This is a genomic window from Janthinobacterium sp. TND4EL3 (assembly GCF_900156175.1).
In the GTDB taxonomy this organism is placed as follows: Bacteria; Pseudomonadota; Gammaproteobacteria; order Burkholderiales; family Burkholderiaceae_D; genus Janthinobacterium.
The window spans coordinates 57,672-173,014 of the sequence record NZ_FTMV01000010.1 but is presented as its reverse complement, the minus strand read 5'-3'; the positions used below and the strand labels follow the sequence as shown (position 1 = coordinate 173,014).

The 115,343-nt window shown below is 62.3% G+C and carries 92 protein-coding genes, 1 tRNA gene and 1 pseudogene (2 of these 94 cut by a window edge); 44 read left to right on the top strand and 50 right to left on the bottom strand.

Annotated elements, in window-relative coordinates; all coding sequences use genetic code 11:
* The 3 genes from BXA07_RS16850 to BXA07_RS16840 all read left to right on the top strand — a co-directional run.
* Positions 1-151 carry the 3' end of a TonB-dependent receptor gene (locus BXA07_RS16850; RefSeq protein ID WP_083708350.1) on the top strand. Its footprint begins 2,636 nt before the window's first position, so only the last 151 of its 2,787 coding nucleotides appear in the window; the start codon falls outside the window, past its left edge; its stop codon occupies positions 149-151.
* A 180-nt stretch (positions 152-331) separates the two neighbouring features.
* A complete protein-coding gene (locus BXA07_RS16845) occupies positions 332-3,010 on the top strand; it encodes a TonB-dependent receptor (protein WP_083708348.1) in 2,679 nt (892 codons plus the stop codon).
* Between the two features lie 357 nt (positions 3,011-3,367).
* Positions 3,368-6,019, top strand: a complete 2,652-nt coding sequence (locus tag BXA07_RS16840; RefSeq protein WP_076569113.1) for a TonB-dependent receptor — start codon at positions 3,368-3,370, stop codon at positions 6,017-6,019.
* 85 nt (positions 6,020-6,104) lie between these two features.
* Here the strand turns inward: BXA07_RS16840 and aroG are convergent, their stop codons facing one another.
* The gene (gene aroG, locus BXA07_RS16835) at positions 6,105-7,169 is read right to left on the bottom strand and encodes a 3-deoxy-7-phosphoheptulonate synthase AroG (protein ID WP_076569233.1); all 1,065 of its coding nucleotides are present in this window, start codon (positions 7,167-7,169) and stop codon (positions 6,105-6,107) included.
* Between the two features lie 497 nt (positions 7,170-7,666).
* On the opposite strand from aroG, the gene BXA07_RS16830 reads away from it, so the two are divergent.
* Positions 7,667-10,513 carry a TonB-dependent receptor gene (locus BXA07_RS16830; RefSeq protein WP_244556312.1) on the top strand — a complete coding sequence of 949 codons (2,847 nt, stop codon included), beginning with the start codon at positions 7,667-7,669 and terminating at the stop codon, positions 10,511-10,513.
* 83 nt (positions 10,514-10,596) lie between these two features.
* Here BXA07_RS16830 and tldD read toward each other — a convergent pair whose 3' ends face one another.
* The 3 genes from tldD to BXA07_RS16815 are packed head-to-tail and all read right to left on the bottom strand — an operon-like array spanning position 10,597 to position 17,076.
* The gene (tldD, locus tag BXA07_RS16825; protein ID WP_076569109.1) at positions 10,597-12,057 is read right to left on the bottom strand and encodes a metalloprotease TldD; all 1,461 of its coding nucleotides are present in this window, start codon (positions 12,055-12,057) and stop codon (positions 10,597-10,599) included.
* Positions 12,058-12,081: 24 nt separating this feature from the next.
* On the bottom strand, positions 12,082-12,882 hold the full coding sequence (locus BXA07_RS16820; RefSeq protein WP_076569107.1) for a carbon-nitrogen hydrolase family protein: 801 nt from the start codon (positions 12,880-12,882) through the stop codon (positions 12,082-12,084).
* A gap of 36 nt (positions 12,883-12,918) precedes the next feature.
* Positions 12,919-17,076 carry a YhdP family protein gene (locus BXA07_RS16815; RefSeq protein ID WP_348532964.1) on the bottom strand — a complete coding sequence of 1,386 codons (4,158 nt, stop codon included), beginning with the start codon at positions 17,074-17,076 and terminating at the stop codon, positions 12,919-12,921.
* A gap of 200 nt (positions 17,077-17,276) precedes the next feature.
* On the opposite strand from BXA07_RS16815, the gene glnE reads away from it, so the two are divergent.
* Positions 17,277-20,090 (top strand): bifunctional [glutamate--ammonia ligase]-adenylyl-L-tyrosine phosphorylase/[glutamate--ammonia-ligase] adenylyltransferase, encoded by a 2,814-nt coding sequence (glnE, locus tag BXA07_RS16810; protein ID WP_076569229.1) that lies wholly within the window; start codon positions 17,277-17,279, stop codon positions 20,088-20,090.
* Between the two features lie 13 nt (positions 20,091-20,103).
* Positions 20,104-20,868 carry a YoaK family protein gene (locus BXA07_RS16805; RefSeq protein ID WP_076569103.1) on the top strand — a complete coding sequence of 255 codons (765 nt, stop codon included), beginning with the start codon at positions 20,104-20,106 and terminating at the stop codon, positions 20,866-20,868.
* A gap of 58 nt (positions 20,869-20,926) precedes the next feature.
* Here the strand turns inward: BXA07_RS16805 and BXA07_RS16800 are convergent, their stop codons facing one another.
* From BXA07_RS16800 to tkt, 4 genes are all read right to left on the bottom strand, one after another.
* Positions 20,927-22,933 carry a S9 family peptidase gene (locus tag BXA07_RS16800; RefSeq protein ID WP_139335620.1) on the bottom strand — a complete coding sequence of 669 codons (2,007 nt, stop codon included), beginning with the start codon at positions 22,931-22,933 and terminating at the stop codon, positions 20,927-20,929.
* Between the two features lie 120 nt (positions 22,934-23,053).
* A complete protein-coding gene (locus tag BXA07_RS16795; RefSeq protein ID WP_076569099.1) occupies positions 23,054-25,726 on the bottom strand; it encodes a TonB-dependent receptor in 2,673 nt (890 codons plus the stop codon).
* Between the two features lie 726 nt (positions 25,727-26,452).
* A complete protein-coding gene (gene gap / locus BXA07_RS16790) occupies positions 26,453-27,463 on the bottom strand; it encodes a type I glyceraldehyde-3-phosphate dehydrogenase (RefSeq protein ID WP_010395244.1) in 1,011 nt (336 codons plus the stop codon).
* Between the two features lie 77 nt (positions 27,464-27,540).
* The gene (gene tkt / locus BXA07_RS16785; RefSeq protein WP_076569097.1) at positions 27,541-29,538 is read right to left on the bottom strand and encodes a transketolase; all 1,998 of its coding nucleotides are present in this window, start codon (positions 29,536-29,538) and stop codon (positions 27,541-27,543) included.
* 188 nt (positions 29,539-29,726) lie between these two features.
* Between tkt and BXA07_RS16780 the strand changes: the two genes are divergently transcribed.
* Positions 29,727-30,452, top strand: coding sequence for a 16S rRNA (uracil(1498)-N(3))-methyltransferase (locus tag BXA07_RS16780; protein ID WP_076569095.1), 726 nt, complete (start codon positions 29,727-29,729; stop codon positions 30,450-30,452).
* A 108-nt stretch (positions 30,453-30,560) separates the two neighbouring features.
* Here BXA07_RS16780 and BXA07_RS16775 read toward each other — a convergent pair whose 3' ends face one another.
* Positions 30,561-33,401, bottom strand: a complete 2,841-nt coding sequence (locus BXA07_RS16775) for a TonB-dependent receptor plug domain-containing protein (RefSeq protein ID WP_139335619.1) — start codon at positions 33,399-33,401, stop codon at positions 30,561-30,563.
* A gap of 1,189 nt (positions 33,402-34,590) precedes the next feature.
* Here BXA07_RS16775 and BXA07_RS16770 point away from each other — a divergent pair.
* On the top strand, positions 34,591-36,222 hold the full coding sequence (locus BXA07_RS16770) for an NAD(P)/FAD-dependent oxidoreductase (RefSeq protein ID WP_076569092.1): 1,632 nt from the start codon (positions 34,591-34,593) through the stop codon (positions 36,220-36,222).
* A gap of 114 nt (positions 36,223-36,336) precedes the next feature.
* Here BXA07_RS16770 and BXA07_RS16765 read toward each other — a convergent pair whose 3' ends face one another.
* The 7 genes from BXA07_RS16765 to glnA form a co-directional block, all read right to left on the bottom strand.
* Entirely contained in the window at positions 36,337-39,150 is a 2,814-nt protein-coding gene (locus BXA07_RS16765; RefSeq protein WP_280175062.1) for a TonB-dependent receptor, read from the bottom strand.
* Positions 39,151-39,574: 424 nt separating this feature from the next.
* Positions 39,575-40,942: a GAF domain-containing sensor histidine kinase gene (locus BXA07_RS16760; protein ID WP_076569089.1), complete on the bottom strand. Its 1,368-nt coding sequence runs from the start codon at positions 40,940-40,942 to the stop codon at positions 39,575-39,577.
* Positions 40,943-41,170: 228 nt separating this feature from the next.
* A complete protein-coding gene (gene corA / locus BXA07_RS16755; protein WP_076569087.1) occupies positions 41,171-42,136 on the bottom strand; it encodes a magnesium/cobalt transporter CorA in 966 nt (321 codons plus the stop codon).
* Positions 42,137-42,259: 123 nt separating this feature from the next.
* Positions 42,260-43,750 (bottom strand): nitrogen regulation protein NR(I), encoded by a 1,491-nt coding sequence (gene ntrC / locus BXA07_RS16750; RefSeq protein ID WP_076569085.1) that lies wholly within the window; start codon positions 43,748-43,750, stop codon positions 42,260-42,262.
* Positions 43,751-43,798: 48 nt separating this feature from the next.
* Positions 43,799-44,887, bottom strand: a complete 1,089-nt coding sequence (gene glnL, locus BXA07_RS16745) for a nitrogen regulation protein NR(II) (RefSeq protein WP_058049184.1) — start codon at positions 44,885-44,887, stop codon at positions 43,799-43,801.
* Between the two features lie 5 nt (positions 44,888-44,892).
* Positions 44,893-45,375: a DUF4124 domain-containing protein gene (locus BXA07_RS16740; protein WP_076569227.1), complete on the bottom strand. Its 483-nt coding sequence runs from the start codon at positions 45,373-45,375 to the stop codon at positions 44,893-44,895.
* 183 nt (positions 45,376-45,558) lie between these two features.
* Positions 45,559-46,974 carry a type I glutamate--ammonia ligase gene (glnA, locus tag BXA07_RS16735; protein ID WP_076569084.1) on the bottom strand — a complete coding sequence of 472 codons (1,416 nt, stop codon included), beginning with the start codon at positions 46,972-46,974 and terminating at the stop codon, positions 45,559-45,561.
* A gap of 385 nt (positions 46,975-47,359) precedes the next feature.
* On the opposite strand from glnA, the gene BXA07_RS16730 reads away from it, so the two are divergent.
* The 3 genes from BXA07_RS16730 (at position 47,360) to BXA07_RS16720 (ending at position 48,609) form a co-directional block, all read left to right on the top strand.
* On the top strand, positions 47,360-47,821 hold the full coding sequence (locus tag BXA07_RS16730) for a rhodanese-like domain-containing protein (RefSeq protein WP_076569082.1): 462 nt from the start codon (positions 47,360-47,362) through the stop codon (positions 47,819-47,821).
* 156 nt (positions 47,822-47,977) lie between these two features.
* Positions 47,978-48,328, top strand: coding sequence for a type II toxin-antitoxin system RelE/ParE family toxin (locus BXA07_RS16725; RefSeq protein ID WP_076569080.1), 351 nt, complete (start codon positions 47,978-47,980; stop codon positions 48,326-48,328).
* Complete coding sequence (locus BXA07_RS16720) at positions 48,325-48,609, top strand: helix-turn-helix domain-containing protein (protein ID WP_076569079.1); 285 nt, start codon at positions 48,325-48,327, stop codon at positions 48,607-48,609. Before BXA07_RS16725 ends, BXA07_RS16720 begins: the two co-directional genes overlap by 4 nt.
* Here the strand turns inward: BXA07_RS16720 and BXA07_RS16715 are convergent.
* Positions 48,606-49,943: a TAXI family TRAP transporter solute-binding subunit gene (locus BXA07_RS16715; RefSeq protein WP_076569225.1), complete on the bottom strand. Its 1,338-nt coding sequence runs from the start codon at positions 49,941-49,943 to the stop codon at positions 48,606-48,608. The genes BXA07_RS16720 and BXA07_RS16715 overlap by 4 nt on opposite strands.
* 131 nt (positions 49,944-50,074) lie before the next feature.
* Here BXA07_RS16715 and BXA07_RS16710 point away from each other — a divergent pair, with 131 nt between their 5' ends.
* Positions 50,075-50,680: a glutathione S-transferase family protein gene (locus BXA07_RS16710; protein ID WP_076569077.1), complete on the top strand. Its 606-nt coding sequence runs from the start codon at positions 50,075-50,077 to the stop codon at positions 50,678-50,680.
* 51 nt (positions 50,681-50,731) lie between these two features.
* Here BXA07_RS16710 and BXA07_RS16705 read toward each other — a convergent pair whose 3' ends face one another.
* The 6 genes from BXA07_RS16705 to BXA07_RS16680 form a co-directional block, all read right to left on the bottom strand.
* Positions 50,732-53,860: a transglycosylase domain-containing protein gene (locus tag BXA07_RS16705; protein ID WP_083708343.1), complete on the bottom strand. Its 3,129-nt coding sequence runs from the start codon at positions 53,858-53,860 to the stop codon at positions 50,732-50,734.
* 363 nt (positions 53,861-54,223) lie between these two features.
* Entirely contained in the window at positions 54,224-55,009 is a 786-nt protein-coding gene (locus BXA07_RS16700; RefSeq protein ID WP_076569076.1) for a competence/damage-inducible protein A, read from the bottom strand.
* Between the two features lie 31 nt (positions 55,010-55,040).
* Complete coding sequence (locus BXA07_RS16695; RefSeq protein ID WP_076569074.1) at positions 55,041-55,868, bottom strand: EI24 domain-containing protein; 828 nt, start codon at positions 55,866-55,868, stop codon at positions 55,041-55,043.
* Positions 55,868-56,905, bottom strand: coding sequence for a sterol desaturase family protein (locus BXA07_RS16690; RefSeq protein WP_076569221.1), 1,038 nt, complete (start codon positions 56,903-56,905; stop codon positions 55,868-55,870). Before BXA07_RS16690 ends, BXA07_RS16695 begins: the two co-directional genes overlap by 1 nt.
* A complete protein-coding gene (locus BXA07_RS16685; RefSeq protein ID WP_244556308.1) occupies positions 56,905-57,741 on the bottom strand; it encodes a polysaccharide deacetylase family protein in 837 nt (278 codons plus the stop codon). Before BXA07_RS16685 ends, BXA07_RS16690 begins: the two co-directional genes overlap by 1 nt.
* Before the next feature lie 11 nt (positions 57,742-57,752).
* Positions 57,753-58,724, bottom strand: coding sequence for a YVTN family beta-propeller repeat protein (locus BXA07_RS16680; RefSeq protein ID WP_076569073.1), 972 nt, complete (start codon positions 58,722-58,724; stop codon positions 57,753-57,755).
* 197 nt (positions 58,725-58,921) lie between these two features.
* Between BXA07_RS16680 and BXA07_RS16675 the strand changes: the two genes are divergently transcribed.
* The 3 genes from BXA07_RS16675 (at position 58,922) to BXA07_RS16665 (ending at position 60,240) form a co-directional block, all read left to right on the top strand.
* On the top strand, positions 58,922-59,278 hold the full coding sequence (locus tag BXA07_RS16675) for an FKBP-type peptidyl-prolyl cis-trans isomerase (protein ID WP_034760263.1): 357 nt from the start codon (positions 58,922-58,924) through the stop codon (positions 59,276-59,278).
* A 199-nt stretch (positions 59,279-59,477) separates the two neighbouring features.
* A complete protein-coding gene (locus BXA07_RS16670; RefSeq protein WP_070219266.1) occupies positions 59,478-59,732 on the top strand; it encodes an acyl-CoA-binding protein in 255 nt (84 codons plus the stop codon).
* Positions 59,733-59,778: 46 nt separating this feature from the next.
* The gene (locus BXA07_RS16665; protein ID WP_076569071.1) at positions 59,779-60,240 is read left to right on the top strand and encodes a GNAT family N-acetyltransferase; all 462 of its coding nucleotides are present in this window, start codon (positions 59,779-59,781) and stop codon (positions 60,238-60,240) included.
* Positions 60,241-60,331: 91 nt separating this feature from the next.
* Here the strand turns inward: BXA07_RS16665 and proX are convergent, their stop codons facing one another.
* The 4 genes from proX to BXA07_RS16645 all read right to left on the bottom strand — a co-directional run bounded on the left by proX (position 60,332) and on the right by BXA07_RS16645 (position 64,596).
* Positions 60,332-61,384 (bottom strand): glycine betaine/L-proline ABC transporter substrate-binding protein ProX, encoded by a 1,053-nt coding sequence (proX, locus tag BXA07_RS16660; protein ID WP_076569069.1) that lies wholly within the window; start codon positions 61,382-61,384, stop codon positions 60,332-60,334.
* Positions 61,385-61,396: 12 nt separating this feature from the next.
* A complete protein-coding gene (proW, locus tag BXA07_RS16655; protein ID WP_076569068.1) occupies positions 61,397-62,500 on the bottom strand; it encodes a glycine betaine/L-proline ABC transporter permease ProW in 1,104 nt (367 codons plus the stop codon).
* Complete coding sequence (proV, locus tag BXA07_RS16650; protein ID WP_076569217.1) at positions 62,497-63,729, bottom strand: glycine betaine/L-proline ABC transporter ATP-binding protein ProV; 1,233 nt, start codon at positions 63,727-63,729, stop codon at positions 62,497-62,499. The genes proW and proV overlap by 4 nt, the downstream gene beginning before the upstream one ends.
* A 582-nt stretch (positions 63,730-64,311) precedes the next feature.
* Positions 64,312-64,596 carry a polyhydroxyalkanoic acid system family protein gene (locus BXA07_RS16645; RefSeq protein WP_076569066.1) on the bottom strand — a complete coding sequence of 95 codons (285 nt, stop codon included), beginning with the start codon at positions 64,594-64,596 and terminating at the stop codon, positions 64,312-64,314.
* Positions 64,597-64,792: 196 nt separating this feature from the next.
* Here BXA07_RS16645 and BXA07_RS16640 point away from each other — a divergent pair, with 196 nt between their 5' ends.
* From BXA07_RS16640 to phaZ, 4 genes are all read left to right on the top strand, one after another.
* Positions 64,793-66,190 carry a gluzincin family metallopeptidase gene (locus BXA07_RS16640; RefSeq protein WP_076569065.1) on the top strand — a complete coding sequence of 466 codons (1,398 nt, stop codon included), beginning with the start codon at positions 64,793-64,795 and terminating at the stop codon, positions 66,188-66,190.
* 79 nt (positions 66,191-66,269) lie between these two features.
* Positions 66,270-66,557 carry a protealysin inhibitor emfourin gene (locus tag BXA07_RS16635; RefSeq protein ID WP_076569063.1) on the top strand — a complete coding sequence of 96 codons (288 nt, stop codon included), beginning with the start codon at positions 66,270-66,272 and terminating at the stop codon, positions 66,555-66,557.
* Positions 66,558-66,891: 334 nt separating this feature from the next.
* Positions 66,892-67,215, top strand: a complete 324-nt coding sequence (gene fdxA / locus BXA07_RS16630) for a ferredoxin FdxA (RefSeq protein WP_010395176.1) — start codon at positions 66,892-66,894, stop codon at positions 67,213-67,215.
* Between the two features lie 266 nt (positions 67,216-67,481).
* A complete protein-coding gene (gene phaZ, locus BXA07_RS16625; RefSeq protein WP_070291132.1) occupies positions 67,482-68,702 on the top strand; it encodes a polyhydroxyalkanoate depolymerase in 1,221 nt (406 codons plus the stop codon).
* A 65-nt stretch (positions 68,703-68,767) separates the two neighbouring features.
* On the opposite strand, the gene BXA07_RS16620 is transcribed toward phaZ, so the two are convergent.
* The 3 genes from BXA07_RS16620 to BXA07_RS16610 all read right to left on the bottom strand — a co-directional run bounded on the left by BXA07_RS16620 (position 68,768) and on the right by BXA07_RS16610 (position 72,925).
* A complete protein-coding gene (locus BXA07_RS16620) occupies positions 68,768-69,451 on the bottom strand; it encodes a DOPA 4,5-dioxygenase family protein (protein ID WP_076569061.1) in 684 nt (227 codons plus the stop codon).
* 42 nt (positions 69,452-69,493) lie between these two features.
* Positions 69,494-72,058, bottom strand: coding sequence for a TonB-dependent receptor plug domain-containing protein (locus BXA07_RS16615; RefSeq protein WP_076569059.1), 2,565 nt, complete (start codon positions 72,056-72,058; stop codon positions 69,494-69,496).
* A 126-nt stretch (positions 72,059-72,184) separates the two neighbouring features.
* Entirely contained in the window at positions 72,185-72,925 is a 741-nt protein-coding gene (locus tag BXA07_RS16610) for a substrate-binding periplasmic protein (protein WP_076569057.1), read from the bottom strand.
* A 359-nt stretch (positions 72,926-73,284) separates the two neighbouring features.
* On the opposite strand from BXA07_RS16610, the gene rsxB reads away from it, so the two are divergent.
* Complete coding sequence (gene rsxB, locus BXA07_RS16605; protein WP_076569215.1) at positions 73,285-74,013, top strand: electron transport complex subunit RsxB; 729 nt, start codon at positions 73,285-73,287, stop codon at positions 74,011-74,013.
* On the top strand, positions 74,010-74,657 hold the full coding sequence (gene nth, locus BXA07_RS16600; RefSeq protein WP_076569056.1) for an endonuclease III: 648 nt from the start codon (positions 74,010-74,012) through the stop codon (positions 74,655-74,657). Before rsxB ends, nth begins: the two co-directional genes overlap by 4 nt.
* Positions 74,658-74,715: 58 nt before the next feature.
* Here the strand turns inward: nth and proB are convergent, their stop codons facing one another.
* The 5 genes from proB to rplU all read right to left on the bottom strand — a co-directional run bounded on the left by proB (position 74,716) and on the right by rplU (position 78,134).
* The gene (proB, locus tag BXA07_RS16595; protein ID WP_076569054.1) at positions 74,716-75,834 is read right to left on the bottom strand and encodes a glutamate 5-kinase; all 1,119 of its coding nucleotides are present in this window, start codon (positions 75,832-75,834) and stop codon (positions 74,716-74,718) included.
* Between the two features lie 27 nt (positions 75,835-75,861).
* The gene (locus BXA07_RS16590) at positions 75,862-76,272 is read right to left on the bottom strand and encodes a hypothetical protein (RefSeq protein WP_076569052.1); all 411 of its coding nucleotides are present in this window, start codon (positions 76,270-76,272) and stop codon (positions 75,862-75,864) included.
* Positions 76,273-76,285: 13 nt separating this feature from the next.
* Positions 76,286-77,395: a GTPase ObgE gene (obgE, locus tag BXA07_RS16585; protein WP_071325171.1), complete on the bottom strand. Its 1,110-nt coding sequence runs from the start codon at positions 77,393-77,395 to the stop codon at positions 76,286-76,288.
* A gap of 114 nt (positions 77,396-77,509) precedes the next feature.
* The gene (gene rpmA / locus BXA07_RS16580; RefSeq protein ID WP_070219281.1) at positions 77,510-77,782 is read right to left on the bottom strand and encodes a 50S ribosomal protein L27; all 273 of its coding nucleotides are present in this window, start codon (positions 77,780-77,782) and stop codon (positions 77,510-77,512) included.
* A gap of 40 nt (positions 77,783-77,822) precedes the next feature.
* Positions 77,823-78,134: a 50S ribosomal protein L21 gene (gene rplU, locus BXA07_RS16575; protein ID WP_038500602.1), complete on the bottom strand. Its 312-nt coding sequence runs from the start codon at positions 78,132-78,134 to the stop codon at positions 77,823-77,825.
* 304 nt (positions 78,135-78,438) lie between these two features.
* On the opposite strand from rplU, the gene ispB reads away from it, so the two are divergent.
* A complete protein-coding gene (gene ispB, locus BXA07_RS16570; RefSeq protein WP_076569050.1) occupies positions 78,439-79,428 on the top strand; it encodes an octaprenyl diphosphate synthase in 990 nt (329 codons plus the stop codon).
* 60 nt (positions 79,429-79,488) lie between these two features.
* Here the strand turns inward: ispB and arsH are convergent, their stop codons facing one another.
* The 3 genes from arsH to BXA07_RS16555 are packed head-to-tail and all read right to left on the bottom strand — an operon-like array spanning position 79,489 to position 81,006.
* Complete coding sequence (gene arsH, locus BXA07_RS16565; protein ID WP_076569049.1) at positions 79,489-80,214, bottom strand: arsenical resistance protein ArsH; 726 nt, start codon at positions 80,212-80,214, stop codon at positions 79,489-79,491.
* Between the two features lies 1 nt (position 80,215).
* Positions 80,216-80,638 carry an arsenate reductase (glutaredoxin) gene (gene arsC, locus BXA07_RS16560; RefSeq protein WP_076569047.1) on the bottom strand — a complete coding sequence of 141 codons (423 nt, stop codon included), beginning with the start codon at positions 80,636-80,638 and terminating at the stop codon, positions 80,216-80,218.
* Positions 80,635-81,006 (bottom strand): ArsR/SmtB family transcription factor, encoded by a 372-nt coding sequence (locus BXA07_RS16555; RefSeq protein WP_170909679.1) that lies wholly within the window; start codon positions 81,004-81,006, stop codon positions 80,635-80,637. The genes arsC and BXA07_RS16555 overlap by 4 nt, the downstream gene beginning before the upstream one ends.
* 123 nt (positions 81,007-81,129) lie before the next feature.
* Between BXA07_RS16555 and BXA07_RS16550 the strand changes: the two genes are divergently transcribed.
* From BXA07_RS16550 to BXA07_RS30225, 3 genes are all read left to right on the top strand, one after another.
* Positions 81,130-83,223 carry an AsmA family protein gene (locus BXA07_RS16550; protein ID WP_076569045.1) on the top strand — a complete coding sequence of 698 codons (2,094 nt, stop codon included), beginning with the start codon at positions 81,130-81,132 and terminating at the stop codon, positions 83,221-83,223.
* Between the two features lie 54 nt (positions 83,224-83,277).
* Positions 83,278-83,354, top strand: a tRNA-Pro gene (locus BXA07_RS16545).
* A 481-nt stretch (positions 83,355-83,835) separates the two neighbouring features.
* Entirely contained in the window at positions 83,836-84,228 is a 393-nt protein-coding gene (locus BXA07_RS30225; protein WP_139335618.1) for a hypothetical protein, read from the top strand.
* 27 nt (positions 84,229-84,255) lie between these two features.
* On the opposite strand, the pseudogene tssK reads toward BXA07_RS30225, so the two are convergent.
* A pseudogene (tssK, locus tag BXA07_RS31645) lies at positions 84,256-84,423 on the bottom strand (type VI secretion system baseplate subunit TssK); the annotation flags it as partial.
* Positions 84,424-84,712: 289 nt separating this feature from the next.
* On the opposite strand from tssK, the gene BXA07_RS30220 reads away from it, so the two are divergent.
* The 8 genes from BXA07_RS30220 to BXA07_RS16505 all read left to right on the top strand — a co-directional run bounded on the left by BXA07_RS30220 (position 84,713) and on the right by BXA07_RS16505 (position 91,179).
* Positions 84,713-84,961, top strand: a complete 249-nt coding sequence (locus BXA07_RS30220) for a hypothetical protein (RefSeq protein ID WP_139335617.1) — start codon at positions 84,713-84,715, stop codon at positions 84,959-84,961.
* A 107-nt stretch (positions 84,962-85,068) separates the two neighbouring features.
* A complete protein-coding gene (locus BXA07_RS16535; RefSeq protein ID WP_083708340.1) occupies positions 85,069-86,103 on the top strand; it encodes a glycosyltransferase family 2 protein in 1,035 nt (344 codons plus the stop codon).
* Between the two features lie 18 nt (positions 86,104-86,121).
* Positions 86,122-87,114 (top strand): hypothetical protein, encoded by a 993-nt coding sequence (locus BXA07_RS16530; protein WP_076569043.1) that lies wholly within the window; start codon positions 86,122-86,124, stop codon positions 87,112-87,114.
* On the top strand, positions 87,098-87,829 hold the full coding sequence (locus BXA07_RS16525) for a hypothetical protein (RefSeq protein WP_076569041.1): 732 nt from the start codon (positions 87,098-87,100) through the stop codon (positions 87,827-87,829). Before BXA07_RS16530 ends, BXA07_RS16525 begins: the two co-directional genes overlap by 17 nt.
* Positions 87,826-88,944, top strand: a complete 1,119-nt coding sequence (locus tag BXA07_RS16520; RefSeq protein WP_076569040.1) for a glycosyltransferase family protein — start codon at positions 87,826-87,828, stop codon at positions 88,942-88,944. The genes BXA07_RS16525 and BXA07_RS16520 overlap by 4 nt, the downstream gene beginning before the upstream one ends.
* Positions 88,945-88,954: 10 nt before the next feature.
* A complete protein-coding gene (locus BXA07_RS16515) occupies positions 88,955-89,875 on the top strand; it encodes a fatty acid desaturase family protein (protein ID WP_076569038.1) in 921 nt (306 codons plus the stop codon).
* A 151-nt stretch (positions 89,876-90,026) separates the two neighbouring features.
* Positions 90,027-90,386 (top strand): hypothetical protein, encoded by a 360-nt coding sequence (locus BXA07_RS16510; protein WP_076569036.1) that lies wholly within the window; start codon positions 90,027-90,029, stop codon positions 90,384-90,386.
* An 88-nt stretch (positions 90,387-90,474) separates the two neighbouring features.
* On the top strand, positions 90,475-91,179 hold the full coding sequence (locus BXA07_RS16505; protein WP_139335616.1) for a hypothetical protein: 705 nt from the start codon (positions 90,475-90,477) through the stop codon (positions 91,177-91,179).
* Between the two features lie 35 nt (positions 91,180-91,214).
* Here the strand turns inward: BXA07_RS16505 and BXA07_RS16500 are convergent, their stop codons facing one another.
* Positions 91,215-92,612, bottom strand: coding sequence for a GntP family permease (locus BXA07_RS16500; protein ID WP_076569209.1), 1,398 nt, complete (start codon positions 92,610-92,612; stop codon positions 91,215-91,217).
* A 329-nt stretch (positions 92,613-92,941) separates the two neighbouring features.
* On the opposite strand from BXA07_RS16500, the gene BXA07_RS16495 reads away from it, so the two are divergent.
* The 3 genes from BXA07_RS16495 to BXA07_RS16485 all read left to right on the top strand — a co-directional run bounded on the left by BXA07_RS16495 (position 92,942) and on the right by BXA07_RS16485 (position 96,692).
* Positions 92,942-94,123 carry a benzoate/H(+) symporter BenE family transporter gene (locus BXA07_RS16495; protein WP_244556316.1) on the top strand — a complete coding sequence of 394 codons (1,182 nt, stop codon included), beginning with the start codon at positions 92,942-92,944 and terminating at the stop codon, positions 94,121-94,123.
* A gap of 93 nt (positions 94,124-94,216) precedes the next feature.
* Positions 94,217-95,572, top strand: a complete 1,356-nt coding sequence (locus BXA07_RS16490) for an MFS transporter (protein ID WP_076569032.1) — start codon at positions 94,217-94,219, stop codon at positions 95,570-95,572.
* 34 nt (positions 95,573-95,606) lie between these two features.
* A complete protein-coding gene (locus tag BXA07_RS16485; protein WP_076569030.1) occupies positions 95,607-96,692 on the top strand; it encodes a porin in 1,086 nt (361 codons plus the stop codon).
* 21 nt (positions 96,693-96,713) lie between these two features.
* On the opposite strand, the gene BXA07_RS16480 is transcribed toward BXA07_RS16485, so the two are convergent.
* Positions 96,714-97,628 carry a LysR family transcriptional regulator gene (locus tag BXA07_RS16480; protein WP_076569028.1) on the bottom strand — a complete coding sequence of 305 codons (915 nt, stop codon included), beginning with the start codon at positions 97,626-97,628 and terminating at the stop codon, positions 96,714-96,716.
* 100 nt (positions 97,629-97,728) lie between these two features.
* Between BXA07_RS16480 and BXA07_RS16475 the strand changes: the two genes are divergently transcribed.
* The 8 genes from BXA07_RS16475 to pcaD are packed head-to-tail and all read left to right on the top strand — an operon-like array spanning position 97,729 to position 104,597.
* The gene (locus BXA07_RS16475; protein WP_076569027.1) at positions 97,729-98,838 is read left to right on the top strand and encodes a muconate/chloromuconate family cycloisomerase; all 1,110 of its coding nucleotides are present in this window, start codon (positions 97,729-97,731) and stop codon (positions 98,836-98,838) included.
* Positions 98,839-98,848: 10 nt separating this feature from the next.
* Positions 98,849-99,139 (top strand): muconolactone Delta-isomerase, encoded by a 291-nt coding sequence (catC, locus tag BXA07_RS16470; RefSeq protein ID WP_076569025.1) that lies wholly within the window; start codon positions 98,849-98,851, stop codon positions 99,137-99,139.
* A gap of 34 nt (positions 99,140-99,173) precedes the next feature.
* The gene (gene catA / locus BXA07_RS16465; protein WP_076569023.1) at positions 99,174-100,094 is read left to right on the top strand and encodes a catechol 1,2-dioxygenase; all 921 of its coding nucleotides are present in this window, start codon (positions 99,174-99,176) and stop codon (positions 100,092-100,094) included.
* 10 nt (positions 100,095-100,104) lie between these two features.
* The gene (gene benA / locus BXA07_RS16460) at positions 100,105-101,481 is read left to right on the top strand and encodes a benzoate 1,2-dioxygenase large subunit (RefSeq protein ID WP_076569021.1); all 1,377 of its coding nucleotides are present in this window, start codon (positions 100,105-100,107) and stop codon (positions 101,479-101,481) included.
* The gene (benB, locus tag BXA07_RS16455; protein ID WP_076569019.1) at positions 101,478-101,969 is read left to right on the top strand and encodes a benzoate 1,2-dioxygenase small subunit; all 492 of its coding nucleotides are present in this window, start codon (positions 101,478-101,480) and stop codon (positions 101,967-101,969) included. Before benA ends, benB begins: the two co-directional genes overlap by 4 nt.
* 27 nt (positions 101,970-101,996) lie before the next feature.
* A complete protein-coding gene (gene benC, locus BXA07_RS16450; RefSeq protein WP_076569017.1) occupies positions 101,997-103,016 on the top strand; it encodes a benzoate 1,2-dioxygenase electron transfer component BenC in 1,020 nt (339 codons plus the stop codon).
* A gap of 3 nt (positions 103,017-103,019) precedes the next feature.
* Complete coding sequence (locus BXA07_RS16445) at positions 103,020-103,805, top strand: 1,6-dihydroxycyclohexa-2,4-diene-1-carboxylate dehydrogenase (protein WP_076569015.1); 786 nt, start codon at positions 103,020-103,022, stop codon at positions 103,803-103,805.
* Positions 103,806-103,814: 9 nt separating this feature from the next.
* On the top strand, positions 103,815-104,597 hold the full coding sequence (gene pcaD, locus BXA07_RS16440) for a 3-oxoadipate enol-lactonase (RefSeq protein ID WP_076569013.1): 783 nt from the start codon (positions 103,815-103,817) through the stop codon (positions 104,595-104,597).
* A 14-nt stretch (positions 104,598-104,611) separates the two neighbouring features.
* Here pcaD and BXA07_RS16435 read toward each other — a convergent pair whose 3' ends face one another.
* The 9 genes from BXA07_RS16435 to BXA07_RS16395 all read right to left on the bottom strand — a co-directional run.
* Positions 104,612-104,995, bottom strand: coding sequence for a hypothetical protein (locus BXA07_RS16435; RefSeq protein ID WP_076569011.1), 384 nt, complete (start codon positions 104,993-104,995; stop codon positions 104,612-104,614).
* A 56-nt stretch (positions 104,996-105,051) separates the two neighbouring features.
* Complete coding sequence (locus BXA07_RS16430; RefSeq protein ID WP_076569205.1) at positions 105,052-106,392, bottom strand: PepSY-associated TM helix domain-containing protein; 1,341 nt, start codon at positions 106,390-106,392, stop codon at positions 105,052-105,054.
* Positions 106,393-106,400: 8 nt separating this feature from the next.
* Positions 106,401-108,524, bottom strand: coding sequence for a TonB-dependent receptor family protein (locus BXA07_RS16425; protein WP_244556306.1), 2,124 nt, complete (start codon positions 108,522-108,524; stop codon positions 106,401-106,403).
* A gap of 77 nt (positions 108,525-108,601) precedes the next feature.
* The gene (locus tag BXA07_RS16420; protein ID WP_244556305.1) at positions 108,602-109,000 is read right to left on the bottom strand and encodes a DUF2946 domain-containing protein; all 399 of its coding nucleotides are present in this window, start codon (positions 108,998-109,000) and stop codon (positions 108,602-108,604) included.
* A 47-nt stretch (positions 109,001-109,047) separates the two neighbouring features.
* Complete coding sequence (locus BXA07_RS16415; protein WP_076569007.1) at positions 109,048-109,644, bottom strand: PqiC family protein; 597 nt, start codon at positions 109,642-109,644, stop codon at positions 109,048-109,050.
* Positions 109,641-111,281 carry a PqiB family protein gene (locus tag BXA07_RS16410; protein WP_076569005.1) on the bottom strand — a complete coding sequence of 547 codons (1,641 nt, stop codon included), beginning with the start codon at positions 111,279-111,281 and terminating at the stop codon, positions 109,641-109,643. The genes BXA07_RS16415 and BXA07_RS16410 overlap by 4 nt, the downstream gene beginning before the upstream one ends.
* On the bottom strand, positions 111,274-112,605 hold the full coding sequence (locus BXA07_RS16405; RefSeq protein WP_076569003.1) for a paraquat-inducible protein A: 1,332 nt from the start codon (positions 112,603-112,605) through the stop codon (positions 111,274-111,276). The genes BXA07_RS16410 and BXA07_RS16405 overlap by 8 nt, the downstream gene beginning before the upstream one ends.
* An 89-nt stretch (positions 112,606-112,694) precedes the next feature.
* Positions 112,695-114,056, bottom strand: a complete 1,362-nt coding sequence (locus BXA07_RS16400; RefSeq protein WP_076569001.1) for an amidase — start codon at positions 114,054-114,056, stop codon at positions 112,695-112,697.
* 63 nt (positions 114,057-114,119) lie between these two features.
* Positions 114,120-115,343 carry the 3' portion of a M20/M25/M40 family metallo-hydrolase gene (locus BXA07_RS16395; protein WP_076568999.1) on the bottom strand. The gene runs 9 nt beyond the window's last position, so 1,224 of the gene's 1,233 nt are visible here — the last part of the coding sequence; its start codon lies off the right edge, out of view; its stop codon occupies positions 114,120-114,122.

Genomic DNA, 115,343 nt, shown 5'->3' with positions numbered 1-115,343 from the left:
GCTGCAACTGTTTGCCTCGATCAACAACGTGACCGACAAGATCGCGCCGCTCGACCCGCTGACCTACGGCGGCATGAGCTACAACCCGATGGATGCCAGTGGCGCCATCGGCCGCTACTTCAAACTGGGCGCCAGCTACAAGTTCTTCTAAGCTGATACCTGTATCCTGACGCGAGGCGGTGAGCAATCACCGCCTTTTTTTTCGTCTGCGACTGTGGTTCAACGCAGCCCATCCACACGTCTATTGCGCCAGCGCAAACCTTACTTCCTGCTCGCCTGTAAAACTCCCTTGCAGGCCATTTGGCCCATGACCACGCCACAGGAGTGTCAGATGACGCACACCCGCAATCCCTCCCCTACCTTGCGCCTGCTGTGCGCAGCCTTGCTCGGCGCGTATGGCCATGCGGCCATGGCGCAGGACACCGGCGCCGCCGGCGAGCCCCCCGCCATGCAGAGAGTCGAAGTCACCGGCTCCTCCATCAAGCGCCTCGTCTCGGAAACAGCCACGCCCCTGTCCATCTTCAAGGCCGAGGATTTCGCCAAACAAGGCCTGACGACAGCCCAGGAAGTGCTCAGCAAGATCCCCGCGAACTCCTCCAGCATGGGCAGCGGCAATGCCGTCGGCGGCAATACCAGCGGCTTGCCCACGGGCGGACAGGCCAGCGCCGACCTGCGCGGCCTGGGCGGCGACAAGACCCTCGTGCTGCTCAATGGCCGGCGCATCGCCAACCACCCGTATGACGGCGCCAGCGTCGACCTGAACATCATTCCCATCGCCGCCCTCGAGCGCGTCGAAGTGCTGCGCGACGGCGCCTCGGCCATCTACGGCACGGACGCCATCGGCGGCGTCATCAACTTCATCACCAAGCGCTCGGTCAACGTCACGAACATCACGGCCGAAGTGGTCGCGCCCGAACACAAGGGCGCCGGCGAGCACCGCATCAACCTGTCCACGGGCTTCGGCAAGCTCGACACGGACGGCTATAATATTTTTGGCGTAGTCGATTACCACAAGCAAAATGTACTGACCTCGCAAGACCGCACCTTCTCGGCAACGGGTATCGTTCCTTCGCGCGGCCTGTCCATTACCAGCGGCACCACTTTCCCCGGCAATTATTTTGACGCCGCCGCCAATGGCGGCGATGGCCTGGCCGGCAACCCCTACGCAGCCAGCGGCTGCCTGCCGCCGCTGTCGGTGCCGGCCGTGCCGGCCAACGGCACCTGCCGCCAGGATTACACGCGGCAAATCGACGATCTGCCGGCACAGGAGCAAATCGCCTTCTTCGGCAAGGGCGCTTTCAAGCTGGGCGGCGGCCACCTGGCCACTGTGGAATATCTGCACTCGGAAAACAAGGTCAAGGCGCGCACGGCACCGCCGCCGCAAACAGGCTTGATTCTGCCCATCAGCAGCAAATACTATCCGGGCAATGCGGGCGGCGTACCGGCCCAGCCCGGCTTGTCGGGCCAGCCCCTGAGCGTCAACTGGCGCCCCGTGGAAGCGGGCCAGCGGCAGATCGATTCCGACGGCAAGGCCGACCGTCTGGTGCTGGCGCTGGAAGGCGAACTGGCGGGCTGGGACTACAAGACGGGCCTGAGCCATGCGATCAGCAATTCGTCGGAAAAATTCACGAACGGCTATGTGCAGGATGCGGGCTTTGCCGCCGGCGTGCTCAATGGCATCCTGAACCCGTTTGGCGTGCAGGACGCGGCCGGAAAAAGCTACCTGGCCAGCACCGCCCTGCGCGGCGAAGTGCAGAACGCCAGGGTCACCACCACGGGTTTCGACGTCAAGGGCAGCCGCGACCTGATGCAGCTGGCCGGCGGCCCGCTGGCCATCGCCCTGGGCGGCGAAGTGCGGCGCGAAAAGGCCGACTTCAATGTCAACCGCGACATCGCCGGCCAGGCCGCCAGTTCCGGCCTGTCCGGTTCGCTCTCGAAGAGCGGCGCGCGCACGATCCAGGCCGTCTTCGGCGAAGTCAACTTGCCATTGATCAAGGATCTGGAAGTGCAGCTGGCGGCCCGCTTCGACCATTACAGCGACGTGGGCAGTACCACCAATCCCAAGCTGGCCCTGCGCTACCAGGCCAGCAGCGCGCTGGTGCTGCGCGGTTCGGCCAGCACGGGTTTCCGCGCGCCGACCCTGTTTGAAAAGAACGCGCCGCCATCGAAGAACGATACCAACGATACCTATGACGACCCGATTTTGTGCCCCGGCGGCGTGCCGCAGCCTGGCGCCAACCCCTTGCGCGACTGCGACTTGCAGCAGTTCAAGCTGCAAGGCGGCAATGAGAAGCTGAAACCGGAAAAATCCACCACCTTCGCCTTCGGCGTCGTCGTCGAACCCATCCAGGAAGTTACGCTCGCCATCGATTACTGGAACATCCATTTGAAGGACAAGATTTCATCCTTGCCCGAGCAATCGATCTTCGGCAACTACGCGAAATACAAGGCCTTGTTCCTGCGCAATCCCGACGGTTCGCCCTACGCCATCCTGGACCTGAACGACAACCTCGGCGAAGTCAAGACGGACGGCATCGACGTGAGCCTGAATGCGCGCCTGGTACGCGGTGCCTATGGCGATTTCAGCGTGTCGGTGGACGGCACCTGGACCCACAAGTACGACTACCAGAACGAGCGCGGCGGCGAATTCATCGCCAACGTGGGCCGCTATGCGGACAACAATCCTGTGTTCCGCTGGAAACATACGGCCGCGCTGAACTGGCGCAAGGGCAACTGGGGCGCCACCGTGTCGCAATCGTTCAAGTCCGGCTACACGGACCAGAATAATGTTGCCGAGCAGTACAAGCACGATGTGCCCTCGTACAGCCTGTTCAATGTGTCGGGCAGCTATGCGTGGAAGGGTTTGCTGCTGACGGCCGGCGTGAAGAACCTGTTCGACAAGGAACCGCCGTTCTCGAACCAGGGCACCTTGTTCCAGAAAGGCTATGACCCGCGCTACACGGACCCGGTCGGGCGCGCCTGGTACTTGCGCGGCAGCTATACGTTTTAAGGGGGATGGTCTGAAACAGGAATCGACGGGGCTGCGCTGACTAGCGTTTGCCTGCAGCACGACAGACGGCGCCAGCAGCGATGCTGTGCGCCGTTTTATTCTACGCGCCTGAGTGCGCCTGACAAGGGTTGGCTATATTTTATTCCTGAAGTAATGCAAAAAAAATAGCAATATGTTGCATTTCGTCCAAAAAGTCCGCGCGAAATTGACAATCTGAATCGTGAATGTTTTGATGAGGGCCCGGAAAATTTACAGAATTTTCATTGGTGGATTTTCAAAAAGGCAAATAAATTGTTGGCAAGCAACAAGTTATTTCAAAATAATTGCCGCCTTTATCACAATAACAAGGAATTACAGATGATGATAGAAAATGTAATATCGCGGTCGCTGCGCCTGATGTTTGCAGGCGGCATGGCCCTGGGCATGCACGCCGCGTATGCACAAGAAACAACAGATGGCACCATGCAACGCGTGGAAGTGACGGGTTCGAGCATCAAGCGCCTGGCATCGGAGACAGCGCTGCCGATCACCTCGATCAAGGCCGACGATTTCGCCAAGCAAGGCTTGACGACGGCGCAGGAAGTCCTGTCCACCATTTCCATGAATCAGAGCTCGCAAAGCAGCTCTCAGTCCGTCGGTTCGGGCACGGGAGGCCAGTCCGTCGCCGACCTGCGCGGCATCGGCGGCGACAAGACCCTGGTCCTGCTGAACGGCCGCCGTATCGCCAGCCACCCGTTCAACGGTTCGTCCGTCGACCTGAACATCATCCCTATTTCTGCCCTGGAACGTGTCGAAGTGCTGCGTGACGGCGCCTCCGCGATCTACGGCACGGACGCCATCGGCGGCGTGATCAACTTCATCACCAAGCGTTCCGTCAAAGGCGGTTCCGTCACGGTCGAACACTACGAGCCGCAGAAAGCGGGCGGCGGCGACGAATCGCGCCTGAACCTGTCCGGCGGCTATGGCGACCTGAACAAGGATGGCTTCAACGTCTTCGGCGTCGTCGACGTACACCGCCAGTCGGCGCTGAGCGCGGCCGACCGCTCTTTCTCGAAGAGCGGCTACATTCCCAGCAAGGGCGTGGATAACCTGAGCGGCACCACCTTCCCGGCCAACTTCTACGATACGGGCAATGGACTGATCGGCAACCCGGCCTTCGCCGCCGGCTGCGTGGGTCCGAACCTGTACAAGAACACCTCGGGCAAGAGCACCTGCGCCATGGACGTCACGCCGTTCATCCAGGCCATCCCGAAAACCCAGCAGGAATCCTTCCTGGGCAAGGCCAGCTTCAAGCTGAACCAGGATCACCTGGCTACCATCGAATACCTGCACTCGCGCAGCACCAACGAAGCGCGCATCTCGCCGCCGCCTATGTCGAATATCGGCATCCTCATGCCATCGAGCTCGCCTTACTACCCGGGCGGCAGCGCCGGCGTGCCGGCCGTGCCTGGCCTGTCGGGCGAAGCGCTCGACATCAGCTGGCGTCCAGTGGCATCGGGCCAGCGCAGCGGCTTCGACACCAGCACCTCGGACCGCCTGGTACTGGCTTCCGAAGGCGTCCTGGGCGGCTGGGACTACAACGTCGGCCTGAGCTACTCCGTCAGCAAGGCCACCAGCGCCTTCACGGGCGGCTACCTGAATGACCAGCGCATCATCGACGGCATCGGCAATGGCATCCTGAACCCGTTCGGCGACCAAAGCGCCGCCGGCGAAGCGTACCTGAAGGATTCCGTCCTGAAAGGCGAATACCTGAGCGCCAAGATGACCAGCACCGCGGTCGACGCGAAGATCAGCCGCGAGCTGTTCAACCTGCCGGCTGGCGCAGTCGGTTTCGCCGTCGGTACGGAATTCCGCAACGACAAGGCCGAATACAACGTGAACCGCGACCTGGCCGGCCAGGCATCGAGCTCCGGCTACGCCGAAGCGCAGAACCAGTCGGGCAGCCGCAACATCTCCGCCATCTTCTCGGAACTGAGCATTCCTGTCATGAAAGACCTGGAACTGTCGCTGGCAGCCCGTTATGACCACTACAACGACGTCGGCGGCAGCTTCAACCCGAAAGTCGGCGTACGCTGGCAGCCAACGAGCCAGGTGCTGCTGCGCAGCTCCTACAACACAGGTTTCCGTGCGCCAACGCTGTATGACCTGCATGGTCCGCAAACCAAGACCTTCACTGCCAACAAGTACGACGATCCACGCCTGTGCCCAGGCGGCGTAGCAATCCCTGGCGCCAACAGCAACGTGGCCTGCGGCGCGCAGCAGTACATCCGTTCGGGCGGCAATCCGGATGTGGGCCCGGAAAAATCGAAAACCTTCAGTGCCGGTATCGTCATCGAGCCGACCAAGTCGCTGACCGTCTCGCTCGATTACTTCCAGATCAAGCTGCGCGACAAGATCGGCACCGTGGCCGAACAGACCCTGTTCGACAACTACGCCAAGTATCAAAACAACTTCATCTATACCGCTGACGGCAAGCTCGATTACGTGCTCGCTACCCTGGGCAACCTGGGCGAAATGCACACCTCGGGCATCGACCTGGGCTTGAACTGGAAATTGCCACGCAGCCAGTATGGCAACTTCACGTTCAACTTCGACGGCACCTGGGTGCAGAAGTATGAGTACCAGAACGAACGCGGCGGCGAATTCCTGCAAAACGTGGGCGTGTATGGCGACAAGGCACCAGTTTTCCGCTGGAGACACAATGCATCCCTGCAATGGAATCTGGACAAATGGAACGCCACGCTGTCGAACAAGTACATGAGCGGCTACCGCGACCAGAACTATGTCGATCCGCAATTCGAGCAAAGCGTCAAGGCCTACTCGGTATGGTCGCTGTCGGGCGCGTACTCGGGCTTCAAGAACACCGAAGTCACCGTCGGCGTGAAAAACCTGCTGAACGAAGATCCACCGTTCAGTAACCAGATCGGTACCTTCCAGTCCGGCTACGATCCACGCTTCGCCGATCCGCTGGGCCGTACTTTCTATGTGCGCGCCACGTACAAGTTCTAAGCCGATACGCAACTGATATCCGCTGAAAACTGAAAAAGCCCGGAAAGCTTAGCTTTCCGGGCTTTTTTTCATGCTGCGCGCCATGTTATTCCTGGTCGCCCTGCAAGCGGCGCTGCTTCACGGCCGCCGCCAGGTTTTCCAGTACGGCCACGCTGGCGCTCCAGTCGATGCAGCCGTCCGTGACGGATTGGCCATAGATCAGTTCCTTGCCCGGGATCAAATCCTGGCGCCCTGCCACCAGGTGCGATTCCACCATCACGCCGACGATACGGCTGTCGCCGCCCGCCACCTGGCTGGCGATGTCGGCGCACACGGGGATCTGGTTTTCCGGTTTTTTCGAGCTGTTCGCATGCGAGGCGTCGATCATCAGGCGCGCCGCCAGGCCTTGTGCCGCGATGGCCTTGCAGGCCTCGTCCACGCTGGCCGCGTCATAGTTCGGCGTTTTGCCGCCGCGCAAGATGATGTGGCAATCCTCGTTGCCGTTGGTCGAGACGATGGCCGAGTGGCCGCCCTTCGTGACGGACAGGAAATGGTGCGGCTGCGAAGCGGCCTTGATGGCTTCCACGGCGATCTTCACGTTGCCATCCGTGCCATTCTTGAAGCCGACCGGGCACGACAGTCCCGACGCCAGCTCGCGGTGCACCTGCGACTCCGTCGTGCGCGCGCCGATGGCGCCCCAGCTGATCAGGTCGGCGATGTATTGCGGGCTGATCACGTCGAGGAACTCGGTGCCGGCCGGCAAGCCCAGCTCATTGATATCGCGCAACAGTTCACGCGCCATGCGCAAGCCGTCGTTGATGCGGAAGCTGTTGTCCATGTACGGATCGTTGATCAAGCCCTTCCAGCCCACCGTGGTGCGCGGCTTTTCGAAGTAGACGCGCATGACGATTTCCAGTTCGCCCGCGAAACGCGCGCGCTCCTTGACCAGCAGGCGCGCATATTCCATCGCCGCCTTGGTGTCGTGGATGGAACAAGGTCCGATCACCACCATCAGGCGGTCATCCTGGCCATGCAAAATGCGGTGCAGGGCGATACGGGCGCTGGCGGCGGTCTGTTCGGCTTGCTCCGAGCAGGCAAATTCGCGGATCAGGTGGGACGGCGGAGTCAATTCCTTCATTTCGCGAATACGCAAATCATCGGTGCGGGGCATCATTTTCTCCAAAATTTAAGGAAGGGTAAAACATCTGGGTAAAAAAAAACCGCCATCAGTGGCGGTTTTTCAGAATTTGCTGGGATCTCGTTTTGCTGCTACGTGAACCGACCGCTACTCCACCGCCTTTGGGTTGGAATTGCTAAAGTAAAAATACGCGGTAAAAAAGTGGCGAGCGAACATGCGAGTCATCCGTAAGTGATGAACGACTATAAACCTAAATTGCAAGGGTTGGCAAGCATATTTGTCGGCAAAGCCGCATGCCGCTGCCGTTTTACACTGCAAAGCGGGGGAAAAAGCATAAAAAGTTGCGTGCCGCTTGGCCGGCTAGCGTGCGCCAGCGCTGTGTCCGTCGTGGCGCACACACCACGCAAGCCCCTTTGTGACGGCGGCAAGCGACACACTACTGATCAAGATCTAATCCAGGCCAGACCGGACGGACAAGACTCAAGGACGCATCGACAACCTTTGTGTGCTTGACCTTTCCGGAGAACAATATGACCCCTATGCCATCGCGACACCCCGCCGCCTTTTCACCACCACGCCTGGGCCTGGCCCTGGCGAGCGCACTGCTGAGCCTGCCCGTGCTGGCGCAGGACGCGGCCCCGATTGCCCGTGTGGAAATCACCGGCTCCAACATCCGCCGCGCGCAGGCGGAAACGGCATCGGCCGTGCAAACCCTGAACGCTGCCGACATTGAAAAATCGGGCAAGTCCAGCGTGGCCGAACTGCTGCAGACGCTGGCCGTCGACAACCAGGGCTCGGTACCCACCACCTTCGGCAACGGCTTTGCCGCCGGCGCTTCCGGCGTGTCGCTGCGCGGCCTGGGCACGGCCTCGACCCTGGTGCTGCTCAATGGCCGCCGCGTGGCGCCATACGGCCTGGCCGACGATGGCCAGAAGGTGTTTGCCGACCTGAACATCATTCCCCTGGAAGCGGTGGAACGGGTGGAAATCCTCAAGGATGGCGCCTCGGCCATCTACGGCTCGGACGCCATCGCCGGCGTGGTCAACGTGATCCTGCGGCGCGACTACCAGGGCACGGCCATCAAGGGCAACTACGGCAAGACCAAGGACTGGGACGGGCGCGACGCGCATGCGGCCATCACGCACGGCTTCGGCGACATCGACCGCGACCGCTACAACGTGCTGCTGAACCTCGAATACAGCGAAAAGGCCGCCATCTGGAACCGCGACCGGGCCGGCCGGGGCGCCGTCGGGCGCAGCGACTTGCGCGACCTGGGTTTCAGCGCGCAGGAATCGCTGAGCGGAGCGGGCGCCATCACCACCAACAACGCGGCCGGCAGCGCTGTCAACGGCAATGTGCGCAATCCCGACACGCTCGACTACTACAACCGCGGCAACCTGGCCGGCGCGGACTTTACGCGCACCTTCCCCGGCGCCGCCTGCGGCAACTTCACCACGCATCCGCAGGGCGACCCGGGCGGCGGCTGCCTGACCGATGCCGCACAGCAATACGGCCAGATCCAGCCCAAACAGAAGAACATCAATTTCTTCGGCCGCGGCGCGTGGCAGCTGACGCCGGCCCTGCAGACGTATGCCGAACTGAATCTGTATCACAGCGAATCGAACTCCGTCACCACGCCGTCGACCGTCAGCGGCTCGGTGGGTTTTCCGGGCGGTCCCGTCAGCAACGCGGGCGTGGCGCTGGGCGCCGCGCATCCGGACAACCCGTATTTCGGCACGGCGGCGCGGCTGCGCTACCTGGCGGCCGATGTGGGGCCGCGCCTGTCCGAGGTCGATTCCACCTTCACGCGTTTCGTCGCCGGCATCAAGGGCACGGTGGCGGGCTGGGACATCGACAGCGCCCTGCTGTACTCGCAGAACAAGGTGTCGAACAAGCTCGATGGCTACCTGCAGCGCGACGTGGCCTTTGCCCTGCTCAACCCCACGGCCGCCAATGTGGCGGCGGCCAGCCTGAACCCCGCATATGCCGCCCTGCCCGCCGGCAGCGTGTGGCGCATCGCGGAAAACGCGGGCCTCAATTCTCCCGCCCTGTACGCGGCGCTGTCGCCGCGCATCTCGAACGACGCCAGGACGCACATCGCCCAGATCGACTTCAAGGCCAACCGCGAAATAGGCAAGCTCGACGGAGGCGCTCTCGGCGTAGCCGTGGGCGCGGAATTCCGTCACGAAGCAACGGAACTCAAGCCCACCACGGGCACGGAACGGGGCAATATCATCGGCCTCGGCTACTCCGCCTACAAGGGCAGCCGCAACGCCTCGGCCATCTATGCGGAAGTGCTGGCGCCCGTGCTGAAAAACCTGGAGCTGTCAGGCGCCCTGCGGGCCGACCATTTCACCGACGTGGGCAACTCCTACACGCCCAAAGTGGGCGTGAAATGGACGCCCGTGCGCGAACTGGCCCTGCGCGGCACCTTCGCCAAGGGTTTTCGCGCCCCCAGCGCGGCAGAAAACGGCGTCGGCGGCCTGGCCGCGTTTTCCACCGCCAGCGATCCGCTGCGCTGTGCGCTGGGCGTGGAGGCGGCCTGCGATCCCGCACCGATCGCCGTCATCACCTCGCCCAATCCCCGCCTCTCGCCGGAACGCTCGCGCAGCTATTCCGTGGGCGCCGTGTGGGACCCGCTGCCGCGCACCAGCATTTCCCTTGATCTATGGCAAATTCGCCGCAAGAATGAAATCAATCAGGAACAGACGGACGCCGCCATTGCGGCCGGCAAGGTGGCGCGCGACCCGTCGACGGCCACCGGCATTCCCGGCGATCCGGGCGCCATCACGGCCGTGCTGGCCAACTACGTGAACTCCGCGCAGACGACGGTGCGCGGCCTCGACGTCGACGCCCGCCAGCGCTTCAACCTGGGTAGCGACCATGGCAACCTGGTGTTCGACCTGAAGTGGACGCATTTGTACAAATGGCTGCGCACGGAACAGGATGGCACGCAACGCGATTTTGCCGGCACGCATGGCAATTGCGATGTATCAAACTGCATGGGCACGCCGGCCGACCGCATCAACCTGGGCGCCACCTGGGAACGCCAGAACTGGCGGGTCTCGGTCAACGTCAACTACCGCGCCCACCTCGACAATGTGCTGTTCAAGCATGACCCGGACGGCTGCGCCACGCATTTTGCCGACGGCTCGGACGCGCCGCGCGGCTGCCGCATCGCCTCGTTCACCTCGGTGGACCTGACGGCCCGCTGGCTGGCCACGCCCAAGCTGGAAGTATTTGCTACCGTGCAAAATCTGTTCGACAAGATCGCCCCGCTCGACCCGCTCACGTATGGCGCCACGGGCTACAACCCGCTCGATTATGCGGGCGCGGCGGGAAGGTTTGTCAGTGCGGGGGTGAAATATAAATTCTGAGAAATGTGAAGCAGGCAGGTCGGATGAGCGGGGCGCAGCCACGCGTCATCCGACCACCGCGTTGGCCGCGCAGTGGCCAACAATCAGGCCGTGCCGCCAACCGTGATGCCATCGAGGCGCAGGGTCGGCTGCCCCACGCCCACGGGCACGCTCTGCCCCTCCTTGCCGCACACGCCCACGCCCGAATCGAGGCGCATGTCGTTGCCGATCATGGAGACGCGGTTGAGCACGTCCGGGCCATTGCCGATCAGGGTCGCACCCTTCACGGGGTAGCTGAGCTTGCCGTTTTCGATCATGTACGCTTCACTGGCCGAGAAGACGAACTTGCCGTTGGTAATGTCGACCTGGCCGCCACCGAAGTTGACGGCATACAGGCCATTTTTCACCGAAGCAAGAATTTCGCCCGGGTCCCGGTCGCCACCGAGCATATAGGTATTCGTCATGCGCGGCATGGGCAGGTGGGCGAACGATTCGCGGCGCGCATTGCCCGTCACGGGCATCTTCATCAGGCGCGCATTCATGGTGTCCTGGATGTAACCCTTCAAGATGCCGTCCTCGATCAGGGTCGTGCACTGCGTCGGGTTGCCCTCATCGTCGATGTTGAGCGAACCGCGGCGGCCAGCCAGGGTGCCGTCGTCGACCACGGTGACGCCCCTGGCGGCCACGCGCTCGCCGATGCAGCCGGAAAACGCGGACGAGCCCTTGCGGTTGAAATCGCCTTCCAGGCCATGGCCGATGGCTTCGTGCAGCAGGATGCCGGGCCAGCCCGGCCCCAGCACGATGGTCATGGGGCCGGCCGGCGCCGGGCGCGCTTCCAGGTTCACCAGCGCCGAATTGACGGCGTCCGTCGCATACTGTTCCAGTACGGCATCGCTGAAATAGTCATAGCTGTAACGTCCGCCGCCACCGGCCGAGCCCGTTTCGCGGCGGCCATTCTGCTCGGCGATCACGGTGACCGACACGCGCACCAGCGGTCGGATGTCGGCCGCCAGCACGCCGTCGCTGCGCAGCACCAGCACCACGTCGTATTCGCCGGCCAGGCCCGCCATCACCTGCACCACGCGCGGATCTTTCGCGCGCGCCATCTTTTCCACGCGTTCCAGCAACTGCACCTTGGCCGTGGCATCGAGCGAAGCGAGCGGGTCATTGGGCAGGTAGAGCGAGCGACCGCCCTGTGCAAGCGTGCGGCCCGCCACCTTGACCTTGCCGGCGCCGACGCGCGCAATGCTGCGCGTGGCCGCCGCCGCTTCCAGCAGGGCCCGCTCTGAAATATCGTCGGAATAGGCAAAGGCTGTCTTGTCGCCGGAGACGGCGCGCACGCCCACGCCCTGATCGATGGAAAAACTGCCCGTCTTGACGATGCCCTCTTCCAGGCTCCAGCCTTCGCTCCGGGTCGACTGGAAATACAGGTCCGCGTAATCGACCTTGTGCGTAAACATCGTGCCCAGGGCTTTCAACAGCTTGTCTTCGTCGAGGCCGAAGGGCGTGAGCAGGACGTCGCGCGCCACGGCCAGGCTGGACAGATTGGGTTCAAATGGAATCATGGCTATCTTTTCTCAACATTCAATTTACATCGTCCGATGGCTTAGTGCGGGCAAGGACTCGCGCACGCTGGCCAGAAATACCAGGTCGATCTCGCCGCTGACCACGCCCTCGCCTTCGGGCAGCACGGCCTTCACTTCGCCCCACGGGTCGATCAGCATGCTGTGGCCCCAGGTGCGGCGGCCGTTCGGGTGCAGGCCGCCCTGCGCCGAAGCCAGCACATAGCACTGGTTTTCGATGGCGCGCGCACGCAGCAGCACTTCCCAGTGGGCGCTGCCCGTCGTGTGGGTAAATGCGGCCGGCACGACGATCAATGCGCAATCGCCCATGGCGCGGTACAGCTCGGGGAAGCGCAGGTCGTAGCAGACGGACAGGCCGACGCGGCCGAACGGCGTCTCGATGGCGCGCACTTGCGCTCCTGGCACGATGGTGCGCGATTCATTATAGGACTCGGCGCCGCGCGTGAAGCCGAACAGGTGAATCTTGTCGTAGCGGCCGGCCGGCTCGCCTTGCGGGTCATACACGAGCGTGGTGTTGAGCACTTTGCCTTCCTGGTCAGAGCTCAGGGGCAAGGTGCCGCCGATCAGCCAGATGCCGTGCTGGCGCGCCATCTGCGCCATGCCATCCTGGATGGGGCCGCTTCCGGGCTGCTCCGCGTGGCCCAGCTTGTCCGTCTCCTGCCGCCCCATGATGGCCCAGTACTCGGGCAACACCACCAGCGATGCACCGCTGGCCGCGGCCTGCGCCACCAGGCGCTGCGCCGTGGCCAGGTTCTCCGCCACGGACGGCGAGGAAATCATTTGTATTGCTGCAACTGTGTGCATCATTTCACCTCTAGTCCATTCGAGCTTGCTGCGTGACACTTATTTCGCCACAGCATCTTTTTCCGCCGCTGCGGGCATGGCGACAGGTTCCAATTTACCACCATCGAGCTTGGTCACCACGGGCGCCTTCCATGGCCCCGCGATCTGCATATGGTAAGTGAGCGCCTTCATCACGGGTGCGCGCAGGAACAGTTGCGCCAGGAAGCTGCCCAGGCCGATGACGGGGTTGACGGCCAGCGCATACACGAGGGGGCCCGTGCCCAGGTTGAATTCGGGGATCACCACGACGTGCAGATTCGTCGTTTCATTGGCGATATCGGCCGTGCCATCCATCAGCACGGTCGCCGCCACGCCGTGCATTTTCAGATTATCGGTGGTCACCACGCCGCGCTTGATGCTGGCGTTGGCCGTGATGCCGTCGAAGGCCAGTCCTTCCGAAAACACGTCGTGGAAATCGAGTTTCAGCAAGCGGGGCAAGGCTTGCAGGCTGAGCACGCCCAACAGCTTGGCTGCGCCCGGGTCCTGCTTGAGGAACTGGCCCGATTCCACGTTCATCTCGATCTGGCCCGACAAGGTGGGGATGTCGAGCGAATACGGCAAGCCGTTCCAGGCGATGTCGCCGCTCAGGCGGCCCTTGCCGCGGCGCACCGTGTCGGCAAAGCCGAAGCGGTCGAGCAGCTTGCCCGCGTCGACGATGTCGAGGCCGAATCGCAGGCTGGTCGTGCTTAGTCCGTCCTTGATGACCCATTTGCCGCTGCCGCTCAGGGTGCCGTCGGCATTCGACAATTGCAGCTTGCCCACGCGCCACTCGCGCCCGCCGGCCGCCATGGTGTTATACGCCTGCAACTCCAGCCGGCCGATCTTCTTGTTGAACAGTTCGAACTGCTCGGCGACGATATCGAGCGAGGGAATCGACTGGGCACCGCTCTTGCCTTCCAGCAAATTCTTCACGTCATTGGCGGCCGATTCCGGGATGATCAGCGAGGACAGGCGGGCCGTCATCTTGCCCAGGCCGGAAGGCGTTTCCAGCCACGTCACATAGCCCGACACTTGTTTCGCATCAATATTGGCCTGCCACACATCCTTCTGGTGGGTGGCGCCCACGACCACGTTTTCCAGCTTGCGCTCGCCCAGCATCAGTTCGCTGGCGCGCGCCGCCATCATGTCCGGCACCACGTATTGCGCGATATCGGGCGCATCGTCGGCGCCGCCGTCGGCAGGCGCCGTGCCGCTGCCGGCGATTTCGCTGCCGGCCGTGATCCAGCTGTCCACGTCCAGGGTTTTCATGTTCACGTTGAGCATCATGCCGCTGTCGGGCTCGGGTGCCGGCGCGTTCACGCCGATGCCGCCGCGCACCAGGCGCCACGCTTCCTTGCCCTGCTTCTGGCGCTGGTAGCGCGCGGCGATGCCGGCGCCGAGCGCGATACGGATATCGTCCGTGCGCAGGCCCGCCGCATTGGCCGCATTGCCCGTCAGGGTAAATTTCACGGGCAGGCTGTCGGCCGCCGCTTTTTTCAGGGGCGCGGGGAAATCCAGGCCCAGGCCCGTCAGCGGCGACTCCACATTGACGACCACCTGGTGGTCGCGCGCCGTGATCATGCCGCTGTAGCGCGCGCCGCCACTCAAATGTTTTGCCAGGCGCTGCAGCACGGGCGCCGGATACGTCTTGCGCAAGCCGTCGATGGTCATGTTACCGGCGAGCTTCACCTGGATGGAGTTGTCCGGCTGCGTGCCGCCCGAAATGGCCAGCGGCCCGCCCAGCAGGCTGCCATTCAAGCCATTCAGGTTGACGCCCTTTTCGTTGAACTCGATCCTGCCCTGCGTGCCCAGCACGGGCGGCATGTCGTGGAACAACACCACGTCATTGCCTGCCAGCTGCAGGTTGCCCTGTACGGTCGCCTCCATCATGCGTTCTATGGGCAGGTGCAATTTCAGCGCCAGTTTGGCATTGCCCGTGGCTGTCGTTTCATCCGTAAAATGCTCGATCCAGCCCAGCACGGGGCTGGCCGTCACGTATTTGAGGAATTCCTGCATGGGGCCGGCCGCATTGCCCTCGATATCGAGCAGGGTGTCGAAGACGGTCAGGTCGGGGATCACGGCTTTGACATGCGTCAAGGCCACGCCGCCCGTGGTGGCCGTGTCGCCGTGGATTTCCATGCGCGCCCGCTCGAAGACGAAGCTGCCCTTGATCTTTTCCGCCTGCGGCCACAGCGGCGCCTTGCCCGCCAGCGGCCCGCTTTCCGCGAATTCGCCGGGAGCATAGTTCAGCTTGCCATTCTCGATCTTGCCGGCCACGCGGAATTCGCCGCGGCTGCGCTGTGCCGGCGTCTCGGCCTTGAACGGAAAATGTTCGAGCTCGCCGCGCAGGCGCAGGCTGGCGTCGCGCGCCACGCCGCCTTCCAGCGCGCCCGTCAGCCAGTGGCGCAAGTGCTCGGGCGTCTGCACGGGCAAATAGCGGCCGATGGTATTGATCTCGAAATTGTCGATGGCCCCCGTCAAGTCCACCTGGCCCAGGTTCTTGCCGTCGAGCGGCAGGCGGTGCGTGCCATGCAAGGCCACGCGCAAGCCCTGTTGATTGAAATCAAGCTTGTCCAGCGCGACCTGCAGCATATTGTCCGCTTCGAAGGTCCAGCGCGCCTGCATGGCAAACTGTTCGAATGGCAAGGCCGGTTCACTCAGGTAAGACGGGAACTGCAGCACCAGGTCTTGCGCGTCGATGGCAATGCTGCCGCCCTTGTCGCTGGCGTCGATGCTGCCGCTCAGGTGGTCGAAGCCGGGAATGGCGGGGGCGGCGGCCTGTGCGGGGCTGGTCGCCGTCTTCGCCACGGCCAGGCGCGCCGGCTGCGCATTCAGGCCCAGCTCGATGAGCTTGCCGCGCAGGCGGTAGCTGGCGGGCGTGGCCATGTCGCCCTCCCACTGCGCGGAAAAATCGAGCAGGCGGCCGCGCGGCGCCAGGGCGTCAAGGCGCTGGCGCTGCTGCGCGCCCAGCGGCAATTTGTCGGCCAGTGCGGCCAGGGTCTGCAAATCGAGCGACTGGGCCGTGATTTCCGTGCGCGCCGGCTTGCGCTGCGTGGCGGCAATGAAACGCTCGGACAAGGTCGTCGGTGGCAGGCTGAGGCCATCGCGTGTTTCCAGAGCAAAATTCGTCAACGCCACCTGATGGCCGTTCGCGCCAAAGGTGGGCTTGCCGTCCGGCACCTCCACCGACAGGTCTTCCTTCGCCGACACACGCCCGCTGACCGTCAGCAGATCGAGCGGAGCGATATGCTCGCCCAGCCGCGCCTGCACATCCGTCAGGCGCACGTCGGCCGTGAAGCCGGCCAGGCGCGCGTGATCCAGGCTCAGCCAGGCGCGCAGGGCACCCTTGCCCTGGCTCAATTCAAATGGATAGTCGAGATAGCTGCGCCAGGCGGCCAGGTCGGCGTTTTTCAGGTCGGCATACAGCTCGCCCCGCCACATCGACACGTCCGAGATGCGCGTGCTGAATGGCGGATGCATGAAGTGAGCGCGCACATCGATGGGCGCGGCCAGGCTGGCGGGCGGCGTCGCCTGCAAGCCCAGGCGGTGGCTGCGCCAGCGGTTGCGCAGCAACAGGTTGACCTGGGTCAATGCCAGCTCGGGTGCGCCGCGCGCCTCGTCCGTCCAGCGCACCCGGCCATCGCGGATGACGATATCGTGCTGCGACAGCAGCCAGTCGGCGCCCTTGCCGTCATTGCCCTGCGTGCTGTCGACCAGCACGCCCGCCACGTACAACTTGCCGTCCCTGCTGCGCCGCACGTCGAGGTCGGGCCGCGTGATTTCCAGCGAGTCGAAACGCACGGAACCGAGCACGCTCCACCACGACAAGGTGGCCGACACGCTCGGCAGGCTTAGCGCCTGGCGGCCCGTCTGGTCGCGCAGGGTCACGTCGCCGAGGAACAGATTGGGCCGCACGCCATGCCAGGACGCGTAAATGCGCGCAATACTGACGGGATTGCCCAGCGCGCGGCTGGCCGCCCGCTCGATATCGCCCTTGTAGTAATCGATATTGGGCAGGATGGCGTAGCGCAGGAATAAAAACAGGACGGCGAAGAGGAAATACGCGAACAGCACGCCTTTGACGGCAAAACCCAGCACGTGGTGGGTGGCCAGGTTGGCCATGCGATAGGCGGCACGCAGCCGCTGCCAGCGCAGAGCCAATGGCACATGTTCTGTCACGCTTGCTTCTGGCGGTTTTTGCATCAATAAGCTAATAAACTGGCCCGGCGTCAAATAATGGCAAAAATCGTCTGCATTCGTGGTGCGCGCCTGCATCCTTGCGCTTGCGTCTGAGCAAAGCCTCCCTTACCATCGTCCGGAGGAGCACGCATTGCCGGCGGCATTCGCGCCGGCGGCACAATTTTACCGCATCCCCCGCCATTCGCAGCCAAGTTAAACAAGAACATGCACGCAGCATCCACGAGACCCTTACCGATACCATGAGCACACAGCCTTTGATTTCCGCCTCCCGTTTCTACCAGCGCTGGCTGGACGCCGCCCCCGAGCGCGCCGCGCAGGTAGCGCAACTGGTGCGCGCACCGCTGGACGGGCTCGACTTTGCCGCCGCGCTGGCCGCCCAGGCCAATGCCGCCACGCCGCCGCTGCCACCCGAGCGGGCCATGCGCCGCCTGCGCAACCTGCTCGTCTGCGGCCTGATCGCGCGCGATCTTGAAGGCCAGGCCGACTTGCATGAAGTCGTCACGGCCATGACGGGCTTTGCCGATTTCGCCATCCGCACGCATGTGGATGCCATCATGGCCGAGATGGTGGCCCTGCACGGCATGCCCGTCGGCGAGGAATCGGGCGAGGAACAAGCCTTGATGGTGCTGGCGATGGGCAAGCAGGGCGGCGGCGAGCTCAACGTCTCGTCGGACATCGACCTGATCTTTGTGTATCCGGAAGATGGCGACACGCAAGCGACCTTGCCGGGCCAGCGCAGCCTGTCCAACCACGAGTTTTTCATTCGCATGGGCAAGAAACTGATCGCCGCCCTGGCCGAGATCACGCAGGACGGTTTCACTTTCCGCGTCGACATGGCCTTGCGCCCGAACGGCAACTCGGGTCCCCTGGCCGCCAGCCTGGGCATGGTGGAGCAATACCTGATCGTGCAGGGCCGCGAATGGGAACGCTACGCCTGGGTCAAGGCGCGCGCCGTGACGGGCAAGCCCGAGGACATCGCCGCGCTCGACGCCATCGTGCGCCCCTTCGTCTTCCGCCGCTACCTCGATTTCGGCGTCATCGACGCCATCCGCACCATGCACGGCCAGATCCGCGCCGAAGTCAACCGCCAGGAGCGGCTGCACCCGGACCGCAGCAACAACGTCAAGCTGGGCCGCGGCGGCATCCGCGAAATCGAATTCCTCGCGCAAGTGTTCCAGTTGATACGCGGCGGACGCGACGCCGAGCTCCGCGACCGTTCCACGCGCGCCACCCTGCGCACGGTGGCGGACAAGGGACTATTGGAACCGGCCATCGTGGAACAATTACTTGGTTCCTATACTTTCCTGCGCAACCTGGAGCACCGGCTGCAGTATCTTGACGATGCGCAAACCCACACCCTGCCCGCCAGCGAAGCAGACCGCCTGACCGTGGCGCGGATGATGGGCCTGCCCGACACGCCGGCTTTGCTGTCCCAGCTGGAAGCGCACCGCGTGTTTGTCGCAGGACAATTTGACGAAATGTTCAGCGACAAGAGCAGCGGCACGCCGCCGGCCGACACGGGCATCGACCCGCAGACGTCGAACGACTGCGCCGCCTCGGACCAGCAGGAAGCCATCGAAGCGCGCTTTGCCGCCCTGGGTTTCCATGAGCCGGCCGCCTGTGCGCGCCGTTTGCTGGCCACATGGCAGGCGCCCCGTTTGCAGTCCCTGCCCGAGGCGAGCCGCACGCGTCTGGTGGCCCTCGTCAATTCCGCCCTGCCCCTGATCACCGATTGCTCCGTTTCCAACGGCAATGCCAGCCAGCTGGCCACCCTGGGCCGCCTGCTCGATTTCCTGGAAGCGATTGCGCGGCGCTCGGCCTATCTGTCATTGTTGACAGAGTATCCCCACACGCTGGAACGGGTGGTGCGCATGGTGTGCGCCAGCGGCTGGGCCGCCACCTTCCTCACGCAGCACCCGATCCTGCTCGACGAACTGTTAGACGAGCGCATCCGCAATACGGTGCCCGACCCGGCCGCGCTGGCGCTGGACCTGCAGCGCCAGCTCGACGACGCCCCCGGCGACACGGAACGGCAGATGGATATCCTGCGCGAAACACACCATGCGCAGCTGTTCCAGTGCCTGGCGCAAGACCTGGCGGGCGACCTGAGCGTGGAGAAGCTGGCCGATTACCTGTCGCAGCTGGCCGACATCATCGTCGCCGCCACCGTGCAAGCCGTCTGGCAAACATTACCTGCACGCCACCGCGAAGTGCCGAAATTCGCCGTCATCGCGTATGGCAAGCTGGGCGGCAAGGAACTGGGCTATGTCTCCGACCTCGACGTCATCTTCCTGTTCGATGACGACGATCAGGACGCCCCCGGCCTGTACGCCAAGCTGGCGCAGCGTTTCATTACCTGGATGACCTCGCACACCTCGGCCGGCATCCTGTTCGACATCGACATCGCCCTGCGTCCCGACGGCGCCTCGGGCATGCTCGTTTCCAGCGTGCAGGCGTTCGAGCGCTACCAGAGCAGCGCGGCCTGGGTGTGGGAGCACCAGGCGCTCACGCGCGCGCGCTTTTGCGCGGGCGACGTCAGCATCGGCAAGCACTTCGAGCGCATCCGCGACACGATCTTGCGCAAGGAGCGTCCGGAAAACGGCCCGCTCAAGGGCGAAGTGGTGGCCATGCGCAAGAAGATGCTCGATGCGCACCCGTCCCGCCCCGGCAGCTTTGATCTGAAACAAGATCCGGGCGGCATGATCGACATCGAATTCATGGTGCAGTACCTGGTGCTGCAGCATGCGGCGCAGTATCCGCAGCTGACGGCCAACTCGGGCAATATCGCCCTGCTGCGCCTGTGCGGCGAACTGGGACTGATCGACGCGCAACTGGCCGCCCTGGTGGCCGACGCCTACCGCGCGCTGCGCAAGCTGCAGCACCAGCTGCGCCTGCAGGGGCAGGACCTGGCCCGCGTGGAGCCGGAGCGCGTGCGCGTGCATGCGGACAACGTCATGCGCCTGTGGCAAGCCATCTTCGGCGCCACCACCTGAGGCCGGGCCGGGCATGCCGCTCCATTACCTGTCCCGCCTGAGCGGATCGGCGCGCGATACGCAAGCCAATCTGCAGCTGGGCTGCGTGCTGGCGCTGGTGGCCGGCGCCGTCAACGCGGGCGGCTTTCTCGCCATCGGCGGCTATACTTCGCACATGACGGGCATCGTCTCGGGCATGGCCGATGACCTGGCGCTGGGCAATATCACGGTGGCCCTGGCCGCGCTGGGTGCCTGGCTGGCCTTTGTCAGCGGCGCGGCGGTCACGGCCATCATGGTGAACTGGGGCAAGCGGCGCCGGCTGCACAGCCAGTTTGCCGCCAGCCTGCTGCTGGAAGCGGCCCTGTTGCTGCTGTTCGGCCTGACGGGCAATTACCTGGCGGCCATGCCCGACGTGCTGGGCCCCGTCACCATCTTGCTGCTGTGTTTTGTGATGGGCTTGCAGAACGCCATCATCACGAAGATCTCGGGCGCCGTCATCCGCACCACCCACGTGACGGGGCTGTCGACCGACATCGGCATCGAACTGGGGAAAATGGCGTATTACAACCGGCGCCAGTTGCCGGACCGGATGGTCAAGGTCAACCGCGGCAAGCTGAGGACGCACTGCCTCTTGATCAGCTGCTTCTTCATCGGCGGCGTCAGCGGCGCGCTGGCCTTCAAGCACATCGGCTTTCCTGCCGCCACCATCATCCTCGCCGGCGTGCTGACTTTACTGTCGGGCGTGCCCGTGCTGCGCGACTTGCGCGTGCTGTGGCGCTTCTACCGGCGCCGCCTCTGAACGAAAAAATGCCGTCCAGACCAGGCCTGGACGGCATCTCCCGGCTCGCTGCGTCACATTACTGCTGTGCGCTCTTGTTGCCGGCGGCTGGACCGATGTAGCGGTTAATAAAGCTGTACACGGCTTCGCCCCACTTGATGTTGTTGCTTTCCTTGGACCAGCCATGGCCCTCGCCAGTCATCACCATCCATTCGACGGTATTGCCCTGCTTGAGCAGCTGGTCGCGCATTTTTTCGCCATGGATCAGCGGCACGCGGCGGTCTTCGCTACCGTAGGCCATCAGCACGGGCGCCTTGATCTTGTCTGCATGGTCGATCGCCGATACCTTACGGAAATACGCCTCATCGGTCTTCGGATCGCCGTGCATTTTCGTGCCGATGTTATCCATCACCGGGCCGGAGACATCGGACCAGTTGACGGTGAACAACATTTTCACATCCGTCACGCCCACCCAGTTGATGCCGCATTTGTACAGGTCAGGATTCTTTATCAGTCCGTACATGGTGGCGTAGCCGCCATAGCTGGCGCCGATGATGCAGACGCGGTTGCGATCGACGACGCCCTGCCGGACCAGTTCCTCGATACCGTCCGTGATGTCGTCCTGCATGGTCAGGCCCCATTGTTTCCAGCCCGCCGTATGGTGTTTCCAGCCCAGGCCGGTCGACATGCGGAACTGCGGCTGCATCACGGCAAAGCCGCGCGAGGCAAGCATCTGCGTGATGGGGTCAAAGCCGAAGCTGTCGCGTGCATGCGGTCCGCCGTGGATATACGCCACCAGCGGCAGGGCCTTGGGCGTGCGGCCTTCCGGCAAGGTCAGATAGGCCGGGATGGTCAGGCCATCGCGCGCCTTGTAGTGAATGACGGTCTGCTCGGAAAGCTTCTTGCCGTCCAGTGAAGGCTTGACGCTGTACAACGGCTCCAGCGTCTTCTTCAAGGTATCGAAGTAATACAGCTTGCCCACGTTGTTGATGCCGGTGGTGACGACGACGGCGCGATTGCCGCGCCACTGGAATTCCACGTGCTCACCAGGCAGGCTGGCGTCAAGCGAAGCCTGCAGACGCGCATAGTCTTCATCAAAGTAATACATTTCCGGCTTCATGCCGTTGACGGCCACGCCCACCACCTTCTTGCGTGCTTCGTCAAAGACCAGACCGCCCGCGACATCGACTTCCGCATGCTCGGCGATCAGCTCGCCCGCCGCGTTCTTCGCGCCATCCCAGATATGTACGCCGGCCTTGTCACGGCCATTGAAACGGCCGGCCACGAACAGCGTCTTGTTATCGAAATCAAAGCCCAGCGGATTCATTTCCTTGCCTTCATCCAGATACGCCTTGTAAATGGCTTTCCATGGCGCCTTCTCATCATCGCGCAGGTAGACGGTTTGCACGATGCGCTTGCTGCCTTCTTCCACTGTCAAGGCCGATGCCACGCGAATCACGTTTTCATGGTCCAGCACCCAGCCGCTGACGGCGCCCGGATTATTGAAGGTCAGCAAGGCCATGCGGCCATTTGTCGTGTCCAGACGGAACACGTCGCTGGCGCCCAGGTCGGCGTCGCGGCCCCGTTCGTTGTTGACGACGATCAAGTCATTGCTGTCGCCACCCACGCGCTGCAGCACGGATACCGGTTTGTACGGCATGCCCGTACTCATTGATTCCTTCACGCTGATGACCAGCTTGCGAAAGCCGCTACCGTCGCTATTGACGGCGAACAAACCGCCGCCGGTCTGCTTTTCCAGTACCTCTTCGCTGCCCTTGCTGATGCTGAACACCAGGCGCTTGTTGTTGACCCAGATGGGATTGGCCACGTTCCAGTCGGGGTCCGATGCCACGACGGTCGAGGCCCGGGTATCGAGATTGATGACCGCCAGCACGAAACGGCCATTGCGTGGCGTCAACACCGCCATGCTTTGGCCATCGGGCGACAAGATGGGGCGGCCACTGAACTCCGCTTTCTTGAAGAAATCGGCAATAGGAATCGATTCGTCGGCACGTACGCTTGCGCTATACAGGCCACTACTGAGTAACAAGGTGCTAAGCACGACAGAAATAATGCGTCGGTTCAAGACAGTCTCCTCGACAATACAACAATATAAGTTTCTTAAAAAGCAATCATCTACGCGTTCCCGAGGATAAAAAAAGGCGCCGTCACCTCACGGTCACGGCGCCTTTTTCATCATGCGCGATTACTTGAAGCTGTAATCAGCCGTGATCTGGAAATAACGGCCCATCGCACTATGCAGGGGTGAGTAGTAGTTTGCCGAGTCGTTCGGATGGAAAGGCGGTTTGCGGTCGAAGGCATTCTGGATGGCAAAGCTCAGCTTGGTGTTCTTGAAGCCGCTGTAGCTGCCGCCCAGGTTAACCACGGTGAACGATGGAATGCCCTTGCACAGTTCCGGGAAGCCTTCGGTTGCCAGCACGCAATCTTGCGTGCGGTCGCCAACGGACGCCATCTTGCCGATGAAGACAGTATCGGCCGACAAGGTGTACGCGGCTTTCTTCCAGGACAAGCCCAGATTGGCCTGTACCGATGGCGTACCGCGCGTGCCCGCATACTCGATCAGATCGTCGGTTGGCGATGGCGCATTCAGGTAGGACTGCATGTGACTCACGTTCAAGGTCGGCTGCAGCGTACCGTATTCCCCCATATTGATGCGGCCCGTCAGTTTCAGGTCCACGCCGCGGATCTTGGTGACGGCCACATTGGTCAGCAACATCTTGATGTTGGTCACTTCACCGGCCATGGCGCCCGCTTTTCTGTCCGCATCGCTCAATGGATCGCGTACGATCGAGACGGCAGGGTCACCGGCGTAACGCGACGGATCGGCCAGTACTTTCGACAGATCGTAGGTACCGATCTCATTGATGCGCTTGATCTGCCACAGATCGACCGTTGCCAGGAACGACGAACTCGGTTCCCATGCCAGGCCCAGCGTATAGCTCTTCGCCGTTTCCGGCTTCAGTTCCGGATTGGCGCCGCTTTGATAGGCGCTGGAAGTCGAGCAGCCGAGCTTGTATTGGGCGTTGCAGCGGAACGGGTCACGGAACGAGGTGAACGCATTGCGCACGTCAGTGGAGTTTTCCACCAGCGTTGGCGCGCGGAAGCCTTCAGCATACGTACCACGCACCATGAAAGCCGGCGTCGCGCTCCACTTCAGGCCGACTTTAGGCGTGGTCGAATTGCCATAGTCAGAGTAGTGATCGTGGCGCACCGCCAACTGGGCTTCCACGGTCTTGAGCAAAGGCACGGTTGCTTCCGCATAGATGGAAGAAATATTGCGGCTGTTCGAGAAACCTGGCGGCAATTGCGCCTGGTGGTAGATCTCGCCTGCCACTGCCTGCGGGTCAGGGTTCGTGTCGAGCGATTCACGGCGGAATTCCGTACCGATGGCCAGGCCGACGGCACCGGCTGGCAAGGTGAACAATTCGCCCGAAATCTTGCCATCCACCTGTGCCAGGCTCGACTTGAAGACGTTGACGGAACTCGTCGTGATCGAGTCATACAAGGCCTTGTTGGCATCGCCGCCGCCAAAGATGAAGGTGCCGTTCTTGTATGCGTTCAGGAAAGGCGTCGTCAGGATGGCGGCGGTGTTGCGCGAAGACACTTTGCTGTTCGTGTACAGGGCGGCCGTTTCCCAATCCCAATTCTTGAAGTCACCTTTGACGCCAACCAGATAGCGGCCGAAATCGGTGGTATTGTCCTGGCCCTGGCCTGGGAAGTCGCGCAGCTTGGCACGCACGCGCACGGTGCCGTTGCCGCCGGCAAGCGTCTTGCCATCCGGGCCAATCAGCTCCTTCGGATACTGCGGGTGCGTGATCGGCAGTGCCGGGATGATTTCGTTATTTTGACCGGCAACAAAATGCAGGTTGCCTGTAACGACAGCTTTGTTGCGGTTGTACATCAACTCACTGAAGACGGTCGTGCTGGCGGTGGGCTGCCACGTCAGACGGCTGGTGATGCCGACGCGGTCGGACTTGCCGGCCACGTTATACGAGCTGTCCTTGAAATCGTCGAACACGCACGCCTTGCCCAAGGCACCCGCGTTGAGCACGGTATCGGCAGGCACCAGACGATCCGCTGGGCAATTCTTGTCCATCGTTTGCGAGACGAACGTACCGCTGGTCTTGTCTGTCCAGTACAGATTACCTGGATAGGTGTACAGCGAACGGCGGTCTTTGTAGCCATACGCGCGCAGATCCTGCGTGCTCAGGTAATCGTCGCGATTGCTCATGTACATCGGCTTGCGCTGGCGCACATCAATTGTTGCATAGGCATTGAAATGGTCCTTGACCAGGCTGCCTTTACCGAAACTGATGGTGGCACGTTTCTGCTCGCCATCGCTACGGCTGGACTGGCCAAGCGAGCCGCCCAATTCCAGGCCCTCGAAGCTGTCGCGCAGGATGATGTTGACCACGCCGGCCATGGCTTCCGAACCGTAAATGGCCGATGCGCCATCTTTCAGGATTTCAATACGCTCCACTGCGCCCACGGGAATCGAGTTCAAGTCGACGAACGTGGTCTGGAATTCTGGCTGTGCATATGGCGCCAGGCGGCGGCCGTTGATCAGGGTAAGCGTTGCCTGGCTGCCGAAACCGCGCAAGTTCAGGCCGGCAGCGCCAGCGCTGAAGCCATTGGTACGGTTTTCATCGATGCCGCCGACGTTGGCCGAGATCGTGCGCAAGACTTCGTTGAGCGACGTCGCGCCGCCCCGCGTCAGCTCTTCGCGCGTGATGACCTGCACCGGCGAAGCTGTTTCCAGCGCAATGCGGCGTACGTTGGAACCGGTCACGTAGACTTTTTGAACCGGGCTGATCTCAGCCTCGCCAGCCGTCTTCGCCGGCGCTGCCTGCGATCCCATGCTCGCCTCTTGTGCATGCACGACTTGCGTCAACAAACTGGTACCAGCAATTACGCCAAGTGCCAGGCGAACCAAGACTACACTAGTTTTTTCTCTGATAAACATCTCTTCCCTTCGTGCGTTTTTATATAGTCAATTTTCTTATTGCAACTCGAATTCAAGCAGACAGCGGCATCACACATTCCAGGCAGGCAATACGTATCCCAACATGGCATGACGTTGTCTGCGTGAAACTTTATTATGCATGCAAGTTTTTTCATTTTGTTACAAATATTAGTTTATGTTGCAACAAAACGACTTTACGGAATATACCAATTTAAATATCAAATTATCCAATACTTAATTCTGGAAAATATCAATTTAATGAAATTAAATTTAACGATATAAATAGTTTTTCAGTTAGCCATTTACGTTGGCGTCAGAATCCTGTAAGACTTTTGACAAGCAAACTTTATTGTTACTGGAAATGACAGTGGCAGTTTTGGCGCATGGGGAGCGGGATACGACGGCAGGAAGCAATGCCAGAATGAGGAGGGGAAATATATCAAGAATACAAGAGAAGAAAATATAACCAAGTATCAAGACGCCAGGCACGCGTGGCACACGGCAACCTGGCTGAAAAGGGAATGCATGCGCACACAACTCGTACAGGCATAAAAAAACCGCCCTGTCAGACAGGGCGGTCCGGCACCCCTCGGGGTGCGTTTTCTGTTGCGTGTCAGTAAATTACTTGGCCGACATCAGTGCAACGGTGGTGTCGAGCATGCGGTTCGAGAAACCCCACTCGTTGTCGTACCACGACGATACTTTCACCAGGCGGCCCGACACCTTGGTCAGGGTCGAATCAAAGTTCGACGAGGCCGGGTTGTGGTTGAAGTCGATCGATACCAGCGGTTCGGTCTGGTACGTCAGGATGCCCTCCAGCGCGCCTTCCGATGCGGCTTTCATCAGCGCGTTGACTTCTTCCACGGTGGTGTCGCGCTTGGCGATGAAGGACAGGTCGACCAGCGACACGTTGATGGTCGGCACGCGGATGGCGAAGCCGTCCAGCTTGCCATTGAGCTCAGGCAGTACCAGGCCCACGGCGGCAGCGGCGCCCGTCTTGGTCGGGATCATGCTCATGGTGGCCGAACGGGCGCGGCGCAGGTCTTCATGCATCACGTCGGACAGCACCTGGTCGTTGGTGTAGGCGTGCACGGTGGTCATCAGGCCCGTTTCGATGCCGATGGCATCGTTGAGCGGCTTGACCAGCGGTGCCAGGCAGTTGGTGGTGCACGACGCGTTCGAAATGACGGTGTCGGTCGATTTCAGCACCGAGTGGTTCACGCCGAACACGACGGTTGCATCGACGTCCTTGCCGCCAGGTGCCGAGATGATGACTTTCTTGGCGCCGCCCTTCAGGTGAGCCGAAGCTTTCTCTTTGGTGGTGAAGAAGCCCGTGCATTCCAGCACGACGTCCACGCCCAGCTCGCCCCATGGGATTTCAGCCGGGTTGCGCTGTGCGAACACGCGGATCGGATCGCCATTGACGATCATGTTGTCGCCTTCGACGGTGACCGTGCCCGGGAACTTGCCGTGCGCGGTGTCGTAGCGGGTCAGGTGGGCGTTCGATTTGGCATCGCCCAGGTCGTTGATGGCAACGATCTGGATATCCTGTTTCTTGCCGCCTTCGTAGAAAGCGCGCAACACATTACGGCCGATGCGGCCGTAGCCATTGATTGCAACTTTGATCGTCATACTCTGCTCCTGATTAAAAAAAAGGTATCAGCACAGCACCCCGGCACTACCTTGCCGGGGTCTGCTCAAAATCAATATTAGCCAGCGATAACGGCTTTAACCTTGGCTACGACGTTCTCGACCGTGAAGCCGAAATGCTTGAACAGCACGCCGGCCGGCGCCGATTCGCCGAACGTGTCGATACCGACCACGGCGCCTTCCAGGCCCACGTATTTGTACCAGAAGCTGGTCACGCCCGCCTCGATGGCCACGCGCGGCACGCCCTTCGTCAGCACGCTGGCCTTGTAGGCGGCGTCCTGGCGGTCATACACGTCGGTCGACGGCATCGACACGACGCGCACGTTGATGCCTTCCGAGGCCAGCGCGCTGGCGGCGGCGACGGCCAGTTCCACTTCGGAACCGGTGGCGATCAGGATCGCCTTGGCATCGGCCACGTCGTTGAGCACATAGCCGCCGCGATAGATGTTGTCGATCTGTTCGGCGCTACGCTCCTGGTATGGCAGGTTCTGGCGCGAGAAGATCAGGGTCGACGGGCCATCCTTGCGGCGCACGGCGGCGCCCCAGGCAGCAGCCGACTCGACGGTGTCGCACGGGCGCCAGTTGTCCAGGTTCGGGATCAGGCGCATCGACGAGACGTGCTCGACCGACTGGTGCGTCGGGCCGTCTTCGCCCAGGCCGATCGAATCGTGGGTGAACACGAAGATCGAGCGCAGCTTCATCAGGGCAGCCATGCGCAGGGCATTGCGGCTGTAGTCGGAGAACGTCAGGAAGGTGGCGCCGAACGGGATGTAGCCGCCGTGCAGGGTGATGCCGTTCATGATGGCGCTCATGCCGAATTCGCGCACGCCGTAGTTGATGTGGTTGCCAGGCTGGCCCGAACGCACGGCCACGCACTCTTTCCAGTTGGTCAGGTTCGAACCGGTCAGGTCGGCCGAGCCGCCCAGGAATTCCGGCAGCGACGACGCCAGTGCCTGGATGGCGTTCTGGCTGGCCTTGCGGGTGGCGATGTTTTCTTTCTTCTCGACGCAGGACGCGATGGCGGCGCTCAGGGCCGCTTCGAATGCCTGTGGCAGGTCGCCCTGCATGCGGCGCGACAGTTCAGCGGCTTGCTGCGGGAATTCACGGGTGTAGGCGGCGAAACGCTCGTTCCAGTCCGCTTCCAGCAGGGCACCCTGCTTCTTCGCATCCCAGGCCGCGTACACGTCGGCCGGCATTTCGAACGGGGCGGCATCCCAGCCGATATATGCGCGCACGGCGGCAATTTCCTTGTCGCCCAGCGCGGCGCCGTGGACCTTGTCGCCGCCTTGCAGGTTCGGCGAACCCTTGCCGATGATGGTCTTGCAGCAAATCAAGGTTGGCTTGCTGGCGGTCTTGGCGGCGGCGATGGCGGCCGACACGGCGGCAACATCGTGGCCGTCGACGGCGCGGATGACGTTCCAGCCGTAGGCTTCGAAGCGGGCCGGGGTGTCGTCCGTGAACCAGCCTTCGACCTTGCCGTCGATGGAAATGCCGTTGTCGTCGTACAAGGCGATCAGTTTATTCAGGCCCAGGGTGCCGGCCAGCGAGCACACTTCATGCGAAATACCTTCCATCAGGCAACCATCGCCGACGAAGGCGTAGGTGTAGTGGTTGACGATGTCGTGGCCAGGCTTGTTGAATTCAGCGGCCAGCAATTGCTCCGACAGGGCCATGCCGACGGCGTTGGCGATGCCCTGGCCCAGCGGGCCGGTGGTCGTTTCCACGCCTGGCGTGATGTCGACTTCCGGGTGGCCCGGGGTTTTCGAATGCATCTGGCGGAAGGCCTTGATGTCTTCCATCGACAGGTCGTAGCCCGTCAGGTGCAGCAGCGCGTAGTGCAGCATGGAGCCGTGGCCGTTCGACAACAGGAAGCGGTCGCGGTTCTGCCATGTCGGGTTCGCGGGATTGTGGCGATAGTGACCACTCCACAGGGCAACTGCGATCTCGGCCATGCCCATCGGCATGCCTGGATGACCGGAGTTGGCCTTTTGTACAGCGTCCATTGCCAGTGCGCGGATCGCATTGGCCATTTTGGTAGTCGGGAGCGTAGTTGTCATGATGGTGTGGGTCAGTCGCGAGTTTGGAATTCGTTTGCAACAGCGCGGACAGGGAAGCCGGCTGCTTTCTGTAGTCAACTATTTTACCAGACTGGGGGGCTGCAAATTAGAATTGCGGCGTACTGGCCCGCCAAATGGCTATACTTTGACGTCTTTCCACCTCATATCTCGCACAATTTAGGATTTGCATGCCGCGTTTCTTCTGCCCCCAGCCGCTCGTCGCCGGCACCACCGTCTCCCTGCCGGAAGCCGTCGCCCACCATATCCAGGTCGTGCGCCTGGCGCCGGGCGACGTCATCACCCTGTTCAATGGCGAAGGGGGCGAGGTGCAGGCCAGCCTGGTGGCGGTCGCCAAGCGCAGCGTGACGGCGCAAATCGAGGCGCACGTGGCGCGTGAAGCGGAACTGCCCTACGCCGTGACTCTGGCCCAGGCGCTGCCGGAAGCGTCCAAAATGGACTGGATCATCGAAAAAGCCATCGAACTGGGCGCCGCCGGCATCGTGCCGCTGTCGGCCCAGCGCTGCGTCGTGCGCCTGTCCGCCGAGCGGGCCGAGAAAAAACTCGCGCATTGGCAAGCCATCATCGTTTCCGCCTCGGAACAATGCGGGCGCAACCGCCTGGCGCAGCTGGCGCCATTGCAAGAGTTCAATGGATGGAGTAAACAACAAGATTTACATAAACGCATTATCTTGACGCCGCGCGCGGAGCAGTCGCTGGCCGACTGGGCGCGTCACCAGCCGCCGCAGGCCGTGACCGTGATGGTGGGGCCGGAAGGGGGATTTTCGGAAGCGGAAGAAAAGGCGGCCCTGGCCGCCGGCGCCATCGGCCTGGCGATGGGACCGCGCATCCTGCGCACGGAAACGGCGGGATTGACGGCGCTGGCGACGCTGAGCGCACTATGGGGCGGGATGTAGCACGCCAGCGGCGCCATCACGAAAAAGCCACCCGAAAAAAAATGCGGGTGGCTTTTTTATGCCAGACATGCATGCCTGCCGGCGTGCGGGCACGCCGGCAGATACGGCTTACATGAAGTGGTAGTTGGCGCTGACGCGGAAGTAGCGGCCTTGACCGTTGTGCAACTGGCTGTTGAAGCCTTCAACTGGGTAACGTGGATCGTATGGCGCTTTCACGTCAAAGACGTTCTTGACGTTGAACGACAAGGTCATGTCCTTGAAACCCGTGTACGAGTACGACAGATTGGTCGTGGTCCAGCTCTTCACGTCGCAGCTCGTGATGTAGTTGCTGAACTTCGGCAAGCCGCCCAGGCCGTATGCGGTCGAAGGCTGGCCCGTGCCGTACTGGCAGTATGGCTTGTCGTAGACCACGTCATTGTCGCTGCGACGCAGCAACGATACCGGACCAACGAAATCGACCGAAGTGGTCAGCGAGTGATCGCCACGGGTCCAGTTGACGGACATGTTGGCACGGTTCTTCGGATTGTCGCCCACGGACGTAGCCCAGTCGGACAAACCGCCTGCCGAGCCCGCGGTGTTGGCCGCGACCTCGCCTGGACGCTCAGCGCGCTTGAAGCTGATCAGATAGCTCCAGTTCAGGTTGGCGGTCAGACGGCCCAGGTCACCCAGCGACTTGCGGAAGGCGACTTCAAAGTCCACGCCCTTCACTTCGGTGCTACCCTGGTTCACATACGAACGGTTGACTTGATAGATCGGACCGGTATTGGCGATCGGATTGCCCTTGCTATCCACCAGCTGGTTGGCCGGATTGCTGTCGCGCACAACGCTGGTCGGGTAGCGGTCGGCGTGTTCGATCATGTACTGCGCGCTGAACAAGGCGGTCTCGTCGACTTTCTTGATGCGGTAGTAGTCGATCAGCACGTCGATGTCCTTGGTCGGTGCCAGGATCAGACCCAGCGAGTAGCTCTTCGACGTTTCAGGACGCAGGTCAGGCGTTGCCGCCGACAGGCTGGAAATACCCTTGGCGCAGTCGCTCTTGTCCGCGCCGGGGACTGGATTGACACCATCCGGGCAGCGCAGCGAATCCGTGACGGTCTGGAACGACTGCACGCCGCCTGGCGACACTTGCGTCAGCGCAGGAGCACGGAAACCTTCGGCGTAGGTGCTGCGGATGGCAACTTGATCATTGACAGTCAGCTTGCCGCCCACTTTCGGCACGAAGTTACCCTTCAGGTTAGGGTATTTGTCGTAACGGCCTGCAAAGTCCGTCTCGAAGTTCTTGGTCCATGGCGTGCGCACTTCAAAGAAGGCGGAGCTGACCTTGCGCTCGCCATCGGCGATCGAGTTGGCCAGGCCGACGATTTCACCGCGCTGGGTCGCCATGTCCGGCGTCAGGCCAATCTTTTCTTGACGGAATTCAGCACCGAATGCCACGCCAACCTGGCCGCCGCCCAGCTGGCCGAAGGCAGTACTGGCTTTGGCGTCGACTTGGGCAACCTGGGCAAAACCACGGTTGGTCAGGTCACGCGTGACGGTAGGATCGGCGTTGATCTGGGCCAGGGTCAAGCCTTGAGTCATGACTTTTTCCAGGGTCGGGCGGTAAAGCTGGCCAAACCACTGCTCTTCGCGCTCGGCGCGATTCCACAGGAGACCCGTTTCCCAATCCCATTCGCCGACGGTGCCACGCAAACCGGCCAGCACGCGGTAGGTTTCGTTGGTGTTGGCTGCGCCGCCAGGAGCGCTGACGCGGTAGCCGACTGCAGCGCGCTGCGTCGGGAACGGATTGTCAGGGTGGCCTACAGGCAAGATCAACTGGAATTGCTGCGGAGCAGCGTCACGCAGGAAGACCGTCGAAGCCGACACGCTGCGGAATGCCGTCGGCACGCGCAGGTAGGTACGCTCCGAACGGCTATAGCCCACTTCCGCAAACGCGGTCATGTTCGGCGTGATTTCATACGTGGCGCGCGACAGCACGTTGGCGTCCTTGCCTTCGCTTTGCGCTTCCGAATAATCGTTGGTATTGAAGTTACAGAAGGTACGGCCGACCAGCGTATCGGTTGCGGACAGGTTATGCAGCACGCGATCACCCGTGATCTGCTCCGAGACGGGGCAATCGAGACGATTCTTGACCAGGTCGCGCAAGGCATAGGTATTGGCGAAGTTCTTGCCACCTGGCGTACGCTCGGCATAGAAGAAAGGCGACGTGGTCAGGCTGCTCGCAAACGGGTTCAGGCGGCCGTTGATGTCCGCGTACATGCCTTTTTCGACATCGTTGACGTTCTTGATCAGAGTACTGTCGCGCTTGGCAACGTCAAAGCTGACGAATGCATTGAAACGGTCCTTGCCGAAACCGAAGATACCACTGAGGTTTTGGCGGGCGAACTCGCCATCATCGTTGGCACTGATGCTGGCAGTCATTTCAGCACCAGTGTAGTTGGTCTTGGTAATGAAGTTGACCACACCGGCAATCGCGTCGGAGCCGTACACAGCCGAGGCGCCATCCTTGAACACTTCAACGCGTTCAATCGCGGAAACCGGGATACTGTTCAAGTCATACACTGCCGATTTGCCCTGGTTCGGGTCAGCATAAGCGGATGCCGTGATGCGGCGGCCGTTCAACAGGACCAGTGTGGACGACGAGCCCAGGCCACGCAGGGAAGCCGTGGCCGCACCGCGCGAGAAACCGCCGTCGATCACGTCCACCGAGGAGCCCGAGCCGAAGGCCGGGATCGAATGCAGCAGTTCAGCGACGGTGTTGGCGCCAGTCGCGGCGATCTGCTTGGCGTTGAGGGTCTGGATCGGGGAAGAACCTTCCTTTTCGGAACGTTTAATGTTCGATCCGGTCACCAGCACCTTTTGCACAGCGGGGTCGGTGGAAACCTCTTGCGCAATCGCCACCATGTGGGACGATGCCAGCGTAAGTGCTACGGCAACAACACTACGTTTCAATACAATTTTCTTAACCAATTTTTTTTCTCCGTACAAGCCACTCTCACAGCTTGCTTATGTGCAACTGACTGTTGACCAAGGAATTGTGGGTTCAATTCTCCTGGCAACCCGAGCTAGGACCGCCGTTCACCCCCCGGCTTGTTTTACAAAATGTGATGGACATTTTGCCTAGTGGATACACTAGAACATTTCTTTCAATAAACTGCAAATTTATCTACTCAAGTTACACTTAATTACAACAGTAAGGATTTTCTTCACATCTGCGTGGCAGGAACGAGGCAGTGACAGGCGCGCGGCGCGCGGCCAGGGGAGGCGGAATGGCGTGGCCATACACACAAACAGGGACTGTGACGGCTATCGATACAGGAGACATTGCAAGCCTTCCAGTTGAGCATGCGACTGCAACATTGTCAATCATGAAAGCCAATTTCACACCGTTGCTTGCGAAATAAAACAACACCTGTCAGCGGCGCGAAGGACGGCTGGTGGCGCATGTACCGGGCCTGCGCACAAGGCTCAACGGGGCGCAGCCGGCAGGTGCCCTGTCAGTTGCGGCAAGGCAATCGACGGCACGTAAAAGGGATACACGACAACACGGCACTATTTCCCATTTACCATGCAAGCCACAAATTCGGGGATTTCATAAAAACAATAATCCGGATCGCGCCATTAACATGCACAAACCTGGCACATGCCTGCACCATCACGATGCAAAAAATCCCTGTTACGGCAATACAGGGCAGACAAGAGCCACTCTTGTATTACATCCGGCGAGAGAGTTAATACCAAAAATACGCAATGCGTATATGTTTATTCTCGCATTACGCATAAGGCGGCATTTTTGAAATGTCGCGCACGCAGTACTTTATAAAACAGTTGAATTTGTATATGGACTGCGTTGCCATTGAGTAACTGGCAGAAAATTGGATATCAGTGCAATTTTATAAAACAGCTGACCGGAATGAAAATGGCCGTCTCGCTCTCCACTGCGGCAACGGTTTCGCTGGCGGCGTCCCGGACACCGCACCGCACGGATGAACGTCAACCGTTCCAGGATCGGCCCCGCCAGTTCAGTCCGGCCATGACCGGTGCCTGGACATGCGGGTAAAATAGCACCCTGATGCCCTTGCGCGGCACGACACACTCTCCGCTAGATACGGAGCCCGGCAATTTTTAAAAAATACACACCATGTTGCGACTCAACGAAGTAAAACTCCCCCTCGAACACGACGAAGCGGCCCTGCCCGCCGCCATCCTGGCGCGCCTCGGCATCGCCGCTGCCGACCTGATCGGCTTTACCGTCTTCAAGCGCAGCTATGACGCGCGCAAGCGCAGCGCCGTGGTGTTGATTTACTCGCTGCACGTCGAGGTCAAGAATGAAGCGGCCGTGCTGGCGCGCCTGCAGCACGATGTGCACCTGATGCCAGCGCCCGACACCGACTACAAATTCGTTGCTGGTGGCGAACAGCTGGCTGGCCACACCAGTGAAGCGCGCCCCATCGTCATCGGCACGGGCCCCTGCGGCCTGTTCGTGGCGCTGATCCTGGCGCAGATGGGCTTGCGCCCCCTCATCCTGGAACGGGGCAAGCAGGTGCGCGAACGCACGGTCGACACCTTCGGCTTTTGGCGCAAGCGTGAACTGAACCCGGAATCGAACGTCCAGTTCGGCGAAGGCGGCGCCGGCACCTTTTCGGACGGCAAGCTGTACAGCCAGATCAAGGACCCGAAACACTATGGCCGCAAGGTGCTGACGGAATTCGTCAAGGCCGGCGCGCCGGAAGAAATCATGTATGTAAGCAAGCCGCACATCGGCACCTTCCGCCTCGTCAAGATGGTCGAAGAGATGCGCGCCAATATCGAGCAGCTGGGCGGCGAATACCGCTTCGAGAGCAAGGTGGTCGATCTCGACATCGTGCCCGGCCCGGACGGCGGCCAGGTGCGCGGCGTGGTGCTGGCCAATGGCGAAACCATCGCCAGCAACCACGTCGTGCTGGCCATCGGCCACAGCGCGCGCGACACCTTTGAAATGCTGCACAAGCGCGGCGTGTACATCGAGGCGAAACCATTCTCGATCGGTTTCCGCGTGGAACATCCGCAATCCTTGATCGACAGCTGCCGCTTCGGCCCCAGCGCCGGCCACCCGATTCTGGGTGCGGCCGACTACAAGCTGGTGCACCACGCCAGCAATGGCCGCTCCGTCTACAGCTTCTGCATGTGCCCGGGCGGCACGGTGGTGGCAGCCGCCTCCGAACCGGGCCGCCTGGTGACGAACGGCATGAGCCAGTATTCGCGCAACGAGCGCAACGCCAACAGCGCCATCGTCGTCGGCATCACGCCGGCCGACTACCCGGGCGACCCGCTGGCCGGCATCGCCCTGCAGCGCGAACTGGAAGAACGCGCGTTCGCCCTCGGCGGCGGCAACTACGATGCCCCAGGGCAATTGGTCGGCGATTTCGTGGCTGGCCGCGCCTCGACCGAGTTTGGCAGCGTGATTCCCTCCTACAAGCCGGCCGTGCACCTGACGGACCTGGCGCCGTCCCTGCCCGAGTACGCGATCACGGCCCTGCGCGAAGCGTTTCCGGCATTCAACAAGCAGATCAAGGGCTATTACAAAGCAGACGCCGTGCTGACGGGCGTGGAAACGCGCACCTCGTCGCCGATCCGCATCAAGCGCCGCGACGATGACCTGCAAAGCCTGAACACGCGGGGCCTGTTCCCCGCCGGCGAAGGGGCCGGCTACGCGGGCGGCATCCTGTCGGCAGCCGTCGACGGCATCAAGGTGGCCGAAGCGGTGGCCCTGTCGATGGCCGCGCGCGGCTAGGCAGCGCGCCAACGGCCCCCTGCGGGCCTGCCATGAAAAAAGCCGGACCCTGTGAGGGGTCCGGCCAGTTGTCGCAGGCATTCGATGGCGCCCCGGAGAGGCGCCATCGTGTGCTTAGAAGGTGTACTTCAAGCCTCCCGAGAACGAGCGGCCTACTGCGCCGGCAAAGTCCAGCGGGTTGTAGGACACTGCACCATAGGTCAGCGGATCAAGCGGTGCGCGTTTGTCAAACAGGTTCTGCACCGTGCCGAACAGCTCCATCTTGTCGCTGATCTTGTAGCGGGCATTCAAGTCGACGCTGGTGAACGAAGCCAGTTCGCAACCTGCCGGCGCATCTTCGCCGTTGGCGTAGTGGAAAGCGCAGCCTTCGGGATCGTTCTTGAAGTTGGTGTTTTTCAAGGCGCCGCGGTAGTTTGCAGTGCCCGAGACACGCAACTTATTGAGCTCCCAGGTCAGGCCCAGATTGACACGGTTGTCAGGCGTTCCCATGCAGTTACTCACATCGCAATTGCCGTGGGTACCCGCAAAGTCACGCGAGGTGCCATCTTTTTCCGTGCGCGTGAACGTGAACAGGTGCGTCCACTTCGCATCGAAAGTCAGCTTGCCGTAACCTGCGCCCAGGTCGAAACCTTGACGGAAGTCCAGGTCGACACCGCGTACCTTCGTCTGCGCCGAGTTCACATAGTTCGCCAGTACGGCCGTGATGGCGCCCGGGTCGCCAGGAATACCGGCCTGCGCGGTCGATGGATCGCGCGCCACATGGCCGGCGGCAATTGCCGCGTCCGTCTGTTCCTGGTTGATCTCGTTGGTACGCTTGATCTGCCAGAAGTCCACCGTCAGGTTGGTCTTAGGCAATGGATCCCACACGAAGCCGATATTCGAACTCTTCGATTTTTCCGGCGACAAATTAGGATTCGGCGAGGTAATGATGGCAATCGAAGCGGCCGAGCAGGCGGTCGTCACGCCCAATGCGCAACGCAGCGGATCGCTGGCCGACGAAAATGCCGCCAGGCCGCCCTTGCCGTTTTCCGCAGCGCTCGGCGCGCGGAAACCCTTGGCGAAGGAACCGCGCACGGCAAATTCCTTGACCGGGATCCATTTCAAGCCCACCTTTGGCGTATAGGCATTGCCGACATCGGAAAAATGGTCGGCGCGGACGGCGCCCGACAGTTCGACGCCCTTCCATACCGGCGCCACCAGCTCCGTATACGCAGCCGTGACACTGCGGCTGCCTTCGTACGCCGAATAGCCCAGGCCGACAATATTACCCTTGTCCGTGCCCGCCGTCGGCGCCAGTTCGGTCGATTCGTGGCGGTATTCCGCACCGACGGCGATGCCCAGCGCGCCCCCCGGCAAGGCCATCAGCTCGCGCGATGCCTTGAAGTCGATCTGCGACATTTTGGTCGTTGCATCGTTGGATATTTTCGGCGCCAGGGCAGCGTACAAGGCGGCCGAGTTCAAGCCCGCATTTTCGCCGATGCGCCAGTAGCTACCTGCAGGCAACGCCGCATATGCGGGGTTGTTCTTCGCGGCGGCCACGTTCGCCGCTGTCGGGTTAAGCAATGCAAACATCACGTCGCGCTGCAGATAGCCGGAGCGGTCGTTGGACACCTTGTTTTGCGAATACAGCAGGGCCGTGTCGAAGTCCCATCCGGCGGCGCTGCCTTTCAGGCCGGCGACGAAGCGGGTGAACGTCGAATCGATATTGCTGACGCGAGGGCCAAGATCGGCCGCCAGGTAGCGGAAGCGCGCCGCGGTGCCAAAGTATGGATTGTCAGGATGGTTGGCGCCCAAGGCCACGGCTGCATTGCTGACAGGACCGCCCGGGTAGCCGACGCTGCCGCTGATACCGGTCGGTGTCGTGGACGAAGACGATTGGCTGGTGAAATAGTTCGCTTCGGTATACGCCTGCACGTCCGAATTCAGCTGGAAGGTGCCGCGCAGGAAGACGTTGCCCGTTTCCTGGCTCGGCTGCATCTGGCTGTACATTTGCGGTGCGTCAATCAGGCAACCGCCGCCTGGATCGCCTTGCGGATGTTTGGTGAAGTTGGAGCAGGCAGCGCCAGGGAAGGTGCGCGTAAAACCGACGCCGTTCAGGTTGCCGCGGTTGTAGTAATCAAGCGTCGTCGGATTGCGCACGTTGCCGTTGATTGCACTGCCTGCGGCATTGTTCCCCGTAATGGCACCCGTACCGCCGAGCGCCTGTTGCGCATCAAAACCGTACTGGCGCAAATCCGAAGCGCCAATATAGCCACGGTCGGAGCGGTCGCGGTTCCAGATGGCATTTTTCTTGCCATATTCGGCACTCATGACCACGTTGTACTTGTCAGCGACGATATCGCCAAAGCCATGCGTCACGGCCAGGCGCACATCGGCGCCATCGCTATAACCGGTCTGTCCATAGCTGGCCTTCAGGGTGGTTCCCTGAAAATCGCTGCGCAAAATGATATTCACCACGCCTGCGATAGCATCGGAGCCGTAAATTGCCGAAGCCCCGTCCTTCAGAATCTCGACGCGTTCCACAGCATCGGCGGGAATGATATTCAAGTCGGAAAAGACCTTTTGACCGTCATCTGCCAGACCGTATGGCGCGATGCGTCGGCCATTGAGCAGCACCAGCGTGGAAGCGGTGCCCAGGCCACGCAGGGAAATGCCCGATGCGCCGGCGGCAAAACCATTGCCGAAGCTGGTAGGAACCGACCCCTGGTTATCGACCGCCAGCGTCTGCAGCAATTCCGCCACAGTCGACTTACCCGATTTTTCGATATCTGCCCGGTTCAGGGTTTGAACAGGAGAAACACCTTCAGCCTGCGCGCGGCGAATATTCGACCCGGTGATCTCCACCCGTTGTACAGTAGGAGATGCAGGTGCGGTCTCTTGTGCGAGTACTGGCTGAGCCAGCACGCCAATGGCAATCCCTGAAAACATCAGGCGCACAGAGCGAGATAATACGGTCTCTTTAAGCATTGTTATATCCTTGAATAAAGCAAATTTAAGAAAGCCGTCATCGTTTGGATGAAGGTTAATACATTGAAACTCCAACTATCGGTCTTCGTACAGGTATGGTTCAGCTCTCAATACAGCATTCGACCGACATGTGCCGAAACAGCCGGAAGGTGTCTTGCGGCACCCTGCCAACCCTGCTGTAACTTTACAAATGCTTTGTTACAAGCTGAGAAATTTCATCAAAACATGACGTAAATTCAGTGTCAATAATTGAATTTCCAATTTATACATAGAAACAACACTCGCGCCCGTTTTCACAAATATGCCTGCGCGTATTTGACGAATGATGCCATTTAGCAATACATTGAAGAGGGAAACGATGACGGCCCAGACGACACAGGCGCCTTCAGTGGGTCAGCGGCAGCCTGATATGAATATGGCAGCCGGGAGTGGCATCGACGGCGCTGATCTGGCCGCCCAGTTGCTGCACGATGGTATAGACGATGTGCATGCCCAGGCCGGAGCCGCCCTGGCCCCGCTTGGTGGTGAAAAACGGTTCAAACATATGCTCGCGCACGGCTGGCGCCAGGCCGACGCCGTCGTCGGAAAACTCCAGCAGCAGCCATGGCGCACCGGCATCGGGCGCCTCGATGCGCGCGCGTATGGTGATGCGCCCCGGCCCGCCATGCGGATAGCCGTGGCGCGCACTGTTCATCAACAGGTTCGAGAGGATTTGCGACAGCTTGCCGGCAGCCAGGCGCACCTGGCAATCGGGGGCGATATCGAGTTCCACGCCCAGCGCCGCCTTGCGCAGTTCCGGGCTGTGCGCCGACACCAGGCCGTGCACATAGTCATGCAGCGCCAGGTCGGCCACGTATTCGCTGACCTGGTCGACGGCCAGCTGCTTGAAATTGCCGATCAGGTCGGCAGCGCGCGCCAGGTTGCGTTCGATCAAGGCCGCCGCGCCCTTGAGTGCCTCGGCAATGTCGATCAGCTCGGCACGGCTGACCTTGGCACCGCCCAGCAACTGCACCAGCTGGTCGGCATAGCTGCCCATGCTCGACGCGGCCGTCAGCGCCACGCCGATGGGCGTATTGACTTCATGCGACACGCCCGCCACCAGCGAACCGAGGGCCGCCATCTGCTCCTGCTCGATCAGGTTGGCCTGCGCCGCCAGCAGCGATTCCGTGCGCACGCGCACGATTTCTTCCAGTTGCTGGGTACGTTCCTGGTGCTGCAGCTCGGCCGCGCTGCGGGCCGAAAAGATCGACAGCAGCAGCAAGGCCAGCAAGCGCTTGTTTTCATCGATGGGACGCGTATCGATGGCCGACAGGATGCCCAGGGTGCGGCCCTCGGTATCGATCAGCGGCATGCCCACATAGCTTTCCGCATGCATGTCGACCAGGAGGGTATCGAGTGGAAAGCGACGCTGGATATCGCTGCCGTGAAAACACATGCTCTGGCACGTCACATCCTGGCACGGCGTGTGCTGCAGGCTGTATTCGATGTTGGGCTGGTAGCCGTCGCCGCCCCACAGGGCCAGGGTGCGGATGCCTTCGCTGCCATCGTCCATGCTGATCAGGCGCCCGGCAATGACGTATTTGACATCGAGCGCTTCGGCCAGGTCCTTGACGAGGATGCGCAGGAAGTCGTCGCCGCGGGCGCGCGCCGTCGATGCCGTAATCGAGCGCAAGGCCGCTTCCGCCAGGGTACGCCGCTGCTCGGGATCGAACAGGGGTTCTTGCGAATTCACATCAAACAACGGAATACTCATGAATGCTCCTGCGCAGCACGGAAAGCGCAGGCACGGCTGCCGGCGCGGCGATCCTCAGCAAGGGCCCGAGTCAACGGACTTGCCGCGATTGTACCCCCGGCTATTGCTTAATAATACAGAACTGCGCAAATTTTTAGGCTCTGTCTCCGTTAAGCAGGGGATTACCAGGAATCTTGCTTCGCCCCGGCTGTCTGACATTCCCACACCTGACGGTGACATAGCCAATTTTTATAGCCAGCCGGAACGCTTGAACAGGTAATACATGTAACCGCAGACACAGCTCATCAGTCCCACGGCCACGGGATAGCCATATTGCCAGTCCAGTTCCGGCATGAACTTGAAGTTCATGCCCCATACGCCGGCAAACGCCGTGAAGACGGCGAAAATAGCCGCCCAGGCCGCCAGCTGCTTGTTCACTTCGCTCTCATCGATGGCCACCATCGACAGATTCACCTGGATGGCCGTGCTGATGGTGTCGCGGATGGTGTCGAGCGTGCCGTTGATGCGCGCCAGATGGTCGTGCACGTCGCGGAAATACTCCTGGGTATCGTGGCACAGGGGCGGCACCCGCCCGCCGTGCAACTTGCCCACCGCTTCCATCAGGGGCGCCACCACGTGGCGCAAGACCATGACCTTGCGCTTGAGCTGGTACAGGCGTTCGATATTGTCGCGCTCGGTGCCGCGGTCGAAGATGCGGTCCTCGATCAGTTCCAGCTCCGACTCCAGGGCGTCGAGCACGGGAAAGTAACGGTCGACCACGGCGTCCATCAATGCATACAGGACGAAGGCGGAACCCTGGCGCAGCAGGTGCGGTTCGCGCTCGGCGCGCGCGCGGACACCGAGGAAACCTTGCGAACTGTTGCTGCGCGACGAGAGCACGTAATTGGCGCCAACGAAAATGTCGACTTCGCCCAGCACCAGATCGTTCTCGACCATTTCCACGGTTTTGACGACGGCAAACAGGGAATCGCCATATTCCTCGATCTTCGGGCGCTGGTGACCGCGCTGCGCATCCTCGACCGCCAGTTCGTGCAGGCAAAACTCGTGCTGCATCTGTTTCAGCTCATCCGGCGTGGCGTCGAGCAGGGCGACCCAGACGAAGCAGTCGGGCCGCTCCACGTAGTCGCTGATATCGTCAATCGGCAAGTCGGCCAGTTTTTTGCCATCCTGGTAGGCCACGCAGTTAATCAGCATACAATTCCACAATGAAAGTTAAAACCGGACGAAACCATCCGGCAAGCGCCAGCTTACCTGATTGCCTGCCTTCATTGTGCTTTGTCGCGTACAACTGACGCCGCGCCGACGCCGGACGCTGTGTCAGTCGTCCTTGGCGCCGTCGATGCCCAGTTCGGAAATCTTGCGCGTGATCGTGTTGCGGCCTATGCCCAGGCGCACGGCCGCGTCGTTCTTGCGCCCATGCGTATGCTTGAGCGCCGTCTTGATCAGGGCCGACTCGAATTGCCGACCCAGCACGGCCATGACTTCCTGCTGCCCCGCGCCCAGCATGCCGGCCGCCTGCAGCTCCAGCAGGCCGATCCAGCCCGGCGGCGCGCCGTTGACGGGCGCGGCCGCCTCGAAGACCTGGCCGCCATGCGGGTGAGCAACATTCGCTGGCGCCACGTCAGCGGACACCGCCGTGGCCGCGCCATCGCCCTGCCCCTGCGTCAATTCCAGCGGCAAATCCTTGATTTCCACCGTCTGGCCCGGCGCCATGACGGTGATCCAGTTGCACAGGTTTTCCAGCTGGCGCACGTTCCCGGGCAAATCGAGGTTGCTGAGAAATTGCATCGTCGGTTCGCTCATGCGCTTCGCTTCCACGCCCAGCTGGCGCGCGCTTTGCACCAGGAAGTGGCGCACCAGGATGGGGATATCCTCGCGCCGCTCCCGCAAACTGGGCAGGCGCAAACGGATCACGTTCAGGCGGTGATACAAGTCTTCGCGGAACAGGCCGTCGCGCACGCGCTGCTCCAGGTTCTGGTGCGTGGCCGTAATGACGCGCACGTTCGCCTTCATGGGCTGGTGGCCGCCGACGCGGTAAAAATGCCCGTCGGACAGCACGCGCAGCAAGCGCGTCTGCAGGTCGAACGGCATGTCGCCGATTTCATCGAGGAACAGGGTGCCGTTCTCGGCCTGCTCGAAGCGGCCCCGGCGCGTCGTCTGCGCGCCCGTAAACGCGCCCCGCTCGTGGCCGAACAGTTCCGATTCCAGCAAATCTTTCGGGATCGCCGCCGTGTTCAGGGCAATGAAAGGCTGCGCCGCACGCGGGCTGTGCTTGTGCAGCGCGCGCGCCACGAGTTCCTTGCCGGAACCGGATTCACCCGTGATGAGTACCGTCACGTTCGATTGCGACAGCCGGCCGATGGCGCGGAAGACTTCCTGCATGGCCGGCGCCTGGCCGAGGATTTCCGGCGTTTCCGACGGGCCCGACTCGACGCTCGTCTCGCGCAGGCTCTCTTCCAGCGCGCGACGGATCAGCTCGACGGCCTTGTCGATATCAAACGGCTTGGCCAGGTATTCGAAGGCGCCGCCCTGGAAGGCCGCGACGGCCGAATCGAGGTCGGAAAAGGCCGTAATAATGATGACCGGCAAGCCGGGAAAGCGCGACTTGACCGTCTGCAACAATTCCAGGCCGGATGCGCCCGGCATGCGGATATCGGACACGAGCACTTGCGGCGTGTCAAATTCCAGTGCGGCGATGGCGTCGCGCGCATTGGCAAAACTCTTGGTGGCGAGATTTTCCCGCGCCAGGGCTTTTTCCAGCACCCAGCGGATTGATTCGTCGTCGTCAACTATCCAGATTGGCTTCATTAGTGTGTGCGTCCCGCAATGGATTTCATGGGTGGGATACTGCCTCGCTTATGGCAAGGGGAGAACGATCCTGAAATCGGTGTATCCAGGCCGGCTTTCGCACTCGATCACGCCCAGGTGCTGTTGCACGAAGGTTTGCGCCAAGGTCAGTCCCAGCCCGCTGCCGCCTTCCCTGCCCGACACCAGCGGGTAGAAAATCCGGTCGCGGATCTGGGGTGCGATGCCCGGTCCATTGTCAATGATATGCAAGTCTAATGCCAGGTTGTAACGGACCTTGGCCAGGGTCACCTGGCGCGCCACGCGCGTCTTGAAAATCAGCTCCGCATCGCCCGCCTCGATGCGCTCGGCCAGCGCCTGCGCCGCGTTGTGCGCGATATTGAGCACCGTCTGTATCAATTGTTCCTTGTCGCCGCGGAACTCGGGAATCGAGGCGTCGTAATCGCGCGAAATGGTCAGTCCACTGGGAAATTCGGCCAGGATCAGGCTGCGCACCCGTTCGCACACTTCATGGATATTCACGTCGCCCACGATGTGCGGCCGGCGGTGCGGCGCCAGCAGGCGGTCGACCAGCGTTTGCAGGCGGTCCGCTTCCTTGATGATGACTTGCGTGTATTCGCGCAGCTCGCTCAGGTGCAGGGCCGGCAATTCCAGTTCCAGCAACTGGGCCGCGCCGCGGATGCCGCCCAGCGGGTTCTTGATTTCATGCGCCAGGTTGCGGATCAGTTCCTTGTTGACCTGGCTCTGGTCGAGAATGCGCTCCTCGCGGTCGAGTTTTAATTGCTGCACGTTTTCGCGCAGCTCGATCAGCACGCCGTCACGCGGCGCGTCGAGGGCGCTGACGATGCTGTGCACGCGCAGCGGCTCGCGCCCCAGGCGTTCCAGGCTCAGGTCCTGGCGCAAATCGGAAAATTTATGTTCGAGCGCCTGCGCGCAAATGCCCGCCAGCTCGTCGGGATTCAAAAACAGCGCCGTCAGCTTTTGCCGCGACAGGGCTTTGAGCGAGCTTTCCAGCAGGTTTTCCGCCGCCGCGTTGGCATAGCTGATGCGGCCGTCGCCGTCGAGCAGAATGACGGCTGAAGCGAGCAGATCAAGGCCGGCCAGGTGGGCGGGACGGCTGGAATGGTTGTCTAGTGTCATGTGCTTTACCGAATATTCGCGATCTCGCGTTTCAGGGCGTCTATATTTTGCTGCGTGCGGCTGATGTTGTCCTTCAACTGCGCCACCCGTTCCTGATATTTCGCATAGTTACGCTCATTACCCTGGCGCTCAGGTTGCCCGCCGTTAAACTCCATGCGCTGGGCAGCCAATTTCTGCTCTTCGCTGCGCAATTCGTCCTGCAGGATCTGGCGCCGATCCAGGTCGCGCGCGCGCTGCTCGGCGCCATCGACCCTGGGAAACGCGCCGGCGGCCGGAGCCGGCGTGCCCACCGCCTGCAGCGCTGGCCGCGCGGGGGCGCCGGCCAGCGGCGCCGTCTTGCGGGGCGGCTCCGTCATCGCGCCGGGCAAGTCGAGCAGCTTGCAGCCGGCGCCGGCCCGCTTGTCCGTGTACGTCTTGTGTCCCTGCGCATCGGCGCACACATACAACTGCCCGTGCGCCTGTGCCGCCGCGCCCAGCAACGCTGCCATCAGCGCCATTCTGTAATGCTTGGTCAATCTTCACTCCTGTCGGCTCTTGCCGCATCGATCCTGGGCCGACTATACAACACCGCACTGGCGCCGCATTGGCGCAAAGCATAAAAAAACGCGGGCAAGACCGATCGCCTCACCCGCGTTTCTATTCCCTACCGGCACATTGCCGGCATGGCGCCATTACAGCGAGTAGTACATGTCGAACTCGGCAGGATGCGTGGTCATGCGCATGCGCTGCACGTCCTGCATTTTCAGTTCCAGGTAAGCATCGATCATGGAATCGCTGAACACGCCGCCACGGGTCAGGAACTCGCGGTCCTTGTCCAGGGCATCGAGTGCTTCTTCCAGCGAAGCGCACACGGTCGGGATCAGTGCGTCTTCTTCCGGCGGCAGATGGTACAGATCTTTCGAGGCGGCTTCGCCCGGATGGATCTTGTTGGCAACGCCGTCCAGGCCGGCCATCAGCAGTGCGGCAAAGCACAGGTACGGGTTGGCCAGCGGGTCCGGGAAGCGCGCTTCCACGCGGCGGCCTTTTGGATTGGCCACGTGCGGGATGCGGATCGAGGCGGAACGGTTTTTCGCCGAGTACGCCAGTTTCACCGGCGCTTCGTAGCCTGGTACCAGGCGCTTGTACGAGTTGGTGCCCGGGTTGGTGATCGCGTTCAGTGCCTTGGCGTGCTTGATGATGCCGCCGATGTAGTACAGGGCGAAATCGGACAGGCCGGCATAGCCGTCGCCGGCGAACAGGTTTTTGCCATCTTTCCATACGGATTGATGCACGTGCATGCCCGAACCGTTGTCGCCAACGATAGGTTTCGGCATGAAGGTGGCGGTCTTGCCATAGCTGTGCGCCACGTTCCAGATCACGTACTTCATGTTTTGCGTCCAGTCGGCGCGCTCGACCAGGGTCGAGAACTTGGTGCCGATTTCATTCTGGCCGGCGCCAGCGACTTCGTGATGATGTACCTCAACCGGGATGCCCAGCGATTCCAGGATCAGGCACATTTCCGAACGCATGTCCTGGAAGCTGTCCACTGGCGGCACGGGGAAGTAGCCGCCCTTGACGGTAGGACGGTGGCCGCTGTTGCCGCCTTCGATGTCCTTGCCGGTCGACCACGAACCTTCGTCCGAACCGATCTTGACGAAGCAGCCCGACATGTCGATCTTCCAGCGCACGCTGTCGAAGATGAAGAATTCCGGCTCAGGGCCGAAGTAGGCGGTGTCGCCCATGCCCGACGATTTCAGGTAGGCTTCGGCGCGTTTCGCGATCGAGCGCGGGTCGCGGTCGTAGCCCTTGCCGTCCGACGGTTCGATCACGTCGCACTGCATGAACAGCGTCGTTTCTTCCATGAACGGGTCGATATTGGCCGTGTTTGGATCCGGCAGCAGGATCATGTCGGACGCTTCGATACCTTTCCAGCCAGCGATCGAAGAACCGTCAAAGGCATGGCCCGACTCGAATTTGTCCATGTCGAAGTGCGACACGGGAACCGTCACGTGCTGCTCTTTACCACGGGTATCGGCAAAGCGGAAATCAACGAATTTGACTTCGTTTTCTTCTACCATCTTCAAGACTTCTGCGGCTGTCATTGCCATGCGTATCTCCTAAATGAATGTGGGGTGAGCCGACCTTAGTGCGTCTGGGCTGATGAAGCGAAGCAAACATTGCGTGCCACCAAAACTCATAAGGATCATAGCAGATTCCATGCCAGCTCCAGAACAGACTTGGCCGCCAGGGGCAAAACCCGGCTATCCCAATGAAAGTTTTCCCGCCCGTGGTGTCCAGGCAGGGTTTGCGTCAAATCAAGAATGCACTATGCAAGTGCAGAAAACAAATAACGCACCATTATCGTGCATTTTATGTCGTTTTCTGAAAAATGCCTCGTTGTGGTGCATTGACCGGGCGCCATGCATTCCCGTTTGCGGGGCGCGGACGGCGCACTATAATCGTACACACCATCCCACTTTCATCGAGGACGCCATGACCACCGCCGCCGACATCCTGACCACCGCCCGCAGCCGGGCCAATGAAGGCACGCCGTATGCCGGCGCCGTCACGCCGCAGGAAGCGTACGAGCTGCTGCAGCTGGACGCAGCCGCCAAGCTCATCGACGTGCGCACGAATGCCGAGCGCGACTGGGTCGGCCGCGTCGACATCGCCGATACCCAGCATGGCGCGGTACAGTGGGCCACCTACCCGGGCGGCGTGCCGAATCCCGATTTCCTTGCGCAACTGGCCGCCCAGGCCGGCAAGGACGAGGTGCTGCTGTTCCTGTGCCGCTCCGGCGTGCGCTCGCGCCATGCCGCCAAGCTGGCAACCGAGCACGGCTACATGAACTGCTTCGACATCCTCGAAGGGTTTGAAGGCGACAAGGACGCCGACGGCCACCGCAAGCAGATCGGCGGCTGGTGCAAGGCAGGCTTGCCGTGGCTGGGCGCCTGACGCTGGCCGCTTGACTATCTGAACCGTGTTTGATCTGGCGGGCCACGCGATGGCCCGCCATCGGCTACAACCATCCATGCGCGCCCGATTTTTCAACTGCGGCGCCGATTCTCCTTGAAATAATGTACCTTATATAGTACAACGTAGAGGTGCGTCATGGATGCTTCCGGCTTGCGGCAGATTACCCTGCTGTTCTACGCGAACGGCAATGGCGGCGAACCCGTGCGCGACTGGCTCAAGTCGCTCCCCATCGAGGAACGCCATGTGATCGGGCAAGACTTGATGCATGCGCAATGGCGCTGGCCCGTGGGCATGCCCCTGTGCCGGCATCTGGGGCACGGCTTGTCGGAGGTGCGCAGCAGCTTGCCCGGCAAGCGCATCGCGCGCGTGCTGATCTGCCATCACGGCGATTGCCTGGTGGCGCTGCACGGCTTTATCAAGAAAACCCGGACGACGCCGGAAGACGACCTGGCGCTGGCCCGCAAACGCTACAAGGAACTGACATGAACGCCACCGCCCCCCATCTCGGCAGCAGCCTCGACGACTTTTTAAAAGAGGAAGGCATCTTTGAGCAAACGCAAACCCGCGCCATCAAGGAAGTGATCGCCTGGCAACTGACGCAGGCGATGCAGGAACAAGCGATGTCGAAGACGCGCATGGCGGCCCTGCTGCAGACGAGCCGCTCGCAGCTCGACCGCCTGCTCGATCCCGGCAGCGACGTGACGCTCTCCACCCTGGAGCGGGCCGCCGCGCTGCTCGGGCGCAAGCTGTCGGTCACCCTCGTCTAAACTACCTCGGGGTGTTCGCCCATCAGGGTCAAGATGCGCTTGCGCACGAAATTGATGTGGCTGCGCAAGCCGTACAAACCATCGGCAAACGACAAGGGAATCGAGATCTGGTTGACCATTTCCTCGATCTGGTCCAGCCGCTTCAATTGCTCCGCATACACGTGCGCGCGCTGCTCTGGCGGCACGTCTTCCAGCGCCTGCTCGACCGTGCGCAGCTGGCCGTACCAGCGGTACACGCGCGAGCGGATGCGCCACACGTACAACGGCGGCACGACGCGCGACAGGGGCAAGATCAAGGCGCCGAGCGCCACCACCAGCACCCACATGCGGTCAAAGAAATTAGCCAGCCAGAAACTCATATAGCGCTGCAGCACGGGCGCGCCATCCTTGTAGAATTTCAGCGCTTCAGGCGCCACGGGAATTTCCGTGTAGCGCGCGGACGGGAATTGCCCCTGCTGCTGGAACCAGCCCGTGCCGCCGTGAATACCGGCCGCCGCCTGCACGAACAGGTCGACGAGGGCCGGATGCAAGTCTTCGCGCGCGACCAGGGTGGCCGTCGGCGCGATCAGGTGATAATCCTGCGCGGGAATGTTCTGCCCCAGGTCGACGATACCGCGCGGCAAGACCACATGCGTGAGGAAGGGCAAACGCCGCGTGTACGCTTCCGCTTGCGAAAAATCAAACAGCTTGATGCCCGGCGTTTGCAGCAGCATCTGGATCAGCGGCGCTTCCGGCGCCGAGCTGAACACGAGGCCGTCGATGCGCCCTTCCAGCAGCTCCACCGTGGCGGGCGTGTTCTGCAAGGCGCTGACGGTCAGCTCGCTGGCTTCCACGCCATTGACGGACAGCAACTGCCGGAACAGGCTGGGCACGCCCGTGCCTTCCGGCCCCAGGTTGATCTTCATGCCCTTCAATTGCGTCAGCTCCGTCACCGCCTTGTCTTCGCGCAAGAACAGCCACACGGGTTCCGTAAACAGGCTGCCCAGGGAGATGAGGCCATGGCGCTCGGCATCGGCGTGTTCCGTCGAGCCGCTTTGCACGAAGGCGATATCGGTCTTGCCCGCGTTCAGGCGCTGCAGGTTTTCCTGCGAACCCAGCGATGGTTGCAAGGTCACCTTGATGCCGTGTTTGGCCAGGGTGGCCGCGTATTTCTTGCCGAATTCCTCATACGCGCTGTTGTCCTGCCCTGTCGACAAGCTCACCTGGCGCGGCGGCGCCGGGTCGACCAGCCAATAGGCGAGTGCGCAAAACGCGCCGACCAGCAGCAAGGTGGGACCGGCGGTGGCGAGGAAATCGCGCACGGAAAAGCGGCTGAACGCGAGGATTTTGGACATGTGGTGGCGCATAGGTTTCATGGGTGGCTACGATGCCAAGAAAACCTCAACTATGCAAGGCACTTTCACATGCGCGGCATGGCCAAATCCGCTACAGTGGCAGATCGACCACCTGCCCTCTGGAGCCCCGCATGCTGAAAATTCTTGGAAAAGCCGCCTCGATCAATGTCCGCAAAGTCTTGTGGACGTGCGAGGAACTCGACCTGCCCTACGAACGCGAAGACTGGGGCAGCGGCTTTCGCAGCACCGACGACCCGGCCTTCCTGGCCCTGAATCCGAACGCCATGGTGCCCGTGCTCGTTGACGGCGACCTGGTGCTGTGGGAATCGAACACGATCTGCCGCTACCTGTGCGCCCAGGCGGGCCGCGACGACTTGCTGCCGAGTACTCCCCGCGCCCGCGCGGAAGTGGAAAAATGGATGGATTGGCAAATGGGCGACTTGAACAACAGCTGGCGCTACGCCTTCATGTCCCTCGTGCGCAACAGCCCCGCGCACCAGGATGCGGCGCAGCTGGCCGCTGGTATCGCGGGATGGAACAAGATGATGGGCGTGCTGGAACAGCAGCTGCAGCGCACGGGCGCCTTCGTGTGCGGCGAAGCGTTTACCGTGGCCGATATCGTGCTGAGCCTGTCCGTCAAGCGCTGGCTGATGGCGCCGATGCAGCGTCCAGCGTATCCGGCCATCGCCGCGTATCACGCGCGCCTGCAAGATAAAACGGCCGTGTTTACCGGCTAGCAAGAAAAAACGCCAGCATGGAAGCTGGCGTTTTGCTACATCCACATGCGCCTAGTTGGCGCACTGCCTGGCCACGCCCTCGGCCGGCGCGGGCGGCTCGATCAGCGGCATCAGGCTCGGCGCCAGCGACACGAGCAATTGCACGGGCAAGGCGCTGGTGAAATCGTAGTTCTTCGATTCCGGCCCGCGCACATATGCCGTCATGCTGCCATAGAAGCGCTCGCCGATATTGAAGACGAACGTGGCTGAACGGTTCACATAGCGCGACTCGATCAAGCGACCACCGGCGCCATACACGTCGAAACGCTGGTCGCCCGTCCCCGTCTTGCCGCCCATCGGGATAGGCACGCCGTCGGCGCCGACGAACGCCGTCTTCGCCCGTTTCGCCGTGCCGTCCGACACCACTTCGCGGATGGCCTTGGCCACGGCTTTCGCCACGTCCGGCGACAGCACTTGCTCCGCCTCCACCTTGCTGCCCCGCTTGACCATGGTGTCATACGGCGTATTGGCGGCGAAATGCATGGAATCGATGCGCACGCTCGGTTTGCGCACGCCATCGTTGATGATGATCCCCATCAACTCGGCCAGCGCGGCGGGACGGTCGGCCGACGCGCCCAGGGTGGTCGCATACGACGGCACCAGCGAATCGAAGGGGTAGCCCATCTTCTTCCACTGGCGGTGGATTTCCAGGAACCCTTCCACTTCCAGCAAGTTGGCGATGCGGCGGTCCTGCGCATGCTTGCGGTGCGTGTTGAACAGCCATTTGTAGACTTCCTGGCGTTCCTTCTCGCTGGCCGCCACCATCTGCGACAGGGTGGAGCCTTCGTGCTGGCGCAGGTACGCGACCATCCACAGTTCCAGCGGGTGCACATTGGCCAGATAGCCACGGTCGGCCAGGGACCAGTTTTCCATCGCATACTGCTCGTACAGCTTGGCGACGCGCTCGGGCGGCACTTCATTTTGCGACGGCAGGTTGGCGTTGAGGAAATCGCCGAATTCCGCCACCGTGCCCTTGGGATTAACGGTGCGGAAAATGTTCGCCAGGCGCACGGGGGTCGGGCGGATGCTGGCCAATAAAATCTTTTCCTGCTCGTCGACGCTCTTGCCGCGGTATTTCTGATAGAAACGGTGCAGGAATTCGCGCCCTTCCTTGTCGGCAAAACGGCTCAGGTACTGGGCCCGGCGCGGATCGTCCGCGTCCGCCAGCAGCGAGGCAGAGGAATCGGGACGCGAAAACATGTAGTAGCGGGCCACGTCGCGCATCAGGCGCACGAACACCAGGTTGGTCGACTGGCGCAGCGCCTGCTGCACCGTCATGATGCGGCTGTCGTCAAGCTTGGAAAAGTTGCCGAAATGGTGCAAGCCGCCCCCCGTGAAGAAGCCTTCGGCCGGGTTGCCCGAATACTTGCGTTCCATGGCGGCCGCCAGCATGGCCGGCAGGTTGCGCGCTTCGCCCAGCGGCAAAGGTTTCAAATAGGCAATAGCCCACTGCGACAACATATCCTTCGGATCGACGGCAATCTTGCCCAGCTCGGCGGCACCCATGCCGCTGTAGCGCTGGTGCAGCTGGTCGATGATGTCCAGGTACGTCACCAGGGTGCGCAGCTTGGCCGTGGAACCGAGGTCCAGCTTGGCGCCTTCGTTGATGTCGAGCGGCTGGTCAAAGTTATCCGTCTGCACGCGCAGCAAGTTGGCTTGCTCGCCCTTTTGCAGCAAGGTAAAACTGTAGACGACGTTGGCGGGGTCGCCATTGCCCAGCATGCCCTTGCCCGTCAGGCCGGCCGCTTTCGCCACTTCCGGGTCGCGCAATTCGCGCAAGACCTTGGTGATGGCGTTTTGCGCCTGCGCGTCGAGCGTGCTGACCACTTTCAGGTCGAGGCGGTCGAGGTTGTACAGGCGCGGATCGCCGAGCATGCTGGCCAGGTGGTTGCGCACGGCATTCGAAGCCTTGCGCGTGACGAACGAGGTCGACGCTTCCGATTGCACGCCCGAAGCCGTCGATGGACGCAGCTTCTCGGCGATGGCCGCATCGCGCAACTGCGGCGAGATCACGCCCGCCTGCGCCAGCAGGCGCAGATGGCTGTTGGTCAGCACTTCCAGGTCGGCGCCACCTGCCACCAGGTAATGCGAGGGACGGCGCTGCGCGATCAGCAGGCTCAGCGCCTGCTTGTAGGCCAGCGCACTGCCGGGCTGATCCATTTTTCCACTAAGCAAGGTTTTCACTTCGGCAAATGGACGCCCATACCAGACCCACATGCCGTCGCCAATGCCGTTGACTTCGCCAAAACCGCTCTTTGCCGACAGCGGCACGGTATTGAGGTAATTGACGACGATCTTGCGCCGCGCTTCCATGGTGTTTTCGCCATCCTGGTACGAACGCAGGCTGGCCGAAATCATCTGCAGCAGCTTGTCCTGCATGGAACTGGTGCGCCCGTCTTCGGAATGGCGGTATTTTTCGATCTGCGTGGCCAGGGTGCTGCCGCCACCGCCCCGGTGGCCGCCGAACAGGTTCAGCGCCTTGTCGAGGATGGCCTTGCTCAGGCGGTCCCATTCCACGGCGGGATTGCGCTTGGGCGTGCCCGGGTCGAGCAATTCGCGGTTTTCGATGAACAGCAGGCTTTGCACGAGCGCGGGCGGCGCTTCGGCAAAGCCGTCGAACATGCGCTCGGGATAGCTGGCCGCGAACAGGGGTGCGGCGCGGCAATCGAGAATGCTCAGTCCCGCGCGGTTTTTCTCGTGATAGGTGGCAAAGATGCCCCGGTCGACCAGTTGTACCATCTTCGGCGACATGCGCGCCTGCGCCGTGACGGCGTAGTCGCGCGCGTTGAGCTTGGTGATGAAATCAGGCAGGCTGGCATAGCCAAGCCGCTCGTCATACGGGCCGTGCTGCGGATAGCGGATGGCGTCGGCCGGCGCCGGGCCAGGCTCGACCTTGAACGTCAGCTGGCGGTCGAGATGCGTGAAAAACTCGGCCTGCAGGGCCGAAGTGCGCACTTCGCGCATGACGAACCAGGCCACGCCGGCAAGCAGCGCCAGCACGATGATCAGGAAAATGGGCCAGATGCGCGAACGGCGCTTCTTCGGCAGGCTCGCCGGGGGCGGCGCCTCGGGGCCGGCTTCGGCTGCCGGATCGGTGGGGAGCCGCTCTTGCGCGGCCAGGTTGACGCCTGTGTCTTTCATGGGATGCTGGGGTAAGGTTGGGTTTGGACGGCGCGAAAAAGACGGTAGCGATACCGCTCCGCGCGGGATAAGACGAAGGCCCGCCAGGGCCGGTCACAACAAAGCTTGCTTAACATGATGTCCATACCGGTGAATCAAAAAACACGCTACTGCACAGGCAGGCAACCCTGCATTCGACACGCAAGGCCCCTGTGCACCATTCCACCACATCGGCATGAAAACGACTGACGAGCGCGCACAAAAATCTTGCTTCATTGAAGATTTTCGCAAAAAAACAACGACTTGGACTGTACGCTTGCGTACATAGATGCAAAGCGGGCTGGACGCCGGCGAAAAAGCCGCCGGCGCCGGGCTGGCGGCATGTCAGATGGTGGTGTATTCCGCCTGCAGGGTATCGAGTGCGGCGCGCATGTCCGCAAAGGCGGCTGCGGCCTGTGCAGGTTCGCCCTTGACGCCCAGTTCGATATGCCGGCGCGTCTGTGCATCGCCCACGCTGGGCAGGCTGAATACCTTGATCAGCGGAAACTGCGCTTCCAGGCGTACCATCAGCGGCGTCAGCAGCGATTCCGCCGTTTCGTACACGAGCAAGGCGTGTTCAGCGTGCGGCACCCGGTTGAACAAATGGCTGTAATGCGTGTCCAGCACCCATTCGATCATGGGCCAGGACATGACGGGAAAGCCCGGCACGAAATAGTGCTCGCGCACGGCAAAACCGGCAATCTTGTTGTACGGATTCGGAATCAGCTCGGCGCCTTCGACAAATTCCGCCATTTTCAGGCGGTGCAGGTTTTCCGGCGAGTGCAAATCGGCCGGCACGCCCGCCTCCTCTCCCATTTCCGTGATCCGTTGCTGGATATTGAGCTTGCCCTGTGGATGCAGCACCAGCGGCAAGCCCAGCGCATCGGCGGCCGCCTGGCGCGTATGGTCGTCCGGCGTGGCGCCGATGCCGCCAAAGCTGAAGACGATGTCGCCGCTGGCAAAGCTGCGCTTGAGCAAGGCCACCAGGCGCTCGGGGTCGTCGCCCACGTATTCCGCCCAGCTCAGCTGCAAGCCGCGTGCCTTGAGCATGCCCACTACTTTCGGGAAATGCTGGTCAGTGCGCTTGCCCGACAGAATTTCGTCGCCGATGATGATCAGTCCGATAGCCATGAAATTTCCTTCTTTGATTCAATAGTTAAGCTCAGGCGTCCGCCGGCGCCACGTCCGTCATGCCGCGCTGGCCCCGCAGGCGCGCCAGTGCTTCCAGGCAGTAATACTGGAACCACAGGCCCGTAAAGATAAAGATCAGTACATACAGCCAGATGGCGAACGCCGCCAGGAAGGGGAAGAACACCACCGACATCGCGCCGCCCATCCACAGCAGGCCCGGCACGGCGCCGGCCGCGCCGGAGACCATGCCGATGGCCAGCAGGGGCCAGCGCTGCTCGCGCATGATGGCGTGGCGCTCGTCCACGCTGGCGTAGTCGGCCATCGCGTCATAGGCCATGACCCGGTACGTCAGCCAGCCCCAGAGAATCGCCTGCGCCACCAGGGCGGCCGGCGGGAAGGCATACAGGGGCAGCAGGATGACCCAGGCGATGATGAACAGCAAAAAAGTGGCCAGCGAGGTGCCGACACTGCCCAGCAAACTGCCGCCATGCTTCTTTTCCAGCTGCGGAAAATGCCGCCCGCCCACGTGGCGGGCGATGGCCGGCATGGCGAACAAGCCCATGAAGATCAGCGCCGTCAGGATCATCAGCGGCAGCAGCATGAACATGGCGATCAGGGGCACGATCACGGCTTTCAGCATGCCCAGGCCGAAGGTGGCCAGCACCTGGCCGCTGGTGCGGAAGAAGTCGTACTGCGTGAACAGCGCATGCAGGCTGTCGATCAGCGGCTGCAGGCCCACATACAGCAGGGCGCCCCACAGCACCACCGACAGGATGAACGGCACTGCGCTCAGCAGCAGTATCTTGCCGTGCAATTGCGACAGCAAGGCGCGGCCATACGAATTCAACACATTGCGCATCAACGGCGTCCTTTTCGTTTTAATCTTGCAAATTCCACCATGCGGCGCAGGCCCAGCCATTGCTGCTGCCAGAAGCCGCGGCCATAGCTGCGCCCGGGCCGGCCCACGCCCTGGCTGTCGATACGCGCCAGTTGGTCGCGCACGCCCGTGCGCGCATAACCGGCCGAGAAATTCGCGGTGCCCAGCAGCATATCCCAAATCGGCAAGACCACGCCGAAGTTGCAGCCACCCAGGCTGCCCTTGCCTTTCGACTCATGCCCCACGCCAATGGCGTGATGCGTGCGGTGGAAACGGGGCGAAATCAGCAGGCGCTCGCCGATGCGGCCGAAGTGTATCCTCACATTCGCGTGCTGCAAGCTTTGCAAAATACGCGAAACCGACACGAGCAGCACGTACTGGCCCGGCGGCACGCCGATGCCCAGCGCCACCAGCGCCATCACCACGTCGCGCAGGAAGTCATCGAGCAAATGGTTGCGGTCATCGCTCCACAGGTTCATGTTTTGCTGGCTGTGATGCAGGCTGTGCAAGCCCCACCACCAGCCGAAATGGTGCGAGGCCCGGTGATAGCAATAGTCGACGAAGTCCAGTATCACAAAATAAATGATAAAACTGAGCAAGGGACTGATGCCGGGCAACAGCGACTCCAGGTTCAATGGATGGATATTGTCGAAACGCAAGGCTCCTGCCAAGGCATCCATCAGCGGATCGAGCGTAAAGAAGACCAGCACGGAAAACAGGCCGATGCGGTGCAGCACCGTGTAGATAAAATCGTTCCAGCGGGCGCGCGGGTCCGTGATCTTTTGCGCGGGTATCAAGGCTTCGAGCGGGCGCAGCACGAGAAACAGCAGCACCAGCTCGCACAGGCCGATCAGCAGCCATTCCGTGCCCTCGAACGCCTCTTCCGTGAATTCGCCAAAGCCCAGGTGATAGACGAGCGGGTTGACCACAGTCTGGAACAGCCAGCCTTGCGCCACGCCAAACGCATCGACCACGGCGTCGATGGCGGGCGTGACGAAGCTGAGGACATCGGCGGCCATCATGGCTGGCCCTTCTTCTGCGCGTAGGCAGGATGCGCGCGCAGGGTGGCAAAGCAGAAACCCTTGTCTTGCAGGCCGGAAATCAAGGCATCGAGGTTGGCAGGCGCCCACGGCTCCTTGCGCGACCAGATGCCCATGTGGGCAATGAAGATGTCGCCGCTGCGCAAGTTCGCCAGCGCTTTCTTCAGCAGCATGGCGTTCGGGTACTTATCGCTGGGCAGCTCATCGCCGGAATACCCGGCCGGCGCCCAGCCCGCGTGCTGGTAGCCGCAGGCGCTGCCGGCCGCCAGGGTGCGCGGCGACGTGTAGCCGCCCGGCGCGCGCCAGAACGGGTCGAGCTTGCGGCCCGTCAGTTCCTGGAAGCGCGTATCGACGCGGCGCAATTGCTCGCAGAACTGTTTATCGGTGAACGAGGCCAGCTTGCCGCCGTCCTTGCCAAACTGGGGCTTGACCTGGATCAAGCCGTTGGCCAGATCCTTCTTCCAGTACACGTGGTCAAACGTATGCGTGCCGAATGCGTGGCCTTCGGCGACCCGTGCTTTCCAGTACGGCGCCCACGACGGGTCGAGCGAATAGTCGCCGCGCGTCGTCTTTTCATTGGCCAGGAAGAACGTGGCCTTCACCTGGCGCTTGTTGAGCACGTCGGCGATCAGTTGCGCTTGCGACTGGCTGCCCGTGTCGAACGTCATGTAGATCGTGCCCTTGCAGGCGGCCGGTGCAGAAGCTGCGGCTGGCACAGCGGCGGCAGGTGCAGCCGCGTGCGCGGACGTCAGCATGGCGCCGGCGCACAGCAGCATGGCGGGCACATGGCCCGTGGAAATCAGGCGTTGCATCATCACACCCGTCATCACATGCGCGGCGAGTGCGTGGCGAAATACACGCCATGGGGCGAGCGGCCGACCGGGATCGTCTTGATCACCTTGCGCGTGGTCAGATCGATCACGGCCACTTTCTTGATCCAGCGCAAGGTCACCCACATGGTCTTGCCATCGGGCGTGATTTCCATGCAATCGGGGCCACCGGGCACATTGATGGTGCCCACGTTTTCCAGGGTTTGCTGGTCGATGATGTTGATCGTGTTCGACACGCGGTTCGACACGAACGTCATGCGCTTGTCACCGAGCGCGCGGAAATTATGCGTGCCGGCGCCCGCCTTGATGCGCTTGACGGTCTTTTGCGTGCGCCAGTCGATCACTTCCACGTAATCGCTGCCCATGATGCCGACCAGTAAATATTTACCGTCGGGTGTCATCGTGATGCCGGCCGGCGCGGGACCGACGGGCATGGTCCATTTCACCGTCTGCGTGGCCAGGTCGATGGCGCTGACCTGGTTGCTGCCCTGCTGCGTGATGAAGGCCATGGTGCTGTCGGCCGTGAAGGCCATGTGGCTGGGCAACTTTGGCAGCGGGATGCGCTTGGCCAGGGTCAGGTTCTTGCCGTCATAGCGGTACAGGTCGATGCGGTCCAGGCGCAGCGAGTTCGAGATGAACCACTTCTGGTCGGGCGAAAAGCCGATCTGGTAGGGATCGAGGATGTTGCTGATGCGGCGCTGGATCTGGCCCGACACGGGGTCGAGGAAGATCAGCTCATTGCCGACGGAGCTGGCGACGATCAGCGACTTGCCGTCCGGCGTCTCCATCAAATGGTGCGGTTCCTTGCCGACGGCAAAGGTGGACAGGGGGGCGTAGGTTTTCTGGTCCAGCAGTTGCACCGTAGCATCACGGGAATTGAGTACCACCACCACTTCGGCTTGCGCCGTCGATATTGCGGAAACCAGGCACAGCGAGGAAAAAACAAGGCGGCGTAGACTGCGGAACATGGAAGAAATCACTGTTAAATACAAAACATGCATTTTACGTGGAACACCGTATTTATTGTGTGAAATCCCCCCTTAAATACAAGCCGTCGCCACACCTCGCCGTAACTTCCCCATTTTCCCTGCAGCGGGCCTGGAATGGCGCTTTGCAACTCATTGCTCTACAATCTGTAGCTTTCATCGCCTACACAAGGATAATCATGACCACCACCACGACCGCTTCCGGCCTGCAATACATCGACACCGTCGTCGGCGAAGGCGCTGAAGCGCAAGCCGGCAACAACGTTGTTGTGCATTACACGGGCTGGCTGCAAAACGACGACGGCAGCGCCGGTTCGAAATTCGATTCGAGCAAGGACCGCAACGATCCATTCGAATTCCCGCTGGGCGCAGGCCGCGTCATCCAGGGCTGGGACGAAGGCGTGCAAGGCATGAAAGTGGGCGGCAAGCGCCAGCTGATCATCCCGGCAGCACTGGGCTATGGCGCACGCGGCGCAGGCGGCGTGATTCCACCGAACGCCACCCTGATTTTCGACGTTGAACTGCTGGGCGTATAAGAACAGACTCCACAGCGCTCAAGCGACTGTACTGGCGCCGCCCCTGTTCACGCAGCGGCGGCGCTTTTGTTTTGAATGTGTCCTCTAATGCAAGGCGCGCTTTTTTCACTATGATGTCAGGCACTGCAGCACGCACGGTGGCCACTCCGCCGCGCCTGCCGCACTTTTCCAGCGATTCCATCAGTACACAGGAGCCATCATGAGTTTACAAGAGCAATTCGACCAAGCGCAGCTCGATTCCAAGACCCTGTCCGAGCGTCCGGACAATATGACCTTGTTGAAAATCTATGCCTTGTTCAAGCAAGCATCGAGCGGCGACGCCACGGGCGAACGCCCCGGCATGACCGACTTCGTCAACCGCGCCAAGTTCGATGCCTGGGCGGCCCTGGCCGGCACGTCGAAGGAAGATGCGCAGCAGCAATACATCGACTTGATCGAAGACTTGAAGGACTGATTCTTCCCTGCCCCGGCGCCCGCCGGGGCAATGTTATTATTTCCGCATGACACCATCACCGATTTCCCCGGCCCACGCCGACGACCTGCCCCGTCTGTTCGACGTCTGGCACCTGTCCGTGCGCGCCACCCATGATTTCCTCGCCGACAGCGATATCGCTTTCCTCATGCCCTTCGTCCGCGATGAGCTGGCCAGGGTGACGGCCGAACGCCTGCTGCATGTGCTGCGCGATGCCGATGGCAGCGCCTACGCCTTCCTGTGCGTCGAGCACGCCAAGATCGAGATGCTGTTCGTGCATCCCGATCAACGCGGCAGCGGCGCCGGCCGCACGCTGGTCCGGTACGCCATCACGGCCTTGGGCGCCACGGCCGTCGACGTCAACGAGCACAACACGCAAGCGCACGGCTTTTACCGCCACCTGGGTTTTACCGTGGAAAGCCGCTCGGAATGCGACCCCTTTGGCAAGCCTTTCCCCATTTTGCACCTGAAACTGGCTGAAAACGCCTGAAAACTCACCAAAAACCACGCAAACAGCCCGTTAACGCAAAAGTGGCTACCAAATCGGTAGCCACTTTTTTTACGCCGGTATCAGCCGTAAATTACTTTTTCGCTGCCGCCAGCGCTTGCGCGATCCAGCCGTCAAACGTTTGCTGGTGGTACTTGATCCAGCCGGCCGTATGGCGGGCAATATCGGCCTGCGTGTTTTCGCCGCGGCGCATGCGCTCGTTCTGCGCATTGATGTCGGCCACGGGCAATTGCATCACCTCGAACAGCTTGGCCGCGGCCGGATTCTTCTGCGCCCATTCCTTGTTGGCCACGATGCGCGCCGTGTTGACGGCAAAGCCGTAGTCGCTGCCATCGTCGAGGCGGGTATTTACCTTGTCCGGATTGGCCGAGAACGGCACTTTGAGCCAGACCACGTCCTTGCCCGGCACCAGCACGCCGCTGACCCAGTACGGCGTCCACGTGTAGTACAGGATAGGCTCGCCACGCTTGTAGCGGCCCAGGGTATCGGCGATCAGGGCCGCATAGCTGCCCTGCACGTGCGTCACCGTCTCGCGCAATTTGTACGCATCCATGTGGTTCTCGATCAGCGCTTCGCAGCCCCAGCCGGGGTTGCAGCCCGTCAAGTCGGCCTTGCCATCGCCATCGTGGTCGAACAGCTTGGCCAGGGTGGGATCGCGCAACTGGTCGATATTCGTGATGTTGTACTTTTCCGCCGTTGCCTTGTCGATCAGATAACCTTGCGCCGCAGGACCCGCATACTGGCCCGTGCGCAACAGCTTGGCGTCGCCGCCCGCATTGTTATAGAAGTCCTTGTGCATGGGGTCCCAGTGCACGGCCATGAAGGTGGCGTCGCCGTTGGCGATGGCGATATGCGCCGTCGGATACTCCACTTCCTTGATCGGCTGCACTTCATAGCCGAGCTTTTCCAGGGCCTTGTCAACCAGCATGGTCTGGAAGGTTTCTTCCGCGATCGAGCTTTGCAGCGGCTGTACCTTGACGCCCTTGCCGGGCAGCGCATCGGCGGCCGGCGCCTGCGCCATGGCCAGACTGGTGGTCAGCGCCATGGCCGCGATGGCCAGGGCGGAAAACAGCTGGAACTTGCGTTGCGATTTTTGCGTCTCTTTAAAATGTGCGATTTGATGCATGTAAATCCTTTCTTATTGTGCGTTGGCCAGCGTTGCTTGCTGTTCAACATTATTTTTCTCCGCGTTGCCGCGCACCAGGCGCAGCACGAAACCGGCAGGACCCGTCTGGTACCAGTGGCGCACGCCGCGGCGTGGCTGGCCCATCGCTTGCGTCAGGCGGTCCAGGGTGATGGCCAGCAGCACGATACCGAGGCCGCCGACCGTTGCCAGGCCCATGTCCAGGCGGCCGATGCCGCGCAATACCATCTGGCCCAGGCCACCGACGGCGATCATCGAGGCAATCACGACCATCGACAGCGACAGCATCAGCGACTGGTTGATACCGGCCATGATGGATGGCATGGCCAGCGGAAACTGCACGCGGGTCAGCAACTGCCACGGCGAGGCGCCGTAGGCGCGGGCCGCTTCGATCAGGTCGGGACGCACCTGGCGGATGCCAAGGTTGGTCAGACGCACCAGCGGCGGCAGGGCAAAGATGATCGTCACGATCACGCCAGGCGCATTACCGATACCGAACAGCATCACCACCGGCACCAGGTAGACGAAGGCAGGCGTCGTCTGCATGGCGTCGAGCAAGGGGCGCAGGATATTCTGTGCGCGGTCGCTGCTGGCCAGGAAAATACCCAGCGGCAAACCGATGGCCAGGCAGAAGGCCAAGGACGTCAGCACCAGCGACAGGGTGGTCATGGCTTCCGGCCAGATGCCCAGCATCGACACGAGCAGCAGCGCCAGCACGGTGCCGATGGCCAGGGTGCGGCTCGTGAATTGCCACGCCAGCAAGCCGATGATGGCGATTACCGTCAGCGACGGGGCCGCCAGCAGCACGCCTTCCACGCCGGACAGCACGCTGTCGATAGGTGCGCGCACGGCCTGGAAGAAGGGGCGGAAATGCGCCACGACCCAGCCCAGGCCCTGGTTGATCCAGCTTTCCAGCGGCAGCGAGCCGTCGAAAATCTGCGTCAGGTGAAAGCCGGCCGCATGTTCCGGCTGCACGGCGGGCGCGGCGGCGTCCAGCCAGGCGGTGCTGGCGTCGGTCGGCGGCGTCAGCGCCCAGGGATTGATCTGGGCGGCCTGTTCAACAACAGGCTCTACTGTGGAAACGGTGCTTGGGTTCATGCTTGTCCTTTCTGTTGTTGTTCGGCTATGGCTGGCGTATCGCGGTCGAGGAACTTCAGCAAGGTCGTCTTGCTGATGGCGCCGCGGAAGCTGCCGTCATTGGCCACCACAGGGACGGCGTAAGGCAGTTGCGCCACCTGGCCGAACAGGCCGGCGACGGGCTCGTCTGCATTGATGGTCTGCACGTCGGGCAGGTAGGCGTGGGCCAGGCCCAGCGGTCCCACATGGCCGTCGAGCGCATTGCGCAACGAATCGGCCGAGACGACGCCGAGGAACTTGCGCTGCGGATTGACGACGTAGGCAAACGCGCGATCCTGCTCTTCCAGCATCGACAGCGCGGCGCGCGAGCCGCGGCTCGGCGACTCGGACACGACGATCTGGCTCTTGCGGGCAATATCGCTGGCCTTGAAGACGGCCGCCGCATCGACGCCGCGCACGAAGTTGCGCACATAATCGTTGGCAGGTTTGCGCAGGATTTCTTCCGGCGTGCCCACCTGCACCACGTGGCCGTCTTTCATGATGGCGACGCGGTCGCCGATGCGCATGGCTTCGTCGAGGTCATGCGAAATGAAGACGATGGTGCGGCGCTTGATTTGCTGCAAACGCAGCAGTTCCGATTGCATTTCCGTACGGATAATCGGATCGAGCGCGGAAAATGCTTCATCCATCAGCAAAATCGATGGATCGCACGCCAGCGCACGGGCCAGGCCCACGCGCTGCTGCATGCCGCCCGACAATTCGTCGGGGTAGCTGGCGCCGTAGCCGTCCAGGCCCACCTGCTCCAGCGCTTGCTGGGCCAGCGCATGGCGCTCGGCCTTGGGCATGCCGGCCAGCTCCATGCCGAAGGCAGTGTTGTCGAGCACGGTAATTTGCGGCAGCAGCGCGAACGACTGGAACACCATGCTGATGTCCTTGCGGCGCAGGGCGCGCAGCTGGGCGTCCGGCAAGGTATTGATGTCGTTGCCGTCGATCAGGATGCGGCCGGCGGTCGGCTCGATCAGGCGGTTCAGCATGCGCACCAGGGTCGACTTGCCCGAACCGGACAGGCCCATGATGACGAAGATCTCGCCCGCTTCAATGGTAAAGGTGGCGTCGAAGACGCCGATGGTGCAGTCGGTCTTGGCCAGGATGTCCTGCTTGCTGGCGCCCTGGCGGACGAGTTCAAGTGCTTCTTCTGGCTTGTCGCCGAACACTTTGAACACATGGTCGATAATGATTTGTTTTGCCACGATGTGGTTCTCCCTCGATTTGACGAATGGATTGAAACCCAGCAAGCTGCCAGCTTGCGGCGGGAATCAGCAAACCCTGTTGCGTCGGCTACGCCACGGCGCAAGAATGCGCACGGGAGCGACAAGAAACAGGGGGTGACACGCGTGTGACCAGCCGATGGCCTAAGCCGATGCCGGGGTGCCGTGTGCGTGCTAAAAGAGGCTGTGGTTCAGGACTTTTAACAACGCTAGCGCCATGCAAATACATGGCACCAAATGTATTTGACCGAAAAAAAATCGACCAAACTACTTTTAACTGGATGCGGGTGTAAAACCCAAGAATGATTCACCACTCAGCGAGTGGAGATTACTGCGAAGCAGAAGGTGAAACGCGGTGTAGCTGTTGTAAATATGACTCAAGTATAACGCAAAAAGTCACAAAAGTCCAATGGCTTTCCAAATAGAAATGTGCTAGCAATGTTCGCCAACGCACAGTCAGACGTGAAAAAGGCGAAAAGAGACGTGGTTTCATCGTCTTTTCGCCCATCGCTGCGCACGCTTTCTAGCACCAAACAGGGTACCAGACAAGGTACTTGCTTGGCATCAAGCCTGCTCGGCAAACACCTTGCGCATCTTTTCCGCGATCTTGCCTTCGATCGTGGAGGCGAAGGCGCTGAGCATGAAGCCCAGCTTGATTTGCAGTTGCGCCTGCTCTTTTTCAAGGGTCAGCGAACCATCGACGCCGCTGCGCTCGAAGCGCAGCACGTCGCCATCCCAGGCGCAGGCCAGCTCGTATTCCTGGGCCAGCTTGTCGGCCACTTGCTGCGCCGCTTCACGTGCTTTTACTGCTGTCAGCTTATGTTGCTGAACTATATTTATATCCGCCATCAACCTATCCTTTTATAAAAACGGGGGCAACACGGGCAGCATCATACCAGCCCCCATGCGGCGGCCCCGGCCATGGACAGGCCCGATACACGGAAAAAAGCGCCTTTTCCCACGCTTCGCTTGCGCCGCATCAAACCGCAGCCCCCCAAGCAGGCCGACTATTTCAGTTCCAGTTGCGAGTTCTTGGAGAGCTACCATGGACCAGAAAGTCATCGTGCCGGTCGAAGCCGTGCTGACCAAATGCGTATCGCTGCCCGTCGGCTACGTCCCGACCCCATCGGCGCCGTACCGCCAGCACCGCAAGAATGCCCAGCTGACCCTGCAGCCTGGGCCGCCCCGCCTGATCGAGGCAACAGCCCGCAATCTGGCCGCCGTGCCCGTCGGTTCGCGCGTACTGATCTGGAAGCAGGACCCGTCCGTCAGCGACCTGGGCACGCGCAAGGCCTTTCTGCCCGGCCTGATACTGCAAGGTCCGCGCGACGCGCGCATCACGTTCGGCGAGCCGGGCATCGCCCAGGTCAGCCCGAACGCCTTCGGCGACTTCATCGTCTCGCCCAATACCGACCAGTTCGATGCAGTGCACACCTTTTCCATCGTGCGCATGACGCTCACCATGTACCAGCGCGCACTGGCCAGCAATGGCACGGCGCCGCCGCTGCCGTGGCAGTGGAATAGCGCCAGCAACACGGCGCCCTTGAGCGTGTTCCCGCATGGCTTGCCCAATGTCATGAATGCGTATTACAGCCGCAGCGACAAGGCCCTCAAGTTCGGTGACTTCATCCCCAGCGGCGCCACCGAGCGCGTCTACACCTGCCGCTCGCTCGATATCGTCTCGCATGAAACGGGGCACGCCGTGCTCGACGGCCTCAAGCCGAATTGGCTGCTCAGTAACAATCCGCCGCAAACGGGCGGCTTGCATGAATCGTTCGGCGACCTGACGGCCATCTTCCTGGCCCTGTCGCAGCTGGACCAGGTGGAAGCCGTCATCGCCCAAACGAAATCCGACCTGCACGACAAGACCTTCCTGGCCGACCTGGCGGAGCAATTCGGCCTGGCCCTGGGCCGGCCCAACGGCTTGCGCAATGCCGACAACGACATCAAATTGTCGGAAGCCGGCACGGAAGTGCACGCTATCTCGCAAGTGTTTACGGGCGCCATCTACGACATCCTGGCCGACATCTTTGCCCACGAACGCCAGCCCCAGCTGGAAGACGACGCGGCCGTCCTGCACCGCTGCGGTGACTACCTGCGCAGCCTGGTCTTGCGCGCCCTGGTGGCATCGCCCGACCAGGCCGCCACCTATGCCGACGTGGCCGGCCACATGCTGATGATCGCCCAGGCCGATGGCAATGGCGCCTACCTCGATTTCATCCGCAACAGCTTTACCGTGCGCGAAGTGCTCAAGGCCAATGCCATGACGGAGGGCGGCCAGATGACGTTCGCTCCCGACGTCATCGACGAAGACGGCGCCGTGCAGGACAGGCGCGCCTGCTGCGGTACCATGAACCATGCGCAATACAGCGAGTCGGACCAGTTGCTCGAAGCGGAACGCGAAGCGCTGGCCGCCTGGTGCCGCAGTTACGGCCCCCGCTAAGGGCCGGCACATGAGGCGACACCGGCCCGCGGCGACGGCCCGCTTCGCTGCCCCTCCACCATCCACAGCAGGGAGTACCATGAAAATTTCAGCGCACAGCAGCGGCGGCTTTGCCGGCTTGAGCGAACATTATGAAATCGACACGCAAGACCATCCGGCCGGCCCCCGCCTGGAAGCGGCACTGGCCAGCAGCGGCTTTTTCACGGACAACCACGCCCCGGGTGCGCAACTGGGCGCCGATATCCCACAATGGCGCATCACGGTCGAGGCCCCCACCACGCGCCGCACGCTCACCTTTGCCGAAGATGGCAGCGCTGAAAATGCACGCTGGCAACAACTGCTGGCGCAGATCCGGGCCAGCGCCTGATTTCCCTCCCAAAAAATGTGCGCCGGTCTTGATTTGAATAAAGCAAAAACACCACACAGCAAGGCCCTGCAGCCCCCGCCCTGCCCCCGACCGCGGCAGGCGACTGTCGCTTTCTTGCCGCGTTCTCCATCACAACGTCCCGGATAGTCGCTGAATGGCCCGCTCCGGGTGCCAGCAGCACCGCCAAAAAATGAATTTGCTTATATGTATTGTATATAAGCGGGATTTGTGAGAAATAGCGAATTGCCTTAAAATACAATGCTTTGCTTTAGTATGCGCCGCCGACATTCCTGCAGGCGCTACAGCACCTCCCCCAAAAATTGATAGGACTGTTATGACCCACGTTGTCACCGAATCCTGCATCGCCTGTCGCTATACCGACTGCGTCGATGTCTGCCCGGTAGATTGTTTCCGGGAAGGCCCGAACTTCCTGGCAATCGATCCGGACGAATGTATTGACTGCGCAGTCTGCGTGGCAGAGTGCCCGGTGAACGCGATTTTCGCGGAAGAGGACGTGCCGGGCGACCAGCAAGCCTTCATCAAGATCAACGTCGATCTGGCCCGCAACTGGCCGTCGATCACCAAGACGAAGGCCGCCTTGCCGGAAGCCGAGCAATACAAGGACGTCAAGGACAAGCTCGACATGCTGGTGCGCTAAGCGCCCGCCCTGAACGCGCACCGGGGGCATGCCTCCGCGAGCGCGGCCACATGGCCATCGGCACGAAAAAAGCAGCGGCAACGCTGCTTTTTTGCTTTTCAGACATGCTTAATCATCTATCTACGCGAGTGTGGCGCGAATGGATACGCACACGCAAACTGTGGCCCTGTGCGCGGTAAAGCACATTTTGTCCTCAACAAATATCGTAAAATTGGATTATGATATTTGAGCCGATATTGGCGCTTGGAATTAAACAAGGACTCTATATGCTTTACCAACTGCACGAACTGCAACGCTCTTTCCTCACTCCGGTGATGCAATGGGCAGACATGTCCTCCAAGTTATTTACCAACCCGGTTTCTCCACTGGCCCACACCCCGTTTTCGCAACGCATCGCAGCCGGCTACGAGCTGATGTACCGCCTTGGCAAAGACTACGAAAAACCACAATTCGACATCAAATCCGTTCTCGTCCAAGGCGAGAGCGTCGACATCCGCGAACATGTTGTCGTGACAAAACCGTTTTGCCGCCTGATTCACTTCAAGAAAGAAGCCACTGGCTTGCAACAGCCCAAAGTTTTGCTGGTTGCCCCCCTGTCCGGTCACCACTCGACCCTGCTGCGCGATACCGTGCGCGGCTTGCTGGCCGAGCACGATGTCTACATCACCGACTGGACGGACGCGCGCATGGTACCGCTGACGGAAGGCCCGTTCCACCTGGACGACTACATTTATTATGTGCAGGAATTCATTCGCCTGCTGGCGCCTGATTTGCACGTCATTTCCGTCTGTCAACCGACCGTGCCCGTGCTGGCGGCCATCTCGCTGATGGCGACGGCCAAAGATCCGCACATGCCGAAAACCATGACGATGATGGGTGGCCCGATCGACCCGCGCCGCTCCCCCACGCAAGTGAACAACCTGGCGACGGAAAAGAAATTCTCGTGGTTTGAAAACACCGTGATCTACGCGGTGCCGCCGAACTACCCGGGCTTTGGCCGCAAGGTATATCCGGGCTTCCTGCAGCACGCCGGCTTCATCGCCATGAACCCGGGCCGCCACGCGCAAAGCCATCGCGAGTTCTACATGCACCTGGTGACGGGCGACGACGAGCCGGCGGAAGGCCACCGCCAGTTCTACAACGAGTACAACGCCGTGCTGGACATGCCAGCCGAGTACTACCTGGAAACCATTAAAACGGTTTTCCAGGAATTCAGCCTGCCGAAGGGCACGTGGAAAGTGGGCGGCCAGCTGGTGCGCCCGCAAGACATCACGAACGTGGCGCTGTTCACCGTGGAAGGCGAACTGGACGACATTTCCGGCGCCGGCCAGACGCAGGCGGCGCATGACTTGTGCTCGGGCATTCCTGCCGACATGCAGCAAGACTTCGTGGCGCCGAAATGCGGCCATTACGGCATCTTCTCGGGCCGCCGCTGGCGCGAGATCATTTGCCCGAAAATCGGCGAATTCATCCAGAAACACGGCTGATCGGCCTGGTTTCGACCAAAACGGCACGCCAGCTTACGCTGGCGTGCCGTTTTTTTATATCCACCTCATGCGCGCGAGGTTTCGATTTTCACCGTCGGGCGCGTATTGACAAAGATCTGCTCGACTCTCGGCTCGCCCGGCCCCGGCTTCTTCATCGCATAACCATTCACGGGCTGCGAACGGTTCACCCACAGCGCGTAATACAGATGGTCGGCGCGCGGGTCTTCCGTGTTCGGGTGGATCAATATCGTCAGGCCCAGGCTGTTCAACTGCAGCCATGGCACGATGACGGGCAATAAATCATTGGTGAAGCCGAAATAGAACGACGGCGTCACATGCGGGCCGCGCGGCTCCAGGTTCCAGTCGCCCAGTTCGATCCGGAAGCGCTCGGCCGCCCACTTGCGTATCAGCGCCGCCTTCTGGTAACTGTCTTCGTCAAAATAGATATGCGCGTGATAACTCTCGATATCCGTGTAGGCGCGCGGCTTGCCCGGCAAGGTTTCCTCGCCGGGCCGCACGCTGACGGGGCGCGGCGTGGGCGCCGTGTCCGTATGCTCGCCCCAAGGGCTTTTCCCGGGCGCCGGCTTCGCGCGTTTGACGCCGCCATCCTGCGCCAGCGCCGTGCCCGCCAGCCCCGAGGCGGCCAGCGCCGCCACCAGGCCGCCGCCGCGCAAGACCGTGCGGCGCTGCGGAGAAAGGAGATTGGCCCATTCCAGGTCGATGGCCGCGTGTTGATTATTGTCAGACATAGGATTTCCTGTTGTTGATGATAGCTAGAGGGATGCGGTAAATCAGAATGACAGTGTTGCTCGGGCGTAGTAATAACCACCGAGCACGCCCAGCGGGCCAGAGTTGTCGTAAGCGCCCGTGTATTGGGCCAGATTCGCGGCGCTGCGCGCCTCGCGCGGCACCTGGTTCGGTTTCTGGTCGAAGACATTATTGGCGCCCACGGCCACGTTGATGCGCTTGCTGATGTCATAGCCGACGCTGATATCCGTCACGAAGGCGGCTTTCAGCTGGTAGTCGCCGCCCGTGATGGCGTTCAGGCGCTTGAGCTTGCCGTAGCGCGTCTCGCGCAGGTTGAAAGTCCAGCCCGCCTTTTCGTATGCCAGCGTGAGGATTTCCTTGTCGCGCGGGGCGCGGTACAGCAAGTCGTATTCGGCCGACTTGCTCAGGGTGCCGATGTTCGGCAATCCTTGCAGCACGGCGGGAAGGTCTGCCTTGCCCACCAGGCTCGTGTGGTTGAAATTGGCCGCCGCCGTCCAGCGCAGCTTGCCATCGGCCACGCGCCACACATCTTCCGCCGTGAAATCGACGCCGCGCGTGCGCGTGTCGCCCACGTTGGCAAAGTAGTGTGCGACGAGGCCGTTGCCCACCGTCAAGCCCGCCGAACGCAGCAGGTTTTCGATGACGCCCGCTTGCGCCACCGTCAGGGGCCGGCCGCTGCCGTCGAGCGCCACGCCCGAGCTGCGGTCAATGCCGATGTTCGACGATACGCCCAGGCGGTCGCTGACCTTGATTTGATACGCGTCAAGGGCCAGGCGCAGGGTGGGCGTCGGATTGAAGGTCAGGCCGGCCGACAGATTCGTCGATTTTTCCGGTTTTAATGCTTGCGCGCCCAAGGCCCGCGCGGCAAGCGAATTGGGCTGCGCCAGGGTATAGGGCACGCCCGCATGGTCGGAGGTGTTCGAATACGATTGCGTCACCAGGCTTGGTGCATGGAAGCCGTTGCTGACCGTGCCGCGCACGGCGACCGCAGACGTAACGTCATAGCGGGCCGACAAACGGCCCGTCGTCTTGCTGCCGAAATCGGAATATTTCTCGGCACGCAAGGCCGTGTCGAGCAGCAACTGTGGCGTCAGTTTCGCGCCCAGGCCGATATACGCCGCATAGCTGTGGCGTGCCGTGTCGGACGCATCGACAGGCAGGTAGCCGGCCAGCGCCGACGAACCGCTGCCCTGGTACGAAGCAGGCTCCCCCGGGCTGCGCTGCTGCGTTTCATGCGAGTACTCGAGGCCGACGCTGAGGTCGGCCGGCTCGCTCAAGCCCAGCTGCACGGGACGGCGCAGGTCGGCATTCGTCGTCGAACGGCTGTAGCGCTGCTTGCCGATATCAAAATCCGTCTTGCCGCCCGGATAAGCCAGCGAATAGTTGGCCGAGTGCTCCACGCCCACGTCGATATCGTCGCGGCCATAGGTGCTGCTGACATCCCAGCTCCAGCCCGCCGTCTCGCCCTTGATGCCGCCCGTCAGTGCAAAATCGTTTTCGCTCGTCGTTTCATATGGCGTGAAGCCGTCGGGATACACGGCCAGCAAGCCGCGGTTGTTATTGAAAATGGTATTGGGCAGACGGAAATTCTGCGCCGAGCGGGCATTGCGGTGCGCATACGTGCCGAAGCCGTACAACTGCACCTCGTTCGACACGTCATAGCCGAGGTTGGCGCTGAGCGAGGCGGTGGTGCTCTGCGGCACGCCCGTATTGCGCCAGGGATTGCTGTTGCGCGTTGCTTCGGCCGGGTTCGGCGAGGCGCCGGCCGGCAAGCTGTTGTTCGGTCCCAATTTGACCAGTTGGCCATCGCTGTTGCGCACGGCCGGATACGACAGGTAGCCAGGGTTCAGGCCGAAATTGCGCACGGCGATGCCCTGGCGCTGGACTTCGGCGCCGAAGTGGGCAAAGCCGTGCTCGCCCAGGCGCGTGCCGCCATCGATGCGCGCGGAACCGTTGCTGCCGTCGCCGGCGTAGGTGGAACCGAGTTGCGTGCTGAAGCTGCCCTTGTCATCGGCTTTCAGGATGATGTTGATGACGCCGGCGATGGCGTCGGAACCGTAGATGGCCGAGGCCCCGTCACGCAGGATTTCCACACGAGCAATGGCGCCAGTAGGGATCAGGGCCAGGTCGGTGGCGACGGAGCCGGGAAAACCATCTTCATTGACGATGGCCGTCGTATGCCGGCGCTTGCCGTTGACCAGCACCAGCGTATGCGAGGGGTCGAGGTTGCGCAGCTGGCCGGCGCGCACGATGCTGCCCAGGTCGGGCTGCACGCGGGCCGGCAAATTGAACGATGGCAAGGCCGTGTCCAGCGCATCGAGCAGGTTCAATTTGCCCGTCGCCTGCAATTGCTGCGCGCTGATCACGTCGATGGGCGCGGCGCTGTTGGCCACCGTGCGGCCCGTGCCGCGCGCGCCCGTGACGATGACGGCGTCCAGCGGCGCGCCAGCCAGCGCGCCTGCGCTATCCGGCGCGGCCTGTGCATGGGCCACGCCGGGCGCGCCCAGCACGAGCACGGCCAGCGAGACGGCGTGCGCCAGTTGCCGCAAGCGTGGTGCGGGGGAATGCGTGTGTATCAGTTCCAGCATACGAAAACATCCTTTCAAAGTCATCAACACAATGGCTGCAGACTAAAGGATGGACAAACAAACAAGAACGAATGGTTTCGTATTTAGATATTTCGTTTTGGCAACTAACAACAGTGACGAAGAACGTCAGGGAGTGGACGGGGCGGTGGCCAGGCTCTGGTCCAGGCGCTTCCAGTAATCGCGTTCCAGCCTGGCCGTATCGATTTCACGGGCTGCTTCGTTGAAGCGCTTTTGCTGCGCCGCGCCCTCCGCCGTGCGCTGGAAGCACACATGCACGGGACGCTCCTTGAAGATGGTATCGACGATGGCGATGCGCTCCCGCTCGGCCTTGCTGAAGTTACGCCCCATCAGCAGATGCTGCAGCACGTGGCGCTCGATGACGATCACGCGGTAGCGCCTGATCAACAGTTTTTTCAGATTCGTCGCGTCGTTCAAGCCCTCTTCCGTCTTCAGTTCGCCACGCGCCACCATGCCGTCGAATTGCTCCCCATTCGAATAGCCGGCCACGGTGCCAATGCGCAAGTTACCCAGCTCGGCCAGGGTGGCGCCTGGCGCGCCGTCTTCCTTCAGGTAGGCCAGCACGCTGTGGGTATTGCCAACAGGTACAGAGAAATGACAGAGTTTTTCCCGCTCCGGCGTGCGCCAGACGGCCAGGAAACCGGCGTAGCGGGGACTGCTCAAACCAAACTGCATGGCGCGCTTCCACGGGAAATACTCATATTTGACGACATAGCCCATGCGTTCGAAGACGGTGCTGACCATGGCGCCCGACATGCCGTCGGCAGGCAGGCTGGCGGAAATGAAGGGCGGCCAGTCTTCCGCGGCAAAGCGGACGATGCGTGTAGCGGAGGCGCCGGGCACCGCCATGGGGGAAGCCGCCTGGCCGTGTGCTAGGGCAAGCGACGATAATACGGATAAACAGAAGGGCAAACCAACTGTCCGAAGGAAACGCATGCTCTGCTCCTATGGCCCGGCGCGCTCCGGCTGGCGGGCGCGCGACAGGACTGGCGGTCGGCTTTCTTGATCTTTCTTGATAAAAATCATGCTCCCATAAAAAAAAGAAAATGCAAAGTTGTTTATTTGCACTTTGACATTCCCATGGGAAATAAAATACGATTGCGGCCCGCCCGCAACAGGCAGCCTCGCCGCACGCTATCCCCTCCACGAAGGCAGGTTTTTACTTGTGTGCGCGCCGGATGGCCGATAATGGCGTTTTACCGTGGAAGATGACCGTGCCTCACCCTGCCCCTCCCTCACTTGCCGACCAGATCGAAGACTTGCTGCCGCAAACGCAATGCACCAAATGCGGCTACAACGGTTGCCGCCCGTATGCGGAAGCGATTGCCGCCGGCAGCGCCGACATCAATCAGTGCCCGCCGGGCGGCGCGCAGGGCATCGTGCGTCTTGCCAACTTGCTGGGCAAGAAAGTCATTCCACTCAATCCCGTCAACGGCCTCGAACGTCCGCGATCTGTCGCCTACATCGATGAATCGCTGTGTATCGGCTGCACCCTGTGCATCCAGGCCTGCCCGGTCGACGCCATCGTCGGCGCCGCCAAGCAGATGCATACCGTGGTCGCCAGCCTGTGTACGGGCTGCGACCTGTGCGTGGCGCCCTGCCCCGTCGACTGCATCGTCATGTACCCGGTCAGCGGCGACGCCACGGGCTGGGACGCCTGGAACCAGATGGATGCGGACGACGCGCGCGCGCGCCACGATTTCCGCACGCAGCGATTGCGCCGCGAAACCGAGGAAAACGAGGCGCGCCTGGCCGCCAAGGCCGTCGCCAAGATGCGCGAAGTGACGCAGGAAACACCCGTCACGCCTGACGAACAGGCGGAAAAGGAACGCAAGCGCGCCATCATCGCCGCCGCCATGGAGCGCGCGCGCGCCAAGGCCGCCGCCAGCGCCCAGACGGAACCGCCCGCCCCCAACGCCCCGAAAAAAGACGCATGAACGCCGCCAAACGCCTGGAAATCTTTAAGCGCTTCCGCGCCGCCAACCCGTCGCCGAAAACGGAACTCGAATACACGACGCCGTTCGAGCTGCTGATCGCCGTGCTGCTGTCGGCGCAGGCAACGGACGTATCCGTCAACAAGGCCACGCGCCTGCTGTATCCGGTCGCCAATACGCCGGCCCAGATACTGGCGCTGGGCGTCGATGAACTGGCCAGCTACATCCGCACCATCGGCCTGTTCCGCACCAAGGCCAAGAACGTCATCGCCACCTGCCAGATCCTGCTCGAGCAGCACGGCGGCGAAGTGCCGCGCGACCGCGCCTCGCTGGAAGCCTTGCCCGGCGTGGGCCGCAAGACGGCGAATGTGGTCATGAACACGGCGTTCGGCGAACCGACGATGGCGGTCGACACGCACATCTTCCGCGTCTCGAACCGCACGGGCATCGCGCCGGGCAAGAATGTCGATATCGTCGAGCAAAAACTGCTCAAATTCGTGCCCAAGGAATTCCTGCACGACGCCCACCACTGGCTGATCCTGCACGGCCGCTACACGTGCACGGCGCGCAAGCCGCAATGCTGGAACTGCATGATCGCCGACCTGTGCGACTACAAGGACAAGTCGCCGATGCCGGCCGTGGTGTAAAGCAAAAAAAACGGCCCGCAGGGGCCGTTTTGACATTCTACTGCCTGCAAGCAAGCATTTACAGCAAGACCATATTGTCGCGATGAATCAGCTCGTGGCCTTCCATGTAGCCGAGAATCGATTCGATCTCGGTGGAAGGCTTGCGCATGATGCGGCGCGCTTCACCGCTCGTGTAGTTGGACAGGCCGCGCGCCACGGGGACGCCATCCGCATCGACGCAGGTGATGACGGCACCACGGCCGAATTCGCCCTGCACGCCCGTCACGCCGATCGGCAGCAGGGACTTGCCCTCCTGGCGCAGCTTTTGCACGGCACCCGCGTCGAGCACGACGGCGCCGGCCGTGTGCAGATGATCGGCCATCCACTGCTTACGTGCCGTTAATTGCCCCGTTTGTGCCAGCAACTGCGTGCCGATCGCTTCGCCTTTGGCGAGTCGGCTGAGCACGTCGCTGTCGCGGCCCCAGGCGATGATGGTGTGGGCACCCGACTTGGCGGCGCGCTTGGCGGCGAGGATTTTCGTCAGCATGCCGCCACGGCCCAGGCTGGAACCGGCGCCGCCAGCCATCGCTTCCAGGGCCGGGTCGCCGGCCACGCCTTGCGCGATCAGATAGGCATTCGGGTCCTTGCGCGGATCGGCCGAAAACAGGCCGTGCTGGTCCGTCAGGATGACCAGCGCATCGGCCTCGATCAGGTTGGCCACCAGGGCGCCCAGGGTGTCGTTGTCGCCGAACTTGATTTCATCGGTGACGACGGTGTCGTTTTCATTGATGATGGGTACCACGCCCAGGCGCAGCAGGGTCGTCAGCGTAGAGCGGGCGTTCAGGTAGCGCTCGCGGTCGGCCAGGTCGGCGTGCGTGAGCAGCACCTGCGCCGTGCCGAGGCTGTGGGCGCGGAAGCTGCTTTCATAGATTTGCGCCAGGCCCATCTGGCCGACGGCCGCGCACGCCTGCAATTCGTGGATATCGGTGGGGCGCTGCTCGAAACCGAGGCGCAGCATGCCTTCGGCAATGGCGCCGGAACTGACCAGCACGACTTCCTTGCCCAGGGCGCGCAAGCCGGCAATCTGCGCGGCCCAGCGGGCGATGGCGGCATGGTCGAGCCCCCGGCCGTCATTGGTGACCAGCGAGGAGCCGACTTTGATGATGATGCGGGTAGCTTTTTGAATCACGGAATCCATGGGGCGGCGCTCTTCACTTAATAGACGTCAGCGCGCAGGACGCAGCAGCAGCAAGGCCAGCCCCGCCAGCAGCTCGATTGCGCACGTGAACAACACAAAACCCTGGGGCAAGCCGAAGCTGATGGCCGCGAACAGACGGCCAGCGGGCTGCGCCAGGACCAACATTGCAGTGATATCGCCGAGGATGGGCGGTTCGCCCGGCCGTGCCGCGAACAGCGCCAGCAGCGCGGTAGCGCCCCAGACACCGACATGGGAAGCGTAGAACTGGCTGTAGCCGTTGACGCCATTGAGAAAGATGCCCATGCCGGCCGCCATCTCGTCGGCGAACAGCAGGCAGGCGATCACGCTCAGCCCGTAAGCATACGCGATCAGATGCAATACACGGCGCTGCCACGCTTGCTTGCGCGCGGGCGCGACAGCGATCGCCTGTACCGTCATCAGGGTAAGGCTCTTAGTCGAGAATCTTGAAACGCGGATCATCCGGGTCGATCGACGAGATACCGCGTGCTTCTTCGGTCATCTGCGTTTCTTCGGCACGGCTCTCGCTGTGTTTCTTCTCTTCCAGATGTTGATAAATCGCATTGACCAATTCCGGGCAACCCTGATGGTTCAGCGCGGAAATCTCGAAAACGGGACCTTTCCAGGCGAAACGCTTGAGGAAGTCCTTGACGATCTTCTTGCGCTCTTCTTCCGGCACCATGTCGAGCTTGTTCAACACCAGCCAGCGCGGCTTGTCGACCAGCGACTCGTCGTACTTTTTCAGTTCCTTGACCAGCGCCTTGGCTTCCTTGACAGGATCGACGTTGGTTTCGAACGGCGCCAGGTCGACGATGTGCAACAGCAGGCCCGTGCGCTGCAAGTGGCGCAGGAATTGATGGCCCAGGCCCGCGCCTTCGGAAGCGCCTTCGATCAAGCCGGGAATGTCGGCGATCACAAAGCTCTTCTCGTGCGACACGCGCACCACGCCCAGGTTCGGGTGCAAGGTGGTAAATGGATAATCGGCAATTTTCGGACGCGCGTTCGAGACGGCCGAAATAAAGGTCGACTTGCCGGCGTTCGGCATGCCCAGCAGGCCCACGTCGGCCAGGACTTTCAGTTCCAGGCGCAGTTCGCGGCGCTCGCCTTCCTTGCCCTCGCCTTTTTGGCGCGGTGCGCGGTTGGTCGAGGACTTGAAGTGGATATTGCCCCAGCCGCCTTCGCCGCCCTTGGCCAGCAGTTCGATCTGGCCGTGTTCGGTCAAATCGGCGAGGATTTCGCCGCTCGCGTTGTCGATGATCAAGGTGCCGACCGGCATGCGCAGATGGATATCATCGGCGCCCTTGCCATAGCAATCTGCGCCACGGCCAGGCTCGCCATTGCGAGCCTTGTGCATTTTGGAGAAACGGAAATCGACGAGCGTGTTGATATTGCGGTCGGCGACAGCCCAGATGGACCCGCCCTTGCCGCCATCGCCGCCATCGGGACCGCCGAAAGGCCGGAATTTTTCACGGCAGAAAGATGCGCAGCCGTTGCCGCCATCGCCCGCGATGACTTCGATTTTTGCTTCGTCGATAAACTTCATAATTTTGCCGCCATAAAACTAAAAAGGCTCTACCTTGGGCAGAGCCTTTCGATTGAAGGCTTGCGCCTTACATCATGCGATCATGGCGGAGCGAACTGGCGCTCCGCGAATGAATTACGCTGGTACTGCTTCGTTTGGTACAACGGTCACGAATTGCTTCGAGCCGGCACCTTTGACAACGAACTTCACTTTGCCAGCGATCAACGCGAACAGAGTGTGGTCCTTGCCCATGCCTACGCCTTCGCCGGCGCGCACTGGGGTGCCGCGTTGACGAATGATGATGCCGCCAGCATTGATAGCTTGGCCGCCGTAGACTTTAACGCCCAGACGCTTTGATTCTGAATCACGGCCGTTTCGCGTTGTGCCGCCGCCTTTTTTATGTGCCATTTAAGACTCCTTGATAGCTGATTAATTCAAACAGCGGCGATTAGCCGTTGATCGAAACGATTTGGATTTCGGTAAAATTCTGGCGATGGCCTTGATGCTTCTGGTAGTGCTTACGACGACGCATCTTGAAAATTTTGACCTTATCATGGCGACCATGCGCCACAACCGTAACCAGTACCGTTGCACCTTCGACCAATGGCGCACCAAATTTAATGGTGTCGCCCGCGCCTACTGCGAGAACTTGATCGATGGTGATTTCGGAACCAATGTCTGCCGGTATCTGTTCTACTTTAAGTTTTTCGCCAGCGACAACTTTGTATTGTTTGCCACCGGTTTTTATGACCGCGTACATGATTTGAAACCTCATCAAATGTTGAAAGAATTTGTCCCACTGTCACGCAAAGCAAGCCGTACACAACAGGGGGAACCAGCGATTATACACGGACTGAGAAATTGCGTCAAAAAGTATTCACAAAGCTTGGCGATCGTGGTATGTCGACAACCTGGACACGATGTCAGGCTTGCGCAAGGCGGACAGCAAAGCGCGCGGCAGTGCCAACAAGATCAATCAATTACCCTACAGTCATAGGCAAACGTCACGCACGCGCAAGCCATGTCGTATAATCGCGGCACCCACAATCTATTGCAGGTTCGCCTTGTCTGACGCTAACAAACACGTTAACCAAAACACCATCGTGCAAACGATTGCCGCCGATATGGACGCAGTCAACACGGTGATCCGCCAAAAACTGCATTCCGATGTGATTCTGATCAACCAGATCGCCGAATACATCATCAGCGCAGGAGGCAAACGCATCCGCCCCGTGCTGATCTTGCTGGTGGCCAACGCCCACGCCTATCGCGGCACGGCGCACCATGAACTGGCGGCCGTGGTTGAATTCATTCATACCGCCACCCTGCTGCACGACGACGTCGTTGATGAATCGTCGATGCGCCGCGGACGCCAGACGGCCAACGCCCTGTTCGGCAATGCCGCCTCCGTGCTGGTGGGCGACTTCCTGCACTCGCGCTCGTTCCAGCTGATGGTGTCGCTGAACAATATGCGCGTCATGCAAATCCTCTCCGACGCCACCAACGTGATCGCCGAAGGCGAAGTGCTGCAGTTGCTGAACATGCACGATCCGGACGTGACGCAGGACAGCTACCTGAACGTCATCCGCTCGAAGACAGCCAAGCTGTTCGAAGCGTCGGCGCAACTGGGCGCCCTGATTGCCGGCGCCAGCGAAGACGACATCGAAGCGGCCGCCGAATACGGCCGCTCGCTGGGCACGGCCTTCCAGCTGATCGACGATGTGCTCGACTATGCTGGCGACGCCGCCGAAATCGGCAAGAACGTAGGCGACGACTTGCGCGAAGGCAAGCCGACGATGCCGCTGATCTGGCTGATGGAAAACGGCACGCCGGAACAGCGCGAACTGGTGCGCAGCTGCATCGAGCAAGGCGACGAACAGCATTTCGACGCCGTCCTGACGGCCATCACCAGCAGCGGCGCCCTCGCCTACACGCGCAAGCAGGCGGAAATCGCCGGCCAGCGTGCCGCCGATGCCATCGCCGGCTGGCCCGACAGCGTCTACAAGCAATCCATGCTGCAACTGTGCTCGTTTGCCGTGGACCGCAATCACTGATCGCGTTTGATCAACATCAATCAAAAACGGCGCCATTGGCGCCGTTTTTCTATTGCGTCCTTACTTGTTTTCATGCTCCATGGCCGCGCCCGCCAATTCCTGCACGATGGCCGGCGCCGCTTCCAGCCGTTCGCTGTAGCGGCTGCCCAGGTAGTCGCGGCGGTCGCGCACGAGCAAGGTAAATTTGTACAGCTCCTCCATCACGTCGACCAGGCGCTCGTAATACGGCGACGGCTTCATGCGGCCGTCATCGTCGAATTCCTGGTACGCCTTGGCCACCGAGGACTGGTTCGGAATGGTGACCATGCGCATCCAGCGTCCCAGCACGCGCAAGCCGTTGACGGCATTGAACGATTGCGAGCCACCCGACACTTGCATCACAGCAAGAGTTCGTCCCTGCGTGGGGCGCACGCTGCCCGTTTCCAGCGGCAGCCAGTCGATCTGCGATTTAAAGACGCCCGTGACGGCGCCATGCCGCTCGGGGCTGCACCAGACTTGCCCTTCCGACCACAGCGACAATGCGCGCAACTCCTGCACTTTCGGATGCTCGGGCGACACGCTGTCGACCATGGGCAAGCCATGCGGGTCGAACACGCGCGTGTCGGCGCCGAAATGGCGCAGGATGCGTTCCGCTTCCAGGGTCAGCAGTTTGCTGTACGAGCGCTCGCGCAGGGAACCATACAGCAGCAAAATGCGCGGCGCATGCGTGGAAACGTTGACCGGCGCCAATTTATCCAGGCTGGGCACGTCGATGTGCGCGGCGCTGATGTTGGGCAAATCGTCCATTTCAAGCCACCGGCTTGCCGTCGGCGCCCACCACGGCCTGGCCGTCTTCCTTGGCAAACGCGCCTTGCTGGGGCAGCGGCAGGATTTCCAGCACTTTTTCCGACGGCCGGCACAGGCGCACGCCCAGTTCCGTGACGACGATGGGGCGGTTGATCAAAATAGGATGGGCTTGCATGGCATCGAGCAGGGCCGCGTCGCTCAGCTGAGGATTGGCCAGGCCCAGTTCGTCGTACAGGGCGCCCTTGTCGCGCATGACGGCGCGCACGGACAGGCCCGCGCGCTCGATCAGGTCGACCAGTTCCTCGCGCGAAGGCGGATGCTTCACGTAATCGATGATGACGGGCTCGACACCCGTGTTGCGGATCAGGGCCAGGGTATTGCGCGAGGTGCCGCAGGCCGTGTTGTGATAGATCGTGATCGTCATGTCGTACTGTCCTTCGGTAAATGTGGCGCGCTGACGCAGCAAGGCGAGCCCGCGCAGCAGTTTTCGGTTAAAAAGGCCAGCAAGCCGTTCATGCCCGCATAGTTGGCCGCATAGATGATGGAGCGCCCCGCCTTGCTTGCCGTCACCAGATTGGCGTGCGCCAGTTCTTTCAGGTGAAACGACAGGGACGACGGTGCGATCGCCAGCGCTTCGGCGATTTTTGTCGCCGCCATGCCGTCCGGACCCGTCTGCACGAGCAGGCGGAACACGGCCAGCCGCGATTCCTGCGCCAGCGCGGCCAGGGCGGCGATGGCGGCCGTGCTCGTCAGCGGCCCGGCTTGCGTTGCGATTGTATTTTCGTTTTCCATACTTCAATAATAATCGAATTATGGAATCAATGCCAGCAATCGCGCTGCGTGCGTAACCCAGCGCACCGACCGATATGAACAATCGGTCTACCTTAAGGAAAAATCACTGCGATTGGCATTCCCATGAGACGCTCGACACCCCTGAAAATTCTCGGCTGGAGCCTGGCCGCCCTGCTGGCCCTGATCGCCCTCCTCGTCATCCTCGTGCTGACCTTCGACTGGAACCGCGCCCGCCCCTACATCAACGAGAAGGTGTCGGACAGCACGGGCCGCAGCTTCGTCATCGGCGGCGACCTGCAGGTGGCATGGAAGCAGGGCCTCAAGACGGAGCCGGGCTGGCGCCGCTACGTGCCGCGCCCTGTCATCAGCGCCCAGGACGTGCGCATGAGCAACCCGGACTGGGCCACGGCCGGCCCGCAACTGGCCAGCGCCAGGCGCATCGACGTGGCCCTCCACCCGCTGGCCTTGCTGGAGCACAGGCTGGTGCTGACGGACCTGGCGCTGGACGCGCCGCAGATCGCCCTGCAGCGGCGCGCCGATGGCAGCAACAGCTGGACCTTGAAGGACAATGGCCCGTCGGCCTGGGAAGTGGACATCCAGCGCATGGCCTTCGCCGACGGCGCCATCCGCTACCTGGACGAGGGCATCGCCCTCGACGTACAAGCCAAGGTCAGTTCGACGGCACCCGATGCCACGCCGGGCGATGGGCAAGGCCATGCCCCTATGCAAAAATACGGCATCGAATTTACCCTCGGCGGCAGCTACCGCAAGGCGCCCGTGACGGGCGGCGGCAAGGCGGGCGCCGTGTTGTCATTGACCGATAACAACACTGTCTATCCTGTCCAGGCGCACGCCGTGCTGGGCAAGAACAAGGCCAGCATCGATGGCACCCTGACGGATCCGCGTTCGCTGTCCGGCATCGACTTGCAGCTGAGTCTGGCCGGCGCCAGCATGGCCGACCTGTATCCGCTAACGGGCGTGCTGCTGCCGGAAACGCCGGACTACGCCACCAGGGGCCGCTTGCTGGGCAAGAAGGATGGCAGCAGCTGGAACTGGACTTATCAGAATTTCAAGGGCACGGTGGGCCAGAGCGACCTGACCGGCACCCTGCAATACTTACCGCGCGCCCCCCGTCCCCTGCTGCGCGGCGAAGTGACGTCCCAGCAATTGCGCCTGGAAGACCTGGGCCCCACCATCGGCGCCGACAGCAATGCGCAAAAACAGGCGCGCGGCAAGGCACCCGTGCAGCCCGACAATAAAGCCTTGCCCGTGGAACAGTTCAACACGGCAAAATGGGATGCGCTCGACGCCGACGTGAAATTTACCGGCAAGAAACTCGTGCGCACGCACGATATCCCGCTCAACGATATCGTCGCCAACATCCACATGAAAGACAAGGTACTGAGTTTGACGCCGCTCAACTTCGGCATGGCCGACGGCGACATTACCTCGAACATCACGCTTGACGGCCGCCAAAAGACCATCGCGGCGCAAGCGAAGGTGGCGGCGCGCCACCTCAAGATACGCGAACTGTTTCCCAAGCTGCAATCGATGCAGGCGAGCTTCGGCGAAGTGTATGGCGACGCGGCGCTGACGGGTCACGGCAACTCCGTTTCCGCCATGCTGGCCAGCGCGAATGGCGAGCTGGCCGCCACCGTCAGCGAAGGGTCCGTCAGCCAGTTCATGCTGGAACTGGCGGGGCTGAACCTGGCCAACGCCGTCTTCGTGAAGATCTTTGGCGACAAGCAAGTCCACCTGAACTGCCTGGCCAGCGATTTCGCCGTCACGAACGGCCAGGCCGACGTGCGCCGCTTCGTACTCGATACGGACACGGCCGTGGTGAACGTCACGGGCAACGTCAACCTGGCAAACGAAACCCTGGACCTCGACGTGCGCCCCCGCACCAAGGGCGCCCGCATCATCACCCTGCGCACGCCGCTGTACGCAAAAGGCACGTTCAAGAACCCGGACGTGGGTCCGCAAAAAGGCCCGCTGGCCCTGAAAGCGGGCGCCGCCGTGGCCCTGGCCACCGTCGTCTCCCCGCTGGCCGCCCTGCTCCCTTTGGTCAACATCGACAAGGCCCCCGACACGGACTGCGCCGCCGTCATGGCGCAAGCGAACGCCACGCGCAAGAACCCGACGTCACCGGCGACGCATGCGCCAGCGAAGAAGGTGAGCGAAGCGGAAATCAAGAAGGCGCAACAGGAAAAGAAATAGACCTTGACGCAGCCGCTTGAAACCGGCCCCGCCATCTGCTGTAATGAAGACAAGCGGGGTGTGGCTCAGCCTGGTAGAGCGCTGCGTTCGGGACGCAGAGGCCGGAGGTTCGAATCCTCTCACCCCGACCAGATTCGCCTTAGAAATCAAAGGGCTATGCTGTAGCGATTTTTCATCAATGTGCAGTCCAGGCACCATCTGTGCCAAAGCTGTGCCACGAAACATGTTTTCGCTTTTGTTCACGAACGGCTAAAAATTTCGCGCATGCCTCGCTGGACGGGTTTTCATCTACAGGAAACCCAACATGGCCACTCTCGAACACCACAGCCGCTACACCGCCTCAATCAAACATCGCGACGACCTCCACCGGGAATGTCCCTTCACTTCAGTCGCTCAAGCCAAGCAGTACGCCATCGAACTGGGCAAGCACAATTACACCTCCTGCCAATGTCGGCGAAGAAACCCAAAGCATCACTCAATGCGTCAGCCCCCAGGAACTATCCCAGGGAGGCGCCAACCCTAGCCCAACATCCTAACCACCGATACCGAAGACTACGTCTGAGACCGCAGGCAGGACGTCATCAGGGCCATCTGCACGGTCGCGACAAAGGTATGGAATATCGTCTCGGCGAGAACCCGATGGACGGAGCGCGTCGGCCAACATACTGGAACGAACGGGACCACCGTTTGCGGGGCGGCGACGAACAACGGCTGATCGCATCAGCCATCGAGGAAGACCGGCCGCGCTCAATTGAATTGCGCGTTGAAAAATGGATGACGAGCAAGCGCAAGGTCGCGGCCAGCTTACCGTCCATTTATGCCGGGAAGAAGTATATTCAGTTGAACGCTGCCCCGAAGCCGAAATTTTGTCGAAAAAAACCCGCCAACAGAGGGCGGGTTGAATCCAATTCTTGGAGGAGTTGGAGGAGACAGGTCAATTATGCTGCACTGCGCCATATTTCGCCAATCATCATTTGTAATGAGATGTATCACAGGCGGAAATGACACGTTAATCCGTGAGGCGAACAACTCCATCCACAGTTCCGTGAAGGTGCTGGGTGCATAGATGGCTATCGCCTGGACCTTCATCATCGCCTCGTAAAGCGCACCACGGTTATCAATCGAGAAATAATAAGCATTCGGGCGGACCGGCACTTCCATCGGTACCTGGGCCATGTGCACCAGTTGCAGGCCGGGCAAGGCGATTGCGCGGCCGGTGGCAAATAACCATAGTTATTCGGTATTTCCACTTTTAAAGTAATCATCAGAAATTATTGTGAAGTTATGAAGAACAGAACCGGATGCTATGCAAGGCACCTGCTGAGACGCAGTGCGAGCACTGCTAGCAGCGGGCAACATCGCAGAGCGCCGCTTATGGAAGTCAGAAATCACAATAACTTTTTTTTTGGGGGGGGGTACCTGGTATCGGTTCGCAGTGTCAGTCGATGAACGGCAGCGGCTCACCTGCGTGGCAGCCACTGCGCCAGTAATGAAGATTCAGCTGATAGCGCGGAGGCAATTATTACCAAGTCAACAGCACTGCATCTGCCTGCCCGAAGCAGACTGCGGTCGTGAAGACAGGTATTCCATGATTCACCGTGGCCTGCCGTTCGCCAGCATGACAGCAGTGGGCTGGTCCCATCAATACCCCGAAAAAACTAATGCAGATATTGTCCAGAAACAAGATGAGGTCGGAATTAGCAGAGCAAAATGGCATCTCGGAATAGACAATCCGTAAGCCTGCAGCTTGGCTTGGTTAGCAGCCTCATCCGGGTAGAGTTGAGGGACTGGCCACGCAGAGGTGCGCAGATGTGACCAATTAACGGCCCTCGTCTTGTTTGGGCAATGGAAATCAATATGCCGCATGAGCACGTCGCCGCGCGTACCGCGCTGGTATTGGAGACGAATAACCTGCGCGGCGGTGCCAGTCTGGATGCGGCCGGCGCCAGCCTGCTGCATGTGATCGGCCTGCTGGCGCAACAGAGCGTCGCACTGAGCGCACTCGCGCAAGTGGTCGTCACGCACGACGGCTTGTGCGAGCGCATTCGCACAAGCGCGGAGCGCCTGGCAGGCCGCGGCATCGACTTCGTGCGGATCAATGCAAGCACCGGCTACTACCAGGCCAAGAACGACGGTTTCGACGCCGTCCATGCAGACCACTGCGACTACGTCTGCTTCGCCGACGCCGACTGCAAGCCCGAGCAAGACTGGCTTGAACAGCTGATCGCGCCGCTGACGGAAGCAGCGCCACCGGCGGTGGTAGCCGGCCGCACCAGCTACGCCGCCACTGTGGCAGGCACCGCCCTCACCACGATTGACTTCATGTACTTCCCCAGCCGGCTGCAAGCTCGCGCGACGCGCAACTTTTACGCCAACAACGTGGTGTTCTTGCGCGAGGTGTTCGCGCAACACCGCTATCAGCCACTCGACGGCGTGTACCGCGCGCACTGTCAGGTGCTGGGCCTGCGCCTCCAAGCCGCGGGCGTGGCTCTGCACTACGCGGCGCGGGCGCACACCGAGCACAAGCTGCCCGATACCCGCTTCGAGCTGCTCAAATTGCGCTGGTTACGCGGACAGGACACGGTCGGCCTGACGCCCCACCTGGTGCGTACCTATCTGCCAAGGTCCATGCAATGGCTGGGGCATAGCGGTCCTGTCGGACCGCTCTGCGTACTGACGGCGCGGCTGTGGTACAGCCTGCGCGCACTCAACCATCAGGATGCAGCGCCGGTGCGCGGCCTGCGCTGGGTGGCGGCCGTCGCCCTGATCGGAATTTTTTCCGGACTGGACATGCTTGGCGCACTGTGCCGGGGCCTGGGTATCCGCAGCGCTGCCGCCGAGGGCGCCGACGCCCAATCGCTGTCCTACCATGAACGCTAACCACGGGAAACCCCTGCCATGACCTTGCACCGTTCCTACACCACCTTGCACTGGGTAGCCCTGAGCGCACTGGCGCTGACCGGTAGCGCCCGCGCCACCGACCTGGAGGGGCGTGGCGTTCACTATTTTGCATCAAGCAGCGGCTGCCCGCTTCCCGAGGTGAGCATGCGCGCCGAGATGTGCAACCGCATCGGCCTCGACGACCAGTTCACCACGGCAGCAGTCGACACCAGCTCGCACCAGATCCACTTCAGCAACGCCCGCCGTTATGACAAAAAGACCATCGTCGGCGACGTGCTGTTGCAAGGCTCGGCACTGGACGAAGCGGGCCGTCGCGTACCGGTCAGCGTCCACCTGATACTGAGCAAATCCGGAAACGGCTGGTCAGTCAGCGGCCATGCGCATACACCGGTCAAGGGGGCGTTCAGCGCGGTACGCATCGATCCCTATCTGGTGGACGTGCCGGCGGCAAGTGGCCGACGGGTGCTGGTATCGTTCGAGCAAGCCACAAAGCTGGTGTCCGATCCCGCCCTGGCAGCGCGCCTGTCCAGCCACCTGGTGCAGGTACGCGACAACCGCGGCGCGAACACGGGCAATCCCGACATCACCATCGCGCTCGGTGCAGGCAAGGTAGCCAAGCCGGTGATGCGCGCACGGCTGCACAGCGATCCGCCAGGCACCGGCAACGCCGGCGGCCTGCTGGCGCACGGCACTTGGTCATTCGAGCTGGAAGCGCTGACCGGCAAAATCCCCGACCACGTGGTCCGGCGCGAACTGTTCCTGTACGGCCTGAGCGACCAGCCGCTGCTCAAGCCACTGATGAAGCGTGGCTTCGCCGCACGCGACAAGCTGACCATCGGCGCCGTGCACGGCCAGGGCTACTTGCGTTACGGCGAGCAGCAACAGGCCTTTGCCGGGGCCGGCAATGCTGCGGCGGCTTTCCTGCAGCAAAGCTTTATCGGGCTCGTGCTAGGCAATCAGCTGGCAGCGGGCGATGCGCTTGCACGCTGAGGGATGGACGCTGGCGGCCCGATTGACAGAGCCGCCACTACGCGGCTTGCCGGCCATACAGGCGCGCTGGGTCGACGGCATCAAGCGTGCCGCCCTGCGCCAACTGCATGCCAGCGTGGCCGGTGAACGGCTGCTGTTGCGTATCTACCTGATCGGCGAGGAGTCCAGCGAAATCGCGCTGCAGTCTGACCTGCTGGGCCAGCCGCCGGCCTGGCTGGCGCGACAAATGGAAAAGCACCTGGCGGACGAACGGCGTCATGCTTCGCTGTTTGCGGCTGCGTTAACGGCGCGGGGCGGGATTGCACCGCTGCCTTTGTCCGCGCGGCCCGACGCGCTCACCCTGCGCAAGATCGCGCAATGGCGCACACTCGCGCATCGCTACGGCACCAGCTTTTCCGCAGGCCACCTCATCCCGGCGTTCGCTATCGGCCTGTGCGCCGAACAGACGTTCACCCGCGTTCTGCGGCGCCATTGCACGCTGATTGGCGCAGTTCATCCGCTATATTCCCTGTTGGTTGGCGTGCTGAGCGATGAAGACCGCCACGTTCGCTTGTGCCAGCATACGCTGGCGCGTCTGGTGCTGCCGTCCGAACACGGGAGCCTCGCATCGCTGCTCGATGAAATTCGCGCCATCGACCGTGCCTGGGGCGTCTCCAGCGCGCTCATCATGTATCTGGCCGGCGCCGCGTTGCGGCTGTGGCCCGCCCGTCCATGAACACCATCAAGGTGACCTATCTGGCAACGGCCGACGCCCGCGGCCACCTGATGCGCGCACAACTACTCACGCATGCGTTGCGCGAATACGGCGCCGATGTCGATGTACTGACCACATCGGACGAAGGGGTCGCTTTCCTGGCCGGCTTCGGCATCACTGCGCACGTGCTGTCGCACCACTACGCAGTCCAGTTCGACACCCGGCAAAATATGCTGCCCGCAGAAACGGACGCAAAAATTGCCAACTATCTGTTCCGACCGTCGCGGATGTGCCGCGACATTATGCAACTACGCGTCGCTCTGCGCAGCGCGGACTTAATCATCAACGACTCCTTTCACCCGGCATTGCTTTTCATGGGCTGCATGCCGGCATGGCGGGGCAAGGTGGTACACGTCTACGGCGCCAGCTTGCGGCAGGTGGTCCAGAACAATTTTTCCGGGCGACTGCCAGCTATCCTGTCACGCCTGTTCCATCGCATCGTCGGATGGCAGATCAACGCCAGCTTAGCGCGCATTGAGCACGACTTCAGCTACGAGGCGACTCGCGACGGCGCCACATTCCGCCTGCCGACTCCGGTCGTTGTGGCTTCACTGCCTGACGCCGCAGTGCCGCGCCCGCAGGCGTGCGCAGCCGTCTACCTCAATCCCCATTTCCGCGACCCCTGCCTGGCCGATGGCGTCGAAACCGGCTTGGGCCTGGCCGGCATGCACGCAACGCTGGTCGGCGAGGGCTATGCCGGACGCGCGCGATGGCAGGCGCAGGACGCCGACTGGGTGCGGCAGGCTGCCGCCAGCAACCTGATCGTCTCGGCACCCGGCATGGCGGCGTTGTCGGTGGCGCTGGTCTACGGTCGACCCATCGTGCTGGTGCTAACCGAGCAGCCGGAGCAGAAAATCAACGCAGCGCGCGCGGCGGCGCTGGGGCTGGCACATCGCATCGTCATCTGGCGCGGCGACGCGGCCACGTTCGCCCATGACCTGTGCAGCGCGTGCGCCGATCTGCTGCAAAGCGCCCCCACCTTGCCTGCGCAGGACGGCCGCGCGGTAGCCGGCGCACGCCTGCAGAGCTGGGTAGCGGTGCTGTACGAGCTGGCCAAGCGGTCTGTCCAACAATGAGGCGTCCATCATGAGCCCCCCATTACCAGCGCACCTCACCACGATCAGCAATCCGCGCGCACTACTCGCCATCGCACTTGACTGGGCGCTGATTGCTGCCTGCTTCGTCGCGGCTATCCGCTTTCCGCATCCGCTGGTGCTCCTGCTGAGCGCGATCCTGATCGCCCGCACCCAGCTCGCGCTAGCCGTGCTGATGCATGAAAGCGCTCACGGCACGCTGCTGTCGTATCGGCGACTGAACGACATCGCAGGCCAGCTGTTCGCGGCAGCGCCATTGCTGCTGGTGATGGACTTCTATCGCAGCGGGCACTTGCAGCATCACCGCGCGCCGATGGTGGCAGACGATCCGGTCGCCACCATATTCGGCATCGACGACTACCCCGTGACGCGCAGGGAATTGGTGTGGCGTTTGTTCAAAGATGCCACCGGCATCGGTTACTTCCTCAGCGCGCGCAATCTGGTGCGCACCAGGCGGCGTGGCCGCAATGCGCACAAGGCTGCCGGCCACGGCAAGGGGTTCTACGCAATCGCCAGCATCGTTGCGGTGCAGGGCGCGATGATCGGCCTGCTCGCGGCGGCGGGACATGCAGCGCTGTACGTATGGCTTTGGATCTTGCCAGCGCTGACCTTGCTACCGCTGTTCGGGCGCATACGCGCGATCACCGAGCATGCCGGCTACCGGGCATCGGAAGATCAGCGATTCAGTGCGCGTACCGTCGTACGGCGCAGCTGGCAAACTTTTTTCGTCGGACCACATCGAATCCATTACCATATCGAGCATCATGAATATCCACGCGTACCCTTCTATCGCCTGCAGCAAGTGCATGCGCTAATGGCGCAACAAGGCCGCCTGCCGGCGGCCAACTTGTATCGATCGTATGGACAGGTGCTGAGAGACGTCAGCCAACTCAAGCAAACTGCTGAACACTGACCGCATGCTTTGCGTTCGTACACGATCAATTGAGGCTCGAACCCTCTCACACGACCAATATCATCAATTGCCATCTTCCCCTGCTTATCTTAATTCGCGTCATAAATCTGCGTCGCTGGTTGGCATAATTTACTTAGAAGGCGCCTAAGCCATGATGAATCATCCGTCGGAGCAAGCGGTAAGCAAGAAAAAAGCCTATCTCCTTGGACTGCTCATCGGATTTCTCCCGATCCTCGCCTTTTTTCTGCTCCTGATCGATCATCCGACTGAGTTCATTGCGATATTCACCGGCATCAGCGTGCCTGATTTCAATGACCGGCCGCTGAAAATCCCGCTTGCGGGCATCACTCTGTGTCTGTTTCTTTGGGCATCGTTCAAGCTGCAAAAATCAGGCCGAGTCACAATGGGCGAGCAGTATGGATTGGTTTTTATTGCAACATTCGTTGTCGTGGTGCGGTTCTTGATCTTCCTGCAGCAATTGGGACAAGCCCTGAGAGGCATGCCATGGTGATCGCCGCCAAAGCGGCCGGAGCAGTCAACGCCGGCGTCAGGAAACAGACGCCGCGCCGCAGGCAAGCGCCCCAACAAGGAGCATGGTCATGCGCCCACCTCTGACACAAACGCCTCAGGTGAATCAAGGCAAACGTATGGCGTCTGGCGCCATGCGCACCAGGCTGTCACGTGACAATATCAATGCTGTTAAAAAGGCCCGCAACAGCATTACATGGGGCATCACGATCATTTCGGCCATCAGTCTGACCCTTACATTGCTTGGTTATGGCGTCGCTATGGCGGTTGAAACGACATTTGGCTTACCACACCAAACAGTCTATACGTCCGTATTGGATCTGCTCGGATTATCGGTGTATGCCATGATTTCCCTGGTTCTGGGAATCGATGAAATCAAATGGCAGCCGATGCTTGAACAGGCTTGGCAACTCAGCCTTGTGGCGACAGCGGGCATGCTCATTTTTATATGCGGCCTGCTTTACTCGAGAACCCGCCAAGTCAAGACACTCATTGGACCGAATAGTTTCTGGCGCTATTTTTGGCGCCCGACAAAGCATGGCTCAAGCGGCCGCTTACTGGCCAAGGGGGTGATCGAATCAGGCTTATTTGGCGGATTCATATTCATTAGTCCATTTTTGGTTACCGGCGTTCTCACATCCACCGTGATCCTGATTTCCATCGTCCCCATACCTATCGTGCTGTTCGAGCCGGTCAGCGGTTCTGCGCGGCGAGTGCCGATAGGCGAATTAACCGTGCAAGCTGTCGATCTTGTTCCAGCAATCAATCCCCCTTAACCCTAGCGCCATCCTGACGCCCCCAAACCGATGACTCACACGAGCCCGGTCAAATAATAAGTAGCAATCACCAAGAACACGACGCCGGTCTTGATCACGGTGATGCCGAAAATATCGCGATAGGACTGCCGGTGCGTCAGTCCCGTCACGGCCAGCAGGGTGATGACGGCGCCGTTGTGCGGCAGGGTGTCCATGCCGCCGCTGGCCATGGCCACCACGCGGTGCATCACTTCGAGCGGAATGTGGGCCTGGTGCGCGGCGGCGATGAAGCTGTCGGACATGGCGGCCAGCGCGATGCTCATGCCGCCCGAGGCCGAGCCCGTGATGCCGGCCAGGGTCGTCACCGAGACGGCCGCATTGACCAGCGGGTCGGGCACGCTGCGCAGCGTATTGCTGACGGCAATAAAACCGGGCAGCGCGGCGATGACGCCGCCGAAGCCATATTCGGAGGCCGTATTCATGGCTGCCAGCAAGGCGCCGCCGACGGCGGTCTTCGTGCCTTCGGCAAAGGAGTCCTTGATGCGACGGAAGGCGGTGGCGCATACCAGCAAGATTCCCAGCAATAAGGCCCCTTCGACGGCCCAGATGCCGACCACAGCGCTGATCGAGGTGGTCACGGGCGCATGCAGGCCCGGCAGCTCATCGCTGGTGATGACGTGGCTGGCGCCATACCAGCGCGGTATCGCATGCGTCAGCAGGAAGTTCGCCACGCCCACCAGCAACAGCGGCGCGACGGAAAGCAGTGGCGACGGCAGATTCGCCGGGTCGGCCGGGGCGACCGGCTCGGTATCGCCGCCATAGCCTTCGCCGCTGGCCATTACCGAGCGCCGCCGCCATTCCAGGTAGACCAGGCCCGTTGCCACCGTCAGCACGGCGCCGATGGTGCCCAGCCAGGGCGCGGCCCAGCCCGTGGTCTGGAAAAAGGTGGTGGGAATGATGTTCTGGATCTGCGGCGTGCCGGGCAAGGTGTCCATGGTGAAGGAGAAGGCACCGAGGGCGATGGCGCCCGGCATCAGGCGCTTGGGGATGTTGCTTTGGCGGTAAAGTTCGGCCGCAAACGGATACACGGCAAACACCACCACGAACAGCGATACGCCGCCATAGGTCAGGGCGCCGCACACGGCAACGATCACGGCATTGGCGCGCGCGCGGCCGATATAACGGATGGCGGCCACCACGATGGACTGGGAAAATCCGGACAGTTCAATCAGCTTGCCAAATACGGCGCCCAGCAAGAACACGGGGAAGTAGAGCTTGATAAAGCCCACCATCTTTTCCATGAAGATACCGCTGAACACGGGCGCCACTGCCGACGCGTCGGTCAGGAGCACGGCGCCCAGCGCGGCCACGGGAGCAAACAGGATCACGCTGTAGCCACGGTAGGCGGCCAGCATGAGGAAGGCCAGGGCGGCCAGCACTATCAGAAAAGACATGTCGTTCGGACCTCTGCACAAGAATTTATCGATCAGCAACCATGCAAAAAGTACCACGATTCATGGCGTTTTCCTATTGACCATGTCAATTTCTCCGCGGCGGCAAACACGGGGGGCGCTTTCCCGGCGCATTTGCTTGCTGTGCGCACGCATACCTTTTAAGTATCGAATGGATACCCAATCGGTGTTGGACGCCATCGCCCCAGTTATCTACTCTACATATATCAGATAACAGTCAAGGTGATATCTTGCCGCAAAGCATAAAACCACAGCAGCACGCAGCCGGCCTGCAGCCGGAACCACGCGACGGCGGCCAGACCGCCGGCGGGCTGCGTCTGGCAGACTGGTCCGTATCAGCCGTGGCCGCCGGATTCATGGCCGTGCTGGTATCGTATGCGGGTCCGCTGGCGATTTTTTACCAGGCGGCCCAGGCGGCGCACATGAGCAATGCCATGTTTGCCTCCTGGGTCTGGGGCATTTCCATCGGCGCGGGACTGGCGGGCATTTTCCTCAGCTGGAAGCTGCGCATCCCCGTCATCACGGCCTGGTCGGCGCCCGGCACGGCGCTCCTGATCACGCTGTTTCCCGCCATGCCGGTCAGCGAAGCGGTGGGCGCATACTTGACGGCCGCGCTGATCCTGCTGGCCATCGGCGTGACGGGCCAGTTCGACCGTCTGATGGCGCTCATTCCCAAAGGCATTGCCAGCGGCATGATGGCCGGCATCTTGCTGCCATTCGGCCTGAATGCGTTCAAATCCATCGGCTCGCTGCCTGTCCTCGGTTGCGGCATGATCGCCGCCTACCTGGTATTCAAGCGCCTGCTGCCGCGCTATTGCATCGTGCTGTTGCTGCTCACCGGCGCGCTGCTGGCCTGGACCGGCGGCCACACGCACTTTGGCGGCATCACGCTGGAGCTGGCCATGCCGCGCTTCATCGCGCCCACCTGGTCGTGGGCCGGCACCTTCAGCCTGGCGCTGCCGCTGGTGCTGACCACCCTGACCGGCCAGTACCTGCCCGGCATGGCCGTGCTGCGCGGGGCCGGCTATGACAGCCCGGTGCGCCCCATCCTCACGGCCAGCAGTCTGGCCTCGCTGGCCGTGGCCTGCGCGGGCGGCATCACGATCGCCATCGCCGCCATCACCGCGGCCATGTGCACGGGACGCGATGCGCACGACGATCCCGCGCGGCGCTACATCGCCGGCGTGGCCAACGGGCTGTTCTACCTGCTCGCCGGCCTGTGCGGCGGCTCGCTGGTGATGCTGTTCGCCGCCCTGCCGCGCGAGCTGGTGGCCACCCTGGCCGGCCTGGCCCTGCTGGGCGCCATCACCGTCAACCTCGCCGGCATGGCGGCGGCCGAAGACCACCGCGAAGCGTCCGTCATCACCTTCCTTGCGACCGCCTCGGGCATGAGCTTCCTGGGCCTCGGTTCGGCCTTCTGGGGCATTTTGATCGGCATGCTGGCCTGCTGGCTCCTGCATGCCAGGCGGCGGCAGGCCGCGCGCCCCTCCTGACGCATATCCCGCACTTCCCTCACCACACCCGCGCGCCCATCCGGCCGCGGCTGGCCCTCCACAACCCACAACAACACCCAGGAGACCTGCATCATGCGACATATCGACGTACACGAATTATCCGACAAGGCCCGTTTCAACCGCTTCCACGCCGGGGTACTGCTATGGTGCGCCCTCATCATCATCTGCGACGGCTATGACCTGGCCGTGGCCGGCATCGCCCTGCCCTCGATCATGAAGGACATGGGCGTGACGGCGCAAAACGCGGGCTTCATGGTCAGTTCCGCGCTGTTCGGCATGATGTTTGGCGCCATTTTCCTCGGCACCATCGCCGACCGCATCGGACGGCGCAAGGCGATTGCCATCTGCATCGCGCTGTTCAGCGTCTTCACGGCGGCGGCGGGCTTTACGCACGACCCGTACACCTTCAGTGCCATGCGCTTCCTGGCAGGGCTGGGCATCGGCGGGGTGATGCCCAACGTGGTGGCGCAGATGACGGAATACTCGCCGAAGAAAATCCGCGCCACCATGGTCACCCTGATGTTCAGCGGCTATGCCGTGGGCGGCATGCTTGCGGCGTTGCTGGGCAAGGGACTGCTGGAAACCTATGGCTGGTCGTCCGTCTTCCTGGCCGCCGGCCTGCCCGTGCTGCTGATCCCCGTGATCCTGAAAACGCTGCCCGAATCGATGCCCTTCCTGATCCGCGAAAACCGCCTCGATGAACTCAAGCAGATCGTCGCGCGCATGGAGCCGTCGTATCGTCCCGATGCGGGCGACCGCTTCGCCCTGCCCGCGCAGGACCGCGCCGAGGGTGCTCCCATCGGCAAACTGTTCCAGGATGGGCGCGGCTTCAGCACCGCGATGTTCTGGATTGCCTTTTTCATGTGCCTGTTCATGGTGTACGCGCTCAGTTCCTGGCTCACCAAGCTGATGGCCAGCGCCGGCTACAGCCTCGGTTCGGCCCTGACCTTCGTGCTGGTGCTGAATTTCGGCGCCGTCATCGGCGCCGTCGGCGGCGGCTGGCTGGCGGACCGCTTCAACATCAAGTACGTGCTGATGGGCATGTACGCGCTGGCGGCCGTGTCGATTACCCTGCTTGGCTTCAAGGTGCCCACCGAACTGCTGTTCCTGCTGGTGGGCCTGGCCGGCGCCTCGACCATCGGCACGCAGATCGTCACCTATGCCTATGCGGGCCAGTTCTATCCGATGGCGATCCGTTCGACCGGCATCGGCTGGGCATCGGGCGTAGGCCGCAGCGGCGCCATCCTGGCGCCCATCGCCATCGGCACGCTGGTCGGCATGGCGCTGCCGCTGGAACAGAATTTCATGGCCATCGCCATCCCCGCGGCCATCGCCGTCATCGCCGTATCGCTCATACGCCATGGCCGTTCGGCCTCGGTGCAAGCGGCACCGGCGATGCCGCCACGCGCGCGCGCCGTTCAATCATAAGCACGACAACATCACGACAACAACGGAGACCAGCATGAACAACACTATCGCCTGCGCGGCACTGATCGCGGCAGGATGCCTGAGCACGGGCGCACACGCCCAGCAAGTAACCATGTACGGCCTGCTCGACCTGGGCGTGGCCTACACCACCAATGCCAACGCCGCCGGCGACAGCATCGTCAAGATGCCGTCGCTGACAGCCTCGCTGCCATCGCGCATCGGTTTTCGCGGCAGCGAAGACCTGGGGGGCGGCGCGCAAGCCATCTTCGCCCTGGAAACGGGCATCGGCGCCGACATGGGCACCATGGGCCAGGGCAACCGCCTGTTCGGCCGCGCCGCCTATGTGGGCCTGAAAAATGCCTACGGCCAGCTGATGCTGGGCCGGCAGGTGAACATGACCTTCCTCGCCACGGCCAGGTCGGACATTATCGGGCCAAACATCTTCAGCATCAGCAGCCTCGATCTGTACCTGCCCAATGCGCGCAGCGACAACGCCATCGGCTACCTGGGCGTGTTCAAGGAATTGACGGTGGGCGCCACCTACAGCTTTGGGCGCGATGCATCTTCGGCGGGCGGGCCGGCCGCCACCGGCTGCGCGGGCGAAGTGCCCGGCAACGCGCGCGCCTGCCGCCAGGTGACGGGCATGCTGGCCTGGGATAGCAAAACATGGGGCGCCTCGGCCTCGTACGACCAGCTGCGCGGCGGCCCCGGCGCGGCCAACGGCCTGGTGCGCGCGGCCGATACCGACCGGCGCATTTCGCTCAATGGCTACGCCGTGCTGGGACAAACCAAGATCGGCGGCGGCGCCATCGAGCGCCGCATCGATGCGGCCAGCGACAGCCGCCTGGGCCTGTATTACCTGGGCGCGTCCTACACCTTCGACGGCCCGTGGCAGCTCGACGGCCAGCTGTCGCGCCTGGACGTCAAGGACAGCCCGAAGGCATCCAACCTGGCGGTGCTGCGCGCCACCTATTACCTGTCCAGGCGCACGGCCGTCCACGCCTCCTTGGGCCGCATGCAGAACAAGGGCGGCGCCGCCATCGCCCTCGATGCCGGCGGTACCGTGGGCGCGGGGCTGAACCAGTCCGGCGTGCTGATGGGCGTGCGCCACGCGTTCTAGCCAGTCCTTCCCCGCGTCGGGCTACAGCTCTTCCTTGACGTGGGGCAGATTGCAGGCGTCGTAGATTTCATAGATCACGGCCAGCATATTGGCCAGTTCCTCGGAACGGTCCATTTGCCGCACGCTGAAGATGATGGGCGATACGGCGCGCCGGTCGTCGATGGCGCGGTACACCACGTCGTTGCGCTTCATGCCCTGCAGGCTGTCGGGCACGATGGCAATGCCCTGGCCGGCGCCCACCAGGCCGATGGCGATCTGCAGTTCGCGCACCTCGATCACCTGTTCCGGCACGATCATGCGGTCGTGGAAGGTGGCCAGCACCTGGTCGGCAAAGCTGGGCCGGGGCGACTTCGGATAGACGATGAGCGGATCGTGCAGCAGGTCGTTCATCTTCAGCGGCCCCGTTTGCGCGGCGAGCCGGTGCCCCATGGGCAGCGCCACGATCAGCGGCTCTTCGCGCAGCACGATGCGGCGTATCGCGGCATCCTCGCGCTTGAGGCGGCCAAAGCCGACATCGATACGGCCTTCCTTCAAGGCCTGCAGCTGCTCCATCGTGGTCAGCTCGTGAAAGCTGATCTCCACCGCCTGATAGCGTTCGCGAAAGCGCCGCACGATCTCCGGCAGCAGGCCATACAGGGTGGAGGCGACAAAGCCGATCGACAAGGTGCGCTCGATCTTGCCCACGCGCTGGGTCATGGTCTTCAGGTCGGCAGCCTTGGCCAGCAGCTCCTGCGCATGCGCATAAAAGAAGCGTCCCGCCTCGGTCAGGCGCAAGGGACGCGATCCCTTTTCGATCAGCTGCACTCCCAGCTCCTCCTCCAGCTGCTGGATCTGGCGGCTCAGGGGCGGCTGGGCGATGTGCAGGCGTTCGGCGGCCCGCGTGAAATTCTTTTCTTCCGCGACGGCGACGAAATAACGCAGGTGACGCAGCTCCATATATACCTTTTAAGTATTGAAACCATACCAAAACAGTGTTGGACGTGGGGTGTAACGGGGAATATCGTACACATACCTGCTCACATTATACAAATTAAATATGATACTCAGCATAGAAACCATTCTCGCCGACGTGCCAACCATCCGCGCGCACAAGATGTCGGTGGCCACCATGAAGTCGCAGACGCTGGTGCTGGTGCGCGTGCGCTGCGCCGACGGCATCGAGGGCTGGGGCGAAGCGACCACCATCGGTGGCCTGAACTATGGCGAAGAGAGCCCGGAAAGCATCAAGACGAATATCGACACGCACATCGCCCCCCTGCTGGTCGGCATGGAGGCAAGCGGCGTGGCCATGGCCATGGCGAAAGTGCGCAAGACCATCCAGGGCAACCGCTTCGCCAAGTGCGCGATCGAGACAGCCTTGCTCGATGCGCAGGGCCAGCGCCTTGGCGTGCCGCTGAGCGAACTGCTGGGCGGCCGCGTGCGCGATGCGCTGCCCGTCGCCTGGACCCTGGCCAGCGGCGACACGGCGCAGGACATCGCCGAAGCGCAGCAGATGCTGGAACTGCGCCGCCACCGCATCTTCAAGCTGAAGATCGGCTCGCGCAGCGTGGCTGACGATGTCTCGCACGTGCTGGCCATCAAGCGTGCCCTGGGCGATGCGGCCAGCGTGCGGGTCGACGTCAATCAGGCGTGGAGCGAGCTCGAAGCCATGCGCGGCATCGCCGCACTGCAGGATGGCGGCGTGGACCTGATCGAACAACCGGTGCGCGCCGATAACACGGCCGCGCTGGGCCGCCTGGCCGCCCGTTTCGACGTCGCCATCATGGCCGACGAGGCGCTGCACGGCCCCGGCGACGCCTTCCGCCTGGCCTGCGCCAGCAGCGCCGACGTGTATGCCGTGAAGATTACCCAGTCGGGGGGGCTGATCCCCGCGCAGCAGGTGGCCACGGTGGCGCAACTGGCAGGCATCGGCCTGTATGGCGGCACCATGCTCGAAGGCAGCATCGGCACGGCGGCCAGCGCCCACCTGTGCGCCACCTTTGCCGACCTGTCATGGGACACGGAACTGTTCGGCCCCTTGCTGCTGACGCAGGAAATCCTGCGCGAACCGCTGGTGTACCGCGACTTCATGCTGCAGGTACCCACCGGCCCCGGCCTGGGCGTGCAGGTAGATACCGACAAACTGCGCCACCTGGCGCGCCAATAAGGAGATTGCCATGCTGTTCCACGTAAGGATGGATGTAAGACTGCCGCCCGACATGCCGGCCGACCGGGCCGACTTGCTGAAAAAAGAAGAAAAGGCGCTGGCGCAGCGCCTGCAGGAACAGGGCCAGTGGCGCCACCTGTGGCGCATCGCCGGCCAGTACGCCAACGTCAGCATCTTCGACGTGGCTGGCAACGAAGAGCTGCACGCGCTGCTGATGTCGCTGCCGCTGTACCCATACATGCAGATCGAAGTGATGCCGCTGTGCCGGCATCCGTCTTCGGTCCGTACCAACGACCTTTAATCACCGCACCACCATTCCCAACAGAGGAGACAACATGACACACAATGACATTGATACCCTGGTCAAGAGCTGGATCGTCGACGCCGCCATCCGCCCCGCCAATCCGCGCGTGCAAGCCATCGTGCTGCGCCTGGTGAGCGACCTGTGCAAGGCCATGGAAGACCTGGACATCCAGCCAGCCGAATTCTGGACCGGCCTCGATTTCCTGTCCAAGGCCGGCGCTTCGCACGAACTGGGCCTGCTGACGCCGGGCCTGGGCCTGGAGCGCTTCATGGATATCCGCGCCGACGAAGCCGAAGCCAGGGCGGGCCTGAACGGCGGCACGCCGCGCACCATCGAAGGGCCGCTGTATGTCGCCGGCGCCCCCGAAAGCGAAGGCTTTGCCCGTCTTGACGACGGCAGCGAAAGCGCGCAGGCAGAAGTGCTGCTGATGCAGGGCACCGTCTACGACCAGCAAGGCAAGCCGCTGCCTGGCGCCAAGGTGGAAGTCTGGCACGCCAACCTGCTGGGCAACTACTCGTACTTCGACCAGAGCCAGTCCGCCTTCAACCTGCGCCGCACCATCTACACCGATGCGCAGGGCCGCTACCAGTTCCGCAGCATCATGCCCAAGGGCTACGGCTGTCCTCCTGACGGCAGCACGCAGCGCCTGCTCGACCTGCTGGGCCGCCATGGCCAGCGCCCTGCCCACATCCACTTCTTCATCAGCGCCGCCGGCCAGCGCCAGCTGACCACGCAGATCAACATCGACGGCGATGAATACCTGTGGGACGACTTCGCCTTCGCCAGCCGCGAAGGCCTGGTGCCGGCCGTGACGCGCATCAGCGACCCGGCAACCCTGGCCGCGAAAGACCTGCAGCAGCCGTTCGCCTCGATCGACTTCGATTTCCACCTGTATGCGGAAACGGCCACCGCGCCAACTTCGCAAATCGACCGCAGCCGCGCTGCTGCCTGAAGGTGATGCCATGATTCCCATCCATCCCCACCGGCCCGCCGTTGCGGCGGCGCCCGACCTGGACGCGCTGCTGGTCGAAGACCAGGCAAGCGGCGACCACCGCCTGCACCGCAGCGCCTTCACCGACGAAGCGCTGTTCGAACTCGAGATGAAGCATATCTTCGAAGGCAACTGGATCTACCTGGCGCATGAAAGCCAGATCGCCAACAACAACGACTACTACACCACGCATATCGGCCGCCAGCCTGTCTTCATCGCGCGCAACCGGCAAGGTGAGCTGAACGCCTTCATCAACGCCTGCAGCCATCGCGGCGCGCAGCTGTGCCGCCACAAGCGGGGCAACAAGGCCACCTATACCTGCCCGTTCCACGGCTGGACCTTCAATAACAGCGGCAAGCTGCTGAAGGTGAAGGATCCGGAAAACGCGGGCTATCCGGAATGCTTCAACAAGGAAGGCTCGCACGACCTGAAAAAAGTCGCGCGCTTCGCCAACTACAAGGGTTTTCTGTTCGGCAGCCTGAATGACGACGTGGCGCCGCTGGAAGAATTCCTCGGCGAGGCTGGCAAGATCATCGACATGATCGTCAACCAGTCGCCGGACGGCCTGGAAGTGCTGCGCGGCGCCTCCACCTATACCTTCGAAGGCAACTGGAAGCTGCAGGCGGAAAATGGCGCGGACGGCTATCACGTCTCGGCCGTGCACTGGAACTACGCCGCCACCACCAACCGCCGCAAGGAACAGGTGGCGCAGCGCGAAGACAAGATCCGCGCCATGGATGCGGGCAACTGGGGCCGCCAGGGCGGCGGCTTCTACGCCTTCAAGCAAGGCCACATGCTGCTGTGGACGCAGTGGGCGAATCCGGAGGACCGGCCGAATTTTTCACGCCACGCCGACTATGCGCGCCAGTTCGGCAAGCCGACGGCGGACTGGATGATCAGCCGTTCGCGCAATCTGTGCCTGTATCCGAACGTCTACCTGATGGACCAGTTCGGCTCGCAAATCCGTTTGCTGCGCCCGATCTCCGTCGACAAGACGGAAGTGACGATCTACTGCATCGCGCCGAAGGGCGAGGACGATGAAGCGCGTGCGCGGCGCATCCGCCAGTACGAAGACTTCTTCAACGTCAGCGGCATGGCCACGCCGGACGACCTGGAAGAATTCCGCGCCTGCCAACAAGGCTATGCGGGCAGCGCCATGCCGTGGAATGACATGTGCCGCGGCGCCACGCACTGGATCGCCGGCCCCGACGCGGCGGCGCAGGAAATCGGCCTGGAGCCGCTGATGAGCGGTGCGCGCACCGAGGATGAGGGTTTGTACACGGTACAGCACCGCTACTGGCTCGACGTCATGAAACGGGCGCTGGCGGCCGAAGGAGAACAGCCATGAGCGCCATCGCGCAGCACGACATCGCCGGCTTCCTGTACCGCGAAAGCCGCCTGCTGGACGACGAACAATGGGATGACTGGCTCGCGTGCTATCACCCGGATGCGCAGTTCTGGATGCCGGCCTGGGATGATGACGACACCCTGATCACCGATCCGCAGCGCGAAATCTCGCTGATCTTCTATCCAACCCGCCAGGGCCTGGAGGACCGCGTCTTCCGCATCAAGACCGAGCGTTCCAGCGCCACCATGCCGGACACGCGCACCAGCCATAACATCGCCAACATCGAGCTGGAAAGCCAGGACGGCGCCATCTGCACCGTGCGCTTCAACTGGCACACGCTGAGCCACCGCTACAAGCGCGACTACAGCTACTTCGGCATGTCGCGCTACGTCATCGATTTTTCCGGCGCACAGCCGCTGATCCTGAACAAATATGTCGTCCTGAAAAACGACTACATCAACCAGGTCATCGACGTGTACCACATTTAACAAGCTTCACCAGCAAGGAGACCGACGATGAGCCATAACATCGCCCTGCAATTCGAAGACGGGATCACCCGCTTCATTTCATGTAACGACAATGAAAAGCTGTCCGATGCGGCTTATCGTCAGAAAATCAACATCCCGCTCGACTGCCGCGACGGCGCTTGCGGCACTTGCCGTGGCCATTGCGAGTCGGGCAGCTACGACTTGCCCGCGTCGAGCTATATCGAGGATGCGCTGACGCCGGAAGAAGCGGCGCAAGGGCATATCCTGGCTTGCCAGATGCGCCCCACCTCCGACTGCGTGGTGAAGATCCCGGCCACCTCCGCCGCCTGCAAGACGGCCGTGGCCAGCCACGCCGGCACGGTGGCGGCAGTACGCCACCTGTCGCCATCGACGATTGCGTTTGCCATCGACCTGGCCGATCCTGCCGCACTCGACTTCCTGCCGGGCCAGTACGTCAACGTGGCCATCCCGGGTACCGGCCTGACGCGTTCGTACTCCTTCAGCTCGGCCCCGGGCGCGGCACAGGCGCAATTCGTGGTGCGCAACGTCCCCGGCGGGCAGATGAGCAGCTACCTGAGCGACGCGGCCCAGCCGGGTGCCGCGGCCAGCTTCGCCGGTCCCTATGGCAGCTTCTACCTGCGGCCCGTGCAACGCCCTGTCCTGCTGCTGGCGGGCGGCACCGGCATCGCCCCCTTCCTGTCGATGCTGGGCGCACTGTCCGCGCACGGCTTTTCCCAGCCGGTGCGCATGGTCTACGCCGTCACCAATGAGCACGACCTGGTGGAACTGGAGCAGCTGGACCGCCTCGCCGGCGCGCATCCGCAGTTTTCCTACATCACCTGCGTGGCCGCCGCCGACAGCGCACATGCGCGCAAGGGTTATGCGACGGCCCATGTGGAACCGGCCTGGATGAACGGCGGCGATGTCGATGTGTACCTGTGCGGCCCCGTCGCCATGGTCGACGCGGTGCGCAACTGGCTCAATGAGACGGGCGTGACGCCCGCCAACTTCTACTACGAGAAATTCTCGGCAAGCAGCGGAGCGTGAAAAATGAGTGATCGTCAACGATTTGCCGACAAGGTCGTGCTGGTCACGGGCGCGGCGCAGGGCATCGGCCGCGGCGTCGCGCTGCGCGCCGCGCGCGAAGGCGCGCAGCTGGTGCTGGCCGACCGCGCCGACCTGGTCGAACAGGTGGCCGCCGAAGCGGTTGCCCTGGGCGCGCGCGTCAGCGTCTGCAAGGCCGACCTGGAGCACTATGCGGGCGCGCGCCAGCTGGCCGAGCTGGCCATGGCCGATTTCGGCCGCATCGACGTGTTGATCAACAATGTGGGCGGCACCATCTGGGCCCAGCCTTTCGAGGTCTACGGGGAAGAGCAGATCGAGGCGGAAATCCGCCGTTCGCTGTTTCCCACCCTGTGGTGCTGCCGCGCGGTGCTGCCAGCCATGCTGGAACAGGGCGGCGGCGCCATCGTCAATGTCTCTTCCATCGCCACGCGCAGCATCTACCGCGTGCCGTACGCGGCGGCCAAGGGCGGCGTGAATGCGCTGACGGCCAGCCTGGCGCTGGAAAACGCGGAACACGGCATCCGCGTCAATGCCGTCGCCACGGGCGGCACGGAAGCGCCGCCGCGCGCGATTCCACGCAACAGCACGCCCCTCAATGAGCAGGAACTGCGCTGGTACCAGGGTATCGTCGACCAGACCATCGCCAGCAGCGCCATGCACCGCTATGGCAGCATCGATGAACAAGTGGGCGCGATCCTGTTTCTCGCCTCGGATGAAGCGTCGTACATCACGGGCAGCGTGCTGCCTGTCGGTGGCGGCGACCAGGGATAGGAGCAGCCCATGCCATTCGCCGATATCAAGGGCGCTACGCTGCATTACCGCAGCGAAGGCGATCCGCACAAACCCTGCGTAGTACTGTCGAATTCACTGGGGACGGACTTGTCCATGTGGGATGCGCAAGCCGAAGCACTGGCGCCGCACTTCCACGTGCTGCGCTATGACACGCGTGGCCATGGCGCCTCGGCCAGTCCGCCGGGACCGTACAGCGTACAGATGCTGGCACAGGATGTCCTCGCCCTGCTCGACCACCTGCATATCGGACAGGCCCATTTCTGCGGCTTGTCGATGGGCGGGGTGACGGGGCAGTGGCTGGGCATCCATGCGCCGCAGCGCCTGCACAAGCTGGTGCTGGCGAATACGGCCGCCAAGGTCGGCTCGCAGCAAGGGTGGGCCACCCGCGCGCACAGCGTGCGCCAGGAAGGACTCGACGCCATCGCGGACGGCGCGGCCGGACGCTGGTTCAGCCCGGAATTCATCGCCGCGCGCCCGGCCACCATCGCCGCCATGCTCGACAAGCTGCGCCGCCAGGATCCGCAAGGCTACGCCAGCTGCTGCGACGCGCTGGCCGAGGCCGACCTGCGCGGTGCCATCCAGGACATCGCCGCGCCGACGCTGATCATCGCCGGCACGCTCGATCCCGTCACTACCATCGCCGATGCCTTGTTGATGCAGCAGGCTATCTTCCATGCGGAATTGGCCACTGTCGATGCGTCGCATCTGTCGAATATCGAAGCGGACCTCGCGTTTACGGGACTGCTGCTCGATTTCCTGCGTGCCGACTGACGACGTGCAGCACCTTACGCCGCATCGGCCAGCAATTCCGGCCGCAGCGCGCGGATGCGCAATTCCGTGAAATAGCCGCCCGCCTCGTTGTAGCGCAGGTAATGGCGGCCGCAGTCCAGGCAGCGGGCCACCTGGCTCAGGTTCGCGGGATAGTAGCGCGGCGCGATGGGCGCGTCCGCGCTGTCGTAGCGCGTGCCCTGCGGGTGATATTCCTTGAACGTCGGTTCCTCGTACGGGTCTTCGCGCAGGGTACCGATTTCTTCAAAGCGGTCCAGCTCCAGCGAGATGGGAAGACGTTGCCAGGCATCGAGCGGGACGGCGCAGCAGCTGCATTTTTGCGTGACGCCGGCCGACGCGGCGGCCAGCGTGGACAGGGCGGGGAAGTCGATGAATATCATGTTCAGCCAAGGCAAAGGGGCGGCCCTTGGCAACGAGCCTGGCCGCGCCCCTTATTCTAGCGCAGCCATATCCGGCCGACACGCGGCCCACATTTTGCCAGCCCCAGCTCCAGCAGCACCAGCAAGCCACCCGACACGAGCAGCAGCGGCATCAGCGCGCACATGCCGGCCGCCACCAGCCAGGCCAGCGCGGACGGCGAGGTCCAGGCACCCGGCAGCAGCTTGGGCAAGCCCAGAGTGCCCGGCAGGCGCCGCTTGAAGAACATCACCCAGCCAGAAACCAGCGAAAACAGGACGCTGGCGCCGAACAGCAGCAGCAAGGCCTGGTTCCACCAGCCGAATTCACCGCGGTGAAACGGGATGCCGATGGCGGTGGCCTTGCCGAACGCCGTCTGCGCGTCCCACCCTGCGTAATACAGGGGCTTGCCGCTGTAGGCGTCGAATTGCAGGTCGAAGCGCAAGGTGGGCTGGCTGCGGTCGGCCATGGTGGCGCGCCACACATCGTCCTGGCTGGCCGGCGCCGTCAGCTGCACGGCGATGGCGGGCGCGTGACTGCGCGCCACTAGCCACGCATCCTGCCAGTCGAGCGGAGCGCCCTCCTCAGTCGAGTGCAGGCCGCGCGGCACGGGCGGCGGCGCCTGGCCGCTGACGTCGCGCAGCGCGCGGATGCGCCCGCCCGCCTGCTGGCTCCACGTCAGCCCCGTGGTCAGGATCACGGCACTCACCAGCCCCAGCGCCACGCCGAGAAAGGCATGCCACTGGCGCCAGCCGTTGCGTCCCCGCGCGCCGCGCTTCGGCAAGCCCGCTTGCGCGCCGCGCGGCCACCACAGCACCACGCCCGTCACCAGCATCACCATCAGCCAGCTGGCGGCCAGCTCGATCATCCAGCGCCAGCCATCGTTTTGCAGCAGGCGTGAATGCAGCTTTTTCGCCCAGTTGCCGAAACGTTCGCTACTGGCCAGGCTGCCCAAGACGCGCGCGTCATATGGATTCACATACACGATGATGGCTTGCGCGGGCAGGCCGAATTTTGGCTTGACCGGCGCGGCATGAGCGCCATGGCCCGCATGTTCATCGGGCGCGCCGCCGGGCGGCGCGAACGCCACCTGCACCGCATCGTCATGCTGAAACGGCGGCACCACGTGCTGCACCGCCCAGCCGCGCGGCGCGGCACGCTCGGCGGCTGCCACGGCGGCGTCCAGCGGCAACATGGACGATTGCGGCGCCACGTGATCGAGGTGCTGGTACAGCCTTGCCTCGATCTGCGGCGTGAACACATACAAAATGCCCGTCAGGGTGGCCACCAGGGCAAATGGCGAGGCGATCAGCGCGGCCCAGAAGTGGATGCGCCAGTACAGGCCTTTGCGCCGTGCGAGAAGGAAGGTTGCGTCGTCCATGGCCATCCTCACAGTCCGTCATAGGTATAGGCCAGGCCCAGCATCACGCTGCGCGGCGCACCGGGCGTGTACTGGTTCTGCGTATTGGCCGCGTAGCTGCCCGTGCCCGCGTAGCTGCTGCTGGCCGAATCGGCATAGCGTTTATCGGCCAGGTTGCGCACCTGTACCCACGCTTCCAGGCCGCGCGCGAGCCGGTAGCTGGCGCGCAGGTTCAGCAGCGCGTGGCCGCCATACTCCACCGTGTTGGCGTTGTTCATCCAGTAGCGACCCTGATGCACGGCTTCGAGTGCGATACGCGCGCCCGTCACGGGCTTGTAGCCGATCTCGAACGAGGTGATGTCGCGCGGCGCCTGCGGCATGATCCGGCCGCTGTAATCGAGGGTACTGGAGACCTGGTAGCGCAGGTAGCGGTGGCGCGCGATGGCCGTGGCGAAGCGCGCGTCGAACGGGCCGCTGTCGTAGTTCAGGCCCAGCTCCAGGCCTTCGCTGCGCGTGCGTCCAGCATTGCGGTTTTCGCTGTTGCCCGGCGAGAGCGTGTAGCTGACGATGGTATCGCGCCCGTCGAGCCGGTACAGGGCCGTGTCGAGTTTCAAGCGGCCTTGCAAAAAGGCCCAGCGCAAGCCCAGCTCATAGTTGTTGTAGACGGACGGCTGCAAGTCGGCGATGCCCGTCTTGCCATACAGCTGGCTCACTTCGGGCGGCGTAAAACCCTGGCTGACGTTCGCATACGCGCTGCCCGCGTGGCCGATGGCGTAGGTGGCGCCCAGCTTCGGGCTCACATGCGAAAAGCTGCGCGACTCGTCGGGGGCGCCGTAATTGACGCTGCCGCCGGGCGCCAGATTGTTGCGGTAGTCGTAGCGGATGGCGTCCGAACGCCCGCCCAGCACCACGCGCGTGCCCGCCAGCGGAGAAAATTCCCACTGCGCGAAGACGGCCGTGTTCAAAATGTCCGTCTGGTAGTCGCGCACGCCCTGCGGATTGGACGCATTGGCCAGCGTATAGCGCAGATAGCGGCCCGTGCCAGCATCGCGCACGATGGACAGATTATCGCTGACAAAGGGATTGTCGCTCTTGTCCACGTACACGCCGGCGACCAGGCGCGAACGCAGCCACGCGAATTCCTGCTGGTGTTTCACATCCAGCCCCAGCGAATCGACGTGGTTGTTGTTGATGACGCCCTTGCACAGCAGCCCCGCGCAACTGCCGATGGAATACGCGGGAATCTGCCCATGGTCGTTCTTGCGTGTAAACACGGTGACGGTGCTCGTGCCATTGGCCGTCGTCGCGCCCTCCCACGCCAGGTTCATGCGCGTGGTCTTGTCCTTGCGGTAGGTGAAGGTATTGAGGCTCTTGCCGGGGGCATGGCGGTAATCGTCCTCGAACAGGCTGCCCGTCATGGCCGCATCGAGATCCGTGTGCACGATGGTGGCGCGCAGCTGCGACGCGGGGCCGAGCGCATAGTCGGCGCGCAGCGAGAACGAATCCTTGTCGCCATAGCTGTACTCTTGCCAGTTGTCGCGCGAACGGCGCGAACTGTAGTGGGAAAAGCGCAGTCCCAGCGGCCCCCAGGTATCGCTGGCGGCAGTATCGTAGCGGGTGAAGCCGCCCACGTTGTCGCGCCGCACGCCCGCGCTTGCCGTCGGCGTGGCGCTGGCGCCGGCCGTGAGGAAATTGACGGCGCCGCCGACGGCATTGCTGCCGTACAGCGACGAGGCGGCGCCCTTCACCACTTCCACGCCGCTGGCTCCTGCCATGTTCATTTCGTTGAGCGAGTTGTGGTTGAAGACACCCAGCGGACGGATGGGAATGCCGTCTTCCAGGTACTGGTAGACGGCATTCGTGCCGATGGGCTGGCGGATGCTCATGCTGTGCTGCTCGTTGCCCAGGTCGTTCCAGTACACGCCGGCGATGCGGTTGAGGATATCGCCCATGGTCCTGGGCTTGTCGCGTTCCAGCGTTTTGGCATTGACGACGCCGATGGCCTGCGGCGTCTCGGACAGCCACGCTTGCGCGCGCGAGCCGGAGACGACGACGGTGTCGATGGCGTGGTCGGTTTGGTCAAGTTGCTGCGCCTGCGCGCACGGATAAGCCAGGGCGATGGCGACGGCCAGCACCAATGATTTCTTGTTCATGTGATTCTCGTATAAGTGTGCGGATGCGGGGCGTCACACCGCAAGGTGGACAGCGCCAGCATTGAAAATGCGAAAACTTAAATGAGACCGGGCGGCGCGCGCGACTGCGCGGTGGACCAGATGAACAGCGGGGACGGGGACTGGTAGTACAGGGCCGGGAAAATAGCCGTGCCGCTGGCCACAAGCAACGGCAGCACGGGGCTGGCCGGCGGCAAGCCGACGGAACCCGCATGCGTGGAACAGAAGGCGCAATGCTCCATCTGCATGGCCTTGTCGCCGGACTTGCCATCGACACCGCCATCATCGACCTGGACAAAACGGATGCCGGCCACCGAGCAGATTTCCGCCCAGCCGGAGCCGGATTCCTGCTTGGCATTGGCGACGGCCTGGGAAACCGATGGCGCGAGCGCCGCCAGCAGGATCGCGAAACAGGCGATCCAGGCGGCAAAGCGGCGCGTGAACAAGGTCATTCCCATGGCCGCATTTTACCAGCGGCCGCCGGGACTGGGTAGCGGAAAACGGCTCAGGCGGCCGGACAGGCGGCGCTGCCGTTGTCAAAAGCGCGCACGACGCTCGCCGCATCGGCGGCGATGCGGTTCACGGCGCGGCGGTGACCGAGTACCAGTTCATCGTAGCCGGCGCCCACCTTTTCATTGGCCACCGTGCGGCAAGTGACGACCTTGCTGCTGGCCAGCTGGCGCACGCTCCACACGGCATCGATCAGCGCATACTGGCCCATCACGGACTCGAAACGCTGCACGTTGGTGCTGATGCGGTACACGGGCAAGTCGTCCGGATGCGGCGTGCGGAACACGTCGATGGCGCCCAGATCGTTCGTCACGGCCGTCGACAGGGCCTGGCCGATCTCGCCGGCCAGCGGCCCCGCCCAGCGCTGCTGCTCCAGCAATTCGATGCGGCCCGACGGCGCCGTCACGACAAACTGGTTGCGGCTCACCTGCTGCGGCACGCTGACGGCCAGCACCTCGACATAGTATTTGACGGGCTTGGCCGGCTGCGCGTCGGCGCCGCCGCTGAGCGTATAGAAATGCTCGGGCTGGGGCGTGGAGCAGGCACCCAGCAGGCTGGCCGCCAGCAGCGCGGAAAACATCGGCTTCATCATTTTTTTCCATCTCCTTTTTTACCGCGGATCAGGGACTCGGGGTGGCGTTCCAGGTAATCGGACAGGGCATTGAGCGATTGCAGGGTTTGCGTCAGCTGCTGCAAGGCCTGGCGCACGTCCGACTGCAGCGGCGAATCCTTTTGCAGCACCTGTTCGGCCGTGCCGAACGTCTGTTTCGCCGCCGTCAGGGTATCGCGCATTTCCGGCACCACCTGGCCATCGAGCTGCTTGAACAGGGTATTGGCCTGCTTGATGGTCGCGTTGAGGTTATTGCCGATCTCCGCATACGGTACCTGATCGAGCTTGCGGGCGATGCTGGCGATCTGCGTCTGCAATTCATCGAGGGTATTCGGTACGGTCGGCACTTCCAGCGGGTACCTGTTCGGATCGAGCGCCACCTTCGGCGCTTTCGGGAAAAAGTCCAGCGCGATGTACAGCTGGCTGGTCAGCAGGTTGCCAGTGCGCAGCTGCGCGCGCAATCCACGGCTGACCATGCGTTCGAGCAGCTGGTGGCCCGCCGAGCCTTCCTCATCGTCGACGGCCGCCTTGAAGCGCATGCCCAGGCGGGCCGGGTACAGGTTGACGGTGACGGGCATGCGGAAGTTCTTCTTCACGGGGTCGAACTCGATACCGACCGAACGCACCTCGCCCAATACGATGCCGCGGAAATCGACCGTGGCTCCGGGCTGCAAGCCGCGCAGGGACTGGTCGAAATAGAACACGGTGGTGATGGCCTCGCCATCGGGCTCGCGCATGGCGCTGGCCTCGTCAGCCGCCAGGCGATAATTGGTGCCAGCCGGCGCCGGTTCGACGGGTTTGCGGCCGTTTTCCGCCTCGAAGGCGATGCCGCCCACCAGCATGGCGGCCAGCGACTGCGTATTCAATTTGAAGCCGTTGGAATCGAGGCGCACGTCAACGCCGCTGGCATGCCACCAGCGCGCATCCTTGCCGACGAACTGGTCGTACGGCGCGTTCACGAAGACCGACATGGTGATGCCGTTGCCGTCCTTGTCCAGCGCGAAGCTGACCACCTTGCCCACCCTCAGGCGGTGGAAGAACAGGGGCGAGCCCACGTCGACGGAGCCGAGGCTGTCCGCATGCAGGGTGTACAGCTTGCCCTTCTGGTCGCCGGCCACGGCGGGCGGACTCTCCATGCCGACGAAATTTTCCTTCTTCTGTTCCGACTTGCCCGTGTCGACGCCGATGTAGGCGCCCGACAGCAGAGTGCCCAGGCCCGTCACGCCGCTGGCGCCGATCTGCGGGCGCACCACCCAGAAGCGCGAATCGGCGGTGGCGAAACGGCGCGCCTCCTTGCTCATGTCGATCGTCACGAGTACCTTGCTCAAGTCGTCGCCCAGGGTGATGGCGCGCACCTGGCCGATGTCGACGTCCTTGTATTTGACCTTGGTCTTGCCCGGCTCCAGGCCTTCGGCGCTCTTGAAGCTGACCGTCACCGTGGGGCCCTGGTCGAGGATGGACTTGGCGGCCAGGCCGGCGCCGATCAGCGCGGCCAGCAGCGGAATGAGCCATACCAGCGACGGCAGCCAGCGGCTGCCCTGCTCCACATCGGGTTCCGGCAACGGGGGGACGCCCTGGCCACCCGTTTCGGCAAGGTCGCCCGCTTCTTTGTCAGCCATGCTGTTCTCCAATCACTGTATTGTTTCCGGTATTTGCCACCACCACGGGTTCTTCCTCGCCAGGCACCTGCCCGTCGACGGGGTCCCAAATCAGGCGCGGATCGAACTGCATCGCCGCCAGCATGGTCAGCACCACCACGGCGCCGAAGGCCAGCGCACCGGGTCCCGCCGTGATCACGGCCAGCGACTTGAAGCGCACCAGCGCCACCGTCAGGGTGACGACAAAGATGTCGAGCATGGACCAGCGGCCGATGAATTCGACCATGCGGTACAGGATGGTGCGCTGGCGCGGCCGCCAGCGCGAACGCCGCTGCGCCGTGAACGCCAGCAGCGCCAGCACGCCCAGCTTGAGCATGGGCACGACCACGCTGGCGATGAAAATGATGATGGCCAGGCCCTTCGAGCCGCTGGTCCAGAACAGCACCACGCCGCTCATGATGGTGTCGTCCTGCGCGCCGAACAGCGATTGCGTCACCATCACGGGCAGCAGGTTGGCGGGAATGTAGAGAATCATGGCGGCGATCAGCAAGGCCCAGGTGCGGTTGATGCTGTCCGGCTTGCGCACGTGCAGGGCCGTGCCGCAGCGCACGCAGGCCAGGTGCCTGCCCTTGCCCACAGGCGGCGCCACCAGGCCGCAGGCATGGCAGGGAACGACCCTTTCACCGGGCGCGAAAGCCTTGTAGCGGATGCCGGGCAGCGCTTGCCGGGTCAGGTCGTCGCCCAGGTTCCACAGCGCCTTGGGGTCGAACGAGACGACGATGGCCAGCAGCACGGTGAGCGCGCCAAACGCGAACAAGCCCGGTTGCGGCAGCACCGTGGCCAGGCTGGTCATCTTGACAACGGTGATCAGGATGCCGATCATCAGCACCTCCGTCATGCCCCATTCGCGCGCCGTCTGCACGGCGCGCAGCACGCGGTTAAAGCCCGGCACCTTGACGCCGCCGCGCAGGCCCAGCGCCACATACAGCAGCGAACCAAGTTCGATGGCGGGAAAGAGGATGGTAAACAGGAAGACCATCGTCGCCACGATGTGCATCTGCTCGTACCACAGCACGCGGATGGAGCCGAGCAAGGTGGCGCTGGAAGTGAGGCCATTGACGTCGAGTTCGACGATGGGGAAAAACTGGGCGATCAGGAAGACAAAGGCGGCGCCCAGGGTGAGCGCCACCACCTTGCTCAATTCGGCCGATGCGCCCCGGCCTGGCGCGGCGCGATACAGCACCGAGCGGCAACGGATGCAGCGCGCCTTTTCGCGTGGACGCAGCGGACGTTTGCGGTACAGCACGCCGCAGTCATGACAGCTAATCAGGTCGTATCGGTGCACAGTGTGAAGTTTGCCGGCGCCCGCAGCGCGACTATCCCATGTCAATGCCAGCCATCATGACAGAATTGGCATTTTCCTGCACTACGGCACTATTCTTTTCCACTCGCCCGCAACAACGCCTCCACGGTGCGGCCGATTTGCAACACCGTATCGTCGGCGCCAGCCAGGCCGCAGATGCCCAGCCCCACGGGCAGCTCGCCGTCGGCATGGCAGGGCAGCGACAGCGCGCAGCCGTCGAGGAAGTTGATCACGCTGGCGTTGCGCAGCACCAGGCCGTTCGTGGCAAAGAAAGTGGCGTCGTCCGCTTCCAGCGGCGCGACCTGCGGCGCCAGAATGGCCACGCTGGGCATCAGCCAGGCGTCGAACGGCGCCAGGCGCCGCCGGGCGATGGCGATCAGGCGCGCGCGCGCATCGAGCAAGTCGATGTAGTCAAACGCCCCCTGCAGCTGGCCGCGGCGTATGCGCGCCGCCACGCGCTGGTCGTACTGCGCGCCCTTCTCTTCCAGTAACGCCCTGTGCCAGTGCCAGGCTTCCGCCGCCACCAGGCCGCCGCCGCCATTGATGCCCGGCAGCTCCAGCAATTCGGGGAAATCGAACTGCTCCACCAGGGCGCCGGCTTGCCGCAGCTTGTCCAGCGCGGCGTCGAAAGCCTGCTGCACCTGCGGCTCCACGTGCGTACCGACGTAGTCAAGGGTAAAGCCGAAGCGCAAGCCTTTCAGTGCCGGCGCCTGCGCGCCGATGTCATGGCCCGACAGCGCTGCATACAAAATGGCGCAGCAATCGACGCTGCGGGCGATGGGCCCGGCCGAGTCGAGGGAGCGCGACAGGGGCACCGTGCCGGCCAGCGGCACAGTCGCCGCCGTCGGCTTGAAGCCCGTCAGGCCGCAAAAGGCGGAGGGAATGCGGATCGAGCCGCCCGTATCCGTGCCCAGCGCGCCGGCCGCCATGTCCAACGCCACCGTCACGGCGCCGCCCGAAGTGGAGCCGCCGGCCACGCGCGCGCCGTCGTGCGGATTGCGCGGCGTGCCGTAATGGGGATTCAAGCCCAGGCCGGAAAACGCGAATTCGCTCATGTTGGTGCGGCCCAGCAGAACGGCGCCGGCCGCGCGCAGGCGCGCCACGGCAAGCGCATCGGCCACGGCGGGCGGCGCGCCGGCCAGCGCCAGCGAGGCAGCGCTGCTGGTTTGTCCCTTGACGTCGAACAGGTCCTTGATTGAAATGGGGATGCCGGCCAGCGGCGAGACAATGATGCCGGCGGCGCGCGCCGCATCGCTGGCCCGCGCTTCCATCAACGCCTGTTCGCCATCGACGCCGACATAGGCATGGCCGCCCTGCGCCCGGTGCGCATCGGCGCGCGCCAGCATCCGCTCGGTCAATGCCACGCTGGTGATGCGGTTGGCGGCCAGGTCGGCCGCCAGTTCCCTTATCGTCTTCTTGCCAGTCACATCCATGCTGCCTCCCCGATTTCCCAGGCATGCATCTTACCGGATGCCAGCGGCATGGTCGCGGTCCAGTCAGGCGGCCAGGAAGTCGAGCAGGGTCAGGGCGACGATCTTGCTGGCCTTGCGCAGATCATCGAGCGCCAGGCGCTCGTCGGCCTTCTTCGCGTTCGATTCGGGCACCGTGCGTGGGCCGGCGCCATACAGCACGGCGGGGATGCCCCGTTCGCCATACAGGCGCGCATCCGCATACAGGGGCGTGCCGACGGCGGGTATCGTCTCGCCCAGAATCGCTTGCGCATTCTTTTGCAGGCTGCCGACCAGTTGCTCGGAACCGGGCAAGGGCCGCAGCGCATGCGACAGCAGCAGGCGGCGGATCTCGATGCGGATGCCAGGCTCGCCCCGCACCGCGTCTTCGATCAGCGCGCGCACCTGCGCTTCCACCGCCACCGGATCTTCCTCCGGGATCATGCGGCGGTCCATCTTCATGACGACTTTTCCCGGCACCACATTCGTGTTCGTACCGCCGTCGATGCGCCCCACCAGCATGGTGGGCGAGTCGATGCCGGCCACTTTCGATTTGATCTTCTTCAGTTCCGGCAGCTGGCCGTAAATGGCATTGAGGATCTTGTTGGCCGCCTGCAGCGCATCGTGGCCCGTCTCAGGCATGGAGCCGTGGCCCGACTTGCCGTGCACGGTGATTTCCAGCTGCAGGCAGGCGTTGTGCGCCGTGACGATGCCGTAGCTGAAACCGGCGGCGATGACGAAATCGGGCTTCGTCAGCTGCTGTTCCAGCAGCCAGCCCGGCCCAAGCAAGCCGCCGAATTCCTCGTCGTAGGTAAAGTGCAGTTCCAGCTGCCCTTTCAGGGGAATGCCCAGCGCTTCGAGCGCGCGCGCGGCAAACACATAGGTGGCGAAATCGCCTTTCGACACGGCCGTCGCGCGGCCGTAGATATAGCCGCCGTCGATCTGGCCGCCATATGGCGGATACGTCCAGTTGTCACCGGGCGGCACCACGTCGCCATGCGCATTCAGGGCCACCGTCGGCCCGCCTGCCGCATACGGCCGGCGCACGATCAGGTTGGTGATGCTCTGCATGCCGTATGCCTCGACCTGGTCCTTTGGGACGGCGTGCTTTTCTGCGTTCCAGCCATACGCTTGCAGCAGCTGCGCCACCAGGTCCGCATGGGGCGCGTTATTGCCGGGCGGCGTATCCGTCGGCTGCTGCACCACCTTCTGTAAAAAGGCGATCTCCTCGTCGAAGTGCTCGTCAATCCAGGCCGTGATTTTTTCTGCGTG

Bases quoted from the DNA above. Each gene is read 5' to 3' on its own strand.
- BXA07_RS16845 (WP_083708348.1), top strand. From the start codon at position 332: ATGACGCACACCCGCAATCCCTCCCCTACCTTGCGCCTGCTGTGCGCA.
- BXA07_RS16840 (WP_076569113.1), top strand. From the start codon at position 3,368: ATGATGATAGAAAATGTAATATCGCGGTCGCTGCGCCTGATGTTTGCA.
- aroG (WP_076569233.1), bottom strand. From the start codon at position 7,169: ATGCCCCGCACCGATGATTTGCGTATTCGCGAAATGAAGGAATTGACT.
- BXA07_RS16830 (WP_244556312.1), top strand. From the start codon at position 7,667: ATGACCCCTATGCCATCGCGACACCCCGCCGCCTTTTCACCACCACGC.
- tldD (WP_076569109.1), bottom strand. From the start codon at position 12,057: ATGATTCCATTTGAACCCAATCTGTCCAGCCTGGCCGTGGCGCGCGAC.
- BXA07_RS16820 (WP_076569107.1), bottom strand. From the start codon at position 12,882: ATGATGCACACAGTTGCAGCAATACAAATGATTTCCTCGCCGTCCGTG.
- BXA07_RS16805 (WP_076569103.1), top strand. From the start codon at position 20,104: ATGCCGCTCCATTACCTGTCCCGCCTGAGCGGATCGGCGCGCGATACG.
- BXA07_RS16795 (WP_076569099.1), bottom strand. From the start codon at position 25,726: ATGGGATCGCAGGCAGCGCCGGCGAAGACGGCTGGCGAGGCTGAGATC.
- gap (WP_010395244.1), bottom strand. From the start codon at position 27,463: ATGACGATCAAAGTTGCAATCAATGGCTACGGCCGCATCGGCCGTAAT.
- tkt (WP_076569097.1), bottom strand. From the start codon at position 29,538: ATGACAACTACGCTCCCGACTACCAAAATGGCCAATGCGATCCGCGCA.
- BXA07_RS16780 (WP_076569095.1), top strand. From the start codon at position 29,727: ATGCCGCGTTTCTTCTGCCCCCAGCCGCTCGTCGCCGGCACCACCGTC.
- BXA07_RS16770 (WP_076569092.1), top strand. From the start codon at position 34,591: ATGTTGCGACTCAACGAAGTAAAACTCCCCCTCGAACACGACGAAGCG.
- BXA07_RS16765 (WP_280175062.1), bottom strand. From the start codon at position 39,150: ATGTTTTCAGGGATTGCCATTGGCGTGCTGGCTCAGCCAGTACTCGCA.
- BXA07_RS16760 (WP_076569089.1), bottom strand. From the start codon at position 40,942: ATGAGTATTCCGTTGTTTGATGTGAATTCGCAAGAACCCCTGTTCGAT.
- corA (WP_076569087.1), bottom strand. From the start codon at position 42,136: ATGCTGATTAACTGCGTGGCCTACCAGGATGGCAAAAAACTGGCCGAC.
- ntrC (WP_076569085.1), bottom strand. From the start codon at position 43,750: ATGAAGCCAATCTGGATAGTTGACGACGACGAATCAATCCGCTGGGTG.
- glnL (WP_058049184.1), bottom strand. From the start codon at position 44,887: ATGACACTAGACAACCATTCCAGCCGTCCCGCCCACCTGGCCGGCCTT.
- BXA07_RS16740 (WP_076569227.1), bottom strand. From the start codon at position 45,375: ATGGCAGCGTTGCTGGGCGCGGCGGCACAGGCGCACGGGCAGTTGTAT.
- glnA (WP_076569084.1), bottom strand. From the start codon at position 46,974: ATGGCAATGACAGCCGCAGAAGTCTTGAAGATGGTAGAAGAAAACGAA.
- BXA07_RS16730 (WP_076569082.1), top strand. From the start codon at position 47,360: ATGACCACCGCCGCCGACATCCTGACCACCGCCCGCAGCCGGGCCAAT.
- BXA07_RS16725 (WP_076569080.1), top strand. From the start codon at position 47,978: ATGGATGCTTCCGGCTTGCGGCAGATTACCCTGCTGTTCTACGCGAAC.
- BXA07_RS16720 (WP_076569079.1), top strand. From the start codon at position 48,325: ATGAACGCCACCGCCCCCCATCTCGGCAGCAGCCTCGACGACTTTTTA.
- BXA07_RS16715 (WP_076569225.1), bottom strand. From the start codon at position 49,943: ATGTCCAAAATCCTCGCGTTCAGCCGCTTTTCCGTGCGCGATTTCCTC.
- BXA07_RS16710 (WP_076569077.1), top strand. From the start codon at position 50,075: ATGCTGAAAATTCTTGGAAAAGCCGCCTCGATCAATGTCCGCAAAGTC.
- BXA07_RS16705 (WP_083708343.1), bottom strand. From the start codon at position 53,860: ATGAAAGACACAGGCGTCAACCTGGCCGCGCAAGAGCGGCTCCCCACC.
- BXA07_RS16700 (WP_076569076.1), bottom strand. From the start codon at position 55,009: ATGGCTATCGGACTGATCATCATCGGCGACGAAATTCTGTCGGGCAAG.
- BXA07_RS16695 (WP_076569074.1), bottom strand. From the start codon at position 55,868: ATGCGCAATGTGTTGAATTCGTATGGCCGCGCCTTGCTGTCGCAATTG.
- BXA07_RS16690 (WP_076569221.1), bottom strand. From the start codon at position 56,905: ATGGCCGCCGATGTCCTCAGCTTCGTCACGCCCGCCATCGACGCCGTG.
- BXA07_RS16685 (WP_244556308.1), bottom strand. From the start codon at position 57,741: ATGATGCAACGCCTGATTTCCACGGGCCATGTGCCCGCCATGCTGCTG.
- BXA07_RS16680 (WP_076569073.1), bottom strand. From the start codon at position 58,724: ATGTTCCGCAGTCTACGCCGCCTTGTTTTTTCCTCGCTGTGCCTGGTT.
- BXA07_RS16675 (WP_034760263.1), top strand. From the start codon at position 58,922: ATGACCACCACCACGACCGCTTCCGGCCTGCAATACATCGACACCGTC.
- BXA07_RS16670 (WP_070219266.1), top strand. From the start codon at position 59,478: ATGAGTTTACAAGAGCAATTCGACCAAGCGCAGCTCGATTCCAAGACC.
- BXA07_RS16665 (WP_076569071.1), top strand. From the start codon at position 59,779: ATGACACCATCACCGATTTCCCCGGCCCACGCCGACGACCTGCCCCGT.
- proX (WP_076569069.1), bottom strand. From the start codon at position 61,384: ATGCATCAAATCGCACATTTTAAAGAGACGCAAAAATCGCAACGCAAG.
- proW (WP_076569068.1), bottom strand. From the start codon at position 62,500: ATGAACCCAAGCACCGTTTCCACAGTAGAGCCTGTTGTTGAACAGGCC.
- BXA07_RS16645 (WP_076569066.1), bottom strand. From the start codon at position 64,596: ATGGCGGATATAAATATAGTTCAGCAACATAAGCTGACAGCAGTAAAA.
- BXA07_RS16640 (WP_076569065.1), top strand. From the start codon at position 64,793: ATGGACCAGAAAGTCATCGTGCCGGTCGAAGCCGTGCTGACCAAATGC.
- BXA07_RS16635 (WP_076569063.1), top strand. From the start codon at position 66,270: ATGAAAATTTCAGCGCACAGCAGCGGCGGCTTTGCCGGCTTGAGCGAA.
- fdxA (WP_010395176.1), top strand. From the start codon at position 66,892: ATGACCCACGTTGTCACCGAATCCTGCATCGCCTGTCGCTATACCGAC.
- phaZ (WP_070291132.1), top strand. From the start codon at position 67,482: ATGCTTTACCAACTGCACGAACTGCAACGCTCTTTCCTCACTCCGGTG.
- BXA07_RS16620 (WP_076569061.1), bottom strand. From the start codon at position 69,451: ATGTCTGACAATAATCAACACGCGGCCATCGACCTGGAATGGGCCAAT.
- BXA07_RS16615 (WP_076569059.1), bottom strand. From the start codon at position 72,058: ATGCTGGAACTGATACACACGCATTCCCCCGCACCACGCTTGCGGCAA.
- BXA07_RS16610 (WP_076569057.1), bottom strand. From the start codon at position 72,925: ATGGCGGTGCCCGGCGCCTCCGCTACACGCATCGTCCGCTTTGCCGCG.
- rsxB (WP_076569215.1), top strand. From the start codon at position 73,285: ATGACCGTGCCTCACCCTGCCCCTCCCTCACTTGCCGACCAGATCGAA.
- nth (WP_076569056.1), top strand. From the start codon at position 74,010: ATGAACGCCGCCAAACGCCTGGAAATCTTTAAGCGCTTCCGCGCCGCC.
- proB (WP_076569054.1), bottom strand. From the start codon at position 75,834: ATGGATTCCGTGATTCAAAAAGCTACCCGCATCATCATCAAAGTCGGC.
- BXA07_RS16590 (WP_076569052.1), bottom strand. From the start codon at position 76,272: ATGACGGTACAGGCGATCGCTGTCGCGCCCGCGCGCAAGCAAGCGTGG.
- obgE (WP_071325171.1), bottom strand. From the start codon at position 77,395: ATGAAGTTTATCGACGAAGCAAAAATCGAAGTCATCGCGGGCGATGGC.
- rpmA (WP_070219281.1), bottom strand. From the start codon at position 77,782: ATGGCACATAAAAAAGGCGGCGGCACAACGCGAAACGGCCGTGATTCA.
- rplU (WP_038500602.1), bottom strand. From the start codon at position 78,134: ATGTACGCGGTCATAAAAACCGGTGGCAAACAATACAAAGTTGTCGCT.
- arsH (WP_076569049.1), bottom strand. From the start codon at position 80,214: ATGGACGATTTGCCCAACATCAGCGCCGCGCACATCGACGTGCCCAGC.
- arsC (WP_076569047.1), bottom strand. From the start codon at position 80,638: ATGACGATCACGATCTATCACAACACGGCCTGCGGCACCTCGCGCAAT.
- BXA07_RS16555 (WP_170909679.1), bottom strand. From the start codon at position 81,006: ATGGAAAACGAAAATACAATCGCAACGCAAGCCGGGCCGCTGACGAGC.
- BXA07_RS16550 (WP_076569045.1), top strand. From the start codon at position 81,130: ATGAGACGCTCGACACCCCTGAAAATTCTCGGCTGGAGCCTGGCCGCC.
- BXA07_RS30225 (WP_139335618.1), top strand. From the start codon at position 83,836: ATGGAATATCGTCTCGGCGAGAACCCGATGGACGGAGCGCGTCGGCCA.
- BXA07_RS30220 (WP_139335617.1), top strand. From the start codon at position 84,713: ATGAAGATTCAGCTGATAGCGCGGAGGCAATTATTACCAAGTCAACAG.
- BXA07_RS16535 (WP_083708340.1), top strand. From the start codon at position 85,069: ATGGAAATCAATATGCCGCATGAGCACGTCGCCGCGCGTACCGCGCTG.
- BXA07_RS16530 (WP_076569043.1), top strand. From the start codon at position 86,122: ATGACCTTGCACCGTTCCTACACCACCTTGCACTGGGTAGCCCTGAGC.
- BXA07_RS16525 (WP_076569041.1), top strand. From the start codon at position 87,098: ATGCGCTTGCACGCTGAGGGATGGACGCTGGCGGCCCGATTGACAGAG.
- BXA07_RS16520 (WP_076569040.1), top strand. From the start codon at position 87,826: ATGAACACCATCAAGGTGACCTATCTGGCAACGGCCGACGCCCGCGGC.
- BXA07_RS16515 (WP_076569038.1), top strand. From the start codon at position 88,955: ATGAGCCCCCCATTACCAGCGCACCTCACCACGATCAGCAATCCGCGC.
- BXA07_RS16510 (WP_076569036.1), top strand. From the start codon at position 90,027: ATGATGAATCATCCGTCGGAGCAAGCGGTAAGCAAGAAAAAAGCCTAT.
- BXA07_RS16505 (WP_139335616.1), top strand. From the start codon at position 90,475: ATGCGCCCACCTCTGACACAAACGCCTCAGGTGAATCAAGGCAAACGT.
- BXA07_RS16500 (WP_076569209.1), bottom strand. From the start codon at position 92,612: ATGTCTTTTCTGATAGTGCTGGCCGCCCTGGCCTTCCTCATGCTGGCC.
- BXA07_RS16490 (WP_076569032.1), top strand. From the start codon at position 94,217: ATGCGACATATCGACGTACACGAATTATCCGACAAGGCCCGTTTCAAC.
- BXA07_RS16485 (WP_076569030.1), top strand. From the start codon at position 95,607: ATGAACAACACTATCGCCTGCGCGGCACTGATCGCGGCAGGATGCCTG.
- BXA07_RS16480 (WP_076569028.1), bottom strand. From the start codon at position 97,628: ATGGAGCTGCGTCACCTGCGTTATTTCGTCGCCGTCGCGGAAGAAAAG.
- BXA07_RS16475 (WP_076569027.1), top strand. From the start codon at position 97,729: ATGATACTCAGCATAGAAACCATTCTCGCCGACGTGCCAACCATCCGC.
- catC (WP_076569025.1), top strand. From the start codon at position 98,849: ATGCTGTTCCACGTAAGGATGGATGTAAGACTGCCGCCCGACATGCCG.
- catA (WP_076569023.1), top strand. From the start codon at position 99,174: ATGACACACAATGACATTGATACCCTGGTCAAGAGCTGGATCGTCGAC.
- benA (WP_076569021.1), top strand. From the start codon at position 100,105: ATGATTCCCATCCATCCCCACCGGCCCGCCGTTGCGGCGGCGCCCGAC.
- benB (WP_076569019.1), top strand. From the start codon at position 101,478: ATGAGCGCCATCGCGCAGCACGACATCGCCGGCTTCCTGTACCGCGAA.
- benC (WP_076569017.1), top strand. From the start codon at position 101,997: ATGAGCCATAACATCGCCCTGCAATTCGAAGACGGGATCACCCGCTTC.
- BXA07_RS16445 (WP_076569015.1), top strand. From the start codon at position 103,020: ATGAGTGATCGTCAACGATTTGCCGACAAGGTCGTGCTGGTCACGGGC.
- pcaD (WP_076569013.1), top strand. From the start codon at position 103,815: ATGCCATTCGCCGATATCAAGGGCGCTACGCTGCATTACCGCAGCGAA.
- BXA07_RS16435 (WP_076569011.1), bottom strand. From the start codon at position 104,995: ATGATATTCATCGACTTCCCCGCCCTGTCCACGCTGGCCGCCGCGTCG.
- BXA07_RS16430 (WP_076569205.1), bottom strand. From the start codon at position 106,392: ATGGACGACGCAACCTTCCTTCTCGCACGGCGCAAAGGCCTGTACTGG.
- BXA07_RS16425 (WP_244556306.1), bottom strand. From the start codon at position 108,524: ATGAACAAGAAATCATTGGTGCTGGCCGTCGCCATCGCCCTGGCTTAT.
- BXA07_RS16420 (WP_244556305.1), bottom strand. From the start codon at position 109,000: ATGGGAATGACCTTGTTCACGCGCCGCTTTGCCGCCTGGATCGCCTGT.
- BXA07_RS16415 (WP_076569007.1), bottom strand. From the start codon at position 109,644: ATGATGAAGCCGATGTTTTCCGCGCTGCTGGCGGCCAGCCTGCTGGGT.
- BXA07_RS16410 (WP_076569005.1), bottom strand. From the start codon at position 111,281: ATGGCTGACAAAGAAGCGGGCGACCTTGCCGAAACGGGTGGCCAGGGC.
- BXA07_RS16400 (WP_076569001.1), bottom strand. From the start codon at position 114,056: ATGGATGTGACTGGCAAGAAGACGATAAGGGAACTGGCGGCCGACCTG.